The sequence below is a fragment of the Nitrosopumilus ureiphilus genome (assembly GCF_013407185.1).
Taxonomy (GTDB): domain Archaea; phylum Thermoproteota; class Nitrososphaeria; order Nitrososphaerales; family Nitrosopumilaceae; genus Nitrosopumilus; species Nitrosopumilus ureiphilus.
In genome coordinates this window covers 115,344-230,686 of sequence record NZ_CP026995.1, presented here as the reverse complement: position 1 = coordinate 230,686, position 115,343 = coordinate 115,344, and the positions used below count along the sequence as shown (strand labels likewise).

The 115,343-nt window shown below is 30.4% G+C and carries 126 protein-coding genes and 3 tRNA genes (1 of these 129 only partly in view); 60 read left to right on the top strand and 69 right to left on the bottom strand.

The window, feature by feature from the left end; all coding sequences use genetic code 11:
- The first annotated feature begins 9 nt into the window (after positions 1-9).
- Together C5F50_RS01285 and C5F50_RS01280 are read left to right on the top strand one after the other, a co-directional pair.
- On the top strand, positions 10-213 hold the full coding sequence (locus C5F50_RS01285; RefSeq protein ID WP_179371928.1) for a hypothetical protein: 204 nt from the start codon (positions 10-12) through the stop codon (positions 211-213).
- A 55-nt stretch (positions 214-268) separates the two neighbouring features.
- On the top strand, positions 269-748 hold the full coding sequence (locus tag C5F50_RS01280; RefSeq protein ID WP_179371927.1) for a cupredoxin domain-containing protein: 480 nt from the start codon (positions 269-271) through the stop codon (positions 746-748).
- 41 nt (positions 749-789) lie between these two features.
- On the opposite strand, the gene amrS is transcribed toward C5F50_RS01280, so the two are convergent.
- Positions 790-1,860 carry an AmmeMemoRadiSam system radical SAM enzyme gene (gene amrS / locus C5F50_RS01275; RefSeq protein WP_179371926.1) on the bottom strand — a complete coding sequence of 357 codons (1,071 nt, stop codon included), beginning with the start codon at positions 1,858-1,860 and terminating at the stop codon, positions 790-792.
- A 34-nt stretch (positions 1,861-1,894) separates the two neighbouring features.
- Here amrS and C5F50_RS01270 point away from each other — a divergent pair, with 34 nt between their 5' ends.
- Together C5F50_RS01270 and C5F50_RS01265 are read left to right on the top strand one after the other, a co-directional pair.
- Entirely contained in the window at positions 1,895-2,515 is a 621-nt protein-coding gene (locus tag C5F50_RS01270) for a TIGR00296 family protein (protein ID WP_179371925.1), read from the top strand.
- 21 nt (positions 2,516-2,536) lie between these two features.
- Positions 2,537-3,367: an MEMO1 family protein gene (locus C5F50_RS01265; protein ID WP_179372861.1), complete on the top strand. Its 831-nt coding sequence runs from the start codon at positions 2,537-2,539 to the stop codon at positions 3,365-3,367.
- Between the two features lie 31 nt (positions 3,368-3,398).
- On the opposite strand, the gene C5F50_RS01260 is transcribed toward C5F50_RS01265, so the two are convergent.
- The gene (locus C5F50_RS01260) at positions 3,399-3,851 is read right to left on the bottom strand and encodes a GNAT family N-acetyltransferase (protein WP_179371924.1); all 453 of its coding nucleotides are present in this window, start codon (positions 3,849-3,851) and stop codon (positions 3,399-3,401) included.
- Positions 3,852-4,193: 342 nt separating this feature from the next.
- Positions 4,194-4,571: a response regulator gene (locus tag C5F50_RS01255; protein WP_179371923.1), complete on the bottom strand. Its 378-nt coding sequence runs from the start codon at positions 4,569-4,571 to the stop codon at positions 4,194-4,196.
- Positions 4,572-4,734: 163 nt separating this feature from the next.
- On the opposite strand from C5F50_RS01255, the gene C5F50_RS01250 reads away from it, so the two are divergent.
- On the top strand, positions 4,735-6,501 hold the full coding sequence (locus C5F50_RS01250) for a sensor histidine kinase (protein WP_179371922.1): 1,767 nt from the start codon (positions 4,735-4,737) through the stop codon (positions 6,499-6,501).
- 27 nt (positions 6,502-6,528) lie between these two features.
- Here C5F50_RS01250 and C5F50_RS01245 read toward each other — a convergent pair whose 3' ends face one another.
- Positions 6,529-7,083: a class I SAM-dependent methyltransferase gene (locus C5F50_RS01245; RefSeq protein ID WP_179371921.1), complete on the bottom strand. Its 555-nt coding sequence runs from the start codon at positions 7,081-7,083 to the stop codon at positions 6,529-6,531.
- Positions 7,084-7,324: 241 nt separating this feature from the next.
- Positions 7,325-8,239: a branched-chain amino acid transaminase gene (locus tag C5F50_RS01240; protein ID WP_179371920.1), complete on the bottom strand. Its 915-nt coding sequence runs from the start codon at positions 8,237-8,239 to the stop codon at positions 7,325-7,327.
- Between the two features lie 100 nt (positions 8,240-8,339).
- Here C5F50_RS01240 and C5F50_RS01235 point away from each other — a divergent pair, with 100 nt between their 5' ends.
- Positions 8,340-8,546 (top strand): hypothetical protein, encoded by a 207-nt coding sequence (locus tag C5F50_RS01235; protein ID WP_179371919.1) that lies wholly within the window; start codon positions 8,340-8,342, stop codon positions 8,544-8,546.
- 150 nt (positions 8,547-8,696) lie between these two features.
- Here the strand turns inward: C5F50_RS01235 and C5F50_RS01230 are convergent, their stop codons facing one another.
- The gene (locus tag C5F50_RS01230; protein ID WP_179371918.1) at positions 8,697-10,112 is read right to left on the bottom strand and encodes an amino acid kinase family protein; all 1,416 of its coding nucleotides are present in this window, start codon (positions 10,110-10,112) and stop codon (positions 8,697-8,699) included.
- A gap of 45 nt (positions 10,113-10,157) precedes the next feature.
- A complete protein-coding gene (locus C5F50_RS01225; RefSeq protein WP_179371917.1) occupies positions 10,158-11,171 on the bottom strand; it encodes a glycosyltransferase in 1,014 nt (337 codons plus the stop codon).
- Between the two features lie 79 nt (positions 11,172-11,250).
- Between C5F50_RS01225 and C5F50_RS01220 the strand changes: the two genes are divergently transcribed.
- The 3 genes from C5F50_RS01220 (at position 11,251) to C5F50_RS01210 (ending at position 13,588) form a co-directional block, all read left to right on the top strand.
- Positions 11,251-11,325 (top strand) — tRNA-Val (locus C5F50_RS01220).
- 459 nt (positions 11,326-11,784) lie between these two features.
- Complete coding sequence (locus tag C5F50_RS01215) at positions 11,785-12,108, top strand: hypothetical protein (protein WP_179371916.1); 324 nt, start codon at positions 11,785-11,787, stop codon at positions 12,106-12,108.
- A 136-nt stretch (positions 12,109-12,244) separates the two neighbouring features.
- Complete coding sequence (locus tag C5F50_RS01210; protein ID WP_179371915.1) at positions 12,245-13,588, top strand: phospholipase A2 family protein; 1,344 nt, start codon at positions 12,245-12,247, stop codon at positions 13,586-13,588.
- 64 nt (positions 13,589-13,652) lie between these two features.
- Here C5F50_RS01210 and C5F50_RS01205 read toward each other — a convergent pair whose 3' ends face one another.
- Together C5F50_RS01205 and C5F50_RS01200 are read right to left on the bottom strand one after the other, a co-directional pair.
- Complete coding sequence (locus C5F50_RS01205; protein ID WP_179371914.1) at positions 13,653-15,323, bottom strand: DUF790 family protein; 1,671 nt, start codon at positions 15,321-15,323, stop codon at positions 13,653-13,655.
- Positions 15,324-15,368: 45 nt separating this feature from the next.
- Positions 15,369-16,811 carry a DEAD/DEAH box helicase gene (locus C5F50_RS01200; RefSeq protein ID WP_179371913.1) on the bottom strand — a complete coding sequence of 481 codons (1,443 nt, stop codon included), beginning with the start codon at positions 16,809-16,811 and terminating at the stop codon, positions 15,369-15,371.
- A 654-nt stretch (positions 16,812-17,465) separates the two neighbouring features.
- On the opposite strand from C5F50_RS01200, the gene C5F50_RS01195 reads away from it, so the two are divergent.
- The 3 genes from C5F50_RS01195 to C5F50_RS01185 all read left to right on the top strand — a co-directional run bounded on the left by C5F50_RS01195 (position 17,466) and on the right by C5F50_RS01185 (position 20,232).
- Positions 17,466-18,944: an ATP-binding protein gene (locus tag C5F50_RS01195; protein ID WP_179371912.1), complete on the top strand. Its 1,479-nt coding sequence runs from the start codon at positions 17,466-17,468 to the stop codon at positions 18,942-18,944.
- 208 nt (positions 18,945-19,152) lie between these two features.
- On the top strand, positions 19,153-19,440 hold the full coding sequence (locus C5F50_RS01190) for a hypothetical protein (protein ID WP_179371911.1): 288 nt from the start codon (positions 19,153-19,155) through the stop codon (positions 19,438-19,440).
- A gap of 3 nt (positions 19,441-19,443) precedes the next feature.
- The gene (locus tag C5F50_RS01185; protein ID WP_179371910.1) at positions 19,444-20,232 is read left to right on the top strand and encodes a hypothetical protein; all 789 of its coding nucleotides are present in this window, start codon (positions 19,444-19,446) and stop codon (positions 20,230-20,232) included.
- Between the two features lie 315 nt (positions 20,233-20,547).
- Here the strand turns inward: C5F50_RS01185 and C5F50_RS01180 are convergent, their stop codons facing one another.
- The 4 genes from C5F50_RS01180 to C5F50_RS01165 all read right to left on the bottom strand — a co-directional run bounded on the left by C5F50_RS01180 (position 20,548) and on the right by C5F50_RS01165 (position 23,465).
- Positions 20,548-21,237 (bottom strand): A24 family peptidase, encoded by a 690-nt coding sequence (locus tag C5F50_RS01180; protein ID WP_246282094.1) that lies wholly within the window; start codon positions 21,235-21,237, stop codon positions 20,548-20,550.
- Between the two features lie 998 nt (positions 21,238-22,235).
- Positions 22,236-22,547, bottom strand: a complete 312-nt coding sequence (locus C5F50_RS01175) for a hypothetical protein (protein WP_179371909.1) — start codon at positions 22,545-22,547, stop codon at positions 22,236-22,238.
- A 45-nt stretch (positions 22,548-22,592) separates the two neighbouring features.
- On the bottom strand, positions 22,593-22,781 hold the full coding sequence (locus C5F50_RS01170) for a hypothetical protein (protein ID WP_179371908.1): 189 nt from the start codon (positions 22,779-22,781) through the stop codon (positions 22,593-22,595).
- Positions 22,782-23,093: 312 nt separating this feature from the next.
- A complete protein-coding gene (locus tag C5F50_RS01165; protein WP_179371907.1) occupies positions 23,094-23,465 on the bottom strand; it encodes a hypothetical protein in 372 nt (123 codons plus the stop codon).
- Between the two features lie 583 nt (positions 23,466-24,048).
- Between C5F50_RS01165 and C5F50_RS01160 the strand changes: the two genes are divergently transcribed.
- On the top strand, positions 24,049-24,861 hold the full coding sequence (locus tag C5F50_RS01160) for a ParB/RepB/Spo0J family partition protein (protein ID WP_179371906.1): 813 nt from the start codon (positions 24,049-24,051) through the stop codon (positions 24,859-24,861).
- Positions 24,862-24,913: 52 nt separating this feature from the next.
- Here C5F50_RS01160 and C5F50_RS13145 read toward each other — a convergent pair whose 3' ends face one another.
- Both C5F50_RS13145 and C5F50_RS01155 read right to left on the bottom strand, forming a co-directional pair.
- Positions 24,914-25,048, bottom strand: a complete 135-nt coding sequence (locus tag C5F50_RS13145; RefSeq protein WP_280924462.1) for a hypothetical protein — start codon at positions 25,046-25,048, stop codon at positions 24,914-24,916.
- A gap of 374 nt (positions 25,049-25,422) precedes the next feature.
- The gene (locus tag C5F50_RS01155) at positions 25,423-25,761 is read right to left on the bottom strand and encodes a hypothetical protein (protein WP_179371905.1); all 339 of its coding nucleotides are present in this window, start codon (positions 25,759-25,761) and stop codon (positions 25,423-25,425) included.
- Positions 25,762-25,860: 99 nt separating this feature from the next.
- Between C5F50_RS01155 and C5F50_RS01150 the strand changes: the two genes are divergently transcribed.
- Complete coding sequence (locus tag C5F50_RS01150; RefSeq protein WP_179371904.1) at positions 25,861-26,340, top strand: hypothetical protein; 480 nt, start codon at positions 25,861-25,863, stop codon at positions 26,338-26,340.
- Between the two features lie 298 nt (positions 26,341-26,638).
- On the opposite strand, the gene C5F50_RS01145 is transcribed toward C5F50_RS01150, so the two are convergent.
- From C5F50_RS01145 to C5F50_RS01125, 6 genes are all read right to left on the bottom strand, one after another.
- Positions 26,639-28,729: a hypothetical protein gene (locus tag C5F50_RS01145; RefSeq protein ID WP_179371903.1), complete on the bottom strand. Its 2,091-nt coding sequence runs from the start codon at positions 28,727-28,729 to the stop codon at positions 26,639-26,641.
- A 107-nt stretch (positions 28,730-28,836) separates the two neighbouring features.
- Positions 28,837-29,793 carry a nucleotidyltransferase domain-containing protein gene (locus C5F50_RS01140; RefSeq protein ID WP_246282093.1) on the bottom strand — a complete coding sequence of 319 codons (957 nt, stop codon included), beginning with the start codon at positions 29,791-29,793 and terminating at the stop codon, positions 28,837-28,839.
- Positions 29,790-30,404, bottom strand: coding sequence for a thermonuclease family protein (locus C5F50_RS01135; protein WP_246282092.1), 615 nt, complete (start codon positions 30,402-30,404; stop codon positions 29,790-29,792). The genes C5F50_RS01140 and C5F50_RS01135 overlap by 4 nt, the downstream gene beginning before the upstream one ends.
- 769 nt (positions 30,405-31,173) lie before the next feature.
- Positions 31,174-31,299: a hypothetical protein gene (locus C5F50_RS13140; protein ID WP_280924461.1), complete on the bottom strand. Its 126-nt coding sequence runs from the start codon at positions 31,297-31,299 to the stop codon at positions 31,174-31,176.
- On the bottom strand, positions 31,286-31,723 hold the full coding sequence (locus C5F50_RS01130) for a hypothetical protein (RefSeq protein WP_179371902.1): 438 nt from the start codon (positions 31,721-31,723) through the stop codon (positions 31,286-31,288). The genes C5F50_RS13140 and C5F50_RS01130 overlap by 14 nt, the downstream gene beginning before the upstream one ends.
- An 87-nt stretch (positions 31,724-31,810) precedes the next feature.
- Entirely contained in the window at positions 31,811-32,938 is a 1,128-nt protein-coding gene (locus C5F50_RS01125) for a hypothetical protein (RefSeq protein WP_246282091.1), read from the bottom strand.
- Positions 32,939-33,008: 70 nt separating this feature from the next.
- Here C5F50_RS01125 and C5F50_RS01120 point away from each other — a divergent pair, with 70 nt between their 5' ends.
- Positions 33,009-33,629, top strand: coding sequence for a winged helix-turn-helix domain-containing protein (locus tag C5F50_RS01120; protein ID WP_179371901.1), 621 nt, complete (start codon positions 33,009-33,011; stop codon positions 33,627-33,629).
- On the opposite strand, the gene C5F50_RS01115 is transcribed toward C5F50_RS01120, so the two are convergent.
- From C5F50_RS01115 to C5F50_RS01105, 3 genes are all read right to left on the bottom strand, one after another.
- A complete protein-coding gene (locus C5F50_RS01115) occupies positions 33,619-34,290 on the bottom strand; it encodes a CAAX protease (protein WP_179371900.1) in 672 nt (223 codons plus the stop codon). The genes C5F50_RS01120 and C5F50_RS01115 overlap by 11 nt on opposite strands.
- Before the next feature lie 46 nt (positions 34,291-34,336).
- Entirely contained in the window at positions 34,337-34,732 is a 396-nt protein-coding gene (locus C5F50_RS01110) for a hypothetical protein (protein WP_179371899.1), read from the bottom strand.
- Between the two features lie 103 nt (positions 34,733-34,835).
- The gene (locus C5F50_RS01105; protein ID WP_179371898.1) at positions 34,836-35,600 is read right to left on the bottom strand and encodes an ArsR/SmtB family transcription factor; all 765 of its coding nucleotides are present in this window, start codon (positions 35,598-35,600) and stop codon (positions 34,836-34,838) included.
- A gap of 92 nt (positions 35,601-35,692) precedes the next feature.
- Here C5F50_RS01105 and C5F50_RS01100 point away from each other — a divergent pair, with 92 nt between their 5' ends.
- Complete coding sequence (locus C5F50_RS01100; RefSeq protein WP_179371897.1) at positions 35,693-36,004, top strand: hypothetical protein; 312 nt, start codon at positions 35,693-35,695, stop codon at positions 36,002-36,004.
- A 268-nt stretch (positions 36,005-36,272) separates the two neighbouring features.
- Positions 36,273-36,620: a phosphomannose isomerase type II C-terminal cupin domain gene (locus C5F50_RS01095; protein WP_179371896.1), complete on the top strand. Its 348-nt coding sequence runs from the start codon at positions 36,273-36,275 to the stop codon at positions 36,618-36,620.
- A gap of 1 nt (position 36,621) precedes the next feature.
- Here the strand turns inward: C5F50_RS01095 and C5F50_RS01090 are convergent, their stop codons facing one another.
- The 4 genes from C5F50_RS01090 to C5F50_RS01075 all read right to left on the bottom strand — a co-directional run bounded on the left by C5F50_RS01090 (position 36,622) and on the right by C5F50_RS01075 (position 40,239).
- Entirely contained in the window at positions 36,622-37,767 is a 1,146-nt protein-coding gene (locus tag C5F50_RS01090; protein ID WP_179371895.1) for a glycosyltransferase, read from the bottom strand.
- A gap of 59 nt (positions 37,768-37,826) precedes the next feature.
- Positions 37,827-39,269: an ArnT family glycosyltransferase gene (locus C5F50_RS01085; RefSeq protein ID WP_179371894.1), complete on the bottom strand. Its 1,443-nt coding sequence runs from the start codon at positions 39,267-39,269 to the stop codon at positions 37,827-37,829.
- Positions 39,270-39,503: 234 nt separating this feature from the next.
- A tRNA-Lys gene (locus C5F50_RS01080) sits at positions 39,504-39,577 on the bottom strand.
- Between the two features lie 59 nt (positions 39,578-39,636).
- Positions 39,637-40,239 carry an SRPBCC family protein gene (locus C5F50_RS01075; protein WP_179371893.1) on the bottom strand — a complete coding sequence of 201 codons (603 nt, stop codon included), beginning with the start codon at positions 40,237-40,239 and terminating at the stop codon, positions 39,637-39,639.
- 97 nt (positions 40,240-40,336) lie between these two features.
- Here C5F50_RS01075 and C5F50_RS01070 point away from each other — a divergent pair, with 97 nt between their 5' ends.
- Positions 40,337-40,861: a hypothetical protein gene (locus tag C5F50_RS01070; RefSeq protein WP_179371892.1), complete on the top strand. Its 525-nt coding sequence runs from the start codon at positions 40,337-40,339 to the stop codon at positions 40,859-40,861.
- On the opposite strand, the gene C5F50_RS01065 is transcribed toward C5F50_RS01070, so the two are convergent.
- The 6 genes from C5F50_RS01065 to C5F50_RS01040 are packed head-to-tail and all read right to left on the bottom strand — an operon-like array spanning position 40,851 to position 45,210.
- Positions 40,851-41,294 (bottom strand): COX15/CtaA family protein, encoded by a 444-nt coding sequence (locus C5F50_RS01065; protein ID WP_179371891.1) that lies wholly within the window; start codon positions 41,292-41,294, stop codon positions 40,851-40,853. The two genes, C5F50_RS01070 and C5F50_RS01065, sit on opposite strands and share 11 nt — an antisense overlap.
- Positions 41,295-41,296: 2 nt before the next feature.
- Positions 41,297-42,259: a plastocyanin/azurin family copper-binding protein gene (locus C5F50_RS01060; RefSeq protein WP_179371890.1), complete on the bottom strand. Its 963-nt coding sequence runs from the start codon at positions 42,257-42,259 to the stop codon at positions 41,297-41,299.
- 12 nt (positions 42,260-42,271) lie between these two features.
- Positions 42,272-43,798, bottom strand: a complete 1,527-nt coding sequence (locus C5F50_RS01055) for a cytochrome c oxidase subunit I (protein ID WP_179371889.1) — start codon at positions 43,796-43,798, stop codon at positions 42,272-42,274.
- Between the two features lie 37 nt (positions 43,799-43,835).
- Complete coding sequence (locus C5F50_RS01050) at positions 43,836-44,267, bottom strand: cupredoxin domain-containing protein (protein ID WP_179371888.1); 432 nt, start codon at positions 44,265-44,267, stop codon at positions 43,836-43,838.
- 2 nt (positions 44,268-44,269) lie between these two features.
- On the bottom strand, positions 44,270-44,530 hold the full coding sequence (locus C5F50_RS01045; RefSeq protein ID WP_179371887.1) for a cytochrome c oxidase subunit II: 261 nt from the start codon (positions 44,528-44,530) through the stop codon (positions 44,270-44,272).
- Positions 44,531-44,589: 59 nt separating this feature from the next.
- Positions 44,590-45,210, bottom strand: a complete 621-nt coding sequence (locus C5F50_RS01040) for a histidine phosphatase family protein (protein WP_179371886.1) — start codon at positions 45,208-45,210, stop codon at positions 44,590-44,592.
- A 51-nt stretch (positions 45,211-45,261) separates the two neighbouring features.
- On the opposite strand from C5F50_RS01040, the gene npdG reads away from it, so the two are divergent.
- Genes npdG through C5F50_RS01025 form a run of 3 tightly spaced genes read left to right on the top strand, consistent with a single transcriptional unit; the run spans position 45,262 to position 46,569 of the window.
- Entirely contained in the window at positions 45,262-45,933 is a 672-nt protein-coding gene (gene npdG / locus C5F50_RS01035; protein ID WP_179371885.1) for an NADPH-dependent F420 reductase, read from the top strand.
- 17 nt (positions 45,934-45,950) lie between these two features.
- Positions 45,951-46,184 (top strand): hypothetical protein, encoded by a 234-nt coding sequence (locus tag C5F50_RS01030; protein ID WP_179371884.1) that lies wholly within the window; start codon positions 45,951-45,953, stop codon positions 46,182-46,184.
- Positions 46,168-46,569: a pyridoxamine 5'-phosphate oxidase family protein gene (locus C5F50_RS01025; RefSeq protein ID WP_179371883.1), complete on the top strand. Its 402-nt coding sequence runs from the start codon at positions 46,168-46,170 to the stop codon at positions 46,567-46,569. The genes C5F50_RS01030 and C5F50_RS01025 overlap by 17 nt, the downstream gene beginning before the upstream one ends.
- Here C5F50_RS01025 and C5F50_RS01020 read toward each other — a convergent pair.
- Positions 46,563-47,738 carry an aminotransferase class I/II-fold pyridoxal phosphate-dependent enzyme gene (locus C5F50_RS01020; RefSeq protein ID WP_179371882.1) on the bottom strand — a complete coding sequence of 392 codons (1,176 nt, stop codon included), beginning with the start codon at positions 47,736-47,738 and terminating at the stop codon, positions 46,563-46,565. The two genes, C5F50_RS01025 and C5F50_RS01020, sit on opposite strands and share 7 nt — an antisense overlap.
- A gap of 206 nt (positions 47,739-47,944) precedes the next feature.
- On the opposite strand from C5F50_RS01020, the gene C5F50_RS01015 reads away from it, so the two are divergent.
- Positions 47,945-48,019, top strand: a tRNA-Arg gene (locus tag C5F50_RS01015).
- A gap of 26 nt (positions 48,020-48,045) precedes the next feature.
- Here the strand turns inward: C5F50_RS01015 and C5F50_RS01010 are convergent.
- Positions 48,046-48,921, bottom strand: a complete 876-nt coding sequence (locus C5F50_RS01010) for a glycosyltransferase family 2 protein (RefSeq protein WP_179371881.1) — start codon at positions 48,919-48,921, stop codon at positions 48,046-48,048.
- 86 nt (positions 48,922-49,007) lie between these two features.
- On the opposite strand from C5F50_RS01010, the gene C5F50_RS01005 reads away from it, so the two are divergent.
- A complete protein-coding gene (locus C5F50_RS01005) occupies positions 49,008-49,832 on the top strand; it encodes a polysaccharide deacetylase family protein (RefSeq protein ID WP_246282090.1) in 825 nt (274 codons plus the stop codon).
- A 127-nt stretch (positions 49,833-49,959) separates the two neighbouring features.
- Positions 49,960-50,451 (top strand): hypothetical protein, encoded by a 492-nt coding sequence (locus C5F50_RS01000; RefSeq protein WP_179371880.1) that lies wholly within the window; start codon positions 49,960-49,962, stop codon positions 50,449-50,451.
- Here C5F50_RS01000 and C5F50_RS00995 read toward each other — a convergent pair.
- Positions 50,415-51,008 (bottom strand): hypothetical protein, encoded by a 594-nt coding sequence (locus tag C5F50_RS00995; RefSeq protein WP_179371879.1) that lies wholly within the window; start codon positions 51,006-51,008, stop codon positions 50,415-50,417. The genes C5F50_RS01000 and C5F50_RS00995 overlap by 37 nt on opposite strands.
- Before the next feature lie 119 nt (positions 51,009-51,127).
- Here C5F50_RS00995 and C5F50_RS00990 point away from each other — a divergent pair, with 119 nt between their 5' ends.
- Positions 51,128-51,367, top strand: a complete 240-nt coding sequence (locus C5F50_RS00990) for a hypothetical protein (RefSeq protein ID WP_179371878.1) — start codon at positions 51,128-51,130, stop codon at positions 51,365-51,367.
- A gap of 50 nt (positions 51,368-51,417) precedes the next feature.
- On the opposite strand, the gene C5F50_RS00985 is transcribed toward C5F50_RS00990, so the two are convergent.
- On the bottom strand, positions 51,418-52,557 hold the full coding sequence (locus C5F50_RS00985; RefSeq protein WP_179371877.1) for an Ig-like domain-containing protein: 1,140 nt from the start codon (positions 52,555-52,557) through the stop codon (positions 51,418-51,420).
- A 145-nt stretch (positions 52,558-52,702) separates the two neighbouring features.
- Here C5F50_RS00985 and C5F50_RS00980 point away from each other — a divergent pair, with 145 nt between their 5' ends.
- Positions 52,703-53,350 (top strand): SDR family oxidoreductase, encoded by a 648-nt coding sequence (locus C5F50_RS00980; protein ID WP_179371876.1) that lies wholly within the window; start codon positions 52,703-52,705, stop codon positions 53,348-53,350.
- Between the two features lie 2 nt (positions 53,351-53,352).
- Here the strand turns inward: C5F50_RS00980 and C5F50_RS00975 are convergent, their stop codons facing one another.
- Entirely contained in the window at positions 53,353-53,991 is a 639-nt protein-coding gene (locus tag C5F50_RS00975; RefSeq protein ID WP_179371875.1) for a PqqD family peptide modification chaperone, read from the bottom strand.
- Between the two features lie 39 nt (positions 53,992-54,030).
- Positions 54,031-55,086, bottom strand: a complete 1,056-nt coding sequence (mtnA, locus tag C5F50_RS00970; RefSeq protein WP_179371874.1) for an S-methyl-5-thioribose-1-phosphate isomerase — start codon at positions 55,084-55,086, stop codon at positions 54,031-54,033.
- Positions 55,087-55,568: 482 nt separating this feature from the next.
- Between mtnA and C5F50_RS00965 the strand changes: the two genes are divergently transcribed.
- Entirely contained in the window at positions 55,569-56,654 is a 1,086-nt protein-coding gene (locus C5F50_RS00965) for an SIS domain-containing protein (protein WP_342448755.1), read from the top strand.
- 20 nt (positions 56,655-56,674) lie between these two features.
- Here C5F50_RS00965 and C5F50_RS00960 read toward each other — a convergent pair whose 3' ends face one another.
- Both C5F50_RS00960 and C5F50_RS00955 read right to left on the bottom strand, forming a co-directional pair.
- A complete protein-coding gene (locus C5F50_RS00960) occupies positions 56,675-57,547 on the bottom strand; it encodes an NAD-dependent epimerase/dehydratase family protein (protein ID WP_179371873.1) in 873 nt (290 codons plus the stop codon).
- Positions 57,548-57,627: 80 nt separating this feature from the next.
- Positions 57,628-58,503, bottom strand: coding sequence for an SDR family NAD(P)-dependent oxidoreductase (locus tag C5F50_RS00955; protein ID WP_179371872.1), 876 nt, complete (start codon positions 58,501-58,503; stop codon positions 57,628-57,630).
- Positions 58,504-58,826: 323 nt separating this feature from the next.
- Between C5F50_RS00955 and C5F50_RS00950 the strand changes: the two genes are divergently transcribed.
- The 4 genes from C5F50_RS00950 (at position 58,827) to C5F50_RS00935 (ending at position 61,530) form a co-directional block, all read left to right on the top strand.
- Positions 58,827-59,000 (top strand): hypothetical protein, encoded by a 174-nt coding sequence (locus C5F50_RS00950; RefSeq protein WP_179371871.1) that lies wholly within the window; start codon positions 58,827-58,829, stop codon positions 58,998-59,000.
- 102 nt (positions 59,001-59,102) lie between these two features.
- Positions 59,103-60,173, top strand: coding sequence for a radical SAM/SPASM domain-containing protein (locus C5F50_RS00945; RefSeq protein ID WP_179371870.1), 1,071 nt, complete (start codon positions 59,103-59,105; stop codon positions 60,171-60,173).
- A 60-nt stretch (positions 60,174-60,233) separates the two neighbouring features.
- Positions 60,234-60,806 carry an SIS domain-containing protein gene (locus tag C5F50_RS00940; RefSeq protein ID WP_179371869.1) on the top strand — a complete coding sequence of 191 codons (573 nt, stop codon included), beginning with the start codon at positions 60,234-60,236 and terminating at the stop codon, positions 60,804-60,806.
- 1 nt (position 60,807) lies between these two features.
- The gene (locus C5F50_RS00935) at positions 60,808-61,530 is read left to right on the top strand and encodes an SDR family oxidoreductase (protein ID WP_179371868.1); all 723 of its coding nucleotides are present in this window, start codon (positions 60,808-60,810) and stop codon (positions 61,528-61,530) included.
- 22 nt (positions 61,531-61,552) lie between these two features.
- Here C5F50_RS00935 and C5F50_RS00930 read toward each other — a convergent pair whose 3' ends face one another.
- Together C5F50_RS00930 and C5F50_RS00925 are read right to left on the bottom strand one after the other, a co-directional pair.
- Entirely contained in the window at positions 61,553-62,383 is an 831-nt protein-coding gene (locus C5F50_RS00930; RefSeq protein WP_179371867.1) for an N-acetylneuraminate synthase family protein, read from the bottom strand.
- Positions 62,384-62,387: 4 nt separating this feature from the next.
- On the bottom strand, positions 62,388-62,861 hold the full coding sequence (locus tag C5F50_RS00925; RefSeq protein ID WP_246282089.1) for a KdsC family phosphatase: 474 nt from the start codon (positions 62,859-62,861) through the stop codon (positions 62,388-62,390).
- Between the two features lie 98 nt (positions 62,862-62,959).
- Here C5F50_RS00925 and C5F50_RS00920 point away from each other — a divergent pair, with 98 nt between their 5' ends.
- Genes C5F50_RS00920 through C5F50_RS00905 form a run of 4 tightly spaced genes read left to right on the top strand, consistent with a single transcriptional unit; the run spans position 62,960 to position 66,336 of the window.
- Complete coding sequence (locus C5F50_RS00920) at positions 62,960-63,802, top strand: sugar phosphate isomerase/epimerase family protein (protein ID WP_246282088.1); 843 nt, start codon at positions 62,960-62,962, stop codon at positions 63,800-63,802.
- Between the two features lie 14 nt (positions 63,803-63,816).
- Positions 63,817-64,497 carry an SDR family oxidoreductase gene (locus C5F50_RS00915; RefSeq protein ID WP_218843335.1) on the top strand — a complete coding sequence of 227 codons (681 nt, stop codon included), beginning with the start codon at positions 63,817-63,819 and terminating at the stop codon, positions 64,495-64,497.
- Positions 64,498-64,515: 18 nt separating this feature from the next.
- Positions 64,516-65,520, top strand: a complete 1,005-nt coding sequence (locus C5F50_RS00910) for a Gfo/Idh/MocA family protein (RefSeq protein ID WP_179371865.1) — start codon at positions 64,516-64,518, stop codon at positions 65,518-65,520.
- 39 nt (positions 65,521-65,559) lie between these two features.
- Positions 65,560-66,336 carry a cytidylyltransferase domain-containing protein gene (locus tag C5F50_RS00905; RefSeq protein WP_179371864.1) on the top strand — a complete coding sequence of 259 codons (777 nt, stop codon included), beginning with the start codon at positions 65,560-65,562 and terminating at the stop codon, positions 66,334-66,336.
- A gap of 775 nt (positions 66,337-67,111) precedes the next feature.
- On the opposite strand, the gene C5F50_RS00900 is transcribed toward C5F50_RS00905, so the two are convergent.
- Positions 67,112-68,605: a capsular polysaccharide export protein, LipB/KpsS family gene (locus tag C5F50_RS00900; RefSeq protein WP_179371863.1), complete on the bottom strand. Its 1,494-nt coding sequence runs from the start codon at positions 68,603-68,605 to the stop codon at positions 67,112-67,114.
- Positions 68,606-68,693: 88 nt separating this feature from the next.
- Between C5F50_RS00900 and C5F50_RS00895 the strand changes: the two genes are divergently transcribed.
- Genes C5F50_RS00895 through C5F50_RS00880 form a run of 4 tightly spaced genes read left to right on the top strand, consistent with a single transcriptional unit; the run spans position 68,694 to position 71,921 of the window.
- Positions 68,694-69,398: a glucose-1-phosphate cytidylyltransferase gene (locus tag C5F50_RS00895; RefSeq protein ID WP_179371862.1), complete on the top strand. Its 705-nt coding sequence runs from the start codon at positions 68,694-68,696 to the stop codon at positions 69,396-69,398.
- Positions 69,395-70,624: a class I SAM-dependent methyltransferase gene (locus C5F50_RS00890; protein WP_246282087.1), complete on the top strand. Its 1,230-nt coding sequence runs from the start codon at positions 69,395-69,397 to the stop codon at positions 70,622-70,624. Before C5F50_RS00895 ends, C5F50_RS00890 begins: the two co-directional genes overlap by 4 nt.
- Positions 70,621-71,172 carry a dTDP-4-dehydrorhamnose 3,5-epimerase gene (gene rfbC, locus C5F50_RS00885; RefSeq protein WP_179371860.1) on the top strand — a complete coding sequence of 184 codons (552 nt, stop codon included), beginning with the start codon at positions 70,621-70,623 and terminating at the stop codon, positions 71,170-71,172. Before C5F50_RS00890 ends, rfbC begins: the two co-directional genes overlap by 4 nt.
- Positions 71,173-71,183: 11 nt before the next feature.
- Entirely contained in the window at positions 71,184-71,921 is a 738-nt protein-coding gene (locus C5F50_RS00880; protein WP_179371859.1) for a cephalosporin hydroxylase family protein, read from the top strand.
- Here C5F50_RS00880 and C5F50_RS00875 read toward each other — a convergent pair whose 3' ends face one another.
- From C5F50_RS00875 to C5F50_RS00855, 5 genes are read right to left on the bottom strand one after another with little or no spacing between them, the layout of a single operon-like run.
- Positions 71,922-72,944 (bottom strand): NAD-dependent epimerase/dehydratase family protein, encoded by a 1,023-nt coding sequence (locus tag C5F50_RS00875; RefSeq protein ID WP_179371858.1) that lies wholly within the window; start codon positions 72,942-72,944, stop codon positions 71,922-71,924.
- A gap of 49 nt (positions 72,945-72,993) precedes the next feature.
- The gene (locus tag C5F50_RS00870; RefSeq protein ID WP_179371857.1) at positions 72,994-73,869 is read right to left on the bottom strand and encodes an SDR family oxidoreductase; all 876 of its coding nucleotides are present in this window, start codon (positions 73,867-73,869) and stop codon (positions 72,994-72,996) included.
- A gap of 49 nt (positions 73,870-73,918) precedes the next feature.
- Positions 73,919-74,413, bottom strand: coding sequence for a D-glycero-alpha-D-manno-heptose-1,7-bisphosphate 7-phosphatase (locus C5F50_RS00865; RefSeq protein ID WP_246282086.1), 495 nt, complete (start codon positions 74,411-74,413; stop codon positions 73,919-73,921).
- Positions 74,403-74,996 carry an SIS domain-containing protein gene (locus C5F50_RS00860; RefSeq protein WP_179371856.1) on the bottom strand — a complete coding sequence of 198 codons (594 nt, stop codon included), beginning with the start codon at positions 74,994-74,996 and terminating at the stop codon, positions 74,403-74,405. The genes C5F50_RS00865 and C5F50_RS00860 overlap by 11 nt, the downstream gene beginning before the upstream one ends.
- A gap of 10 nt (positions 74,997-75,006) precedes the next feature.
- Positions 75,007-76,020 carry a GHMP family kinase ATP-binding protein gene (locus tag C5F50_RS00855; protein WP_179371855.1) on the bottom strand — a complete coding sequence of 338 codons (1,014 nt, stop codon included), beginning with the start codon at positions 76,018-76,020 and terminating at the stop codon, positions 75,007-75,009.
- A 444-nt stretch (positions 76,021-76,464) separates the two neighbouring features.
- Between C5F50_RS00855 and C5F50_RS00850 the strand changes: the two genes are divergently transcribed.
- From C5F50_RS00850 to C5F50_RS00830, 5 genes are all read left to right on the top strand, one after another.
- Positions 76,465-77,562 (top strand): class I SAM-dependent methyltransferase, encoded by a 1,098-nt coding sequence (locus C5F50_RS00850; protein ID WP_179371854.1) that lies wholly within the window; start codon positions 76,465-76,467, stop codon positions 77,560-77,562.
- Between the two features lie 78 nt (positions 77,563-77,640).
- Complete coding sequence (locus C5F50_RS00845; RefSeq protein ID WP_179371853.1) at positions 77,641-78,522, top strand: NAD-dependent epimerase/dehydratase family protein; 882 nt, start codon at positions 77,641-77,643, stop codon at positions 78,520-78,522.
- Between the two features lie 4 nt (positions 78,523-78,526).
- A complete protein-coding gene (locus C5F50_RS00840) occupies positions 78,527-79,450 on the top strand; it encodes a thiamine pyrophosphate-dependent enzyme (protein WP_179371852.1) in 924 nt (307 codons plus the stop codon).
- On the top strand, positions 79,447-80,400 hold the full coding sequence (locus C5F50_RS00835; RefSeq protein WP_179371851.1) for a hypothetical protein: 954 nt from the start codon (positions 79,447-79,449) through the stop codon (positions 80,398-80,400). Before C5F50_RS00840 ends, C5F50_RS00835 begins: the two co-directional genes overlap by 4 nt.
- A 2-nt stretch (positions 80,401-80,402) precedes the next feature.
- A complete protein-coding gene (locus C5F50_RS00830) occupies positions 80,403-81,344 on the top strand; it encodes a glycosyltransferase family 2 protein (RefSeq protein WP_246282085.1) in 942 nt (313 codons plus the stop codon).
- A gap of 26 nt (positions 81,345-81,370) precedes the next feature.
- Here the strand turns inward: C5F50_RS00830 and C5F50_RS00825 are convergent, their stop codons facing one another.
- On the bottom strand, positions 81,371-82,531 hold the full coding sequence (locus C5F50_RS00825) for a lipopolysaccharide biosynthesis protein (RefSeq protein ID WP_179371850.1): 1,161 nt from the start codon (positions 82,529-82,531) through the stop codon (positions 81,371-81,373).
- A 144-nt stretch (positions 82,532-82,675) separates the two neighbouring features.
- Between C5F50_RS00825 and C5F50_RS00820 the strand changes: the two genes are divergently transcribed.
- Positions 82,676-82,918 carry a helix-turn-helix domain-containing protein gene (locus tag C5F50_RS00820; RefSeq protein ID WP_179371849.1) on the top strand — a complete coding sequence of 81 codons (243 nt, stop codon included), beginning with the start codon at positions 82,676-82,678 and terminating at the stop codon, positions 82,916-82,918.
- A gap of 119 nt (positions 82,919-83,037) precedes the next feature.
- Entirely contained in the window at positions 83,038-84,618 is a 1,581-nt protein-coding gene (locus tag C5F50_RS00815; protein ID WP_179371848.1) for a hypothetical protein, read from the top strand.
- Positions 84,619-84,638: 20 nt separating this feature from the next.
- Here C5F50_RS00815 and C5F50_RS00810 read toward each other — a convergent pair whose 3' ends face one another.
- Genes C5F50_RS00810 through C5F50_RS00795 form a run of 4 tightly spaced genes read right to left on the bottom strand, consistent with a single transcriptional unit; the run spans position 84,639 to position 87,383 of the window.
- Positions 84,639-84,995 carry a holo-ACP synthase gene (locus tag C5F50_RS00810; protein WP_179371847.1) on the bottom strand — a complete coding sequence of 119 codons (357 nt, stop codon included), beginning with the start codon at positions 84,993-84,995 and terminating at the stop codon, positions 84,639-84,641.
- Between the two features lie 24 nt (positions 84,996-85,019).
- On the bottom strand, positions 85,020-85,448 hold the full coding sequence (locus C5F50_RS00805; protein ID WP_179371846.1) for a MaoC family dehydratase: 429 nt from the start codon (positions 85,446-85,448) through the stop codon (positions 85,020-85,022).
- Positions 85,441-85,680, bottom strand: a complete 240-nt coding sequence (locus tag C5F50_RS00800; protein WP_179371845.1) for an acyl carrier protein — start codon at positions 85,678-85,680, stop codon at positions 85,441-85,443. The genes C5F50_RS00805 and C5F50_RS00800 overlap by 8 nt, the downstream gene beginning before the upstream one ends.
- On the bottom strand, positions 85,680-87,383 hold the full coding sequence (locus C5F50_RS00795; protein WP_246282084.1) for an HAD-IIIC family phosphatase: 1,704 nt from the start codon (positions 87,381-87,383) through the stop codon (positions 85,680-85,682). Before C5F50_RS00795 ends, C5F50_RS00800 begins: the two co-directional genes overlap by 1 nt.
- Positions 87,384-87,535: 152 nt before the next feature.
- On the opposite strand from C5F50_RS00795, the gene C5F50_RS00790 reads away from it, so the two are divergent.
- Entirely contained in the window at positions 87,536-88,066 is a 531-nt protein-coding gene (locus C5F50_RS00790) for an acyltransferase (RefSeq protein WP_179371844.1), read from the top strand.
- A 23-nt stretch (positions 88,067-88,089) separates the two neighbouring features.
- Here C5F50_RS00790 and C5F50_RS00785 read toward each other — a convergent pair whose 3' ends face one another.
- A complete protein-coding gene (locus C5F50_RS00785) occupies positions 88,090-88,452 on the bottom strand; it encodes a hypothetical protein (RefSeq protein WP_179371843.1) in 363 nt (120 codons plus the stop codon).
- Between the two features lie 31 nt (positions 88,453-88,483).
- Entirely contained in the window at positions 88,484-89,011 is a 528-nt protein-coding gene (locus tag C5F50_RS00780) for a sulfotransferase domain-containing protein (RefSeq protein WP_280924479.1), read from the bottom strand.
- A 508-nt stretch (positions 89,012-89,519) separates the two neighbouring features.
- Between C5F50_RS00780 and C5F50_RS00775 the strand changes: the two genes are divergently transcribed.
- The 4 genes from C5F50_RS00775 (at position 89,520) to C5F50_RS00760 (ending at position 93,385) form a co-directional block, all read left to right on the top strand.
- Complete coding sequence (locus C5F50_RS00775; protein ID WP_179371841.1) at positions 89,520-90,491, top strand: glycosyltransferase; 972 nt, start codon at positions 89,520-89,522, stop codon at positions 90,489-90,491.
- A 74-nt stretch (positions 90,492-90,565) separates the two neighbouring features.
- Positions 90,566-91,516 (top strand): LpxD N-terminal domain-containing protein, encoded by a 951-nt coding sequence (locus C5F50_RS13135; protein WP_179371840.1) that lies wholly within the window; start codon positions 90,566-90,568, stop codon positions 91,514-91,516.
- A gap of 209 nt (positions 91,517-91,725) precedes the next feature.
- On the top strand, positions 91,726-92,415 hold the full coding sequence (locus tag C5F50_RS00765; RefSeq protein WP_179371839.1) for a PIG-L deacetylase family protein: 690 nt from the start codon (positions 91,726-91,728) through the stop codon (positions 92,413-92,415).
- Complete coding sequence (locus C5F50_RS00760; protein WP_179371838.1) at positions 92,405-93,385, top strand: NAD-dependent epimerase/dehydratase family protein; 981 nt, start codon at positions 92,405-92,407, stop codon at positions 93,383-93,385. Before C5F50_RS00765 ends, C5F50_RS00760 begins: the two co-directional genes overlap by 11 nt.
- An 81-nt stretch (positions 93,386-93,466) precedes the next feature.
- Here C5F50_RS00760 and C5F50_RS00755 read toward each other — a convergent pair whose 3' ends face one another.
- Genes C5F50_RS00755 through C5F50_RS00745 form a run of 3 tightly spaced genes read right to left on the bottom strand, consistent with a single transcriptional unit; the run spans position 93,467 to position 96,103 of the window.
- Positions 93,467-94,534, bottom strand: a complete 1,068-nt coding sequence (locus C5F50_RS00755; RefSeq protein ID WP_179371837.1) for a glucose-1-phosphate thymidylyltransferase — start codon at positions 94,532-94,534, stop codon at positions 93,467-93,469.
- Between the two features lie 58 nt (positions 94,535-94,592).
- Positions 94,593-95,594 (bottom strand): dTDP-glucose 4,6-dehydratase, encoded by a 1,002-nt coding sequence (rfbB, locus tag C5F50_RS00750; RefSeq protein WP_179371836.1) that lies wholly within the window; start codon positions 95,592-95,594, stop codon positions 94,593-94,595.
- A 2-nt stretch (positions 95,595-95,596) separates the two neighbouring features.
- The gene (locus tag C5F50_RS00745) at positions 95,597-96,103 is read right to left on the bottom strand and encodes a dTDP-4-dehydrorhamnose 3,5-epimerase family protein (RefSeq protein ID WP_179371835.1); all 507 of its coding nucleotides are present in this window, start codon (positions 96,101-96,103) and stop codon (positions 95,597-95,599) included.
- A gap of 144 nt (positions 96,104-96,247) precedes the next feature.
- Between C5F50_RS00745 and C5F50_RS00740 the strand changes: the two genes are divergently transcribed.
- The 5 genes from C5F50_RS00740 (at position 96,248) to C5F50_RS00720 (ending at position 102,585) form a co-directional block, all read left to right on the top strand.
- On the top strand, positions 96,248-97,198 hold the full coding sequence (locus tag C5F50_RS00740) for an SDR family oxidoreductase (RefSeq protein WP_179371834.1): 951 nt from the start codon (positions 96,248-96,250) through the stop codon (positions 97,196-97,198).
- A gap of 15 nt (positions 97,199-97,213) precedes the next feature.
- The gene (locus C5F50_RS00735; protein ID WP_179371833.1) at positions 97,214-98,278 is read left to right on the top strand and encodes a glycosyltransferase family 2 protein; all 1,065 of its coding nucleotides are present in this window, start codon (positions 97,214-97,216) and stop codon (positions 98,276-98,278) included.
- Between the two features lie 41 nt (positions 98,279-98,319).
- Entirely contained in the window at positions 98,320-99,558 is a 1,239-nt protein-coding gene (locus tag C5F50_RS00730; RefSeq protein WP_179371832.1) for a class I SAM-dependent methyltransferase, read from the top strand.
- Positions 99,559-99,645: 87 nt separating this feature from the next.
- Entirely contained in the window at positions 99,646-101,535 is a 1,890-nt protein-coding gene (locus C5F50_RS00725) for a glycosyltransferase family protein (protein ID WP_179371831.1), read from the top strand.
- 48 nt (positions 101,536-101,583) lie between these two features.
- Positions 101,584-102,585, top strand: coding sequence for an SDR family NAD(P)-dependent oxidoreductase (locus tag C5F50_RS00720; RefSeq protein ID WP_179371830.1), 1,002 nt, complete (start codon positions 101,584-101,586; stop codon positions 102,583-102,585).
- Between the two features lie 52 nt (positions 102,586-102,637).
- Here the strand turns inward: C5F50_RS00720 and C5F50_RS00715 are convergent, their stop codons facing one another.
- The gene (locus C5F50_RS00715) at positions 102,638-103,057 is read right to left on the bottom strand and encodes a GNAT family N-acetyltransferase (protein ID WP_179371829.1); all 420 of its coding nucleotides are present in this window, start codon (positions 103,055-103,057) and stop codon (positions 102,638-102,640) included.
- A gap of 60 nt (positions 103,058-103,117) precedes the next feature.
- On the opposite strand from C5F50_RS00715, the gene C5F50_RS00710 reads away from it, so the two are divergent.
- The gene (locus C5F50_RS00710; protein WP_179371828.1) at positions 103,118-103,849 is read left to right on the top strand and encodes an N-acetylneuraminate synthase family protein; all 732 of its coding nucleotides are present in this window, start codon (positions 103,118-103,120) and stop codon (positions 103,847-103,849) included.
- Positions 103,850-103,851: 2 nt separating this feature from the next.
- On the opposite strand, the gene C5F50_RS00705 is transcribed toward C5F50_RS00710, so the two are convergent.
- From C5F50_RS00705 to C5F50_RS00690, 4 genes are all read right to left on the bottom strand, one after another.
- Complete coding sequence (locus tag C5F50_RS00705; protein WP_179371827.1) at positions 103,852-104,934, bottom strand: DegT/DnrJ/EryC1/StrS family aminotransferase; 1,083 nt, start codon at positions 104,932-104,934, stop codon at positions 103,852-103,854.
- A complete protein-coding gene (locus tag C5F50_RS00700) occupies positions 104,934-105,710 on the bottom strand; it encodes a cytidylyltransferase domain-containing protein (protein WP_179371826.1) in 777 nt (258 codons plus the stop codon). Before C5F50_RS00700 ends, C5F50_RS00705 begins: the two co-directional genes overlap by 1 nt.
- 126 nt (positions 105,711-105,836) lie before the next feature.
- Positions 105,837-107,246 carry a sulfatase family protein gene (locus tag C5F50_RS00695; protein ID WP_179371825.1) on the bottom strand — a complete coding sequence of 470 codons (1,410 nt, stop codon included), beginning with the start codon at positions 107,244-107,246 and terminating at the stop codon, positions 105,837-105,839.
- An 82-nt stretch (positions 107,247-107,328) separates the two neighbouring features.
- The gene (locus C5F50_RS00690) at positions 107,329-108,471 is read right to left on the bottom strand and encodes a hypothetical protein (RefSeq protein ID WP_179371824.1); all 1,143 of its coding nucleotides are present in this window, start codon (positions 108,469-108,471) and stop codon (positions 107,329-107,331) included.
- A 124-nt stretch (positions 108,472-108,595) separates the two neighbouring features.
- On the opposite strand from C5F50_RS00690, the gene C5F50_RS00685 reads away from it, so the two are divergent.
- Positions 108,596-109,375, top strand: coding sequence for a class I SAM-dependent methyltransferase (locus C5F50_RS00685; protein ID WP_179371823.1), 780 nt, complete (start codon positions 108,596-108,598; stop codon positions 109,373-109,375).
- An 80-nt stretch (positions 109,376-109,455) separates the two neighbouring features.
- Complete coding sequence (locus C5F50_RS00680; protein WP_179371822.1) at positions 109,456-110,268, top strand: class I SAM-dependent methyltransferase; 813 nt, start codon at positions 109,456-109,458, stop codon at positions 110,266-110,268.
- 199 nt (positions 110,269-110,467) lie between these two features.
- Here C5F50_RS00680 and C5F50_RS00675 read toward each other — a convergent pair whose 3' ends face one another.
- Positions 110,468-110,971 (bottom strand): hypothetical protein, encoded by a 504-nt coding sequence (locus tag C5F50_RS00675; RefSeq protein WP_179371821.1) that lies wholly within the window; start codon positions 110,969-110,971, stop codon positions 110,468-110,470.
- 112 nt (positions 110,972-111,083) lie between these two features.
- Between C5F50_RS00675 and C5F50_RS00670 the strand changes: the two genes are divergently transcribed.
- Entirely contained in the window at positions 111,084-112,154 is a 1,071-nt protein-coding gene (locus tag C5F50_RS00670) for a glycosyltransferase family 4 protein (RefSeq protein WP_179371820.1), read from the top strand.
- Here the strand turns inward: C5F50_RS00670 and C5F50_RS00665 are convergent.
- The 3 genes from C5F50_RS00665 to C5F50_RS00655 all read right to left on the bottom strand — a co-directional run.
- A complete protein-coding gene (locus C5F50_RS00665) occupies positions 112,141-113,346 on the bottom strand; it encodes an asparagine synthase C-terminal domain-containing protein (RefSeq protein WP_179371819.1) in 1,206 nt (401 codons plus the stop codon). The two genes, C5F50_RS00670 and C5F50_RS00665, sit on opposite strands and share 14 nt — an antisense overlap.
- Before the next feature lie 4 nt (positions 113,347-113,350).
- The gene (locus C5F50_RS00660) at positions 113,351-114,733 is read right to left on the bottom strand and encodes a nucleotide sugar dehydrogenase (protein ID WP_179371818.1); all 1,383 of its coding nucleotides are present in this window, start codon (positions 114,731-114,733) and stop codon (positions 113,351-113,353) included.
- 63 nt (positions 114,734-114,796) lie between these two features.
- Positions 114,797-115,343: the 3' portion of a PIG-L deacetylase family protein gene (locus C5F50_RS00655; protein WP_179371817.1), read on the bottom strand. 161 nt of this gene lie beyond the right edge of the window; 547 of the gene's 708 nt are visible here — the last part of the coding sequence; its start codon lies off the right edge, out of view; its stop codon occupies positions 114,797-114,799.

Genomic DNA, 115,343 nt, shown 5'->3' with positions numbered 1-115,343 from the left:
TCAACTAATTTGAAAGAGAATGTTTTTACAAAACGTACGTTTCTTCTTTTGCTTACTGGTATAGGATTAGTTTTGTTTTGGAGAGGCATTTGGGAAATGTCTGCAAAATTCTTTTCGGAAGATATTAGTTTGATTGTAGGATTAGTAATTTTAATTTTAGTGGCAATTTATGAGAGAAGGCAGATCTTTCAGTTCTTTGGTGGAGGTAGATAGTTGTGAATGTTTAATTAAACAAGTTCATAGTCACAATTTTTGTTAATTCTCATTTATGATAATTGAATCATTGTTTTTTCTAGCTACATCAATTAAAGAAACAACAGAAAAACTCAAAGAGTTATCAGAATCAGGCAGAGAAATAGTAGAGAAGGCGTCTGAAAAAACTAAACAAGAATCTCTTTGGCCTTTTCAGCTTGGTCAAACAGCCAAAGAACTGTCTTCTTCAAAACTGTCTGCAAGATTAGCCAGTATACCATCAGGGACATCTGTTCCAGGTTGTGAAAAAGATGGTATTTGTTATGATCCACCATCATTGATAATTTTTACAGGTGGTGAATTAATTTGGAAAAATGACGATTCAGCCGCACATACGGTGACCAGTGGAAATATTGTTGACGGTCCAGATGGACTGTTTGACAGTGGATTGATAATGTCTAATGAAACTTTTTCACATAAATTCAATGAGGTAGGAGAATATGCCTACTTTTGCATGATCCATCCATGGGCCAATGCTTCAGTTACTATAAAATGATATTTCTAAAGATTGCACTTCAGAATTATTCAACAATAAAATCAAGAAACAAACTGGAAACGGTCTTCTTTGTATCCTTTCTGCAATTTTCCTTCTATAGGAATTTTATTTCCACAAAATTGGCAGCAATTGTTTTCATCAAGATGCCATCCTCTAATACTGAATCCATATCGATTTACAACTATCTCATTGCATTCAGAACAATACGTGTGCTCCCATTTGTGGCCAGGAACATTTCCTAAATAGACGTATTTCAATCCTTGATCTTTTGCAACCTGATAATGTTTTTCCAAAGTCTCAATTGGAGTACTAGGATATTCCATCATTTTGTAGTCAGGATGAAATCTCAAAAAGTGAATTGGCATTTCTGGTCCAAATTCATCATAGATGAATTTTGAGAGTTTTTTAGCATGTTCTATGCTATCTCCTACTTTTGGTACAATTAGATCAGTGATTTCAATGTGAATTTTTGTTTTGTCTCGAATTTCTAATAATGTATCAAAAATTGGTTGAGGATCAGGCACACCAATGAATTTTCTTGTAAATTCTTTCTCTGCACTTCCTTTGAAATCCACGGTAATCCCATCAAGAAATTCATTCATCATTGAAACTGATTCAGGAGTATCATAACCATTTGAGACAAAAACGTTAAACAGTCCTTTTTTTCTTGCAGCAATTCCACAATCACGTGCAAACTCTATGAAAATAGATGGTTCGTTGTACGTATATGCAATTCCATGTGCACCATACTTTACAGCAGTATTTGCAACATCATCAGGAGTCATATCAATTCCTTCAACTTTACGTCTTTGGCTAATATCAGAATTTTGACAATACTTGCAGAGCCAATTACACCCTGTTGTTGCAATAGAGTACACTTTGCTTCCAGGCCAGTAATGTATCAAAGGTTTTTTTTCAATTGGATCAACATGACCTGAAATTACTTTTCCATATGCATACAGTTGTAGCTTGCCATCTTCATTTCCACGAATTCCACATAAACCGATTTGGCCCTTACCAATCTCACAATATCGTGCACAAGCAGTACACTTTACCTTGTCATTTGGAAGTTTTTCATATAATTCAGCTTCTTTGCCAAGTATACTCGTCAATGTTTTTTATTGTGTTTTTACATATTTAACAAGTATGAAGAAAATCAGTCAAATTTCTAATGATGATGGAAAAGAATTAGTCAAGATGGCAAGAAAAGCAGTTACAGAATATCTTAAAAATAATTCAAAGATCAATGACTTGGAGTTTAATTCAAAATTTAATTTTGAATCAGGAGTTTTTGTTACAATTAACAAAAGAAATTCATTGAGAGGATGTATCGGATATCCAATTCCAGTCAAAAAATTGGCTGATGGGCTAGTTGATGCTGCAATTTCTGCTGCGACACAGGATCCTCGATTTACACCAGTAGATGTTGATGAATTAGATCAGATTGTTTTTGAGGTAACAGTGCTTACTCCACCCATTGAAATCAATGTCGATAATCCAAATGAGTATCTATCGATGATTAAAGTTGGCAGGGACGGGTTAATTGTAGAAAATGCTTACACATCAGGTTTGCTTTTACCACAAGTTCCAACAGAATACGGATGGAATGTCAAAGAATTTCTGGAATTTACGTGTGAAAAAGCTGGACTTGGTAAAGATGCTTGGAAAGACAAAGCAACCAAAGTATCCAGATTTGAGGGGGTTATATTCAAAGAAGAGTCACCAAATGGAAAAATAGTCCGAGAATCATCTAATGATTTTTTATAAAATAATGTAGAATAGTAAATGATGATACGAGAACCAGTTGTAGCAGGTCAATTTTACCCAGGTAGAAAAGAAGAATTGGAAAATATGATAAAGTATTGTTTTGATCACAAATACGGTCCAGGAAAACAAATTGCAGAGTCAAATGAGAAGATCTTTGGAGTTGTGTGTCCACATGCAGGATACATATACTCTGGACCTACTGCATGTCATTCTTACAATGCTATATCATCGCAAAATCCGGAACTTGCCATCATTATAGGACCAAATCATTTCGGAGTTGGAAAAAATGCTGCAACTATGATTGATGCAAAATGGAAGACACCATTAGGGTTAGTTGAGGTAGATTCAGATTCTGCTCAAGAGATTGCAGAAAAATCCAACATTGTTGAAATTGATAATTATTCGCATTCACAAGATCACAGTTTAGAAGTACAAATTCCAATGTTGCAATCATTGCTTTCAAATGAATTTAAGATACTTCCAATTATCTTACTTGCACAAGATTTGGAAACTGCAAGAGATGTAGGAAATGCAGTATCTGAAATTGCAAAAAAGAAAAATGCTATTATTGTTGCCTCATCAGATTTTACACATTATGAAGAAAATTCTTTTGCCCATCTTCAAGACAAAGCATTGATTGAATCCATTTTGGATATGGATGTCAAACGATTTTATCAGGTATTACGAGAGAGAAAAATAACAGCGTGTGGATTTGGCGCAATTGCAGCTACAATGATTGCATGCAAGAATTTAGGTGCAACTAAAGGGGTACTTCTCAGTTATGCAACTAGTGGAGATGTATCTGGAGATACAGATTCCGTTGTAGGATATGGAGCGATAAAATTTGTTTGACAATATTCAATTATGTGAAAATCCAATAATTTTAATTCAAATTCTTTGTAAAGGAAAGACCAGATTGCTCAAATCCTAATTTCTTATAGAATTTGTGGGATTCCTTTCGTTGATTACCAGATTCAAGCCTAATTCTATGACATTTTTTCTCTTTTCCAATAGATATACAAGAATTGATTAGTTTTTTTCCCACTCCCTGATTCTGGAATTTATCACGAACAATTAATTCTGGAATGTACAACTCCAAAGAATTTTGATTAAGTCTTGGCAGAAAAATTATGCTTACCATTGCAATTATTTCAGTATCATCAAGTTGTGCAAGAATGATTTTTTTATCAGAATCAGTAATGTATTTTTTTATTAGTTTTCTAAAGGATTCAATGTCAGAATCTTTTTGTGGTTTTGGACGTCCAAGTTCATAAAGTAATCCAAGAATAATGGGAATATCTTTGCCTGAAGCCTCTCGGATATCCATGTTTTCCATGTATAGATTATTTCATTATACTTTAAGAACTGCTTGATACAAATTACTCAGAGGAACATGGAAGAAAATACAGGACAAACAGTGATGGTAGTACTAATCATAGCAGCTGTTGGAATTTTTGTTGGTTCTAGAATTTGGATGCTTTTTAGAAAATAGTTCTGTTTGTCAGCACAGGTAAAAATCCAGATCAAAGTTAAATATTATTTTGACATAGTAACTACAACGAGAAGCCATTATTCTGCGTAGTAGAATAATAGGTTTGGAAAACAATTCATGTTATACCAATCGTTCCTAGATTCGTATGTTTTCCAAGTATTTCTCGTTGTTTTAATTTTGAAAAAATTATGTTTTAATTTCAGCTTTGGTGTATTGTTGTGCAAGAGAGATTAATTCATCTACTCCTAATGGTTTTGAAATTACTTTGATTAACCCTTCTTTTACCGCTTCTTGATTTTTTGGTTCAAGTTGAGAATAGCCAGTTACAATGACTACTTTAGCATTTTTATCAATCTCTTTGATTTGCTTAAAGGCTTCATACCCATCAAGTACTGGCATATCTCCATCCATTATAACTAAAGATGGGTTAACTTGTTTGAATTTTTCAACTGCCTCTTCTCCATTAACTGCAGTTTGAAGTTCATATCCATATAATTCTAGAATTTCTTTATAGATTGAAATTAAATCTGTATCATCTTCTACTAATAGAATAATACTGTTCATGCTAAAGTCACATACTCATATTTTACTATTAAAGACTTGTTTGTTATAATGATTACACACAAAAATGTCTTTTTTCAAAAAATATTGAGCCTAGAAATTAGCGTTTTATGAAAAATACATCTTTATACATTCACAAAATATGTTATTTTAAGAGGCTTAATCTTTGAGCAACAGTACTTTTTTACCAAAATCATCCATAAATTATAAGCAAATTCTAATTGTTTTAATTGTAATTTTAGTATCAATTAGTATCATCTATCAATTGCGATCATTTCTTGATGACGATCAGTTTAGATGGATATCAATTCCAACATACGCAATTCTTCCAGGATTACTTACTGTATATTCTGCCATTCTCGCAATAAAATTATTCAAGCAAAAACATTTTCAAGCAAAAGCATTTCTTTTCTTCGCTTTAGCTGCTTTATCATGGTTTATAGCTGAGCAAATTTGGCAAGCTTATGATCATATTTGGGAAGGTGAACCATTTCCATCAGAAGCTGACATCTTTTATATTGCAGCATATCCATTTATGACTGCATTTTTATTTATTTCAATAAAGCCCATAATTAAAATAATTACTAGAAATGGTTGGTTGTTTGCAATTGCTTTGTCATTCTCTTTTTTGATTCCATCTGTTTTAGCAGCATATGATGACATATCAGGGAAGGATGCGTTTGCAGTATCAATTGCACTGACATATCCAATATTGGCATCAATCAAACTAGTTCCAGCAATTATTGGCATTTTATTTCTTACCAAAAAAGGTGCAAACTTTTCATGGATGCTTCTCTTGTTCGGATTAATAGCTTACAGTATTTCAGATACATTCTTCCTTTTTGCTGAGCTTGATGGTTCCTACTATGACGGACATCCAGTGGATTTGATGTATGTGTATAGCTTCATCTTGTTAATTTTTGCACTTCACATTCGTTTGAAGATTGCAAATTTACCAGGATCTGAAAAACAAGCGATGTTTTTCTCGGAAAGCATACAATTTGAAACCATCAAACAGTTTGGAATTCCATTAACATTAGCTATTGTATGTATGGTTAGTCTCATATCACTAGTTCATGCAGTTTTGATTCAAACAGATGAGCAAATTTCTGCTCAAAACTTAATGATTGGAGTTGCTACCATGCTAGGAGTTTTTGTAATTATTGTTTTGACTATTAACAAGAATCTTTCACGATTAGTCAAAATTAGGACTGATGAACTTACAAGACAAAAAAACAATCTCGAATATATTGTAGAGAAAAAAACCCATGAGTTACTAAAAGCTGAGCGTCTATCTGCAATAGGGGAGTTATCTGGGCGTCTAGCACATGATTTGAGAAACCCATTATCAGTTATGAAAATGTCTGTAGATTTGATTAGTCAAAGTCCTGCAGATACAAAAATTTCAGATATCAAAATATTAGAACGATTAGATTTGATCAACAAAAGTATTGACAGGATATCTCACCAGGTAGATGATGTCTTAGGTTATGTTAGAAATTCTCCAATAAAATTAACTTCCATCTCCCTATCAGAACTAATTGAAAATTCTTTAGAAAAAATTAAGATTCCAAAAGACATTGAGGTAAAATATACTAAAAATAATTTGCAAATCAAATGTGATCCAATCAAATTAGAAGCTGTTATCATTAATCTTATTGTAAATGCAATTCAAGAAATGCCTGATGGGGGGGAACTTGAGATAAGAACATATGAAAAAGACAATTTTATAATTTTAGAATTCATTGATTCTGGACAAGGTATTTCTGAGAAAAATCTTGATAAAGTATTTGAACCTCTATTTACAACTAAACAAAAAGGAATAGGTTTGGGATTAGCTAGTTGTAAAAATATTGTAGAACAACATCTAGGTGAAATTTCTGTGAAAAATAATCCTACAACATTTACCGTAATGATTCCAAAGAGATCATAAGAAAAAGTTTCCAATATTAAAAATAGTTTATAATTTCTTTAATAGTGTAAATCTAGATTTGTCAGGTTCTATGTCTTCATGCATATCCACATTGCTTACAATTCGTACATTGTAGTTTAACCATCTTTTGTAGACATTTCGAAATTTATGATGTTCATCTATCTGTTTTTCTGTTTCTTCAAATTTTTCACAATTCATAATATATTTTCCAGCAACCCTATACATTTCTGCAATTCCTTTATCCAATGTATCATCATCTAAATAATTCAATAATTGATGTGTGAAAACAAAGTCAATTGAAGAATCCTCAAATGGCAAATCCGCAATACTTGCTTTCTTAAAATTTGCAAATGGTATCTTTCCTTTTGCAATCTCCAATGCACTATCATTGAGATCAACTCCATGAATTTGAAAAGTATCTGGAAATAGTCTCAAGTCGATTCCAGTACCGCATCCTATCTCTAGAACGCTTGTGCAATGCAAGGAAGTAGCCAAATTTCGGGCATATCTTGCAAATTCTTCATTATATCTTGCTTCATTTTCATCAGCATATTTGTCCCAAAATTCCTTGTTGTAACTCATAAAATTATTCAAACAAAGCGGTATTTGATACTAATTATTTAGTGCGGACATTTGCATGGAATAAGTTGCGTATCAAAAGTGCAATCATGAGGACCATCGGATTTACCTTGTGTTGGGATTTCTTTCATGCAGTCTTCGTGACGCCCCTTTCTGCAAAACCAACAGATTTCATGAGTTTCACCAGAAGTACAGGAATCCATGACTTTTAATCAATTTTGCTGCTAAAAAACTTCGTGGAAAATTAGATAAATGTTAACCAGGGCAAGAATCTCTCATCTTTTCCCATTACCACATCAGAAAATGACTTTTGAAGTGCTTTTGTGATGTTACCCATCTTTCCATTTCCTATTTTTACTTGATCTATCTGAGTCACTGATTTTACTTCAGCTGCAGTACCAGTCATAAAAATTTCATCAGCTGTGTAAAGATCATCTCTTTCAAGATCTCTCTCAATTACAAACCCACTATTCTCTTCAATAATTTGTATAATACTATCTCTTGTAATTCCTTCTAATCCACCTGCTGAAAGTGGGGGTGTTTGAATAATATCATCTTTTACAACAAATATGTTTTCAGCACTTCCTTCTGCAACTTTGCCATGTGAATTTAGCATGATAGCTTCATCATAGCCATTATCTAATGCTTCCATTCTTGCAAGTGCAGCATTTGCATAGTTTGATGCAGCTTTTGCTTGCATAGGTTGAGATCTTGAATCAATTTTCATCCAGCTTGACATTTTACATTTTGCGCCAGAGAATTTACCTGCTTTTGATTCACCCATCTTCCACTCCCAGCATGCAATAGAGACATCTACCTTATTCTCAGTAGGAGTTAATCCCATTGTTCCATATCCATAATATGCAAGTGGTCTAATGTATGATTCTTTGAGTCCGCTAGCTTTGACAGTTTTGATTATTGCATCTGAAATTTCTTTTTTTGTAAATTGCATTTTCATTGAATACAATTTTGCAGATTTGAAGAATCTGTCAATATGTTCTGGTAATCGAAATATTGCTGAACCATCAGGGGTATCATAACATCGAATCCCCTCAAAGATGGATGTTGAATAGTGTAATGCATGAGTCAGTACATGAACTTTGGCATCTTTGAATGGTACTAATTTTCCATTCATCCATATTTTACCAACCTCTTTCATAGGAGTCGAAAAAAACACTGCTAATTTAAAGAATTATATCTTTTTTTCGTATTTCTATCCAATTTGGAAAGTAAATATCGGATAAATGATTAATTATACTATGGAGTGGGCTCTGGGTTTTGTATCAATTATTCTTCTAGTAGTAGGATTAGTGGGTCAAGCTTTTGAGATGCGAAAAATTCGTTTAACTACATACAAAGATGAAGATTTAGGCTCAACAAATATTTTCATGAATAAAAAAAATCTAAAGTGGTATGCCATTTTGGGAGTAGGAATTGTATTATGGTACGCATCTGAGCGTATGTAGATTATCTATATAGATCAGCTCTATATACTAGAAATTGTAACACATAGTATCGCGTGTTTAGGGTAACGCCCGGACTGAATCTAGATAATGGTCCAAGAACAAACCCTCGATGGCGCTTACAGGTGTAAAAACCCGTACGCCACACTTTGGCTAAATAAAATTAATCTTAGAAATCTCTTGATGAATTGCTTTGATAGCATTTTTTATGTTGTCATCTGCATCTTCTATAACAATAATAATTCGAGAAGTCTCTTCTTGTGCATCCATATTCAATATATTTAATCCAGCATCACCAATTTTTGCACTTGTCCTTGATGCAACTTGTTGAACTCGCCACATCTCATCTCCTATTAGTGTAATTACACCTCTGTTGTATGTTATTGTTGCAAGAGAATCAAATCCTAACAAATATTTTTCATTTCTCTTAACATAATCTCCATCCAAAAATAAAATTCTAGAGAACTCAATTCCATCTTTTGTGAATGGTGATAAAATTACAAACTCACTGTAACGTTTGTCTTTCTCTAATGATGTTAATAATTTTTGAATAGAGCTAGTTTCAATTCTAAAGATTGCACAATTTTCTTTTCCTGTGACAATTTTGATTGGATGTCCTTTTTGCTCATCTAATGCTCTCTTTATAGTAGTAATTTTTTCAGGATTATTCATATTTGTAATAATTATTGATAGGTCTACGCCATTTTCTACAATTTCTTTTATTGCAATAGGATCTAAAATTTTCATTCCAAACATTCCTGCTAGTCTTGCTTCATTATATGACAATTGGAAAACTTCTCTTAGATCAGATTCTACAATTTTTGGATCTGCGGAAACTACTGCACTGTCTTTTTCAAAATCTATACTTGTTTCATATTTTTTGTGAAATAATATTCCAAGATCTGCTGCCGTCCTATCTGATCCCCCACGCTCATATGTAGTTGTAACATTATCAATGGTTTTCCCAATAAATCCCCCCATAGTAACTACTTCATTTTGATCTACTAATTGTGTAATTTTATCCATATTTTCCCTGGATTTAGATGCGAGAAAATTAGTAGACTCTATGTTATTATCTGTAATTATTGGCCAACCATCAAAATCCACAGAATCAGATTTTATGCCATTACTTTTTAGAATATAGTTCATCACGTGAGACATTAGAATTTCGCCAGAGAATGCCAAAGCCTTTGAGCGAACTTCATCAACGAATTCTTTTGCACTAAATGCTTCATCAAGGGCTTTTTGGGCCTGTTCTAGATTAGAATTAATGGTATTTTTGCAATCTTCCTTGTTTGCAGAATTTACCATTTCAAGAATTTTCTGATAAGTAGATTTTACAATGTCTAGAGACGGACTTTTTCCATCTTCTGCATTTTTTCCTTGCTCTAAAATTACATCAGTTAGTGAACGTTTTTTTCCATTATGTATAGTAAGAGGCGCTGAAAAAACTGCAATAACCTTGGAATCTTTTTTTAAATTATTGATACGCTGAATAATTTTTGGGATTAACGTACCATCAGGACCTATTGCACTTCCTCCAAATTTGGCAACTACTAGTCTAGTCATAGTACCTTATCAAAACTCAGTGGCCTTCTATTAAGCATTTGATTCTCAGATTAATTTTTTAATAATATTTGATGCAGTTTTTGCACCATCCGTACTTACTTGGTTTCTCTTTTCTTCAAGTTTTTCTAAAATTAGCGCATCTAATCTTTTGACATCATCAAAAACAAATCCTTGTTCTCGTGCATTGTCTTCTTGTTCAAAATGACCTTTTATTGGAATGAATATTGCAGGTGTGCCGTATGCATTTGCCTCATCTATTGTTGATTTTCCAGCCAGCGAAATTAACAAATCTGCAGCAAAAATCAGTTCGTGCAAATTATCAACAAACCCCAAATTTGTGACATTTTCAAATTTCCTAGTAACTGCTGGACCAGATACTAGTATGACTTTGATGTCTTGATTAATTTTTGAAATAGATTCTAATGCTTTTTCAATTAGAAATAGTCCTGCATCTGTTCCACCTATGGAAACAACAACTGTTTTTCCTTTAAATGAGAATTTTTCTCGTAATTCATCTCTTGAGTGATTTGTAGTTCTAACAATTGGCCCTACTCTTTTTATATTATCATCATCATCCCCATGTTCAGGAAGAATTACTAGATCACATTTTTTACAAATTTCTTGCATTGACTTGTTCATTTTTCTCTCAATTAATGATGCTAGTCCTTTAGTAAAATGGGTCTCCAAGATATCAGTAATTAGTACTGTTGGGATTTTCATTAGTTGTGCAACAGTCAATGACGCAAAATCTTCATCACTGATTACTAAATTTGGATTATCAGTAGGCAGAATCTTCTCTGAGATACTTTTGCATTCTTTATAATAGTTATAATAATTCCAAAGCCATTTTGCTGAATTCTTTAGAGTTCCATTTTCAACAATAAATGAGGGAGGATTGTATACGTCTTGAACTTTAAAATGCAAATTTTTTAGAATTTTAGCAGCTCCACTTCCTGTTACAAAGTTTGTTGTGATATTTTCAAAATTATTTACAATTGCAATATCTCGAGTCACATGTCCTAATCCAATAGGACTAGAAAAAAAATTACAAACATTCATGAAATTCTTATTTTTTTATCAAATTTCTAGATTCTCCCATGTCTCAAAGTTTAAATGGATTTTAACAAGGTAGGTTTCTGGGCTCATAGTCCAGGTCGGTTATGACGTCGCCCTTACACGGCGAAGATCCGGGGTTCAAATCCCCGTGGGCCCATTTCAATTACGTGTTCATATACCATTGACCCATTATATGGTAGTGGTGGGAGGAGACTGAAATGCCCACAACGCATGATAAGATACTGTAAAAGACAGAAAAACTGACTGAATGCAACAAAAAGATACTCTTAGAGTTTGACTCTTGGCTCCTAAACTATGAGAATAACCCCTTCGAAACGCGACAAACTACCTCAAAGTTCTGGAGCTGTTCTGCAGGTTCTTTGAGGGCAAAAAACTAAAAGATGTCACAGAGGTAGTCGTTCCAGGTGACAATCCACTTTTGGTCCGGATCCTGCTCTCTTTGCTTTTTTCTCTTGTTTAGAAATGAAAAGACATCCTCCGCAACAGGCTGTTCTCGTTTTACCGCTGGCTCTACAACAAGAATGACACACTTGACCGTGACTACTGGAAGAGCTCACCACTGTTTGCAAACATCAAGCAAAAAAAGAACAAGCGCATGACAAGCTTTTCCCCAAACGATGTGTGGAGCCAAGATGAAATCCTCACTGTTGCAAAGCACTGCCCAAAATGCAATCATGTCAACCCGTTGGAATTAAAGTACTGCCAGCAATACAGCTTTGCATTTGATTTTGATACATTGGATGACTTCAAAAAAGGTGAAAAGGATCTAAAGACACAGGTGACGGACATGCAGCATGAACTTGTCTTCATTAGGAATATCTTGATGTCACAAGGACTAGGTAATTTGCTTCCTCATGGCACATCAGAGGATGTGTTACTTTTGGCCAAAGAGTATGGAATTCCAATAGAGCAAAGATAACCCTCCTCATTTGAGATTGTGATCTTTCTCTATTTCTTTCAATTAAAATAAAACATTCTTAATTTAGAATTGGCAATAACTAATGAACATAATTTGGTAGGAAACTCTTAAAAATATACGTACATGTAAGTAACTATTGGCCAAAGTCCGTAAACCAGAGACTCCACGTAAAAAAGTGCAAAAAATATCCAAGCCAAAAAAATTACTTGATTTAAACAAAGAATCTGTTGATAACCTTGTAAAAAATCTCAGAATCAACCAACAACTAGCAAATCTGATAGTAAAAAACAAACCCTACAAGCAACCTGAAGACATTCTAAATATAAAACAAATTGTCGATATTGCAAACGCTGACGATCTGGAAAAGTTGTTAACAAAAAGCAGACACACTGGAATTAAAGCTCCATCAAGCAAGAAAAAACAAGTCTTTGAACATCTATCAGGGGTAACCTATGGTTTCTCTAAAGAAAAAGAAATGATACGAGTTTTTATTTCTCACCCTACAGGCAGAGAACTAATTTCTGTCAATCTAAGGGAAAAAACAAATGAAATTGATTACTCGTCTCTTTTTCTTCTGTCTTATGATTTGTCATCTCTTTATTCTTTGAGTCAAAAACAAGCAGCTAAAGACAATATCTTATTTCATGACGCAGGATCTGCGACCGCAGCACTATTGTGGAAACATAAACTTGATTCTAAGCTCAGCTCTGGCATTGCAAACTCTGTATCCAAACTATCTCAATTGCTTCTTAACTTACAGGAATGCACATCACCTCTTAGATCAGACCAATCAGAAGAATGTGAGGTAAACGGCTGTACAGGAGTTCCTGATTTTGATATTGAAGAGTGTTGTAATGAACATGATAGATGTTACTGGAGGGGTGGAACTGAAGAAGATAGAAAAAATTGCGATTTGCAATTTTACAACTGCATCAAAAACAAGGGCGGAATATTTCATGGCATCTTAGCTTGGATTTACTATGTTGGCGTTAGGGTACTTGGAAAATCTCATTTCAACTATCACATAGAAGCCAAACCACAAGAAGGCACTGTAGATATTCCCGGAGGGGAAGAAAGCAGTCTGTGCTGTGAAGTCGAAGTAAGATTGACTGCAGTTACCTATCAAGGAGATAATGTTGGTAACGACTGGAAGTACAAGATCAAAGTAGATGGTGGTGTGCAGAAAAATATTTCTGAGCATATCTTGGATCACAATAATTTTGAATCCCGAAATGATTTGTTGCTAAAGAAAAAATATGGAAAGTGTGGAGACAAGTTGGTCTTATCTTTTTGGGTTAATGCAATTGAAGTTGATGCCGGTCCTAATGATTCAGGCGTAAAGAGAGCCAAAGTAGAGGTGAAATGTGTTGATGGGAGACAAACATCTACATCTGTTACAGTAAATGTTTCTGAATGGCTTGAAGGTACGGCAAACCTGATCTTTGACTTTACAATAACTACAAAATGTGTAAAATGCTGAAATGACTCTGGCATAAAAAATCAGAGTTTTGAACCAATTAGACAATTCTCCTCATCAGATGTGATTATTTTTTAATTATTGTTGCATTATTAGGATCCAAATCAACCCAGACTACATCATATCCTAATTTAGATAACAAATCAGCATGACATGAATCAGGGATGTTATGTGATTTCATAACCGTACATGCCTGAACAAATTTAGAGATACCGTCAAGAGAGATGTTGACAATATTCGTTTTTTCTTTTGAAATCAGATACGAACCAATTTCAACATACACATCAGGAAAATCAGTATGGATAATCTTTAATGCTGCGGTTTCCGGAATGGCATATTCCTGAGCAATTTTGGTTATGGAGATCAGGTCCAAATTATTTACATCTAATTTGATTTGAGTGTCATCAATTTTTTCTCTTGTGATTTCAGCATCAATTTTCTTTAAATGTTCTAAGATTGGTTTTATTGAAACGTCTTTTTTAAAAGTAAAAACTCGATCTTTGGAAATTGTCTCTATTTGAGAGCATGCTAATTCAGAATTTACCGCAACCAACAAGTCAATGTTTTTGTTGTTTGTATTTTTCTTGTGGTTGTCGTCAAATATGACTTGAAGCTTGGCTGCTTTTCTTTCAAGATACTCTTTTGTCCAAAAACCTACAATTTCCAAATATACTTTTCGTCCAAACCTTTCAAATAAAAAATCAGGGATCATGGCTTTGCCATCTGCAATTAAAGGGTCTGGTTCTCTAGAGATTTTCCATCCAAACTTGTCATGTTGATCAAAGTGTTGATGAAATCTCTTTGCAAATGCTGCTTCTGTTGAACTGTCATAAACATAGTCATCATTTCGCGCATCATCATTATTTTGATATGCTGTGTCTATTGTTGAACGGAGAAACTCTTTGGTATTGTCATTTGATAATTCAAATGAGTAAATTTTTTGGCCATCATCTGTCCTTTTTACAATGGAGCCATTAATTTTCCAAGTTGGCGTGCCTACAATTGATGGCAACAATTTGGCCATTGATATGCCGTATCTGTCAGTCATTTTAAAGAGGCTAAGTGGCCCTTCCAAGACACATTTTATGGAATCAACATCGTTGCCATCTTCTGAATCATATTCTAAATTATACATCAAGCCATATCTTTTGACGTTGCGTAAAACTTGTTTCCAATAAAGTCCACCTTTTACATAAAATTCTAATCGAGTACATTTGAAAAGCAGTGTTTGAAATAATGAAAGGTTATACCACAAAATCAGATCTTTGGGGCTAATGATATCAAATTGTGTTAACACAAGATTCTCATCTTTGTCACTCCACATTATGGTTTCAACATCATCTGGTGAAATATGCATCTGATTTGCAATTTGTTGGATGATGTCTTGTCTTTGTGAATCAGACAAAGCTAAACCTTGTTTTGAGGATTCCTCAAACAATTTCTGTCTTATAAACATCGGAGTCGCAATAGAAGAGGAATTCAATCTTCCAAAAACAGAGCGTCTCTCCAACAATGCAAAAAATCCCCGTACTAGTTTGTAATCATATTCTGATTCAAGTAGTCCAATTTTTTGCAGTAAATCTCCTTTGCATTGTCTATCTTTGTGTGCATTTGTAAAAAGTACAATGAGTTTGTTGGCAAGTTCGTAATCAGTACCGTTGCCAAAGTCAGCAGTACAAAATAAAGGCATTATCTTACCTCGACTAATTCTGGTACGCAAAAGTTCAGATGAAAGCATTAAGACATTACCTCAATGGTTTTTGTTAGTTTGTCATACATCATATCAACTCCCATATGATGATGAATCTACATTCATAGAAGAATTTTTTTTCAGTGCAGTTATTCTTTTTGCACTGGTGTTTGTCTCTCGCGTATGTTTTGAAACCAATTCGACCAGTCTTGCCTTTCTGCCATCCTGTTTTGGTCTCAGAATTCTTCCTAATCTTTGTATCAGCTCTCGTCCGCTACCCGTACCGCTCATAATTATGCCTAATTCTGCATCAGGAACGTCTACTCCTTCATCTAATACTCTAGAGGTTACAACTGCATTATACCTGCCAGATTTGAATCCCTCTAAAACGTCTCGTCTTTCTTCTTTAATTGTCTTGTAAGTGATATGGGGAATCAAGAATTGGTTTGAGAGATCATAGACCATCTTGTTGTTCTGTGTAAAAATTATCGTCTTTGTGTTTTTATTTTGTTGTAAAATTTTTTGTAATTCGCTTATCTTTGCTTTACTGTTTAGTGCAATCTCATTTGCTTTGTTTCTTGCAAGCATTGCCTCCCTCGCAATTTTGTTTTTGTTTGACATCATGATTAATCGCTTAAGATTATACATTGATGGTACTTGGAATCCCAATTGTCTAAGATTTGTTAAGAATTTTGTATGGTTAGTTTCATATTCTTTTTGTTCTTCTGTAGTAAGATTGACTTGTATTCTATCAACAGTATATTCTGCAAGATGTTTTTGATGTGATAGTTCTTGCGAACCAAGACGAAACACAATCCCACCAGTAAGATACGGAATTAACTCATGTAATTCATCTTCTCTTTCTATTGTTGCAGTCAAACCTAATCTATATGGTGCAATGAACTGTTCTGCAATAGAACGATATCCAGGTGCAGGAAGGTGATGCACCTCATCAAAGATGATCAATTTGAACTGATTTCCTATGGAGGATGCTCTAAGATAGGCAGAATCATACGTTGCCACGGTAACTGCTTGGAGGTCATCTTTTCCACCACCTAATTTACCAACAGAGATATTTTGTTGATTTTGGTTATTGGTTGTAAGATATTTGGAAATACTATTTGACCATTGTTCCATTAAATCAATTGTCGGAACTACAACAAGCGTAGATGCGTTTACTTTTTGTATTGCCTTAATTCCTATGGCAGTTTTTCCTGCACCTGTAGGTAAGACAACGCATCCCCTCATCGATGAATTTTCCCAATTTTGTATGGCCTGTTGTTGATAATCTCGTAACTCCAAATCCCTCATTTGAAATACAGGAGAGGGTATGAAATCAGATACATGATCAACAAAATCCAAATCGCTTTTTTTCAAATACTCGATAATTTCTGAATAGTTAAGGGCATAGGATCTTAGAATCTTAGTTCTATCATCATATTTTGTGCCTGGAATTTGTATCAGTTCGCTTCCTTCAATACGAATAGTACCCTTATCAAAGAACAGTTTAGGATTTGGGGATGATGTAGATGACAAGTACACTTACTTGTCAATATCACTATAATCATTTTTTGATCGTTGATCACACAGTGCCAGTTAATGGAAAATTATCTCAAGATAGGGCATTAAAATATTAATTCAATATCATAACAAAATTTGGAGATTTGAACCAAAGTGGTAATTCCCCTTCAGAGAATTTATGTTCAAATCTTGGCAGATTTGCTGTCTCAGAAGGAATGATGTAAGAGATAGTTCCCTTGAAGTATGATTGATGTTAGAAGTTGATGTGAAGAAATAGTTTGTAAGATCAAGTTGTTTACCTAAGATCTCTTACACATCACAAACTCTCAAGTGAAAGTGTGACCATTTCTACACACAATTATGTATCTAGTTGGATCTTCTATTGTAAATGGATAATCATCTAAGATGAAATCTGGTGGCAAAATTGGAGAACTAGACAAATGTGAATAAGTCTGCAAATTTGAACTTGCAAAAACTTTATTGAAATTTTATTTTTCACGCCTATCTGCGTATATTTTTTCCTAAAGATGGATGATCTTGATTTTAACGATCTATTTCAAAGTCGTATAATTTGATGTACTTTCATTTATAATGTAATGTATATTTTTTAAAATGTCTAAAATGTTCACAATGACTTTGACATATTAATTGCTTAAAAAATGATGTAAAATGAAAATTGCAGAAAAAATATCTTTATTGATCTTATTTTTTTCTGTAGTTATAATTTCATCAGGTATTATTTCACTTTCTTATTTGCATAACATATCATTACCACTTGAAAATGAAATTCCCATGGCACTAACTGGATTATCTGATTCTTCACATTTGCTATCTCATGCATATTTGATAGAATACTATGATGAAGTTCTTACACAATCTGCTAGAAATTATGCATTTACACAGAATATAATGTGGAAGGAACGATATTATGAAAACGAGCCAAAACTAAACTTTGAAATCACTAGTGCACTGGAAGATGGAACTGATAAAACAAACAATATTTTTTCTCAGATTAATGATGCTAATATTCGTCTAGTGGAATTAGAACATATCTCATTGAATTTAGTGGATGATGACAAAAGTGAGGAGGCAATCATAGTTCTTGAAAGTACGGAATACTGGAATCTAAAACAAAAATATCAAAAAGGATTGATTGAATTTAGAGAATTAACAAATACTCAATATTCTGATGCAACAGAAACCTCGCTTATCACACTAGAATCAGTAACATTAATGACTTCAAAACAAACACAAACAGCTTTTCAATCAACCATTATACTGATATTTATTTTTCTAATAGTGACTACTTCATTTAGTTATTTTTCATTAAAATCCACTACCTTATCAATTACTGAACTTAGAAACAATGTAAATAAAATAACCACAAAAAATTTGGACATAAATCTTGAACCTTCTGGTGATGATGAGATTAAAGATCTTGCAAAAGACATCAAAATTATGTATGATGAATTAATAGCTAATGAAAAAAAATTACTAAAAAATGAACGTTCAGTTGCTATTGGAGAACTGTCTGCAAGACTAGCTCATGATTTGCGTAATCCTCTCAGTGTTTTAAAAACAAGTCTAGAAAATATCAAATTGGCATATGGTGAGAAAAATAATTTAGTACAAAGTTATAAGAGAATGGATAATGCGATTGAACGAATGACACATCAGCTTGAAGAAGTAATGGATTTTGTCAGAGAAAAACCAATTACATTGACAAGTAATAGTTTGTTTGATATTTTAGATTCTTCAATTAATGCTCTAAATGTTCCAGAATCTGTTAAAATAACATATCCAAAAGACGATTTAACAATAAACTGTGATCCGCATTTAATGTCAACTGTTTTTTTAAATATCATTCTCAATGGAATTCAAGCCATAGATGAAAAAGGCCAAATTGATATATCCGCTTCACAGGATGATGACTCATTAAAGATTATTTTTACTAATTCAGGTTCTCCAATCCCACCTGAAATTCTCTCTAAAATCTTTGACCCATTATTTACCACAAAACAAAAAGGAACAGGATTAGGTTTGGCAAGCTGTAAAACAATTGTTGAAAGTCATGGTGGTTCAATACGTGTAAATAATAATCCTACAAGTTTTAAGATAATACTTCCTAAACCAACAAAAATTATTTAGAAACACAAAACTTGAACGCGGAAAATGGTTTGACCCCCAACCCCGTGGACCCATATGAACTTCTTATTTTATTATTTGTGGTTTAAGTCTTATCGAATACTAAATTGGAATATGTTTAGAAACAAGTTGTTCTGCAGGTTTCTAGAATATCATTAATTCCGATATGAATTGTAAAAACATTATTTTAGTCAATATCGTCATATTTCTCATGGATGAATCTAAAAAATACCAAATATGCCGTGAATTAGTAGAGGTTGCAGTAGAGCATGCCCTAATAATAATGGGTCATCCAGAATTTCAAAAAGTTACCGCCATATTAGGAGAGCATGGGATTACGACGGCAGATTCTCTAGATCATCCAGATATTCTTAAAAGAGTATTGTGTGATTTATTTGGTAATGCCTATAAGGATATCATAGATACAATATATTCAGTCATAGAGAATGAAAAGGACGAAAAAATTATCAAAGATTTTCTCTATGTAATGGAAAATTAATTCATGAAAACAACATATGAGAAACAAAATTGGCAAATATTTCTTGTAGCGTCTCTAGCCATAGTAATTGTCATATACTTAATTGCAAATATAGTTGACCAAGAAGACTATCCTCTGACAGAGAATTGGTATCCTACAGATCTTGGATTTATTATTACACCAAGCATTGTTATTGTTCTTGGTATTACTCTCAATCTAAAATACAAGTTGAAAGGTAATCATGGTAAGGCATGGCTCCTTTTTACTTTAGCTATAATTAGTTGGTTTATTGGTGAGTTAACATATAGTTATGATTATGAATACAGCATTGATGACATCTCTACATTAACAAGTGATATTTTTTACATTATTGGATATCCGTTATTTTTTGTATTTGCCCTATTCTATCTTAGGTCCAGAAAAAATATGATTACAAAGAAAATGATTGTTTTAGCTTCATTGATTTCCTTTGTCTTGATATTGCCTAGCGTATACATCTCATTAGATGTTGATGAAGAGATTGATGGATTAACAATGGTTCTTTATGGAATTTATCCAGTTTTAGATGGAATAATTTTAGCGCCATCACTTGTTGCAGTCTTTTTATTTTTTGGTGGAAAGGTAAATCTGCTTTGGTCGATGATTCTAATTGCCAGTATTTTAGATATTACTGCAGACACAGTTTATCTATTTACATCACTTGAGGATACTTATGATCCTAGTCACCTAGTTAACATTTTGTGGATATGGCCATACATTCTCTACGCATTTGGAGAGTACAGTCACATCAAACTATTCAAAAATACTTCCTAGATTAGCTAAATTCTATGCATGGTTGAAACTTTTCTAGAGACAGAAAGATCTACTTGTCTGGTAGATTTCGAATAACTGCGTCCATTTTCATCCCCAAAATGGAGGGAGTCCCAGTGGGCCCATTTTAATTCCTAAAATCATCAGCACCACATTATCAAATTTAGTAGAATCATTCTCAAAATTCCAGCTAAACCTAATATGTATAATGATATGAAAATCACATATTTGAATTGGAAAAAGAGTAGGATTGATTATTAGAAACAACATATGAATTAAGTGCTCATGATTTATCTCACTCAGAAAATTAAGACCTTGCTAAAAGCCAAAAATTGCTAAAATAATATCGCCAAAAAGAATTTGAATTACAAATCCAACAGTTATGAACAAAATTAATGGCACCCCTGGAGTAACCCATGTTTTAGGCGAATTGCAAAATGGTTCTGTATCTGCATGATGAAGTGAGAAATCAAATTTTTTGTGACTTCCTTCCATTCTCTCAATTGAGAAGCTAAATTTTGGGTTTTTTGATCTAAATCCAAAAAACATTGCAATCATCTTTCTGAATTTGGATTCCTTAAAACCGTAAAAAATATTTTCATGACTAAGCATTGCAAAAACATTTCTTACTAGATTTATTGGTACCAACAAAGTCATAAAAAGTACTGCATTTGAAAAGGTTGTAAAAGGAGTAACAACATTGGTGTCCAATGTAGCAAGAGGGGCAAGTCCAGCCAGCACAATTAAGGAGAGAGCATCGGCACCTCCAAAAAAGCCAAATCGCCATATCAACAAAACAAACGGAGCTAGAATCATCGAAAATGCAATTAGCGTTAAACTTTCAATCATGTCGTCTTCAAAAAAAATCATAACAACTGCAACTACACCAAATACAATCCAGAGCATATCTGGAACCTCTCTATTTTTTATGTCAATAATGGATGCCACAGCAAGCATGAACACAGAAAAGAGAATTCGTAAAGTTGAAATTTCTAAACTCTCAAACACAATGCTGATAAAGTATTTCTGCAGAAATATACTTATGGTCGCAAAAATGTATCATGTATCTTCATTATGGCTTTGAATTCGACAACCATCAATAGCAAAAACAGATATTCCGCCTACAACAACAAGGATTTCAATATTATCAAAAATCTAGTTTTCATTTTTTATCAAATATAGCCAGATGCAGCTCCGATTGCATACCAATTATGATCTCTATGAGTCAAACGGTATTTTTTCTTGTGTGTCTTTGCGACATACCTTTCAAGTCTTATTTACTCTGTAAATTCTATGTTACGCAGTTTACAAGGAAATTTTTTGGATAACAAAATAAATTGGCAATTTCAGAGTCATGTGTAACGCCAAAAATTGCTATAAAGTTAACAGGAAGAACAATCTGGATGTATCAGATTGTTTCTTTTGCTTATCCTAATCTGACATACTCCACTAGCTAAAGCATAATGGGTTCTGCTTTTCATTCGGTTCCGTCCTCATCTGTTGCCATCAGAGCGGGTTTTGCAGGGATCAGCGGTTGCCGAGTTTTATGGTCACAGTCGTCTGCTGCGTTGCCATTCTGGGGGTATCAGTGCTCTCTTTGTACACATCTCTTTCTGCATGCAATCGAGATACACCATGTGGCTCAACATGATACGACGACATGTCAAATGCCGGTGTTCTCAACCTCTCTTTGGAGGATTTCAAGAGGTCCAGAGTGTTCAAGCAATTCCCTAAAGACCGAATCGGTGCGACGTAGGGGATCTCCATACCGGACATTATTGGCAGTTGTATGGTTTTGATAGATTTAACAATATTGTTGTGCTTTGCTTTATGTTGTGGTGTGCTTGCTTTCATCCTGACTCTAAAGAGTTAGGACTTTCCCGCTCGCATTTGTAAAAAATTAGAACCTATGATGGAGAACTATCATATTTTTTGATTAACGCCAAATTAGAAAAGAATTAATTTTGTAGTGCAATAATTAGAAAATCTATCAAGTTAAATAAATTCTAACGAAATGTAGCAACGATCATAGTAGTGAAACCTATGGTAACTATAGATAACAATGCAAAAACCCAATTTTGTGCAATTGAACAATACTGTGTGCCATCCGCAGGGAATTGAGCATAGAAATTATCTGATTTACCACATTCCATATACACATTCATTATGATTAAATCCTGATAACTGGGATAATCTTCTCCTCTGAAAGAAGGTATCACATAGTTTTCTTCTTGAAAGTCTTGGAACACAGGAAAAAATGAAAAAACAACCGAAGACATAAGGATAGTTGCACCTAAAATCCAAAGTTTAGTTTTCATTTAATTTATTGTAATTTCAATCAATTTGAATCTTTTTTGATTCTTCTAATTAAGGTACGCGAAAAAAGAATGGTACTTGTTACCATCATATTCTAAAAATGCATCATCTTCAACTGCGGTAATTCTTGGATCACTGCTGCTTCTAGAAGTTCTATCATCATGATATGCATCTGCCCAATGAACACCTACTATTACAATAACAATTAAGGCAATTAACAAAGAATTATTTTTCATCGTTCAGCAAAACAAGCATCAGGCAGTTCATAAAGTATTCTAGTCTTTTGTTTCAATATACTCAAAGCGTTCACCACAGAAAGGACAAAAATGAATTGGATAGTAAACTACGTCATCGTGTGATACTGCATCTGCTCAACAAAACTTTCCGGATTTTTTGTCCCACAGTGGCAACTCTGAATTCAATATGCGTAATCTATAACAACAAAAATCAAGATCTTCGTTTATTTTGTATTCCTCAAATGTGGCAAACTCATAACTGCTTGTTTGCTTTAGAAATTTTACATCCATGACTTATTCCTGTCTTGGTAATCACAGTCCTTCCTTTTCAAGAATTTGTCCAATCTCTTTGAATGTAAATGGGACAACACCCTCAAGTCGATTCTTTGGATCATGATAGTCATTCAGATGTATCAAAAATTCGTTTAATCCAAATTCTGACTTGTCACATGCAGGACAAGAGTATAATTTCCTAAATTGTTCTCTGGTAATCCCATAGTTTTCTTTTAATATTTCAAAATCTCCGCGAACATCAAGACTTTCCCAACTACTCTTACTGTTCATCTTTCCTGTTTTGTAATACAGTAATCCAAGTGCACAAAATGCTTCTGGTTTTGCAGAAGAATGATCTAGGGAAAAATGAGCCAAGACCCCTGCAATTTTCTTTAATTTTGTGTTTATCATGGCTTATTTTGTATTTCGTGAACTTGCCAATGACTAAAGTCAATTGGCTTCTTCCTGCTTCAACGACCGAGTTTCTGATCTCCACAGACGTGCATTCCTGCGGTTCCCGCAGTAGTATGTCTGAACACAATCCATTTTCGGCTTTACGTAACAAATGGCACATGTTCATATTATTGATACGACCGTATTTGCCTAACTCTAACATGCAGTTGATTACACATGTATTGTACTTGAATATTTGATTGTGTTTTGTTTTGAGTTGTGGTGTGTTCGCTTTCATCCCAACCCTAAAGGGTTTGGGTTTTTCCGCTCACATCCATAATGGCTGTTGCCTGATTTTGATTTGTATCGAATACATGTTTCTTTGCATGTCATATGATAAATTTAAAAAATTTAATCACTAATGAATTAAACTCTCAATGCGTGAAATTAGTTTTTTTGTAGTGAATCTCGATATTTGTGAGCTGTGTTGTTTAGAGCCTAAGAAATATGTTCTTAGAATCATTTTAGTTTAAATAATTAACGTTAAAATAATTTAGAATAAACCCAACATTACTTATGATAGAACTTTGCATACATTCCAATGGCAAGATACAAACCGACTATTTCATACAGATTAAAAGAAATTCCAATCAAACAAATCAAAATATGGAAAGAGGCGCAGGCAAGAAAATTAGACAGAGAGGGAATTTCAGAGCTTGCAAAGTCAATCAAGACTGAAGGGTTGTTAAATCCACCACTCGTACAAAAACAAGATAAAAACACGTACTTGCTGATGTCAGGTCAGAGAAGATTGGCAGCCATGAAAAGATTGGGTGCAAAAAAGATCCCTGTTCATCTGCTTAGTAAAAAAACAGAGTATGATCTTGAAAATGCAAAGGCTGCATCAGTAGTTGAAAACATACATCGAAACGACATGAATCATAAAGAGATTGCAGAAGCATGCAAGTTTTTGACAGAACAGGTGGGAAAATCAGCTGCTGCAAAATCAATGGGCATGTCACTATCAACATTAAACAAATATCTTGGATTTGCAGGGGTTCCTGACAAACTGAAATTATTGGTTCCCTCATTAGTTTCAAGAGATGAAATTACAAGATTGTATTTCATTGTGCCAAATGTAGCAAAAGCAGAAAAGATAGTTCAAAGAATATCTAGTTTGGAATCAGCTTTGCGAAAAAAATATCTTATCGCACTATCACAATCTCCAAAATCATCACACCTGAAACTTTTGAAGCGTGCAAAATCTCTACGTATCAAACAAAATATCTCATTTAAATTATCTAAAACAAATGCCAAAAAATTAGCAAGTGAGTCAAACAAGAAAGAGATTCTACCTGATGAATTGGCAAGTAAGATAATATCAGACTATCTAAAACGCAAAAAAAGAAAATAGAGTCAGTTAAAATGTTCAAATTCTAAGGGAATTGGTTATGAGAACTTTGTATTTAGATTTCATTGTCTTTTTTCCAAACTTTTATACCAACAATTATTCCAACGGATATTGCAATCAAAACAAGTATTATCAAAATAATTTTCAGAATCCATTGATGATCATAACTAATCAAACTGATTTCCATCATTTCTGCATGTTCAGCATTTGATTCTTGACAAATTTCATCACAGTTTTGTTCTGGCCATGATGTATGTTGGAATACAATATACCATAACTGCTACATTTCCATTGATTACAAACAAACTACCTAAGATTAAACTAAAAATCATTAGAATTAGATAACTAGTTTTCATAGTTATATAATTTCAGATTCTAATTGCCCTTATTTGAGCGCGTAGAATAACGAACTCGGATGTCACTGCATGGACAATGCAGAAATTTTTCCTTAAAATAATAATCACAACTTCTGCAAAAACTCTCATTCTTCTGACAGATTCTTTGTTTGGTGCCTTGTTTGTGATTCTCACACATGCTCTTGCAAGTTATCATGATTTTTAGCTACTAGCTTTTAATATCCACTAGTATTTGTTTTGCGTCAATTATTTCATCATTTGAGTCATATGCAATGATGTAAAGCATTGCGTATGAGCTGTTTGGAAATGCAGTTACATTTTTCAAATTAAAACTAGTTTCTGTGCTAAAATAAGATGTGTTTGGAATGCAGCTGACACAACCTATTTCATATTTTTTTACCAGTTCATCATAATTCCAATCAAGTTGTATTACAGCAGAGATGTCATCATTGCTTGTAATTTGTGAATGAATCTGATCTAATGGTTGCGCATATGCAATACCTGTACTCAAAACAAGTAATGATATTAGAAAAAGAAATCCATTCATTGAATAATCAGAGTTCGAATATTATCTTTTAATAGTTTCTATCCATTAGTAGAAATATAAAATTAGAGTGAATAAATAAGGGGGTTAAAAACCACGAATATGGAAGAGAGTTCTCTTCGATTCTGGATTATTCCAGTCATTTGTCTAGTTGTTGTTATTGGTATTTTTGCATCGGTTTTGGCATATCAGTTCAATGTAGCAATGCCCAATGCAGTAGTTGAAATGGAAGAACTAAGGAAAATGTCATGTGACCAAATTAAAGAAAAAAATGCAGTAAACAGGTATTGGAGTAAAACCAATTCGGAATATGGAAATAACAAAGCAAAGGGATGCACAGATGCTGAAATGGCAATCAAACAAGCAGAACAGAAGAGAATAGATAAACTTCTTGCAGATCCTAACAGTCTTGAATCATTATCACGGGATTTAAAAAAGTTCCAAGACTTGTATGATTCATACCAAGAACTTTACCAAACCCATTCATCAGAAGCAAAAATTCTAAAGCAGAACGTGACTGATTTTGAAAACCAAATAAATCGAATCAAGATACAATTATCACAAGAGTACGGAGTAAACTAATTTTTTAATAATTAAATTCTTCTCCCCATAGGCATTCGTGTTTGTTGTAGATGTGAATGTTATTTCTTCACCAATAATCCATTTGTTTTGTCCAAAAATACAATCAAAGTCAGTGTTTGTATATTTTTCTATCTTTTACCATTTACAAAGATTATTGTTAATATAATGAGTGTCATTGAAATATTCAATGCTGATTAGATTTTTTTCCTCAGAAGGATCGTTGCAATAGTTCAAAACTGTTTGAAGTTGTTCTAAATTTGATTTAGATGATTCATTGTCAAAAGTCTAGTTTTCATTTTCAATCTGCAATAACAAATCCAAAGGAGTAAATTTTACCATCATATCTAATGTAGTTACTATAAGAATCATCTAAATTTCTTTTGAACTGTTGAACATATGTGGTTTCTAACCAATTCCTTATTTTTTGAGGATCCATTTTTAAGTTGGTTTCATTTTCTGCTAGCAATATTTTTTTATCATATTCTGATGGAACATATTTTGTATCTTGTGACCACATGAGATCAATTAACTCTTGTACATCCGGATGAATGTTGTCTTGTGTTACATTCAATATTGGAGAAGGAGGTGAAGGCAATACCCTATCAGATCTAATCCAATACTCTTGTTCAGATATGTTTTCTAAATTGATTCCCCACGGATGTTTATTGTAAGATATTTTTACTGTATTGCTTTGTGTTGGTGTTGTGTCTGCTTTCACAGCAATTACAAATAATGGTTTTTGAATTACTGTCCCTGCTTTGTCTACGGAAACAATAGACAAATCATATTTACCAGGTTCCAATGATTTGTTTGAGGTAAAATAAACCACAAAATATCCGCCCTCACGTAATAATTCTATATTAATTCCTGATGGGAGATTCTCTTTTCCTAGTGTGACAAACTCATTTATGTTCTCTGGAGTATTTTCAACTATCCCAATCTTGAAATTTTTTGGAACTTTATCAAATATTCTGTCAAAAACCATATCCCATTCATCAGATTCTTTGATGTATGAGAAAAGATGAATACGTATTGTACTATCTTGTTTGAGGATGACACTAGTAATTTGGGGTTGTACATAAAATGTTGCAAATGTGGATTCGGGGGTGATTATTTCAAAGGATGTGTCTTCATGATTTGTAATAATCCATCCTCTTTCAATCAATTTTGGAATTGATTCGTATTTTACACATACAAGATTTGCATTTCTTGCCATGTGTACCAACTTCAATCCTTCTCTACATACAAGCTCATCAAGAGGAGTTCCTGAGTTTATTTGATTTTTTATGGAATACAGATTGTGACTTACAAACATCTCACCTTGTGAAAAAAAATTACCAGTAAATGGATAAGAGACTGGATTGTAACCATTCCAAAGATACATCTCATAAAAATAGATTCCGCCGGACTGCGGAATCCACGGGTATTCTAGTAACACGCTTTTTTGCCCATCAATATGTACGGGTATTTTTTTTATGAATTCGACTTTGCTTTCAGGATATTTTGTCATATCACCTTCAGCGATACTCTTTGGGGATTTTTTTATCTGGATCATCCAGTCAAGATCAAAATTTTCACGAGATATGTTTGTGACATTTGCAGAAATTAGAATCGGCTTTTTTGGATCAGATGCAACTCTACCCTCATAGTCTATTATGTTTTTTAGAATAATTGGCTTGTAGCGTTGATGGATCATTGAAGATATGCTTGATTCTGCATAAAGGCTAACATTGTCTGGAGTCTTGTCTTTTGGCAATATTGAATAAATTACAAAATCTTTTGTCTCAAATCCATCTAAAACCAAAGGATGAATATCATCTTTAGAATAACCCGCTGTTCCTAAAAATCCATATTCTCCTTCCAAAAGACTTGCCGTCACATAGACATCGTGAGCTTTTTCAGAGTGTGCGTTTGTTATGGTTCCGCTTATTTTCCACTTGTAGAAAATGTCTTGGTTTTTGGAGTCATGTATTATTGCAACTTTTTCGAGATGGTCAAATTTGATTTTAAGATCTGCAGGCTTCCATGAAAAATATTCTAGCACATTGTTACCTCCACTGCTAACAGAGCGTATCTTCTGGATTATTTCTTCATCAACATCATCAATTACTATGTGAAATGGCAAAGCAACTCCAGGAGGAATCACAAAGCCGCCATTAATTGGCAGTCCGTTCGTCAATGAAATATCTCTTTCAAAAAGTACATTACGTTCAGAATCAAAGAACTGAAACTGATAGTTGACAGTTCCAAAGGGTTCTCCCCTATAGGAATCATTCCACAACTGTCCTTCAATTATCAAATACCCTGTTTCAGGATCTATGTAGTGTGTTATCTCATAAGGAAAACAACAGACTGCAGATGCATCATTGATTAGCGAGAATGAGACCATAAATAAAATTAAAACGAAGAGAAAACATTTCATTCAATTCCAATTCAAATTAGCAAGTTCATAAAGTGTTCTGATCATTTATAGATATAGTTTACACATAATCATGCTCATAGCGTGAATAATTTTCTCAAGGTAATTGCATATAACCCGTAAACAAATTTTGTGCTCTTTAGCATGTACTGTAGAACAAATATTTTTTTCATTTTCATGTCATCTTTGGTTTTTTTATATTCCAATGACAACATCAAATGATCAGAATCAATTTCAGACTTGCCAAAGATGGAACAAATTTCTTGTATCTCTTGTTTTGTTGTAGATAATGGTTTGTCCAATGCAAAAAGTACGTCATCGCAAGCCCAGAAATTTGCTTTTACTGCATGAGAAAATGCAGACTTTGGACTGTATGGAAATATAATAAAACTCATCATCAAAAGCAGCATTGCATTAAATGATGCCTTTACCTTTTCAATTGTCGGAACCGATTTTGGAATTTCTTTTCTAATGTCTTTTCCATACAGTATGATCCCAGTATTTTTTATTCGCTGTAGGAACAATCCAAGTGATGCTATGGTTCTTGTTCCAATTTCCATTTTGAGGTCTTTTCTTATCTTAAATCCTTTTAGATCCAGTTGGTCTTGAGCCACCACATAAAACGGCTGTCCGAACATCATCTTGTTTTCAGTCTTAAAGATGAGATCCAGTGCAAGATTGTCAGTCTTTTTGTATGATGTGCATGTCTCAGACAGTTTTAGGTCATATTTGACATCAAGTAAGAGTAAAAGCTTGTTCAGATAGTTTTCAATTTCCTTGCAGAGTTTTTTGTTTCTGATTATAACAATGCAATCAATGTCTGATTTTCCACGTATCCACTCACCAGTTGTTGCAGAGCCAAACAGTACAAAGGATACAATTTCATTAGGATATTCTTTTACTAGTTGGGAGACCATTTCTTCCATGAATTGTTTTAGATTTTTGTTTAAAATTGGCATGTAAAACCACACTGTAGGGGTAAAATTGTATTCATAAACTCTTCCAAGACTTGTGATATCAACATACAGTTTCAACAGCCAAATTCCTCTGCCCATATCTCATTTGAAAATTCGCTTGTAGAACAATAACGAGTCAAAATATTTGCATGACCGGCATAGAGAAGTTCAGAGTTGAGGACTTTGTTTCCACATGTTACTTTTCCAAGCATTCTTCCATACACGTCATATGGTTGTTTGTCGTCTTGATCCACTGTAGCTTTGGTACCAACAGGACACAGAACTGCGGTAAATTGACTTGCATTATAGAATCCCATCTCGTGTCTTTCAGGAGTATTTGTAAGAGAAAGTCGGATTTCATGATCTTCATCAAGATATATGGTATCACCATCTACAATTCTTGTGATCATTCCCGTAAGACATTGTTCATTTCCTGTACATGACAGATTTACATCATGTGAGACAATATCTTTTTCTAAAATAATTTCATTTCTTTCAGATTCTGTTGCAGTAATCTGATTTTGGGATACACCATCATTAATTTCTAAAGACGAGCCTACATTTAGACCAAATATTCCAGTTACAAATACGATTGGGATTACGCCAATTATTGAAACTTTGTATCCATTTTTCATATTATCTAAACAACACATGTATTCTAAGAATTTACTTGTTGTTCTTTTTTTCAAGTATCTTTTTGACTTCATTTCTGTGCAAAGGGCAATACAGTCCAGATTTCTTACAGTCAGGACATTTAAGATGCCTGCAATAGTCGATCATGCAAAAAAATGCTCAATCATACATAAGAGACATGTCTATTGATTCATGCCACTGACATACTCTCCACCTTAAAGGTTGGAGGTTCTACTTTTCATTCGGTTTCGTCCTCATCTGTTGCCATCGGAGCAGGTTTTGCAGAAACCAGTGTTGCCGAGTTCTATGGTCATATTCATCCTTGAGTGTTTTTTGCCATTTTGGGGTATCAGTGCTCCCCTTGCATACATCTCTTTCTGTATGCAATCAAGATATGTCGTTTCTCTGTCTGTCTACGGGGTGATTGACAGCGACATTCTCAACCTCTATTTCAGAGGATTTCAAGAGGTTCAAAGTGTTCAAGCGATTACCTAAAGACGAAATAGGTGCGACACAGGCAATCTCCATATCGAACATTATTGGCAGTGGTGCGGCTTTGATAGACTTAACAATTTTGTTGTGTTCCAAGAGACCTGCGGTGTGCTTGCTTTCATTCCAACCCTAAAGGGTTTAGGCTTTCCCATACGCATCTGTAAATTCACTGCATTTCATCTCTGGAAGAAAAGAAACTGATGTTATATGATAGTTAATTTATTCAGTTTTTTCTTCAATTATTCTGGAAAAATAAAGAAATACTATGAAGGCAAAGTAAACAATCCAATCATTGCAGAGTTTTGTGCGACCATACGAAAAATATGAAACAAATCACGTTACCATAACACTTGGAGCTATTGTAAAATAACCATCTTCCATACTAAGAAAAATTGCAAATCCTAAAATTATTTTGAATAATGTGTTTTCATCAGTGATTTGGTGTTCATTTTGCACCACATCTTTTACATTTGTAATATCCAACGTCAGAAGTATATTCACCAGGTTCCTCAACATGTTCCTCTGATATGAATTTGAATTCTTCTGAACCGCAGACTTTGCATTTTCTAGGATTGTATTCAATGTCTTCAAATTCTTTTTTTCTTTGCAGATATTCTTCTTTTGAGATTTTCTCCTCAATGTATTTTTTTTCTAAAATTCTTAGTGCTTCCTCATTTTGTAGTCTTTCTTTTTCATTTATTGGATCAACACGTCTGTAATTTAGAATAGAGTGTTTTCTTGGTGATGGATGTCTTAGAGCATATCCGACAACAAGTATTGTCATAACAAGTCCTATAACTAATCCAAAGGGAAACGGAATGATCATTTGAAGAAACGTGAAAAGCACTATTGCTATGACAATACTAAGAATTAAGGATGCCAATTATTTCAAATTAGAAATGGATATTCATAAAGTGTTCTGATCATTGGGAATAAACAAAGTTTTTGAAATTATGACGGATAGAATCTCTCAAAGAGGCATCTTGGATTTATGGTTTGGAATTAGATAAGATTCTCCCCTGTTTGTTTTGTAACTTCCAGCAGAACTGCTAGTCTCATAGGATTTCAAATGTGCCGGATCCACGCCTGTTTGACCCTCATCTTTGTCCTTCTTTAGTTTTCTGTCACTTATCACAAACATGACTACTGCACCAATAGCTGCAATGCCTGCCATTCCATACATCACAGTTGCTGGGAACTCATCAGTGTCTGGCTTTTGTATGACCAGTGATTTTAGATTGGTTTGAAATACTTCATTTCCATTAACACGTATGGTGTCAACATAGCCTTCAAAGGAAATAGTTGCATCATCACTTGATTCTATGATTTTTACGACATATTTTTTGTCAAGTTCAATTTCTTGAATCCATTCTCTATCATTACACATGCCAACTTCGATACTACACTCGCCCATAGAATAGTGAGTTATGACATTTTTTCCGGCATAATTGTATTCTATGGCATCAGACATTATTGCAGTGTTGTCAAATAAAGAATGCCATTTGTGTAACGGAAGAGTCATTATTCCACTTGCATCAATTAAAGGCAATTCAAGTATTGTTACGCCATTTAATTTTTCTGAAATCTCTGGCATCATTACATTCAGTGCAGATTTTGGATTGTTTACATCAAATGAACCGTATTCTGTTTGAAGAATTATTGGAACATCTAGCGAAATTCCTCTCCAGTTAGCATCAACTGTACTTTTCTCAAATGATTTTTCAAGAATGTGATTTGTAATTGTTGGAATTAACTGTACCTTGTATTCAATTACTGCAGAGTGCTCATTTCCCTGCAATATTGCTTGATATTGAATTTTCACATCAGTAACAACAGCACTGCTTGAAATTGTTTTTAGATTTTGATTGATCTGTTTTACAAGTTCATCCGTTCCAGGAGTGCTGTGATCTGCTACAAAAGAAAGTGTTTGTTTTGTATTGCGTAGTGATTCTGAAATCTCTCCGTCATTTGGATATTCAATGTAAATCACTCTCAAAAACTGAAATGATGGTTCCACAAAATCTTTTTCAGACAATATTGCAGCGTCAAGTTGTGCAGCTGATGCATATGGAACAAGGCCTGATACTAAAAGTATCACGATAAGGAAATGTTTCATATTAATATATCCATAGAAATGAATATATCCATTATTATCAAATACATGATATATGGTGAATATATCCACTACTACCCAGACGTCAATGGATATATTCAGGGCGATAATGGATCATGGTCCGCTTACACTATACTCTGCAAACAGCAAAACAGGAATACCAATAGGTACCATTCACAGGCACTTTAAGCAACTAAGCAAGACAGGCAGGATTCGAGTTTATGAGTCAAAAAGAAAAGGCAGGAAAAAAATAGAATACGGTCCTACAATTTATGGAATAATCAATGTCTATAAACTAGATTCAGAGTTTGCCCGAAAAATTGAAAACTATTTTCTAATATGGATAGAAAACAAAGAATTTCAAAAAGATCTTGAATCTGAAGGATTTGATATAACATTTGAGAATCTAAAAAAATCAAAACATGTGTTTAGAAAATACATGGAATATTTTAGTGCAGTTGAAGATCAGATAGAGAAAATAAAAAGAGGTGAGGATTCGATATCTCGTGACATTCAGATCTTGTTTGGCTCGATGATGTTGTCCCCAGATCCTCACTATCAAAAACTTTGGGCAGAATTATATCGTGATCTTCCAGGAACACAGAAAACCCTTGATGAACTCATGGAAACCATGATAAAATCATACAAAGAGTTTAAGAGAAATTTTAAAAGATAACGTTATTTGAAAACAAAATCAGAATTGAAATAAATATTATTCCAACAGGAATGAGATACAAAAATCTATTGACATGTTTTTTCTTGCTGCTATATGCAAGATATACAATAACTCCTGCTGATATTGCCATGATGAAATTTAGAATATCATATGTGTCATTGAGAATACTGCACTGACGTAACCCCCACATGCAATAAAGAATCAAGAAAATAAAGTTCCATGCAGAATGAAACAGTATTGCAAACCATCCTTTATTGCTAATCCATGTTCTGATACTAAAAAAAATGTGTGGAATGGTTAAAAGAAATCCCCCATATGCCAGTGTCTCAACTGAGAATATTCCTGAACTAAACAAGTGTGATGCAGACCAAACAATTCCTGTACCAAGTAGTATGAGCGGATTGCCAGTCATATAGTAAGGCATTCCAAAAAATATTGACTCCTCTAACAGTCCTGAACTTATTGCAAGGATTATTGATACAGGAAATTGCGGTATCTCATAGTCTGAAATGACACTTTTAGCAAAAAAAGAACCTGCATACATCAAAATCAAGCCTAATCCGTGATAGAACAAGCCCATTTTTAGAAGATAAAATGTGCTGGTTTTCTGGAATGGTCTTAGCCATGTTTTGGGGTTGATGTCCTTAATTTCATGAATCATTTTTTTTCGTCACCCAAAATCAAAAACTGTATGAATATAATACACTTCAGCAAAATCCTATCGTTTGTTTTCCAGATTGCATTTTTGTATCCTTTAAAATTACATGTACATTGGGATGAAATTCCACATCAGTCTCAGATCCCGATACAAAATCAAAGAAATATCTTCCTTTATCATCAGGATACAGTCCAATGTCGCCAGTTTTAAAAAACACATCAGAGACTTTTTGCTTTATTGGAATTGGTTCAGGATATCTGCTCTCACCTCTAATCTTTTGACCGTCCTCACAAATTGCAGGATAATACCGTGATGACAATTTGTAGATTATCTGACCATTTGGAATTCTAGTATAATCTACAACATCGTTTCCATTTTGATCAACTAATCCAGCTGTGATGTATTTGTCTTCCAGATTCCCCCAATACTCATTTAACGTTGCCATTTTTATTCATACGAGAAAGAAATTCTATCTGATGTGTTTGGATATAATAGAAAATATTTCAGATTGGGAAGTTGGATTGCACAGACCATGAAAACCAGATTGCCTATATTTTTTGGAAAGAGTCATCCAAAGTACATTTTTGAAATGTCTTAATGACCCTGTTAAAAATTGCAAATGATATGACAGCGCCAATTCCTGCAAGTACAATCATCGTAATGGTAAAATCAGATCCTGTGAAATCAAGTATGCTTGAATATGGATCAAAATAAGGAGTGCCAGAACCTGCACCTGGATTTGAAACCACAGCATCCACCTTTGTTTTTGCCATGTATAATGACTCATCTACTGAATTGACAAGACCAGTTCCAGAAATTTTTACAGGCAAACTAAATTCTGAATACCAACTTTTTAGAGGATCAAGTAAACGGCTTTCTGCAGAGACCATCACTAATGATAGTGCAGTTATTGCAGAAACTAATCCCATTGCAAAGAATTTAGAAATTGAATTAAAGGAGCGAACTAGCAATTTGCTTTGTTTTGTTTTTTCAGTAATCTTTGAAGGTGTAATTATTATTGCAAGTTTTGATGTTTTGTAATAGTTCATGTCTCGTGCCTTGGAGTTTTTTTCAGTTTTTGAAATCTGTACAAGGTCAATCTGTTGCATTTTCTCCAAGTAATATTTTACAAGTTGCAGCGACATGTTTGTTTTCTGAGCAATTTCATTTGCAGTCATCTCGTTACGAAACAATAAATTCAAAATTTCTATGCTTGACTTGTTTGAGATAACTTTTGCCAAAATTTTCATCTTTACATCATCCAAAGAGAAAATATTTACAGCATTGACTGTCTCAAAATTTTCGTCACTCATAGGTGCTATATGGTATGGCAACATAGTATGTAAGTATTAGTAAAATAATAATTTCATCAAACCCTTTATGCAAATTTCACGTAATTAATTCAATGAATGAAAAGAAAATAATCATTGCAACAGGAGTAATGTTGAGCATTCTGATATTACCTTCTGTTAGCCTTGCATTTGCACAGTACATTCCAAGTCAGGGACAAACTGGGCTTGATGACCTTCTGAAACTCTCAAAAGAGAGAGTCAGAATGGCAAGTGAAAATCCACATACTGGTTCAGGAACGCCCATGTTCGCATTAGATGGTGTTTTAGGAGCACTTCTTTTGTCCACTGGTGTGTTTGGAGGAATTGCTACTGCATTTTTTGTAAAGGGACGCAAGGGAAAATATGCTGCAATGGGAAGAGGATAAAACATTCTCTTTCTATTTTTATTTACAAATCCAAACAGATTGCATTTTCTGTACATACACAATTCAATTAACTAATGTATACAAATTCTATTAGTATCCAAAAACTCTCAATGAGAGGGGGGGCATTCTAGAAATGTTTGTTCATATGAACATACAATTTCCAGATTTGTTCAAATGAACATATTTTGCATCAGATCAGTTCAATCCATCTGAAAAACGCACTGCCAGACACATGTAAAGAAAAATCATCATTTTCAGTGGAGTTATAATGTTGATGCAAGACCACAAATCATTGAAAATCAACAAGCCTTGGGGATCTTTTGAGCAGTTAACTGATAATGAGACCACAACAGTCAAAATAATAACTATACTTGCAGGTAATAGAACCAGTCTCCAGTTTCATGAGCACAGATCTGAAAAGTGGTATGTTCTAAACGGAGAAGGGTATGCATTTCTCAAAGACAAACAAAGAATTCAGACAGGAGATGAGATCACCATTCCAATTAAGGCAGTTCATAGGCTAGAGGCAATTACAGATATGAAAATCTTAGAAATATCTTACGGATTATTTCAGGAATCAGACATTAAACGACTAGAAGACGATTATGTAAGATAGACTAACTCCAAACTTTTTCCTTGAATGTCCACTTTTTGTTTAGAATAAAGTTACTAAATGCTGCAATTCCTACTGCCAGAGTAAGAGAAATTGGATATGAGATATCCCATCCATCTACAAGATAGTATACCATCCCAAGCTGAACTAGCGCGCCAATGGAGCTAAACCCTGCAAACTTTCCATACTGAACAAGGGTTCGTTTTGTAGAAAAATCCCTGTCCTCAAACGTCCAATACTTGTTTAGGACAAAGTTACTGGTAATTGAAAATATAATTCCCATTACAGTTGCATGAAGATACCAGATGTTTGCACTGGTTGCAAACAACATTGATGCCAGATAGTTTACACCAAGTCCTGATGCTCCAACCGTAAAGAATCTTGCAGCCTTTGAGAGGAACCTCACAGAGGTTCTTGCTTCATCTTTTCTGACTTTGCGTCCGTACTTGTATAGTTTCCAGACAGATTTGCAATAATCTAAAACAGTTGATGCTCCAAGTTTACTTGAACCGGCTTTTCTGTCAGTAAAAGTATATGGCACTTCTTGTATTTTGGCGCCTTTAGTTTTTACAAGAATCTCAAGCAGCATCTTGTAGCCTATCGCATCAAACTTTAGTCCATCAATGATATTTTTCTTAAAGGCAAAAAACCCAGACATTGGATCATGGGATTCAATTTTCAATCCTTTTTTTGCAATTCCAGTTGCAATCTTGCTCATCAGTTTTCGCTTAAACGGCCAGCCCTGAATGGAGCCTCCCTTGATATACCGTGAAGCAATTACAATATCGCAACTTGTTTGCTTTAGAGTATCAATCATTTTGGGAATTATGTTTGGAGGATGAGAAAAGTCACTGTCCATCACTATGATGGTATTTCCAGAAGCCTCTTGAATGCCATTGAGAATTGCTGAGCTTAGACCTTTCTTTGCATTTCTCTTAATGACGCTAATAGTATGGCTAGTTTTTTCTTTGATGGAATGAAAATAATCCTCGGCAATTTTTGCAGTGTCATCCGGAGAGTTGTCATCTACAACTATGGTTTCTGTCATGAGATCTTTTGGAATATATTTCTGAATGTGCTCTAAAATACCCCAAATGTTCTTTGATTCATTATATGTAGGTAAAATTATTGAAATTTCAGTTTGCTGCAATATGAAAATTCATTGTGAATTGGATTAAAATGTTTAATCTAAAAAAATTTTACTTGTGACTATTGTTTGCCCCATTCACCGGTTCTGATATCAATTGAGAATCCCTCAATGTTCATTCTCATGTTGGTATAGGGATAGATTCTGGTATCAAAGTCATTTGCCTTGCCTTCAAAGACTATTATTGACTGGGTTTCATTGTATGCTTTTACTAGTTTTTCCCCTCTATTTTGGTCAAGCATAAAATGAGCATCTGCAATGACTGTAATTTTTTCAGTGTTGACTGGTCCAAACAGAATCATCGCATAGTCTTTGGGAACATTATCCACTCCAAACACATCATAGAGAATCCAAGAGTATACAGGACTTGCCAAGATTGTACTATTTTCTTCTTGGTTCTCAATTACATATGAGAGTGCTTCAAATTGGTTAAGAGAAATATCGTGAGTAATGACTAGAATAGTACTAGTCAATCCAAACACAACAAGTGATGCTAAAATTATTAGATGAATTGTTTTTGATTGGAGGTATCTGATTTTTTTAGGTATATCAAGCAACCAAATGCTTGCACCAATGCACAGAATAGGAATAATTGGTATCCAATGAAAGTACTGCTTGAATCCAATTAACGACAAGAATGCGACAAATGGAACAAACCATATCAAGACAAACTTGTTTCGTGTGATGGCAGAATATGCAATTCCAGTCATTCCAAGAACAAACAATACAGGATCAATAATCAAAAAAGATCCAATTATTTCCAAGATGCTGTTGCTTCGCTGAGTCTGCCACAACACATCTTTAATCCACAAGTCAAACTGATTCAAGACAATGCTGTTTGCAGGCCACAGCATCGGAATTAACAATACAGGAATTATCCAGACAAGCATGTCAGAGTATTTCCTTCTCTTTTGAAAGACTAACCATATCACTAAAGGAATGAAGACAAATGCTGGAACTTTAGTAAATATTGCAAGGCCTAAAAAAATTCCCGATAACGGCGCAATCCACATTTTGCTTTGCGGCTTTGCAAAATGTATTGCAAGTAGGATAGATGCAAGAAGAAATGGTAAAAGCATTGAATCAAGAAGTATTCTGTTAAAAACCCAAGTGTACGGCATCACTGCAAATAGAGTTGAGGATAGTAATGCTACATTGCAGTTGAACTTTTCTTTTGCAATAAGGTATACAAGAAAAGTGTTCAGTACTGCAATTAGCCCCATGAACAATCTTGGAATTAGATAGAGATTCTGGAGGGATCCAGGTTCAGTGGATGTGTCAGGTGGATAGTTTGTAATTTGTAAAACACCTGCTAAAAGAATCTGACCAAAATACGGATGGTCATAAAGATAACCCTCCTGAGGATTTCCAGTATCAATGGTATTCATTGCACGTCGCATGTAGATTCCCTCATCAAAGAAAACTTCAGGATATCCAACAGGATTTAGAAGATGGATGAAACTTGCAAGAATTAATGGAATTAGAATTACATATTTTTTCTTCATTTTTTCCAAATTTGTGTGAATATGGTCATATTTTAAGAAGAGTAAAAATCATTTCAGAATTTATGATAGTGTTTATAATTTCATAAATAGAAACATTTCTCCAAGCTTGGCCACCCCTGAATGTAATTTTGAAACTTTGGGTCATGAATATATATCACATTTTTTGAAATAGTATTTTTCAGAGATATGAAATTGTGTATCTTTTCAAGTCCAGAAAAAACAAGCAGAGTAAAACGGGTCTAAAGGGATTCGGACCCTTGACAACCGGATTAAGAGTCCGGTGCGCTACCTGGCTGCGCCATAGACCCACCAAAATAAATATGCCCAGAGTTGTTATTAATCTTAAGATTTTAAAATAAATGAAAATTTAGTTTTGGGTTTTTGCTTCAATTTCGTTGTACTTTTCAATAATTGCTGTAAGTGCAGTTGAAACTGGAACATCGTTCATCTTTTTCTTTTCGGCAAGAAGTTTTTGGTATGCATCTAGTGTGATGTAAACTGGAATTGAACCATTTCCTTCTAGTAAACCTCTAACGTTGTAAAGAGCAGTTTCCATTCCTTTCTCAGCAGATTTTGCAAATTTTGCTTTATCCAAGATTGCCCCTAGTGGACCAAATGGCATATCATAATCTACTGACATGGTTACTCTGGTGAGATTATTTCCTAGTGCCTTGAATTCATTTGTGATTTGCCATTTCTTGAATGGACCTTCAATTTGTTTTGCTGTGATCTTTTCGTTTCTGATGAATTCAGTTGTCTCACAATCCCACTCTAGACGTTTACCGCTAAAGTCACCGATAATTCTAAAGGTTGTACCAACACCCATTCCTTCTTTGATATCCATAGGAACTACTGTCATGCCTACTGTGTCATTTTTGATTTGGTCAGAGACGTGTTCTGGTCTTGCAAAGTAGGTAAAAACATTCTCCACAGGTGTTTTAATATCGATTGATTTTGTAACGAGGGTCAACGATTGGGTTTCTTGCCAATAAGGATTTAAAGGTTTTGAAGATTTCCGCGTAATAATTGATTTACAATATATTCATGTAAAATAGTATAATCTTTGAATGGCTAAAAAGCGATCAGTTTTTCTGATCTTGATTTTGATATTTTCATCAGTTGCAGTTTTTGATGAAGCATATGCTCATTCGATGTTTAATTCTGCAGAGCAATTTGAGGCAGGATACAGAGTACAGGTTGCCACATCACCGGAATTTCCACAAATTGGGAAACCATCTCAATTTTTGGTAAAAGTAACTGAAGGATTTGACTATAAGGAAGTTGATAGGTTTACAATAGGAATTCGAATTTTCTTTAATGGCCAACAAGTAGATACAATACCTCCAAAATCCATTGAAGGCTCTCATTGGGATTTTGATTATGTTTGGAGACAGCAAGGAAATCACATTGTAAAGATTGACTTGTATGATGTGGGTGGAGAAGAAGGCATCGTAACTTATACTTTTAACATGGGGACTCAGAGCCCATTTGGAGTAATTTTCTTTAGCGCAATAATTGTGGGTGCTCTAGTTTTCACAGGAACAATGATCTATATTTACTTGCCAAAAATTTTCAAAAAATCTAAACTGTAGATTTTACAGTCATCCTAGAAATTCTAAATGCAAACAAGGTAGTCAGCAACACCATTGAAAACAACAGTATTCCAACTCCAAGGTGAATCGCAACTAGGACAGCATGAAGTTTCATATCAATTACAAGCGCACCTAATGTGATTTGTGTAATTACCAATGCAGATGCAAATGTACTAGTGAACTTGATCTTTTTATCAGCATTTTTATTTAGCCAGCTTGCAATCATTGTTGCAGCAACTAAGCTTGCAGTGGTAGCAGCAACAAATCTATGAATCCATTCAATAAGATACTCTTCAGAAGGCAGGACACCATCAGGACACAAAGGCCATTCAGGACAAGTCAGCCCAAGTCCAGCAGCTGAAACATATCCTCCAACAAACATTAGAGAATACAAAACAATCATTGTCGCTAGTGCAAGATATTGAATTGCCAAAATTATTCTACTATGAAACTACCTTGCATGCCCTGCAATGCATGGCCTGGAACAGTACAGATGTAATAGTAAGTTCCCGGCGCACCAGCAGTAAATGTAACACTGCCACCTTCACCTGGTTTTAATGGGTTTGATGCTGCTGCAATTGCTGAATTCATCACTATACTGTTAAAGTCTTCAGGATTTGAAACAACTCCAAATGCGTGAAATGATTTTCCTAGATTATTAGCCGTAATAGTCACTTCATCGCCAGAATTTACTTTAATTTCTGGATTATGTCCATCCTCTCCGGGTAATGCGTTAAATGCCAAAGTCCTAAAGTCACTGGATTCTACAAAGTCCAAAGTAAAATCATGAGACACACCGGTTGGTGGTGCTGCAGCTTTTGAGCCACCACCTTGTGAAGGACCAACGATGATCTCTCCTACCATTCCTTGTTCTCTATGACCTGGAACTGTACAGATGTAATAGTAAGTTCCCTCCTCACCTGCGATAAATTCTGCAGTTCCGTCCTCTCCTGGCTTTAATGGCTTTGATGCTGATCCTACCTCACTGCCAGGAACTATTCCACCAAAGCCTTCGGTATCTTTTGTTACACCAAGAGCATGAAATGATTTACCATCATTGACAACGTTAAACACAACTTTATCTCCAACATTCATGTTAATTGTTGGATTGTTATCAGGCTCTCCAGGTAATGCATTAAAGGCCAAAGTCCTAAAGTCAGAGGACTCTATAAACGAAAGATCCTGTGTAATTGTTTTTCCTGTTTGCGCTGCAGGTGCTAAATCGTCTGCTTTTCCTGCCATCATCGCAACAACTGGGGCTGGGGATGAAATCCAATAGTCCCACATTGAAAAGAAGATAACTCCGCCTACAATACAAATTCCTAACATGATTATCATCATTTTTCCAGTTCTAGCTGAAGTTGTCCTGTAAATTGTTTGGTTATTCTCGTGACTCATTTCATTTATCTCCTAGTGTGATGGGTTCTTTGCCTCAAATGGATAGTAGTACTTGCCACCTACGCCGAATGGATCTTCGGTATTTGCAAGTTTTCCTTTTCCAGAACTGTAAATCATGTTTGCCAAGAAGACTACCATGCTGACACCAATAATCATGGCACCAACAGTTGCAATCTGGTTCATAGCAATCCATTCTGGAATTGGAGGATAATCGAAAATTCTTCTTGGCATTCCATACAAGCCAAGTACGTGTTGTGTAAAGAATACCATTACAGTTCCAATGAATGACATGACAAAGTGGACTTTGCCCATTGATTCATTGTACATTCTTCCTGTAACATATGGGAACATGTAGTAGAGGAAACCAATTGAACCAAATGCAATGGTACCCATCACAAAGAGATGAAAGTGGCCAACTACCCAGTATGAGTCATGTGTTTGGAAATCCAATGGCATGGCAGCATTTGCCACACCGCCTGCACCTGCAGAGAAGAACAATGCAATTCCTCCAACTGCCCACATCATTGGTGTTGCAAATTTGATTCTACCATTCCACATTGTTGCTAAAAAGTTAAAGACATGTAAAGCAGATGCTGGAACTGCTGCAAGGGTTCCTACCATAAAGACCGTTTTTTCAGTAAATGACATGCCAGTTGCGTACATGTGGTGTGCCCATGATGAAAATCCTACAATAGACAATAGTACAAATGCAAAGATTCCAGAGTTGTAGCTGTGAATTGGTTTTCTTGAAAATCTTGGGATGATTTCATACATCATTCCAATTGCAGGAATGACTAGTACGTATACCTCTGGATGGAACGTAAACCAGAACAAGTGAGCATATGCAATTGGATCTCCTCCCATTGCAGGATTGAAGAATCCACTAACGCCAAGTCTGTCAGTAAGTAACATTAAGAGTGCCGCAGCAAATGTTGGAATTGCAACGAGAATAATCAAAGAGGATGACAAAAATGACCATGCCAAAAGTGGAACTTGTCCAATTGACATGTCTGGATGTTTACATTTGAGAATTGTGACGATAAAGTTGATGGCACCAAGCACTGATGAGATACCCAAGATCTTTAATCCAAATATCCACATGTCAGCGGCTGGACCTGGAGCACTGATGATTGAATATGGTGGTGTTGCATACCATGTAAAGTCTGCAAAGCCCAACCAGATGAGTGCACCAGCTGGTGGAATCATCCAGAATGCAATTGCGTTGAGTTTCGGATATGCCATGTCTTTGTATCTAACCATAAGTGGAACAAAGTAATTACCAACTGAAGATGCAAATGGCAAGATAAACAAAAAGATCAATGTGGTACCGTGAACAGTAAAGATTCTGTTAAAGGTCATTGCATCCCCAATAATCTGTGCACCGGGTAAGAATAACTCTGCTCTAATTGCAAGAGCTAATGCGCCACCTAAGAACAAAAATCCTAATGATGTAATTAGGTAAAGTAAACCCACATCAGTGTGATGGGTTGAAAACATTATTTGCCAAATTGGACGTGGCTTTTGTAGTTCCAGAACCATTAGTTAATTCCTCCAGATAGTTGTGATAAAAGCGTTATCAAGATGATGGTTCCTCCACATATAATTTGCCTCGCATGTTATAGTGAATTAATCCACAGTATTCTCTGCATTGAATATCATGTTCTCCAACATCAGTTGGTGCAAACCATACAGTATTAACTCTGCCAGGAATTGCATCCATCAAAACAACATAATCATGAATGTTAAAAGAATGATTGACATCTTTGGATTCTATCTCAAACTTGTATGCCTTGCCTTTTTCAACATGTAATTCACCTATTTCTTTGGTACCATCTTCATGCTCAAAAGTCCAGAACCATTGCTGTCCCATTACTTTGATAACTTCGGCATCTGCAGGAACATGGTCAACAAGTCTTTCTGCCTCCCAAGCTTCTGCACCTACCCAAACCATTAACGCAATTACAACACCAACGTAGATCCATTCAGGCCAGTTAGAATGTCCACTCAATTTTACCAGTCCGTCCCCTCATATGGAGTTGGTTTTGCATTTGGATGAGATTCTCTAAATCTCCAACATTGCCAAATAATAGTGCCAGATACTACAGCTCCGACTACAAATGCTATAGTCATCATTTTAAAAAACAAGTTCCAGATAATCACTCTACGATCGAGGTATTCTCCAGGTTCATCACCTGCAGCAAATGCTGACTGTACAGCTGGAATTACCACTATAACTGCCAATACCAAGAATAATCCGACCAATTTCTTCATTAGCGATTGAATGACGTGGCCAATAATTTCTATTTAAGGGTTTTCAAGATTACTAGATATCAACGCAGATCGAAACGAGATGGATGCATTACATTAAGTCCTGATAAAGAAAACTTTCGATCTTTTTCTCTAAAGAGATTCAGAGACGCATTTTCTATAATTAACTCAAATAGATTGGTAGGAGACAGATCAACTATGGTAGACAGCATTGCTTTGATGGGATCCATGTGGGTTACAAGAACTACATTTTCATCTGGATGTTTTTCAATGACATGATCAACTATTCCCAAAACACGTTTTTTTACCTCAGAGAAAGTTTCCACTCCATTGTGAGCTATTTCCAATTCACCGTTGTAAAATTTCATAAAGACATTTCCATGATTGGTAAAAATTTCATCATATGGAACGCCAGTAAATTTTCCCATATCAAGCTCAATTAGACGATCATCGATGGTTACATCAAGGGAGTTATGTTTTCCAACAATTTCTGCAGTATGTTTTGCTCTTTGAATTGGACTGGAATAAATTGCAGAGACATTCATGTGTTCAAGTAGTTGGGCAGTATGTTCTGCTTGCTTTATTCCAACATCAGTTAGTGGAACGCCTTCTATTCTGCCTGCTAAAATTCTCTCAGTGTTGTTTTTTGCCTGACCGTGTCTTAGGAAAATAATATGCCCCAACTTGATCGGAATTCAAATAAAGATAATAATAAGATTATCAGATGAATAATCATGAAGGTAGGAATTATTGGTGGAACTGGTGGCATGGGCAAAGGTTTTGCTCTAAGATGGTCACAAAATCATGATGTAATAGTTGGCTCCAGAGACGCTGCAAGAGCTGCAGAATCTGCAGTTGAATATACGAATCTTGCAAAAGAAGCATTTGGTGAAATTAAAGGATCAATTTCTGGAAACGATAATGTTTCAGTTGCAAAAGAGAGCGACGTTCTGATTTTATCAATTCCTTATGAGAATATTGATTCTGTATGTTCTGAAATTTTATCAAAAGTCAAAGACAGTTGTGTTGTAGTATCTCCAATTGTTCCAATGACAAAGACTGATGTTGGATTTGAGTGCGTTTCAATTAAAGAGAATAAACCGTTTTCATACAAACTTGTTTTGAATCATATGAAAAATAAATCAAAATTGGTGTCAGCATTCCATGTGATTTCTGAGAAAAAATTAGTAAATCCTACTCTGGAACTTGATTATGACATATTTGTTTGTGGAGATGATGATGATTCAGTCCAAGTTGTTAATACTTTGATTGATGAGATCAAAGGTCTAAGATCAATTTACTTGGGTCCAATTGAATTGTCATATCTTGCAGAAATGTCTACACCATTGCTACTTAATGCAATGATTAGAAACAAGATAAAGAATCCAGGCATCAAAATCATCTAAGGTTATTTTCATTAATCATGAGTCACGAATACTATAGACGTGGTAGAAATTGGTTTACTGCAATTGGAGTTTTGTTTTGTGTGATGGGCGGAATTGTTCTAATTCAGCAGTTATTGATTTGGGGACCAGAATTTGTGGAGGAATTTTTGGTAAATGCAGAATTTACCAATGAGAAAGTTTCTGCTGCAATGATAGGCTTTGGGATTTTTATGATAGTGTTGGGATTTAGAAAGAATGGGCAAAAGAGATGAATTTCTAAGATCTCAGAAAATTTTACGATTATCAACTATTGGTAAAAACAAAATACCACACATTGTTCCTGTTTGGTACAGATATGGTGGAAAAAAACTCTACATTGGAACAAACACTAAAACTCTAAAGGCAAAAAATGCAAAAAGAAACAAACATGTTGCTTTTTGTGTAGATGTAGGAGTAAAGTCACCTGATATTTATGGAGTAATGGGGCAAGGGGATGCCAATTTGATTTTAGAGGAAAACAAAGTAAAAGCAATTGCAAAAAAAATTCTTTTACGATACTTTGATACACTGGAGAACAAATCTGCAAAAGAATTACTAGATGATACTGACTGCATTATAGAGATAATCCCAAAAAAGTTTTCAGTTTGGAGTTACTGACTAACAAAGTCTTGGATTTTGTTCATTGCAGAATCTAGAACTTCAAGACTAGGAAGGTATACTAGTCTAAAATGTCCGCTGCCATATTTTTCTCCAAATCCTGAACCGTGAACGGTAAGAACGCCTTTAGTCTCCAAGAGTTTTGTTACAAATTCTTTGTCTGTTCCAAATCTATTGTCTTCAATCTTTGGGAATGCATAAAATGCACCCTTTGGATTAGGACAAGAAAGACCAGGCATCTCATTGAGACGTTTTACAACCAAGTCTCTGCGTTTTTTGATTTCAGAGACAAAGTCATTAATGTAATTTTGAGGACCGCGAAGTGATTCCAAAGCTGCATGTTGTACTGGGAGACTAGTTGCAATTCTCACTCTAGCTAATTTTGGAAGATGCTCTCGTAATGATTCTAGTTGAGGTGATTGATTAAATGCAATGTATCCAATTCTCCATCCAGACATTAGATGGACTTTGGAGAATCCGTTAAGAATGATTACAGGAGAGTCTCCTGCAACTTTGCCAATTCCAACGAATTTATCATCAAAAATTATTTGATCATAAATTTCATCACAAATTATGTAGAGATTGTTTTGATTTGCAATATTTACTAGTTCTCTTAGAGATTTTTCATTGAATACAACTCCAGTAGGATTATTGGGGCTGATCAAACAAATGGCTACAGTCTTTGATGTAATTTTGGATTTTATATCATCAATATCAGGAGTTGAGTTTTCCAAGTCTACTGCAAATTCTACAGGAATTCCACCATGGAGTCTTACATAGGAGGCATATGGTGGATAGTACGGTCCAGGCAATAGTACTTCATCGCCTTCTTCTACAATTGAGGAGATCACCATGTCTAGTCCTTCTGAGACACCATTTGTAACTAGAATCTCATCAGCGCCAATTGAGAGTCCTTTGGCATTTTCTTTTTTTGCAATTTCTTCTCTTAATTCAAAGAGTCCTTCAGATGATGAATAGAAATTTTCGCCTCTGTTAATTGCATCAATCAAAGCTTGTTTTACATTATCAGGCGGTTGAAAGCCAAACTGTACAGGATCACCAATGTTCAGATAATCAACTTGCATTCCTTTTTGTTGTACTTTGCGTGCAGCAACTACAATATCTCTAATTGCATACTCTACACCTACAACTTTTTTTGATACTTTCATAAATATATCAGATATTTAGGCTTGGTGAACTATCTATATATCTAGAGATATTAGGTGCTTCCTGCTTTAACAACTGAGTTTACAATCTCTGCAGGCGTACATGCCCGCAGTCTTTGTGGCAATATGTCTTCTCACATCAATAAAGTTCAAACCTATGATTCAACTTAGGTGTAGGATTTATAGAATAATAACAATCTCACAATTTTGGACTCGTTGCACAGTCTGGATAGTGCGAGCGGCTTCGAACCGCTAGGTCGAGGGATCGAAGCCCTCCGAGCCCTTTAAATTAATTATTTAAAGGAAAGAACTAAAGTTTTCTGGTAGTAGCAATGCTATACAAAACTACTGACATTAATAATAAAATCAAGCCAATGATCAAAGAACCCATTGCAGTCAATATGGAAGGAAGGGAGAAATTTCCTGTTTCATTAAAATTTGATATGGCATATGTTGCAAATCCTAATCCAATTATTAATAAAATCATTCCAGGGATTCCAAGATATTTTAAAGGATGGTGAATTGCAATGGATTCAAGTAGAGAAGCAACAACACTCATAGAATGAGAAACAGGATCTTTGGTAGAAGTTTTTTCTCCAGTATTATAAATAACAGTGACATTTCTTTCTGTAATTTTTAATCCTTTGTCAACTGCATCAATTAAAATTTCTGAATCAACACCAAACCCATTTGTTGAAAAACTAATAGATTGAATTGCTTTTTTTGAATAAGAGCGAAAACCACTTTGGGTGTCAGAAAAAGGAAGATCAGCTGCTAACTTTGTTATTTTATCTAGCATTTTATTTCCAGCTTTTCGATATGAAGGCATTTCTTTATCATCTGAGAATCTATTTCCAATAACAATGTCATAGTTATTTTCTAAAATGGGTTTGATTAAACTTTCAATTTGTTCTGGTAAAAATTGACCATCTCCATCTATAGTAACTACAACATCAGCGTTAGCATCTCTTGCATATTTGAAAAGAGATTTCATGGCGTATCCTTTTCCCATGTTTTTGTCATGTTTGATTACTATGGCACCTGCATTCTTGGCACTTTCAGAAGTTAAATCAGAGGAACCATCATCGTAAACTATAACTTTATCAACATAATTTAGAGATTTTTTAATTACATCAACAATAGGTTTTTCTTCATTAAACGCAGGTATGCATGCTAACTTCAACATATTAAAAATAAAATATTCATCAGAGTATATCTACATTTTTTTAATAGAATAATGAGTTATTATATACAAAAAAATAATGAAAAAACATGGCTATGAAAAACATCATGTCAGTGGATTTAGAAGACTATTATTGTGATTTGCCGTTCTCAGAATGGCCAAAATATGAAAGTAGAATAATGAGAAATACAGAAATGATTTTAGATTTATTTGAAAAATATGATGTAAAAGCTACTTTTTTTGTGTTGGGATATATTGCTGAAAAGTTTCCTGATTTGGTAAAAAAAATTTCAGAATTAGGACATGAGATAGCAAGTCATAGTTATGCCCACATAGATTTACGAAAAGTTAGTAAAGAACAATTTGAAGAGGACTTTTTAAAATCAATTAATATTTTAGAGAAAATCACTGGAAAAAAAGTTGAAGGTTTTAGGGCACCATTTTTTTCTATCAATAAAAGTAATTATTGGGTTTTTGAGATTTTAAGCAAAAAAATTTCTTATGATTCCAGTATTTTTCCTGTTAGAACTCAGTTGTATGGGATTCCTAACGCACCTAGATTTGTTTACAAACCCTCATTGAAAAATATAGTTAATGAAGATGTAAAGGGGGAATTTATTGAAATTCCAATGGCAACACATCGAATTCCAGTTATAGGAAACATTCCAATTGCAGGAGGATTTTATCTAAGATTTTTTCCATATTGGTACATGAAATTAGGAATTAAAAAAATGAATAAACAAGGAAACCCAGCTATGATATACATACATCCAAAAGATCTTGATCCTGAAATGCCCAGAATTAAGGAATACAATTGGTATTATTATTACAATTTGAAATCAGCATTTAAAAAATTTGAGAAACTATTACAAGATTTCAAATTTGGTACAGTAAAAGACGTATTAGTAATTTAAATGGTCTTCAAAAAAATAATTTTTCTTGATTTTAATTAAAAATAAATTGAATAATCAGTATAGATATTATTTGATGAAAAAACACATTCATAATTGTTATTAATTAAAGAATTTTTTAATATATTGTATGAAAGTGTCATTATTCAAGATAGGATTGGTAATGGTAATTCTTGGGATGATTTGGGTGTCTATAATTTTTAATGAAACTGAAAAAACACATGATTCAATTCTACTAAAACAATTAAATTCAATTGAAGTAAAATTAGAATTTTCAGATAAAGGTATTGGATATTACAAGTTATACATGCCTGAATTTTTAGGAGAAGAGGTATTTGTTCAAGTATTAGATACTAATGATAATGTAATACAAGAAAAGAAAGTTCATACAAAAATGTCAGTAGAGTATTTTGATTTTAGTGAAAATGGCATACATACGGTAAAAGTTACAAATATCTCAAAAAATCCAATTGATTTGCAAATAGAATTTGGCAATACAAATTCTCAAAAAATGTTACTGCCAGGAATTATGATACTTGTTGGATCTTTAGGATTAATGATAACATCATATATGAAAATTAAAAATTATAAAATAGAACAGCCTGAAGAAAATATCTCATAGATTTGAATACATTGAATGGTGTGTCCAAAAATTAGCACTATGTTAAAGATTAGCCAAGTTGTAAAAAACAAGAATGCAATAATTGCGAATGGAAGGAATGCTTTGAGTTTTGTGTGTTCTCTGTTTTTTAATATCAAAACTCCCCCTAATGATGCAAGGACTAATCCTAGTTCTAATGGTTGATGAGACCAAGAAATCAACCCGTCAATTCCAAACACATCATGAGATAAAGAATCACCAAAGCCAGAAATAATCTGAAGAATTGAACCAGCAATAACAAGTTTAATTCCAGTTTTAAGAGAGCCATGTACTGATTTTCTAAGAATTAAGACACAGCCCATAATTGCAGCGCATGTAGTCATAGAGACACCTGTGTATACCACAATATGAGATGGACTCCAGAAAAATTCAGGTTCTTTTTGAAGATGAGATACAGCATCCCAAAATCCTGCAGAAACTACCACAACAGGACCAATTACTGCAAGAATTGAAACAAATGAAATAATAGTACTAGATTTTGTAAGCGACGAATTGGATAATCTTTGAATTAATTTCATTTTATTCCTTCAATGAATTTGGGTTATTTGTAATATTGTAATACTGTTAATTAGAAAAATTCAACATTATGGGTAATTTTGTGAATTAACTATATTAGATGAAAGAATTAACAATTTGTATGAGTCCTGGAATTGGGTTAATGAAGAGAAGACTTGAGAAAGAAAAAGATGCAATTGCTTTGGCAACATCAGGAATTGCAAAAAAATATGATGTAAAACCAGAAAATATTCAAACATTAGAGACAAAATATCATGATGATACTGGAGATTGGTACGTTGCATTAGGATGGGATGGGGAAAAAGCAATCATTCAAATGGATTCAGTTTTAGCAACAATTACAGAAATTAAAGAAATCTAAGTAGTAAAAATATTCTAATTAAATCAAAATTTCAGCAGAAAACAGAGATACTAGTCATCGTATTCATCATCGTTTTCATCATGTTTATTTTTGGATTTCTTTTCTTTCTTTAGTTCTTTGTATTGTTTTTTAAGATCTTTTTCTTGTTCTTTAAAGTCATTCTTTAATTCTTTTTTTGCAATTTTATACTCAAATTTTAATTCTTTAATCTCATTTTTGATCACTTTTTTTGGAGAGATTTCAGTATCACCATCACATTTTCCAAGCTCATCTCCATGTTTGAGATGTGCAGATACTGCATTTTCAGAGACTGAAAGAGTGTTCTTACCTTTGTGGCATACAATTACTTTATCATTATTGTTATCATCTTTATCATCATCAGTTGAAGTTCCATTAGCAATAATATCTTCAAGTTCGGCATTTCTCAATGCAAGTGCACTGTTCTCTTCTTGTAGCGTTGTAATTTCATTTTCCAAGTTTAGAATTTTATCTAATAATGATTGAATTTGTGCTAAGAGTTGTTCAATAATAGTATCATCATCTGGTGCTGCAACAACAGTAACTGTTACATTAGCTGAATTACTTGTTTTATCACCATCTGAGGCCATATATGAGAAGCTTGTCTCACCTACAAAGTCATTTTGTGGAGTAAATAGAATCTTTGAATCAGCTAGTTCAACTGTACCTTTTGTAACTGTGGGATCAACTACTAGAATGATGCTCAGTGAATCATCTTCTACATCAGAATCATTTTCAAGGACATCAATACTAGTTTGGACGTTTTGTTGGGTTTGTGCTATATCATCTTGAGCTATTGGTGCATCATTTACGGGGATGACTGAAATTGTTACAGTTGCATTGTTACTGTTATGAGTTCCATTGTTTGCAACATAAGTAAAAGAATCAACGGATGCAAAGTTTGAGTTTGGTTGATAGGTAAATGTTCCATTAGAATTAAGATTTAAAGTTCCAAAATCAGTAGTGGTTTTAATAATTGCTAAAAATGTTGCACTATCAGTATTGGTATCATTAGTTAAAACTCCTAGTGAATTAACAGTTAGTATAGTATCCTCATTAACAGAATAGAAGTCATCTTCTGCTATTGGTCCTACTTGAGCAAAAGCCAACCCCGATGAGAATGTTCCTGAGATTAATACTGCAAACAAGAATAGTCCTGAGAGTTTTTGCATGAATTAAAAATCTCAAAATTACATATAACTAACAGGCAGAAAAGATCAGTAGTAAAGTAAAGTAATGGTTATAAGAAAAGATCTTCAGAATTTTGATTTAACTCGATAAAGAAATTTAATTATCTGGAATCATTTTGAAAATAATATGACTAGTGCCATTATTATTGGAGGTTCAAGAGGGATAGGAAAAGCAATTGCTGAATCATTAAAATCCATAAAAATTGATGTTTTTGCAGCTTCTAAAAAGGATATTGATACTTCAGATTTGAAAAATGTGAAAAGATTTCTAGAAAATCATAATCAAACAGACATTCTAGTTCTAAATACGGGCGGTCCTGCCCCAAAACAATTTTTCGAAATAACTGAAGAAGATTGGAAATTATATCACAATCAATTGTTTTTAGGGTTTTGTTCTATTTTACAAAATATCAAAATCAATGATGGAGGATATATTTTTTTGATTAGTTCAAGCGTAATTAAAGAACCTAATGCAAAACTAATAATTTCTTCTGCATACCGTGCTGCATTTAGCGAGGTTTTGAAAATTTTAAGCAAAGAATATGCTCAAAGAAACATTAGTTGTATAAACATTGCACCAGGTCCAATAAATACAGATAGAACAAAGGAATTGATAGAAAATGTTGAAGAATTTGAAAAATCTTTACCTATGAAGAGATTAGGACATCCTGAAGAGATTGGAAACTTTGTCAAGGGTATAATTGAAAATAAAGTAAAGTATCTTTCAGGTGTTACGATAAACTTTGATGGAGCAAATTCAAACTATATTTTTTAGGATTATTTTTTAAATTCAACATTTGGTGTTTCAGGCTGACCAGCAATTGTGATTAATCCGCCTTCGCGTAATTGTTGTAGCAATTGCATGACTTCTTTTTCTACTTGATTTCTTTGTAGTCCTGTTTGTTGTGCAAACACTTCAACTAGTTCTGTTACTTTACGTTGGCCATTACAAGATTTCCAAAAATCAACGATTGCTTGATTTACCATAAATCCTTGTTCATGTTCGTTTGCCAATACCATTGAGCCATCTTCTTGTTGTACTAGCTTCCCTACACCTTGTGGTAATGCAGTTTCATAGTTAATTGGAGCTGGGGTATTCATAGCAGCACCCATATTTTTTAATTTCATTTTTCCTTCATCAGTCATTTTATCCATTGACCATGCAGGCTCCCATACAATGTCTATTTTGACATTATTTACTCCTGGGACTTTTTTGGCATATCTAGTTGCATCTTGAACTAGAGTTTCATGTAGTGGGCAGCCTTGTGTAGTCATTGTCATTTTGATATTAACATCATTATTTTCTGCAACATCAATTCCATAGATTAACCCCATCTCTACAATGTTAAGAGGGACTTCTGGATCCATGCATTGCTTTAAAGATTCTTCAATTGCCTGGGCAGAAACAGTACTCATATTGTAGAATGGACTTTGAAAAACAATAAAAACTTTCTATTAATTAGCTTGAAATAATTTTGGAATAGACTCCCCATAAGGGGCCTTAGCCACACCTTTTTCTGTAATAATTCCTGATACTAATTCAGGTGGAGTCATATCAAATGCTGGATTAATGACGTTGGTATCATCAGGTGCCGTCTTTTTATCACCAATTCCTGTAACTTCACTTCCTTTTCGCATTTCAATAATTACATCCTCTGCTTTTGTTTCTAAATCTATGGTAGATAACGGTGCTGCAACATAGAAAGGAATTCCGTGTTGTTTGGCCATTGTTGCTACCTGATACGTTCCAATTTTATTAAAGACATGACCTGTCTTTACAATTCGGTCTGCACCTACAACAACTTTGTTCACCAATCCATTTGCCATAGAATATCCTACTGCAGTATCTGGAATTAAACTAACATCAAATCCATCATGTTTTAATTCAAATACTGTTAATCTTGAACCTTGTTGAATAGGTCTAGTCTCAGTTGCTATTACTTTGACATTTTTTCCACTTTCTCTAGTTGCTCTAATTACACCTAAAGCTGTACCATAGGCAACAGTAGCTAGAGCACCAGCATTACAATGGGTCATAATAGTATCATTATCATCAAATAGAACTGAGCCGTTTTTTCCCATAGCTTTGTTAATTTCAATGTCTTCTTCTGCCATTTTTTTAGCTTCTGAAATCACTAGTTCTTTAATTTGTTCAACTGTATCTCCAGACTTTGCAACATTCATAATTTTTTCTAATCCCCAGCCTAAGTTTATCGCAGTAGGTCTAGTTGCAAAAAGAATTTTTCTTGCATTTTCCAAATCGGATAATAATTCGTCTTTAATAGTAGCATGACTTTGCAATACTGCTAGTGCTAAACCAAAAGCACCAGAAACACCAATTGCTGGAGCTCCTCTAACTACCAAAGTTTTGATGGCATTAGCAACTTGATTAAAATCATCATATTCTACAAAAACGAGTTCAGTAGGTAATTTAGTTTGATCAACCATTACAACCTTATTATTTTTCCACTCTACTGTTCTAAGAGATGAATCAATTATAGTGTCATTCATGATCATCTCAAAATCAAGCTTTTTAAAAATCAATTGCAAAGACACAACCTGATTTTACTAGTCCACATTAATTTCAAAGTTCATTGAAGATAGAATATTTTTCATGTGCAAACTTTGCAATATTATAATACCTCTAGGAATTTAGAAAATATGTATAAACTAGATTTCTCCAAAATCAAATCCATTTATGTGATTTTGGTCATTTTGGAATGACTCAGTTGAAATGTATGGCTGTTTATGTGTGGAATCAGTGAATTTAGGAATGTATGACAGGTTTTGATTCATGGTTGGTTTTTGTTGGTATGATGCAGATTAATCATTAATTGGTTGATTTGGGCGTAAATTGAGTATGAATTAGTTATAAGTGATTTTTGATTTTAGCTTTAGTTTGGTTTTGTGGTGGTTTTTAACTAAAAAAATATTATTTAAAATTGTGCCTATATAAAATAATGATAGAATGTTTGGCGTATTGATGGTTTTGTTTGGTTTTAGACCCATTCAAGATAGAGATTTTATTGTCAACATTTTATCTAGTTAATAGATTGTTTAATCTTCCCACGCTTGAAAAATATGACACTCAGAAAATGTATGCAGTTTATGATAGATGGTCCGAAATTGCACGAGAGTCCTTTGAGTCTGAACAAAACATGGTTAATTTTGATCATATCAATCACATAGTATTTGCAGGAATGGGCGGTTCTGGTACAATTGGCGATATCTTTTCATCTATTCTGTCAAGATCAAAGATTCATGTGAATGTTGTTAAGGGATATGTTTTACCTAAAACAGCTGATTCAAACACTTTGGTGGTATCAATTAGCGTCTCAGGGAATACTGCTGAGACTTTGTCTGTTTTGGAGTCTGCTCAAAAAATAAATTGTAAAACTATTGCTTTTTCTTCAGGTGGTAGAATATTAGATTTTTGTACAAAAAATAAAATCCAGCACAGAGTTGTTCCTCAAATTCACTCTCCTCGTGCTTCATTTGTTAGTTATTTGTATAGCATATTAAAAGTGCTACATGTCACTCTTGGAATTAAACAGGAGGATATTTTAGAATCAATAGAAGAGTTAGAAAAAATCGGTACAAGAATTAATTCATCAAATCTAACAGATAGTAACATGTCACTTAATTTAGCAAAGTGGATTACAGGCATTCCCATGATTTACTATCCTTTTGGATTGCAATCAACTGGTATCAGGTTTAAGAACTCACTTAATGAAAATGCCAAAATACATGCATCTGCAGAAGACGTAATTGAGGCATGTCATAATGGAGTTGTGTCTTGGGAGAAAAAATCAAACTTTCAACCTATTTTGATTGAGGGTCAAGATGATCATATTAAAACCAAAGAGAGATGGCAAATTCTAAAAAAATTATTGCAGCAAAATGATATTGAGTACAAGGAAATTATTTCAATAAAAGGGGGGATTTTATCAAAATTGGTAAATCTCATTTACTTGTTGGACTACACAACAATTTACCTTGCAATAAAATTGAATACAGATCCAACTCCTGTAAAATCAATTGATTTTATTAAAAAAAACTTAAAGATTGAAAAAATATAGATATGTTATTTATTGTAAATTTAATTAAAAAATTGATTAATTGTGGATTTTAATCCAGTCTCAATGTCAATTTTGGGTTCGAATTTTAAGAGTTTTTTTGCTTTTCTGTTATCAGCCCAAATACAATTTTCATCAGGTATTTCTAAACTATATTTTGCAGTAATTTTTGTTTTAGAAATTTTTTCAATAAATGAAATCAATTCATTTATTGAATATCGTTTTCCAGAAGAAACATTAAAAATATTAAATCCATCACGTTTGTAATTAATTGTTTTTAGGATACAATCAATCGCATCATCGATATAAAGCATATCACGTTGTTGTTTTCCTTGATTATAGCAAACAGGAACTATGGTTTTTTCTTTTATCGATTTAATGATCTTAGATAGAAATCCATTGTTTTTACTTGGACCATAAATGTCTGCAAGACGTAAAATTGTAATATTAACTCCATACATTTTTGAAAAATATTCATACATTTGTTCAGTGATCATTTTTATAACACCATATGTCGTTTTTGGTTTTAATGGATCATTTTCTTTTGATGGTTGTTGCAAATTTTCTCCATATACATTAATAGTGGAAATTAAAATTATTTGGCTTGTTTTTTTTCCAATACAAGAATCTAGTAAATTTAATCCTCCAAGTATATTTGTGTTGATATAATCAGATTCATTTGCAGTCAGTTGTCCAGATAGATTAATTATTGTTTCATTTTCACGTATTTCATTGAAAAAAGAATCTTTTTTCAAAATATTTCCCTTGAATTTTTCAGCATTAGTTTGTAAATTGGAATTATGAATCATTATTTTCACAGAATTTTTTTTTTCTAGTTGTTGCAGTAAGGATTTTCCAATGAATCCAGTTCCTCCCAAAAGTAAAATATTTGTCATCTAAATTGATTCCAAATTATGTCATTATTAAGAATAGATCTGACTACATGTTTTGATACGGATTTATTGCAAGGTTTTACCTAAGAATAATTTTGGATTATCCACATATTTTCTTTCTCTTTAGAAATTTTTTTTTCTTCTTCGGTGATTAGAATTTCTTGTAGTTTTTCACCTTGTCTAGGACCAATAATTTTATGATTTTTAGAAATTTTTGATGCTAAATCTGTAATTGTATATAATTCCATTTTTGGAACAAAAATTTCCCCCTTATTTACCTGTAGCATACATTGTAAAATAAAACTTACGGCTTCATCCATGTGGAAGAAATATCTTTTCATTTTAGGATCTGTAATTGTTAATGGTTGTTTATTTTCAATTTGTTCATTCCAAACTTCAAAAACATTTCCTCTAGTTTCAATGATATTTCCTAGTCTTATTGTTGCAAATTTAGTTGAATGAATATGAGGTCCTGCCCAATTTGTTAATCTTTCACCCAGTTGTTTTGTTGCTCCATATAGAGTAGAAGATTCAGCCACTTTATCGGTACTGATATTGATAAAAATTTTTGGTTTATTTTTGATGATAGATTTTATTAGATTTATAGTACCATTGACATTTACATCAATTGTTTCAATTGGATTGTATTCAGTAATTTCAATATTTTTTAATGCTGCAGTATGAATAATAATATCAGATCCTAACACTGCCAACTCAATTCGATCTTTGTTTAGAATATCACCAAAGAGTGGTTCTATTCGTGAATCATCTAAAGAATGACTAAGTTTGAATAAAGCATGTTCGTTGATATCAAAAACTCGAATTGATTTAATAGGATAATCCAATAAAGTCTTTGTCAATGAAGAACCAATACTTCCTGCACCACCAGTAATCAGAATTATTTTATTTTTGAATAATTTTTTTAATTTAAGTGTATTATTTTTGTTGTGTTTTTTCAATTTTTAAACCCACTTTTATATTTCAAAATATTTGCACAACTCGTTTACCCAAGTTCTAAATAAGTCTTCTTTTCAAACTATTCTTTTAAAATTTTCATTTTTTAAACACACACATGATGCCTAAAAAGTTATACCATATTAAATGAAAATGTTCAAATTGGCTCTGTAGAAATCATCAAAATTTAACAAACTTGCAGATCAAATTCTACGGATAGATCTAAAGCTGACAACACTCCAAATTCACACTATGAAGCCATTCAGATAATCAAAAGAGCAAGAGTACTACCATACTGTATACACGTGATTGGAATGTTTGTGAAGGTATGCTGCAAAGAATCTTGAAATCATTTATGATTCATGCCAGAATCAAAAAGATGTTTGCAGGAATTGATGCAATAGGATTTGTTCATACACAAGTATCATACTATTACACAAAACGTGCTAAACTACGAAGGAAATTCATCAAAATGTCAGCCATTCAAATTAATTCAGCATAATTAATATAAAAAAAATTAAGATTATGAAGACATGTAACAAAAAAATTGATTTATTAAGTATTCGAAAATGATATTTATAGTAACAAATAATACTTGATCATCATGCAATCATCAAAACTTTACACTACAGATGGAAAAGTCAAATGGTTTTCTAATGAAAATGATGTTAATGAAAAACTTATCTCTATTTTGGGAGAAAAATTTGAAAAATATCGTGAAAAATGGAATGCAGTGAATAGATTTGAATTAGAAACTAATTTTCCATTATTTTTACAAATTGAAACAAATCAAATTTGTAATCTTCAATGCCCATCATGTCCAATAGGAACACCTGAGGCTCATAAAAAATATATTACAACTGAAAAAATGCCCTCAGAAATATTTGAAAGAATTATTCTAGAAGGTGAAAAATATGAATGTCCATCAGTAGAACCACAAGGAACCAATGAACCATTATTAGACAATAATCTAGAAAAACAAATTAAATTTGCATCAAAACACGGATTTATAGATATTATGTTGAATACAAATGCAACGTTACTTTCAGAATCACGAGCACGTAGTATGTTGAAATCGGGAATTACTCGATTTCGTTTTAGTCTCGATGCTGCTACAAAAGAAACTTATGAAAAAGTAAGATTGGGAGCAAAATATGATATCACTATGAAAAATATTGAAAATTTTCTAAAAATTAAAAAAGAAGAACGATGTGAACTTCCAGTTGTTGGAGTAAATTTTGTAAAACAAAAAACCAACGAACATGAAGAAAAGAAATTCATTGAGACATGGATAGATAGAGTGGATTTTATTGTAATTCAAGAATTTCAAACACCGGATGTAGATCATGATTATAGTGATTTTTTACCAACAGAATCAGATTATAGAGAAAAATTAATGAATGATTTTCGTTGTCAACAACCTTGGCAAAGAATACTCATTAGAAGTACTGGAGAGGTATGTCCGTGTTGTGCTTTTTTTAGTACGGAATTATCTCTTGGAAATATAAAAAATAAAACGATTTATGAGTTATGGAATGGGCAAGAAATGAAATATTTGCGACAATTACACAAAAATGGAATTTGGTCTGAAAACTCATGGTGTAAGAAATGTGTGAATGGTATGTGTGGTAATTTTGATTCATCTGAACTTCTAAATATTAAAACAAATTCATAGATATACAAAATAATGATTTTTAGCAATACATATTATCCACATGTATAAATTTTGAATTGGATGCAAGTGGATATAGAGGAATCAATAAAATCAAGTTCTGAGATAATTAGAAATGCCACAAAATTAGCTACAAAAATTCAATCAGCAATAGAAATAATTATCTCTACAATAGAACAAGGACATAAAATTGTATTATTTGGAAATGGAGGTAGTGCAGCAGATGCACAACATATTGCAGCAGAATTAATTGGTAGATTTAAAATTGAAAGAAGATCTTTACCGGCAATATCCCTAACGACAGATTCATCTATTCTAACATCACTATCAAATGACTATTCTTTTGACATGATTTTTGAAAGACAATGCGAGGGATTAGTTTTGAAAGACGATGTTGTAATTGGGATTTCTACAAGTGGAAATTCCAAAAATGTCGAAAGAGGCATTTCAGCTTCTAAAAAAAGAGGTGCAAAAACAATTGCTCTTTTAGGAAATAATGGAGGAATAATAAAAAATGTTGTAGATTTAGATATCACTGTAGATTCAGAAAATACTTCACAAATTCAAGAGGTTCACAGAGTAATATACCACATAATTTGTGAGCATGTAGAAAAATATTTTGAGAAAAATGATTGAAATGGTTCAAATAGAATTAAAAAACAAAAATTGCGTAATTACTGGTGCTACTGGGGGAATAGGTAAGGAGATAGCACAAATATTAGCAAGAAAAGGCTGTAATCTTTTTTTAATATCTACAGATAATAAAAAATTATTTCAACTCGAATCAAAAATTAAAAATTTGAATAATATTAAAATTTTCACGTTTGCAACAGATTTATCAAATTATGAAAATCTTGAAAATGTAGTATCCAAAATTAAAGAGAGTTTTGATTCTGTAGACATAGTAATAAATTCTGCAGGTATATTTTATGTAGATTCCTTAATAGATAGTTCAATTGAAAAATTTGAAAAAGCATTCAACATAAACGTGCGTGCACCATTTTATCTCTCAAAGATATTTTCTGAAGACATGATAGCACAAAATTGGGGTCGTATTGTAAACATTGGTTCTTCATCATCATATTCTGGTTTTAAGAATGGTTCAATTTATTGTACAACAAAACATGCAGTTCTTGGTTTATCACGCTCATTACATGAAGAATTAAAGAGTAAAAATGTACGTTGTTATTGTATTTCACCTGCTTCAACAAAAACTGAAATGGGTAAAATTTCCATTGAACAAAATTTTGAAACATTTTTAGATCCAATAGAGGTTGCAGAAACAGTTGTTTTTGTTCTTTTATTTGATGAAAATTTGGTTATAAATGAAATTAGGTTAAATCGAATGAAAATAGAATAATTTTTAGGTTAAAAATTTTTGATTATGAATATACTCGTAATTTTTTCATTGCAGAAACTTCCGAGTCCCATACTTTTTTAACCCCATCACCTAAAATTTTATCTACTGATCTCACATCTCTAACCATTCTCTTCAAACCTGCTAGTTCTAATGACGCAGATTGATCGCTTCCATACATTGATCGAGATAATGTGATATGTCTTTCAATAGAAGTGGCCCCTAACGTGGTTGCAACAAGACAAACAAGATATGCACTATCTTCATGTCCACTATACCCTACATTACAATTAAATTTTTGTTTTAATGTTTCAATACACTTGAGATTTGCTTCTTCTATTTTCATTGGATATGAACTATTGCTATGTTGTAATTCAAATGGACAATCATATTTTTGAAAAATTTTTACAGCTGATTCTATTTCATCAATAGTACTCATACCAGTAGAAATGAATGTATCTTTTTTTTCTTCAGCTATTACATGTAATAGTTCATGATTAGTCAACATAGCGGATGCAACTTTATTATGTTTAAGATCATATTGTCGTAAAAATTTTTGACTATCTACATCCCATGAAGATGCGTACCATTCAATATCATTTAGAAAACAATATTTATCAATTTCATCATATTCATCTTTTCCAAATTCCAATCCATATTTTTGTTCTCGTGTAGTTGTACCCCAAGGACTTTCTCTTGGAGCATCTAAAGTTTCTTTTGAATATACTTTTTCTACGGTTCTTTTTTGAAATTTTACAGCATCACATCCACATTGCTTTGCTATATCAATTAGTTGTTTTGCTATACTCAGATTTCCATTGTGATTAATTCCTATTTCAGCAGTAATGAAAACCATGTAATTATTTTTTTGTGAAATTTACATTTAATCCTTGTGTTGTTAGAATTAAATCAGCAACTTCTCGTAATACTCCATGACCACCTTCAGTTTTACAGACATAGTTTGCAATTTTTTTTGCTTCGTCAATAGCATTTTTTGGTACTGTTGAAAAACCAACTTTATTTAATAATCCAATATCATTGATATCATCTCCAATGTATGCTATTTGTTCAGGTTTTACATTCAAAGTATTACATATTTTTATTAAAATTTGTTCTTTGTCTTGTATTCCATCAAATATTCGAAAAATTTTCATGTTTTTTGCCCATTTTCTAACCATTACTGTTTTTTCTTTAGTTACAATGATGGTGGGGATCATATTCTTTCTAAGCAAAGTAACTCCCATTCCATCTCGTGTATGAAATTTTTTCATAACATCTCCTGTTTTATCGTAATACATTCCACAATCAGTTAAAACACAATCAACATCAGTCAAAAGTATTCGAATTTTCTTGATTTTTTTAATTATTAAATGATTCAATTATACAAAAAAGGTTCAAAATTAATATTATTATTTATTTAATATTCATAACATTGACTAAAAAACCAAAAATTGGTATTATGCAAGGCAGATTATCAAAATCAGACAAAGGAAAAATTCAAGCATTTCCTTTTAATACATGGAAACAAGAATTTAAAAAAGCATGGAAATGTGGTTTTGAGGTAATTGAATGGATTTTTGATGATTTTGGAAATCCTATTCTCAATCCAGACAGGGTTTTAGAAATTAAATCATTATGTAAAATATCAAATATTCAAATTAATTCAATATGTGCAGACTATTTTATGAAAAGAAAGCTATTTTATGAATCGGAAAATAATATCTCTAAAAATATAGAAATTCTCAAAAAAATAATTATTCAATCTGAAAAATTAGGAATTTCAATAATTGAAATTCCTCTAGTTGATTCTTCGTCATTAAAGAATAATAATGACAAATTTGAGTTAAAGAAAAATATTGAAAAAATTATCTATTTATTAGATGAAACAAGTGTCAACATAGTTTTAGAAACAGATTTATCCCCTCATAATTTTCGAGATTTATTACAAGAAATTAATCATCCAAAAATTTTAGCAAATTACGATTCAGGTAATAGTACTTCGTTAGGATATAATTCAGAAGAAGAATTAACCATATTAAAAAAATGGATTAAAAATGTTCATGTAAAGGATCGAAAAATCCATGGAAATACTGTTCCTTTGGGTAAAGGGGATACTGATTTTGATCTTTTCTTTAAATCGTTAGAAAAAATACAATATTCTGGAGATCTGATTATTCAAGGAGCAAGAAAGGATGAGGAGATATTTTCACCAGAAAAAACATGTATTGAATATCAAAAATTTGTTAAAGGATATCTAAATAAGTACTACAAATAATTAAATGGGGATGGATGAAAAACTTGAAAATTATTGTAACTGGTTCTGAAGGATTATTAGGGACTGAGATTTCTCGATATCTTGAACAAAAAAATCAGATTCTAAAATTGGATTTGATTTTAGGCCACGATCTAAACAATGAGAGTTTTGTAAGAAAATGGTTTATGGATAACAAGGCAGATTGTTTGGTAAATTGTTTTGCATTAAATGATCATGTTGAAGAAAGAAAAGAGAGAGGCACTTTTTATGATGTCACTTTAGAATCGTTCAATAGATTTCTACAAGTTAATTTAACTACACTTTTTTCTGTATGTAGAGAATTTGCTAGAAATAATAAAAAAGGTTCAATCATTAATTTTTCTGCAACTACAGGAATTGTTTCTGCAAGACCAGATTTGTATAATGGAGGTCACAAACATCCTGCATATAGTATTTCAAAAGCAGGAGTGATAAATCTCACCAAATTTCTTGCAACACATTTAGCACCAAACATCAGAGTCAATGCAATAGCTCCAGGAGGAGTAGAATTTGATCAGGATCAAATTTTTGTGAGCAAATATTCAGCTTTGACACCTATGAAACGTATGATGAAAAAAAATGAACTCAATGAACTTGTGGAATTCTTATGTAATTCAGGTTCATCTTATATGACAGGCTCAACAATTATCATTGATGGAGGATGGACATCATGGTAACATATGTCATAATCGTTTATGAATAATAAAATAAAGATAGGAATTATTGGTTGCTCTACCATAGCAAAAGCATCTACAATTCCTGCCATATTAAAATCAACAAATGCTAATTTAGAATTTATTGGTAGTACTTCTGAAAGAAAGGCAAAAGAATATTCTTTAGAGTTCGGTGTTAAAAAATTTGGCTCATATGAAGATGTTTTAAATGATCCAAGTATTGATGTTGTTTACATATCAACTCCTATTGGAACACATGAAGAGTGGGTTCTAAAAGCAGCAAATGCTAGAAAACATATTTTATGTGAGAAATCATCTACAACATCTTATTCATCAGCAAAAAAAATGATTGATGTATGTACCAAAAATAATGTTAGGATAATGGAAGGTTTTATGTTCAGATTTCATCCATCACATAAAAAAGTTAGAGAGATCATCAAAAAAGGGGATTTGGGAAAATTGTTTACATTTTATGGAATGTATGGATTTCCACCAATTGAAAAAGATAATATCAGATATGATAAATCACTTGGAGGAGGAATACTAAATGATGCAGGGTGTTATCCAATTTGTGCTTCAAGAATATTATTTGAGTCAGAACCTATAGGAATTTTTTGCAGACTTTCACTTGATAAAGAATTTCAAGTTGACACAAAAGCATCAATTATGATGAATTTTACTCAAGAACGAAGTTCTCAAAGTGTTCTTGGATACGATCTTTTTTATCAGTCAGTATATTCACTATGGGGAAATAAGGGTTTTCTAAATTTATCAAGAGCATATAATGTCCCACCTGACATGCCAGTCAGTTTAAATATTAAAACTAATGATTTTGAGAAAAAACTGTCTATTGAACCGGTTGATCATTTTGAGCTTATGATAGATTCTTTTGTAAGAGAATTAAGAGTTCCAGATACTTCCTCATTTAGTTTTGAAAAGGATTTACTTAATCAAGCTAGAGTAATGGAGGCAGCAAGAATATCACATCAAGAAAAAAGGTATGTAGAAATTAATGAAATTCAATGAATTAGTTTTTAAAATATATATGAAAAATGAGGGATTTTAATGAATGTAGATATATTTATTCCAGTTAGGCTAAACAGTACAAGATTACGTAAAAAACATCTTGAAAAAATTGGGGAGATATCAATTATCGAACATCTTGTAAATAGATTAAAAAACGTAAAGAATTTTCGCAAAATAATTGTATGTACAACTAATAACAAATCTGATGACGAATTAGTAGATTTTTTAGAAATGAAAAAAATCACATATTTTAGAGGAGATGAAAAAAACATTTTAAAAAGATTTGTAGATGCTGCAAGGGAATTTGATACAGATATTATTATAGATGTTGAAGGAGATAAATTATTTACTGAACCAGATTTGGTAAATAAAATAATTTTAGAGATGAAATCAAATGAATATGATTTTATCATAGGCAGTAGTTCATCTACTTTTGATGCGAATGATCATTTTATTCATGGAATCATTCCCACAGGAATTCGTGTTTCATGTATTAAAAAAATTGCTTCGTTAGTAAAATCAGAAAAATTTGAAACAGGTTACAAAGAATTTTTTGAAAGCAATTCCACAATTAAGAAAAAGATTTTCAATTTAGACATAACCAAATTGAAAATTCCAAAAAATTTAAGATTAACTATTGATTATCCTGAAGATTTGGAATTTGCAAAACAGTTGTTTAGAAAACTAGATAAAAATTATACATATTTAGATATTTTAGAATTACTAGATAAAAATGGTGAACTATTAAAAATTATAAAAAATATAGATAAAAAATGGGCAGAAAACTACAAGAAGGAAATATCAGAAAACTATTAACAAATTTTATTTAATTACAAATTGACTAAAATATTATTTTTAAAAAAAATCACATACATAATAATTAATTTCAGTAAATATTGGAGATAGTAATTATCCTTTAATTTTTGTATTTTTTATTGATCTTAGTTAACTTTCATTGAAATGAACATTCTCATTAAATTTTTTAATTGTGTGGATTGTTCTAATAATTTAACAATATTGGAAAGTAATATTGGAGATTTATTGATTTTTTAGATAGTATTTTGACTAATTCATAGTCTTCTATTCTCTCTATAGTAAAACGATATGAAGAAAAATTTTCTAAGTGAGGCAAATACAACATCTTAAATTCATTTTTATGATCATTATCAGTTGAATTGAATAAGTAGATTGCACATACCCAAAACGGATTATTTTGTAAAATAATTACGATCATCTTGATCCAAGTACAATTATTTACAAAACAATTCTATATAATTTCAAGAATTATCAGATAAGCAGAGGGAAACAATACAGAAGCACCTTTCAAGATCTACCAGTACTGATAGGACCAAAAGCAGAAGATCGTACAACCATTAATGGAATTATTTACGTTTTGATTTTGTATACAAATAAAATGTAATACGCATATTTTTGAGAATCTAGCGCATGATAATACGGTGTAAAGCACAGCATCATGCGCTGATATTTGTTTTTCATGTATACCACAAGGTATTCTGAGATTTTGATCTGTAGACATTGTATGATCTATAAGTTTGTTAAATTTTGATGATTTTTAGAACCTAATTACAATCTAATTTTTTAACAAATTAATTTTTTTTACATATTCAGATGATAATTTATCAAGAATGGTTTGATTTTCATCTAAAAAGGTCTTCATTTTTGATTCTGATATTTCTACGGATAAATAATGACCATCATGATAAAAATATTCATTAAATTTATTTTGAAATTCCAGAGGATCAAAATCAAATGAATTATTATGAAGTAAAGTGATGTATTTATCAAGATCTTCACTGTTAACAGTTTTTTGTAAAGATTCCAAAATTATTTCATGTAAATTTTCTAAAGAGTTCAGTTTGGATACAGAAGGCAGTACAGAATAACCTAGATTGGTAAAAACTATTGATGGTTTTTCGTAAAAAGCAGCATCCAACCCCGATGAACCACCTATAGTAATTACAAGTGAACAATTTTTGTAAAACACTTCAGCAGATAAATTTGGATGAAATAAACGAACATTTGGAATAGACATTATTTCTTTGTACTCAGAAATCTTTCTCCAATATCTAACGCTTTGTGCAGGATTTTCTTTTACATATAATGTATATCCTATAGGTAATGATTTTACAATATGTCTTATTACTTCTACTTGATTCGTGTAAAAAGGAGCAGCAATTAAGAGATTTCTTTCTTCATCAACTGCTAAAGGAAAATAAACAAAATTTTCATTAAACTCTATATTTGTTTCTAAATTATGATTAATAAAGAAATTTCGATATTTTCTTTTGATTTTGAGTGTAATTTCGTCTTTAATAACTTGAAATTTTGTTCTTCCACGATGAGTAAAATGAGTTTTTAAATGTAGGTTTTTAGAAGTAAGAAAGGACATAGTGGATTTTAAGAGTTCAAATTTAGATATTTTGAATTTGTCTCTATAAGTTTTAACAGAATTATAAGCACTAAATGATTTTCTATAAGATCGTAATTCATTAAAACTTCTATTACATGATGGAAGTTTATTTAGTTCAATAGTATCATCGATTTTTCTAGAATTTTCAGACAACATAGATCTTGAAGTGTTGGTTTGGTTTAAAAGGAGAATTTTTGTACCAATTTTTTTACACATTCTATAAAGTAATTCATGTTGATGTAAAGTAGGTTCATTCATTATTAGAAAATCAGGTTTTACTGTATTGATTATTTCACTAAATAGTTTACATTCACGTTCAAGAATTAAAAGAATTTCTTTGCTAGAAAATTTATAGATTCGATTAAATCGATAAAAAATTCTTTCATTAATTGCCAATTTCCACAAATTGATCTCATATTTTTTTTCAAAATCAGAAAGATATTTTAAATCAGATTTATTCATATTTTGAAAATATTCGTGATAAAACCAAGTTTTTTGAAATTTCACTAATTGTTGATTTTTGAAAAAAGATTTTGGTTTCTCATAAGAATCCACTATTGCAAAAAAATCAGAGTCAATTTTATTTTGTAGATAGTAAGCAGTGCAAAAAGAAGTCAAATCGCCACTAATCCAAAATAATATTTTATCAGTCATTTCTTAACTATGTTAATGAGTTACATATGAAGTATAAGTCAATCAAAAAGAAAAGCATTTTAAGAATTAATGTAAACAAAAGAAATTCATGAAGGCAGTTATTTTGGCGGGTGGTTTTGGTACTAGAATCAGCGAAGAAACTCACCTGAAACCAAAACCAATGATCGAAATTGGAGGAAAACCAATACTTTGGCACATTATGAAAAGGTATTCTGCTTACGGAATTAATGAATTTGTGATTTGTTCAGGATATATGGGCAATGTGATTAAAGATTATTTTAAAAAAAAACATGAGGATTGGGAGGTCAATGTGTTGGATACAGGAAAGAATACCATGACAGGAGGTAGATTAAAAAGAGTCAAAAAATATATTAAAAATGAAACTTTCTGTTTTACTTATGGTGATAGTTTAAACAATGCAAATATTTCAAATATTATAAAATTTCATAAAGATAAGGGAAAACTTGCAACGGTTACTGCATGTCACCCTCCAGAAAAATATGGGATTTTAAAAATAGAGCGCGATATGGTGGTCAGTTTTGAAGAAAAACCTGAAAAAAATAATGAATGGGTCAATGCAGGATATTTTGTTTTAGAACCTCAAATTTTTGAATTGATAAAAGATGATTCTACAGTTTGGGAGAAAGAACCCATGAAACAATTAATATCTAAAAATCAATTTTCAGCATTTAAACATAAGGGGTTTTACAAGTCTATGGATACAATCAGTGATAGGAATTTTTTGGAAAAATTATGGAATAATGATAATGCGGAATGGAAAAATTGGAAATGAATTGCAGATTTTGTAAAAACTCACTAAAATATGTATTTGTTAATTTAGGAGAAACACCACTAGCTAATTCATATTTAACTAAAGAAACGATGAATGAGGTAGAAAAAAAAATTCCCTTACAAGCATTTGTATGTGAAAAATGTTTTTTGGTACAAGTAGAAGAATTTGAAAAGGCAAAAAACATTTTTAATGATTATGCATATTTTTCATCATATTCAACTTCGTGGTTGGATCATGTTAAATTATTTGCAGATGAAATGATTGACAGATTCAATCTATCTGATAAAGATCAGATAATAGAAATTGCAAGTAATGATGGATACCTTTTAAAGAATTTTAAGAATAAACATATTCCTATCTTAGGAATAGAACCAGCATCAAACGTCGCAAAAATTGCCGAAAATAATGGAATTCCCACAGTTGTAAAATTCTTTAGTTTTGAAACAGCTCAAGAAATTGTAGATGCTGGAAAGAAAGCACATCTATTATTAGCATTTAATGTATTACCACATGTTCCAAATCTAAATGATTTTGTTTTAGGAATGAAAAAAATTATTCATGAAAATGGAGTAATAGTTATTCAATTTTCTGCTTATTTATTAGACGTAATTCAAAAATGTGAATTTGATATGGTATATCATGAACATTTTTCTTATTTTTCATTATTTACATTAAAAAAAATTTTTGAATCAAACAATTTAGAAATTTTTGATGTAAAAGAAATTCCTGTACATGGTGGTTCTTTGAGATTATTTTTAAAATCAACACAGAATAATGAAATTAAGATTGAAGATAGTGTAAAAAATCTATTAAAGAAAGAAGAGAATTTTGGTTTGAGAAAAATATCAACATATTTACAATTTCAAAAGAACGTTGAAAAATCAAAAAAATCAATACAAGAATTTTTTATTAAAGCAAAAGAAGCAGAGAAAAAAATTGTTTGTTATGGTGCAGCAGCAAAAGGAAACACAGTTTTAAATTTTTGTGAAATCACCAAGAATGATATAGATTATATCGTAGATATTAGTCCTCATAAACAAGGAAAATTTTTACCTGGAACTCACATACCAATTTATTTTCCAGAGAAAATTAAAGAAACAAGACCCGACTATATTGTAATTCTTGCATGGAATTTGAAAGATGAAATTATTGAACAAACAAGTTTTATCAAAGAGTGGGGCGGAAAATTTGTTGTTTTAATACCCAAGGTAAAAATTTTAAAATGATTTTTAAAGAATTAAAATTTGAAGGAGTCTTTAAAGTAGAATTAGAGAAAATTGAGGATAATCGTGGATTTTTTTCAAGATCATGGGATAAGAAAGAATTCCAAGAAAATGGACTTAATTCAAATTTGATTCAATGTAATATTTCATTTAATAAAACTAAAGGTACAATACGAGGATTACATTTTCAAAAAAAACCACATGAAGAAGCAAAATATGTCAGATGTACTAAAGGTAGAGTTTATGAAGTATTTGTGGATCTAAGAAAAAATTCTAAGACTTTTCTCAAATGGGGTGAAATAGAATTAGATTCAGAAAAATTAACATGTCTGTATATACCTGAAGGATTTGCTTTAGGATTTCAAACTTTGGAAGATGATTCTGAATTATTTTATCAAATGTCTCAATGGTATAAACCAGAATTGTCAACAGGGATTGTTTGGAACGATAAAGAATTAGGAATACAATGGCCAATCAAAACGTCTATAATTTCTGAAAAAGATTTATCCCTACCAAATTTAGACCAAGCATTAAAAGAATTAGGAAATTAGAGATGAGGTAAATGATTGAAAAAGAATTTGAGACACGAAATAAGAAATTTATTAAAAAAATGGGTAAGAATAAACCATTAAAAAAATTATCAAAAAAATGGATGATGGAAAGTTCTTTAGATGAATATTCATATCATTTCAGATGGCTAGGACTTCCTATCATACAATTCCCTCAAGATATAGTAGGATTACAAGAAATCATTTGGAAAATAAAACCTGATCTAATTATTGAAACAGGAATTGCAAGAGGAGGTTCATTAATTTTTTCAGCTTCAATGTTACAACTAATTGGGAAAGGAAATGTATTAGGGATCGATATTGAGATAAGGAAAGAAAATAAAGAGAGAATTTTGAAACATCCACTTTACAAAAGAATTAAAATGATAGAAGGTTCTTCAATTGATGAAAATGTGATAAATAAAGTAAATAAAATTGCTAAGAACAAGAATAGAATTTTAGTTATTTTAGATTCTAATCATTCTCATGATCATGTGTTAGCAGAATTGAAAGCATACTCAAAATTAGTTAAAAAAGGAAGTTATATGATTGTTTTTGATACAGTTATTCAAGATATTCCAAATAAATATTCTAAAAAATTATTGAAGGGTAATTGGAGTAAAACAGATAATCCTAAGACTGCAGTACATGAATTTCTTAAGAAAAATAAGAGATTTATAATTGATAAAGAACTGGAAAATAAATTATTAATTACTGTGGCACCAGATGGTTTTTTAAAATGTATTACATAACTATAAAATTTTATTATTGATACTTAATTTTTGTAACAAATCAGGGTTATTTAGAATATGATTATACCATTTTACAGTAATCATTTTTTTTGTAAATACTATTTTTTTAGTTTTTAATGCATCATAGATTTCTTTTGATGCATCTTCAACAGAAAATTGAGGTTTAAATCCTAAGACCTTTAAAATTTTTTGAAATGATGCAAAATATGAACGGTTATCTGAGGTATCCTTAGCTTCAAAATCATAATTTTCAGAAATTGAATCACCTACCAATTTTGCCAAATCATATATACAATAATTTTGGTCGTCAGAACCAACATTGAATATTTCTCCAGATATTTTTGATGAGTGACTTTGAATAGTTAAGAGATATGCTTCAATTGCATCTTTAATATGTAAAAATGGACGACGATTCTCTTTGCCATAAATAATTATTTTTCCAGAATTGAATAAATCCAATATAATACTATTTACAGCTAGATCAAATCTCATTCGTGGCGAAATTCCATATATGCTTGAAAAACGTAAAACAGTTGTAGAAAAACTTTCATCATTAAGGCTCAGAGTATCAATTTCTGCCATCCTGTTTGCTTTTGAATATGCTGTTAATGGATTTATTGTTGCAGATTCATCAGCGATAGAACTTTGTTGACCATAGACACTAGCACTTGAAGCTAAAATATATCTGGGAACACTGTGTTCCTTAGATAATCTTGCAACACGTGATCTACCTTGATGATTTATCTCAAAGGTCTTTTCAGGATTTAATTCACCCACTGGATCATTTGAAAGAGCTGCTAAATCTAAAACTACATCTACATCATCAAGTAATTTTCCATCAAACCATCTAATATCATCATAAATTAATTGTAAATTGTCATTTTTTAGAGATAATAAATAATCATCTCCAAAAAAGAATCGATCAAGACATTTAACATGATAATTACTTTCTAGTAATGCTGGAACTAATACTGAACCAACATATCCTGCTCCCCCAGTAACTAAAATTGTTTTGTTACTCATCAACATTCTAAATATAAAGTCAAATATATCTTATATTAAATACCAAAAATCAGGATGCAATAAATGATATTCCTGTTTCTAAATCTTTAAAATTAAAATCAATACTGTGTTCCAATTTTGATGAATCTAAACATGTTGAAATTGGTCTAGGTGCAACTTGTTTTTTTTCCAATGAAGTAACAGGTTTGATTAAATTAGAATCTAAACCAAATTCTTTTGCAAGTATTAAAGCAAAATCATATCTATTTACACATGTAGGTCCTGTTGCATGAAAAAGTCCCGAAATATCATTTTGAAGAATTTTGATGATTGCTTGAGATAAATCATCAACTAATGTTGGAGAATTATGTTGATCAATAAATGGATCAACAGTTTTTTGTTCTCTCAAATAGGATAATATCCAATTTGTAAATCTTGATTTATCATTGGCACCATAAATTACAGCTGTTCTAAGAACAACATTATTTTTTGATGCCAATAAAATTATTTCTTCAGCTTTTAATTTTGTATAACCATAATAATTTACAGGTTTTGCTATGTCTGTCTCAAGATATTTTTTATTTAATTGTCCTTCAAATACTGCATCAGTTGATAGAAAAAGTAATTTCGAGTTTATTTTACTAGATATTTTTGAAATAATTTTTGTTACATCAATATGTAATTTATCCGCAAGTAAGTGATTTTCTTCACATAAATCTACACTGGGAAAAGCTACGGTATCCACAATGTAATCAGGTTTAATTTTTTGAATAATAGAAATTATTTCTTTAGGATTTTCTATAAGATTAATTTTGAAAGATTTTATTTTTTGATTTTTTATACTATTACAATTATACGTGGCAAAAATTTCCCAATTTTCAGGGATATATTTAATTAAATTTGTACTAACAAAGCCGCTACCACCAATAATTAGAATTTTTTTCATGATAAATTTTAACAATTATTTGTAATGAATGTTATGTGTGAAAAACATATCAAGATTTTAGAATATCATTAACAATATCCAGTAAATTACCTTCATGAGAGATTTTGATTGATTTACAACCTATATTTGATCCAGCTTCTATGTCACTATCATGATCTCCAATCATCCAGCTATTTTTGAGATCAATAGAAAAATCATGAGCTGCCCTTACTAAAAGACCAGATTTTGGTTTTCTGCAATCACAATTATCAGTTGGAAGGTGAGGGCAGTAATAAAATGCATCAATTTTTGCATTGTTTTTTTTTAAAAATTGTTGAATATGTTTGTGAATGTCTTCAACATTTTTTTTTGTTGTTAGTTTACGTCCTATTGCTGATTGATTAGTAACTACAATCACTAAGTATCCCTGTTCATTAATTTGCTTAATACACTCACCAATATTTGGAAAAATTTCCAATTCATCAATATTTTTAACATAATCAATTTGATTTTTGTTTAAAACACCATCTCGATCAAGAAATATTGCTTGATTTTTAGGAATCATAATTGAATTTTGGAATTCCTTGTTCTCGAATTACATTAATCATACAGTGACAAATCAAAATATGCATTGATTCTATAATCAACATATCGTTACTTGGTACAATTAGAGCGAGATCAGCAATTTTTGATATCTCCCCTCCAGACATTCCAGATATTGCAATAGTAATAGCTCCTTTTGTTTTTGCATATTCAAATGCATTAACAACATTTTTTGAATTTCCGCTTCCACTAAAACCAATAATAATATCACCATCTGTTAAAAAATTTTTTAATTGTTCTAAAAAAATACAATCATAAGAAACATCATTTGACCACGCCAAATTTACAGGAATGTTATCAACTAGTGAAATAGCTTTGAATCTTTTTGAATTATTTGTAATAGCAGTTTTTAATAAATCTGAAACAAAATGAGAAGACGTAGAGCCAGAACCGCCATTTCCCATAGTAAAAATGGTTTTACCTTTATTTTGTGCAGTAATTAAATGCTCAACAATTTCTTTGATTTGATCAGATTTTTTATCCAGATTTTCTAAGCATATAGAATTTAGTTTGAGATTTTCTTTAATAGAAATTTCAATGTTCATGATTTCATTACTAGATAAAGTCATATAAGTTTAGAATTTTGGGTCCATTTTGATATAACTTAAAATCAATATGTTTCAATCCCAAATGTTTCATTTCATTTTTAACTAATGTTTGTTTTTTAGGTTCACAATAAAATAACATATGACCACCAGCTCCGGCACCAGTCAATTTTCCACCGATTGCACCCTTTTGAATTGCATTTTCATATATCTTGTCAATTTTAGGATTTGAAACTTGTTTAGTAAAATTTTTCTTTTCTTTCCAGCCTTGATCTAAAATTTCTCCAACTCTATTTAAATCGGATTTTTTAAGAGAATAAAATAGTTCTTTTCCTAAATCGTTAACTTTGTGTAATGAGTTTAATGTAGTAGGTTCTAGGTTTTTTGTTTTCTTTAATTGTGTTGTAAGAACAGTAGAGCTTTTTCTCGTTGTTCCTATAAAAAACAATAATAAATTATTTTGAAGTTCTTGGGATTTAGACTTACTTAGTTTAATTGGGGTTACCGTAGTTTTATTTTTATTGAATTTGATATAGTTTAATCCTCCATAGGAAGCGACATAATCATCTTGTTTTCCAATAGGATGAAGTAATAAATTACGTTCTACAAAGAAGGCTTTTTCTGCAATTTGTTTATTTGAAAATTTTTTTTTTTGTAATTTACTAATAGTATTAATAAAATTTACAGTCAAACTGCTAGAAGCACCTAATCCTGAACCAGGTTGAACATCACTGCCAATTACAAAATCTGCACCGTGTTTGAAATTAAGATATTTAATTACAGAAACTGCAATTTCAGTTCCTGCTTTAGCCTTTAATTTTTTATAGGTGATTTTACTTTGATGTATTTCAAAATCAGTAGAAAATGCTTGAAACGAATCATCTTTTCTAGGTTTTATCATTAAATATGTAAATAAAGAAATTGCAGTTGAAACAACATTTCCTCCATATTTTTCATAATATTCAGGCATGTCTGTTCCACCCCCTGCGAAACTAATTCGTACAGGACTAATTCCTATATGCATTTACAATTTACTTTTTTTGCATAGATTTATGCTTTAATAATACAAAACAATCAAAGTAAAGTAAATTTTTATAAATAGAATTAACATGAAAAACTCTCATTTATTTAAAAAATCTAAAAATATTTTCTATATGAATTTAAATGAGTAAATTAACGAAACAATCTGTGTTTTCAAAAAACGAGATTGACAAAAAAATGAGAAATTAATTCAAGAAATAAATGTTCTTGGTCCATGGGTTCATGGATATTTTAATTTGGGAATGGGGTGATTATTGAAGATAAAGATGAGCTTCAAAAAAGAAGATTGTTTGCTATAAGAGATGTATTTTTAAATATTTTGAAAAATAACTATACAAAAAATGAATTAAGGCAAAAAACACTGTGATATTGGATGTAATACAGGATTTTTCTCTATGAGTTATTTAACACATTAAAAATGAAAAAAGTGTTAGGAATTGAACCTAGACAAACAAATCTTAAAAAGGCAAGATTTATTGCAAAATATTTCAATTTACCTAAAAATAAATATCAATTAAAACAAATGGATATTTTAGGAAAAGCAAAGATCCCTAATTCTGATATTGTAGTTGTACCTGGAGTCATGCATCATTTAGATGATCATCTAAAAGCTTTAAAAAAAATTTATGAAATTACAAATGAATTGTGTATTATTGAAACAATGGTTCTTACTGATGAATTAAACTCTGAGGAAATTGCAAAACAATTAGAATTAGAAGATATAGTATATCAAGATAAACAATTCGTAAATCAATTTGGTATTGTTGGATTTAAGTTAGAAAGCGATGTATATGATGGAGCAACAATTTATCCGGGCATTGTTGGTATTCCAACAACTCAAGCATTAGTTCTTATGATGAAACATGTGGGTTTTGAAAAAGTACAAGTTTTTCTTTCAGAAAAACAATTTAAAAATAAGGTATTTAATAAAAAATCATATCGTGAATACCATTCTGCAATAGTTGTAGATTTAAAAAATAATGGAGAAAAAGGATTAAAATTCCAAAAAGCCATTGAGCAATCAGAAGAAAATATTTTTGATATATTTATTCCATTTGAAATAATAAATGATTTGTATAAAAAAGTTAATCATAAATCAAATAGAAAATTAGGAAAAATTTCTAATTTAATTTATGAAAGTGAGTTATTTTTCAAAACCAAAAAAGGAGAAAATGCGGTCCAAAAGCTAAAGAAAATGATTGGAAATAAGAAATATTATAATTTAATTCTAACAATTAAACATGCACCTTATGAAAAAATTTGCTATGAATATTCAAAAACATGTTATCATTTAAAAAAATTTGATGAAGCAGAAAAAGTTTGTTTTAATTTGATAAAAATTCTTAATTTAGATTGGAGAGTAGTTTATTCAACATATTTTTTATTAGCTAAAATAAATTTTGACTTAAAAAATTATAATAAAGCAAAAAAATTCAATTCTCTTTCTTTGAAAGCAAATCCAAAATTTCTATTGTCAAAAAATTTAATGAATAAGATCAAAAAATATCATTCTAATCATATCTGACGTATTAATAGTCTTAAGAATAAAATATCCATAGGCAAAAAAGCTTAATTGAAATATGGTAAAAATTTCATTATTAATATGAAAGTCTTAATCACTGGTTCAGAGAGTTTTGTAGGAAAAGAGCTAATTAGTCAATGTAATGAAAAAAATATTTCAATAATTGGTTGTGATTCTATTGATGTAAAAAACCCTAACTACGATTTTTTACAAATTAATATTTGTTCTCAAAATATTCCATTAGAGATTTTCAATAATGTTGATGTTGTAATTCATTTAGCTGCACTTTCTAGAGATTTAGATTGTAAAGGAAAAGCATATGATTGCTTTAACACGAATGTTATGGGTACATTAAATCTAGTAGAATACATTAAAAAAACCAAAGTAAAGCAATTGATTTTTGCATCAAGTGAGTGGGTTTACGATAAATTTATTGACTCTGAAGAAAAAAATGAAGATTCTGAAATTAATATAGCAAATCATGATTCTGAATATGCCCTTTCTAAATTAGTTTCTGAATCAAATCTTCGCCAACAACATAACAATGGATTCTGTAATGTGACAATCCTCAGATTTGGCATTATTTATGGTCCAAGAAAATCAAATTGGTCTGCTGTTGAATCAATATTAAATCAGGTTAAAAATCAGGATAAAGTTTCAGTTGGATCATTGAAAACAGGTAGAAGATTTGTACATGTTTCAGATATTGTTAGAGGAATTACACATTCATTTGGATTAGAAGGTTTTAACATAATTAATTTAACTGGAAACAAAATTGATACATTAAAAGATATTATAGATACATCTCAGAAAGTACTTGATAAAAAAATAACCGTCTTTGAACGTAACCCTGACCAAATAAGTATCAGAAACCCTTCAAATTTAAAAGCTAAAAAAATTATTAATTGGGAGCCAAAAATTGATTTAAAATCAGGTTTGAAATCTTTATTACCATATGTGTAATGTCATGAATGATCTAAGTTCTATTTCAAAAAAAATTCTTCGAATTCGAATTGCACAAATGATAGTTAATGAAAAATACAAGACTGGAGAATTCAAAATCCCCATTCATTTAGCTTTTGGACATGAGACTATTGCAGTAGCTATCGATGAAATAATGAATAATGAAGATAAATTGATTCTAACTCATAGAAATATTGCATATAATTTAGCACGTCTTGGAAAACTAAACCCTATTTTAGATGAATATTATCTTAAAACATCAGGATTAGATTGTGGGAAATCTGGATCCATGAATTTGATTAATCCTGCCAAGGGAATAATTTACACATCCAGTATTCTAGGAAACAATTTTTCTGTTGCAGTGGGTATTGCAATGTCTTTAGAAATTAAACATAAAGATGGAATAGCAATTGTTTTAGGTGGAGATGGCTCTCTTGAAGAGGGAAGTTTTCATGAAAGTATTCTTATGTTTAAAAGTTTGAATCTAAGTGGTTTGTTAATTATTGAAAACAATGAATGGTCTATGGCTACTAAAATATCTGAAAGAAGAATACATATTGATTTAGAAACATTTTCTAAATCTTATGATGTAAAATATGTCAAACTTTCAGGAAATAATCCACTTAATTATATTGAGGAATTAACAAGATTAAAAGAGCAATCTAAAAAAAATAACGAATTAATTTGTATTGAAGTTATGGTAAACACACTAGGGGATTGGATAATGACTAATGATCAAAACCCTGATGGGAAGTTCATTAATTATCATGCAGGTCCTGCACCCACAATTGATGTTACAACATGTCCGGCATTAATCAAAGAAAATAACTCTGATCCAATTTTTGTATTAATTGATTTACTTGGAATTGATGAACTCAATAAATTATCTGATATAATTAGAAATGAATTGGAAGAGGAAACGAAATGAAGTATATTGAATTAATAAATAATCTACTTCGAGAAGAAGTGTCAAAACATGAACAATTAGTAATATTTGGGCAAAATGTTTCAGCAGGATCGTGTATTGGTGGCATGACTCGAGGTTTATCAATACCAAAAAGTGGACGAATTATTAATTCAACAAATTCTGAAAATTCCTTATGTGGATTTGGATTTGGAATGATGATTAATGATATTTCCTCAATATTCTTTATGAAACAATTAGATTTTTTATTGTTAGGCATAGATCATCTAGTAAATACTTTTAATATCATACGTAGTTTGAAATTAGGAAAAGATGCATCTTTTACAATTTTTCCAATTACTGTAGATAATGGATATCAAGGTCCTCAATCTAGTCTTAATAATTTTGCAGAATTTTGTTCCATAGCACGTATACCGGGTTATTGTATTACTAATAAAATAGATGCTGATGAAATTTTAAAATCAAAGTTGATAGAACCAGGATTTAGAATTATAACAATAAGTCAAAGATTATTCAAAGAAGATATAATTGAACCTAAACAAATTTTATTCATTAATGATGAGAAAACAGTTTTTCAATATGAAAAGGGGAACGATATAACAATTGTTTCGTTTAATTTTTCATTTCCTCAAGCAAATAAATTATTTTTAGAGTTTAAGAATAACGGAATTAATGCTAGCTTGTTCAACATAAATTCACCTATTAAGACAAATTGGAAGAAAATTTACGAAGATGTTAAAAATACTAAAAATATAATTATTCTAGATGATAGTAATAGTTTCAACATAGCAGCAAATTCATTAATTGTTGATTTAGTTTTGGATGGCAATTTAGAGTCAAAAAGAATTTTGAAAAAAGAGATCAATGATGAATGGCTTTATCCAAATGAAGACATAATGAAAATAAATTATAAGGAAATTGTAATGGAATGGAAGAATAAACAAAAATATTAGATTTGACTAAAGATGTTCTAAAAGTAAGTATTGGCCTACCCGTATTTAATGGAGAGAAAACAATAGGTCGCGCTATCGAATCAATTCTTTCCCAAACTTTTAAAGAGTTTATTGTAATAATTTCAGATAATGCTTCAACTGATTCAACACAGATTATTTGTGAAGAATATGAAAAGAAAGATAAAAGAATTAGATATATTAGACAAAAGAATAATTTGGGCCCTTTAAAGAATTTCCGTTTTCTTCTGGATATTACTAATTCAAAATATTTTGTTTGGATTGCGCATGATGATTTTTGGGATAAAAAATTTTTAGAGAAAAATATCGGAATTCTTGATTCAAAAAAAGATGTTGTGGGAAGTATTGGTCAAACCAATTTTATTGGAGATTTTTGGGTAGTTAATAAAAACGAGAAATTTATTAGAAAAACATACAAAAAAATAAGGCGGCATTTTCTCTCTTTGGAATGCTATAGTACAAATGGTTCAAAATATGAGGATAGAATAAAAAATTGTTTGAAATCATCAAGATATCCTGCATGTATTTATTCATTATTTCGCACTAATATATTAAAAAAATCCATTAATCATACAATACATCCTTGGGATGCCATATCAATTTTAAAAATTTTGAAATATGGAAATTTACATGTTTTTGATGAAACACTACTTTATCGAGGTCAAGGTGGAGTATCAAATACTAATAGTATCGAACTTCTAATTAACAAAAAAGTAAAATTTCATGAAATATTGATAAATAGAATACCATTTCAAAAATGGTGTATACAAAATTTAGGGAAAAAAGTTTTTTTGCAAAATATTGGTTATTTTATCAAACTTGGTTCAAGTGGTCCACAGATACTTTTGTTAGATACAATAAAGTTCCTTTTCAAGAAAGATCGTAAAAAAATTTATTTTGAAGAAGATTTAGGAAATAAATACTAAATATTTAATTTTAATATATAATATTGTTAAGATTTTAAAATTTTATTTCTTAAATCTACTATGAAATAAAATAATACAGCAAAAATACTGGATACGACATAGATGATAGACATTCCAATCACATCTAAAATAGTATAAAAAATAATTACAAATAAAACAAAACTTAAAACAAATATCAGATTACTAATTGAAACTATTTTTGAATTTTTATTTGCATAAAACTTTGATACATAAATTGTTGATATTGTAAAAGGAACAAGTGAAAAACTTAATATTTGAATTATATTTACCACGTAAATAAATTTTTGAAAAAACAATGGAATCAATACAGGAGTTAAAAAAATAATTAAGATAGTTAAACAAGATGAGAATAAGATCATAGCAATCTTCAAATTTTTATTAGAGTTTTTAATTGCATCAATAGGAATAGTGTATTTTAGAAGAATTAAAGGGAATAGTTGGAATAGGCCAATGAATTGAATTCCCAGTTGATAGTTTCCCATTATAGTAAGTCCTAATAGTGGAACAATAACAAATTTATCAATATGTTTGCCTGATACTGAAATCAGCTCAATAAAATAAGAATACATTAAAAATTGAAAATTAGATCGCAATAAAGAAAAATCAATTTTATTTATTTTGAATGTTTTAATTATTAATGGAATGTATATAAAAAATGAAACAGATATTCCTAAAATTATTCCATTTATTCCCATCAAATCATTTAATATTAGTGATAGTAAAACCATAGAAATTTTTTGAGTAAATAAATACTTTACATAATCTGTATAAGATTTTTTTCCAAGAAGATGAGTTAATCCCAATCCAAAGACAGCAGATCCCAAAATATAGATACTCAATTCAATATTTGAAGTTAATAGTAATAATACCAATGATGAAATAGCACTAATAACAAATACTAGTAAAAATAATGCTGAATCTAACTTTATATTTTTAGGTATACAAACTAACAAAGTATGTTTTGATCCTATTAAAGAAATAGATGATGTCATATTTGCAATGGCAAGTAGATAGAAAAGTTCACCATAAGATTCCACACTTATCAATGTTGATACATATAACCAAAATAATGCAGAAACAGATGCAGTAACAATATCTGCAAAAGCAATAGAAAACAAACCTTTAAAATTTGAATATAAATTTGTAATTGAGAATTTTTTATTCATTAAATTTTAATTTTCTTTGATATAATTAAATCATAGAAGACTCATTTCAGGATGGTTGGATTAGATATTGTGGTCTAGACCCCTCTAAAATAGGACCACTTGTAATTATACACTTTTCAGATGATATTGTGGGGGTTTACACTTATGAGAATAAGTAAATTCACCCTTTCAGAGAAGATAAAAATAGTAATGGAATTATTAGTACAAACACCAGTATTGTTGAATTGTGCAGAAAACACAGAATCTTCCGCAACATTTTATCAATGGGTGAAAAAATTCATCGAAGCAGGTAAAGCATCACTTAATGAAATATCAAAAGATGATGGTCACAAATCCCTTCAAAAAGAAAGCTCTCTCAAGCGAATCATAGAGGTGGATGAAACATAAATGAAAGTAACTTTACGTAAAATTATGCAAAAAGTGGTACTAAAAACAGAGGTCTACTCAAATTGTCGAGACACATTTAAAAAATCAAGAGGAATCACAAAGCAAAATTGAACTATTTTTTGAAATTAATGATAAACAAGCCAATTTTTTCCTTATCTGTAATCGGATTAATTGGATTAGTAATTAGGCTGTATTATTTTCCGTTTGATTTACCAATTATTTATGATAGTATAGATTATTTTTCATATGCTGTAGTTGTGAGTCAACAAGGTCAATTACCTATTGGCTGGGACTTGACAAACAATGGATGGCCGGTTTTTCTCTCATTATTCTTTTCAGTATTCAACTCACAAAATTTCTTGGAATTTACATATTTACAACGTTTTTTAACAATTACAATTTCTGTTTTAACAATCATTCCTGTTTATCTTTTATGTAATAGATTTGTTGATAAAAAATTTGCGATTATAGGTGCTGCATTTTTTGCATTTGATCCTAGAATAATTACAAATTCATTATTAGGAATTGTTGAACCAAGCTATATTTTACTTGGAACACTTTCATTGTTTTTATTTTTAAGTAAACGCTTCACAATAATTTTATTATCATTTATTACATTGGCTTTATTTGCTATAATTCGTTATGAAGGATTTTTGATTTTAATTCCATTTTTGGCAATATTCTTTGCTAGATATAGAAAAGATGGTAAAATTATTCAAAAAATGTTTTTGTTAAGTGGAGTATTTTTCCTAACAATTTTTCCAATGACATATGCAATGTATGAAGCTACAGGAGATGATGGAATCATTAGTCCCATATTTAGTGGAGGAATTAATTATGTTTCAGCTCACATTATTGAAGGTATTCCAGATACTGATGATCCAATTTATGGAGAAAATTTAGAACAAAACAGATTTGTATTGTTTGTTAGTTTAGGAATAATTAACTTAGTAAAATTTTTGGGGTGGGTATTGATTCCAACATTTGTATTATTTGCTCCAATTGGGTTTTTTTTGTTGTTTCAAAATAGAGATTATAAAATGGTCACAATTATTGTATTTGGTTTAACAATGTTGATTCCAGCATTTTATTTGTATGGGAGGGGAATAGAAGAAACAAGATATCTATACATAATATTTCCAATCTTTTGTTTAATGTCTTCATTAACAATTAAAAAAGTTTGTGAGAAAATTAAAAAAGAAAATTTATTCATCATTATAATAATTTCGGGCATCTTATTATCATCATTGATCTTTCTGGATTACAAAAAAATAGATTATGAACATGAAAAAGAATCATATTTGATTGCAAAAGACATTGTTAGTATTGCAGGTGGGATAAATCATTATGTTCCAGAGAGTAAATACATTCATGTTGCAGATTTAGAAAATAATTGGCCTGAAATACCATTACCAAAAGAAACTAGTTATAACCAATCATTTGAAATAAAGAAAATTTCCCCAAACAGTTTTTCAACATTAGTTGAATATATAGAAAATTCCAAAGACGAAGGATTAACACATATAGTAACTGATGGAAAACAAAACAAATTAGAGTTTCTTAATGATGTTTTTTACAATGAAGTAGAATTTCCTTATCTGATTAAAGAATACGATTCTACAGAAAAAGGCTTTCAATATCACGTAAAAGCGTATAAAATTGATTATGAAAAATTTGCAAAATTTCAAATTAAAAATTAAATTTTAAAACGTCTTGTTAACTAATTTAGTTTTTCAGAAATTACAATACCAATTGCAAAGTTCTTTTCATGGCTAATGGAACCTAAAACTGTATATTTCTTATTTAAATCATTTAGAAGTTTTATCTTTAGTTTTGTATTTGAATGGTAAGTTTCAATATCAAGAAAAGATATAGGCTCAAGAATTGATTTTTTTAGAGATTCTTTAATAGCAAATTTTCCAGCAAAATGTTCTGCAGGTTTTTTGAATTTTAAACAGTATTGGATTTCAGATGGAAGGAATAGTTTCTTGTAAAAATTTGGTTTTTTTGAAAAAGATGTTTTTTCAAATCGTGTTATATCTATTATATCAATTCCTACACCAAAATTTTCAATCATATTATTTTGATCAAAATTTGAAAATCATTCTCTCACAATAACTTTTGCTATTCCATCGATTAAGCATTTTCCAGTTTTATTATGAATAGTTGTTTTCAGAGTAATTAATTTTAAGGCAGATTTTTTTTCAATAATCTCACCTTCTACAACTATTTCATCTCCTAAATAACAGGGATTTCTAAAATTCAATGATTGTGAAAAATATAATGAATTTTTTCCTGGTAAATACATTCCAACAAGTTGTGAAAAAAAAGAGGCTAAAAGCATTCCATGACAAACTCTTTTTCCAAAATTTGTGTTTGCAGCATATTCCTTATTCATATGTAGAGGGTTAAAATCTCCACTGATTGTTGCAAAGTCAGTTAATATTGATTCATTTATTTTTTGAGAAAAAGTTATTTTTTGACCTATAAAAAGATCTTCAAAATTATGTTCAGATGGAATTTCAGTCATATAAAATAATCCCATGATTCTTTAGATGTTTTTTGATATCGGAAACATTTTTTGTTTCCGTAACTTCATCAATTGTAAATTCAGTTTTAAATTCAGTCTCTAATTCATCCAACAAAATATAAGAATTAAAAGAATCCCAACTAGGAATTGTTTCTGGACTTGAATTGTCATTAATTTCATTGATGGGTATATCCATAACTTTTGCAATAATTCCATAAAGTTTTTCAGACATTATTTTTCTTCAACTGTAATAAAATCAGGTATTTGAAATGTTTCATTTAATAAAATTATCCAGGAATTATCCTGTTTTTTGAATCCACAATCAGGTAAGAAATTTTCAATAGGTTTATTCTTTTGTGTTGGAATAAAATTTGCCTTGATTTTTTCTACACCAGAATCTTTTGCTGTTTTAACAATATATCCAAGGATACTTTTTTCAATTTCACGTCCCATTACTCTACAACTCAAAAGAAAAGTGTCTAATATCCATTCTTTTGTCCCATTTTTTTGAACAATAAATGCACCAGCAATTCCATTATCTCCAAATTTATCTTCAACTTGAGCACATCCAATCAACATATTGTCATCCTGAGAAAATTTTTGGATATCTTCTAATGAATATCTTTTTGTAGTTAGATTAAACTGATTAGTTTTAAGAATCAATTGGGAAATTCTAGGAATAGTGAAATTATCAGCTTTTTTTATAGTTACTTTTAATTCCATATTTTTAAGAAAATCTTGAAGATTGGAAGATAATTTTTCAAAATCTTTTCTTTCTTTTTGTTGAGAATACATCAAACCTCTTTTAGAATCTTCATAAGTTATTTTTAAGACATTAAAATCATTCATTTCTTCTAAAATTTTTACATGTTTTGAAGGATCCGGGGTGAGATCAACAGTTAAAACTTGTGGAAGGCTGGATTTCATAAATTCTCTATTTATCGGATCATCATCAATAAAAACAAAATTTTCAAGGCCAAAATTTAGTTCTTCTGAAATTTCTTTCATATTTGATACTTTATCATTCCAATTAATTTTCATACATGCAAAATATTTTTTTCGAAGGATCATGTCTGGATGTTTTTCAATTACTTCAAGTGCATCATCTGGATTATTTTTACTATTTATGGCAAGTAGAATTCCACGATCATATAGTCCCAATAGATATTTTTGAAATTCGACAAAGGCATTTCCAGGAGGTCCAGATCCTAATTTAATTTCATCAAAACCATCTTCACCAACAATTCCACCCCATAATGTATTATCCAAATCTAAGACAATACATCTTTTAGCCAAACCCAAAGTTGCGATTACATATCCAATCAAATCATTTGTTAAATGAGGAATAAAGTCAAGAGAAATTTTGATATCTCCAAAAAGAAACTGTTTTGGATCAAAAACATTATTTTCACCATGTCTAGTTACAAAACCATTCATATCAAACAAGTATACAGGATCCAAATTTGAAATAAAATCTTGTAAATATTCATTTAATGTAGCAATCATTTTTTGAAAACCAAATTTTGATTTTGTCTCAAAAATTCCATAATTAGATTTTGTTGGAATAGGGAAATTAGAAATAATAAGTTTTGATTTTGATATACTCATAAATGTTTGAATTAAGTTTTTTATTTCCTCAAATTTTTTTTCGATAAATTCTTTTCGTTGTTTTGCATCAAGTGAATATGGAGAATACCACAAATCGCCTAAAAGACTTCTAGTATCTAAAATTAGAAATGCAATATCAGGGTTAAATTGATAAAGTTTACTTTCAGAATTTAAGATTTCTTGATTATATTGATTATAACCACCTAGATAAGTTACACAATTAATTTTTTTCTCAGCACATTTTACTTTAAAAATTTCTTCTATTCCATTTAGAGTAAAACTACTTAAAATTGCTATTCTAGTACTTTTTTCAAAATTATTTTCCAATGATTTACTTTTTGTTAAATAGTACGATAATTTCTTTTCATCCAATATATAATGATATTTCAATTTTTAGTATTTGTTGTTTATGATTGAGTTATCGGTAATTATAATCAGATAAGTTTAGATTTAAAATTAAGCTTGAATAGAATAAGCATATGGAAGATGAGAACCCTACTTCAGTTAACGAAAAGGAACTAATGGAATATTATGGATATAGTGGAACTTTTGGCAATTTTAGAATGAAGATGAAATTTCTTCGTTCGTGGATATTGCATTCCATTGCTTATTCATGTCCACATTCAGAAACCACAGCAAAAATCCAACGATTAAGAGGAGTCAAAATTGGAAAAAATTGTCATTTTTCTGCATATGTCCAATTAGATTTGATTTATCCCCATTTAGTGAGTATTGGAAATAATGTTACTTTTGGTTCAAATGTAATAGTTTTTGCACATACCAATCCAGCTGCTAATTTATTTTTAAAAAATGGTGAATTTCCTAGAAAAGTTGCAGAAGTAAAAATAAAATCAGGTGCAGTGTTATTTCCAGGTTCAATAGTTACAGCTGGCGTAACTATTGGAGAAAATAGCATAATTTCTGTTGGAAGTGTAGTAACAAAAGATGTACCAGATTATTGTGTTGTTGTAGGAAATCCAGGAAGAGTGATAAAGAAAATTGATCACTGAACATATGTTACAATTTAAGAGAATTATTTCATTAGATCTTCAACTATTTTTCTGTATTTATGAAAAACTGTATCTTCATAATTTTCAAAGACTTCAAAAAATAATGAATCTTCTTTAGCAATAAGTAAATGAGCAATGTTAGGTTGTACATTAATTATATTAGGTGAAGAGATTATTGAAACTTTTTCTAATCCTGTTTTGATATTTTCTGTATAATATTCAATTTTTCCTGAAATCAAAAAATGACTAGTTTCAGTTTGATGAAAATGTCCACCCCTTGCAAAACTCTTCTTGATTTCAATTAGATTAATGTTTTTTCTACCAAATTTTAGAAATAATATTCTTCCCCGTTTATCTTCAATTTGCTTTTCAAACTCTAAGTTCAACTCTATTTAATTATGATAGTTCTTAAAAAAATTATTTATCCCAATCAAATTTTCGTCCAATCATATTAAATAACTTAGCATTATGTATTTTATAAAAATCAACTAAAAATTCTCGTGTTTCACTTTTCATCTTTGGATATGAAGATACTTTATATTTTTCAAGATTTATTACAAGATTTTTTGGAATTTGTAAGAAATCATAGATGTCATCTAATGTTTTTTGAGGCTTAGATTCAAAATCTTCTGTAGAAGTAATGAATAGTTGTTCATGTTGGAATAATTTTAACCAAATTTTTAGCTGATCTGCATAAAATCCCTTAGCGATATATGATCTTGGATTAGTATATTTTTCAAGATTATTTTCTGAAGCAATTTCAGGATTTTTCAAACTAGTCAATTCAACTTGAATTGCATCTTCAAATGATAAATTTTCCGAACCCGCTCTAATACCTAGATAATAATTGGAATAAGCTCTATCTACAGGATTTCTAAAAAGAGTAATTAATTTCACGTTTGGGAGAATTTTTGAAATACGTTTTGCTGCTAGTGGATTCCAAATGTAAAAAGGTGTATCTTCTCCTGTGATTGCATATTTTTTTTATTTCTAATAACCCATTTTGAAAATTGTGTAGGAAACATTGAGCGATACTAGTTCAAACCCAAATGAAAATTATTATCGAAAAATCCTATTTCATCATATGATGCAGGAAGAACACATGGATGTTGACAAATATTATAGTATAAGGAAGTAGTTCCACTTCTAGCTGTTCCAATTATTATAAAATCAGGCAAGGATCTGATTGGGCCAATTAGTGCATAGATATTTCTTTGATAAAATTCATAATATAATTTTTGAAACATCTTATGAATAATTTTATTATTTATCAGATATTTCATAATTTATCACACATTATGATTTGACTAATCTGTTTATCAAGTTTACAGTCATAAAAATAGAGTATAACAACTCATAATTATTCAAGTATGACAAATCAATTTTAATTATTTTGTATGATTAGTAGACAGATTTACATTTAATAGATTTTTTACTAATTTAAGAAATAAAAATGAAAAAGATTAGAGTTGCATTCATTTATCATGAAAATAATGTATATCTTTCTGGAAAACACTATGATAATACATACTATAATTTTTTTATGAAAGCCCTTAGACAAAATAAAGAGATTGAAATAAAAGATTTTCCAACAAAAGAAATTTTTGATGCATCAGCTTTAAAAAATAAATTTGATATAATACTCCTTTGGGAAAATAACGATTATGGAATGCCTTCAGAGATTAAAGGTATTCAAGAATTAGACATGCCTGTCATTGCTAAAGGGGCAGATCCGGCAGGAGCAAAAAAATCCATAAAATTTCACAAAAAATGGAAGATTGATTATTATTTTCATTTTCACCATAAAGATTTTTTTCATGAACAATACCCATCAAATTTTAAGTATAAAACAATAATTTTTGGTCTTGAATCAAGTCTATATGAAAATATAATACCTTATGACAAAAGAATATCAAACAAAATTCTTAATTCAGGAAATGTTGGAAACATGAAAATTACTTCAAGAATAATTAACAAAATACGAAATCCAAAATGGAATGCTTTAGGGTGTTATAAGCTTAGAACCTTATGCAATAAACTTCCATATGTTGATTACACACATACACTCCAACACGAATATGTTGGTGATAAATATCCATTGTTATTACAAAAATATTGTTCTGCTATTGCCGCATGTACATATAATCCTCTAATAAAATATTGGGAAATTCCAGCTGCTGGATGTCTTACTTTTATGGAAATTACAAAGAAAAATAGAGGAGAATTTTTAGGATATGAAGATGAGAAGACGGTTATTTCTATCGATAAGGACAACTATATTGAAAAATTTGAAAAATATTTATCAGATCCTCAAAATAACAAATGGAAAAAAATTGCAGGCGCAGGAAGAGAATATACATTAAAAAAATTTACTAATAAAAAAGCTGTCGAATCATTATTAGATCTTATGAAGGCATTATTATGATATTTTGACAAAATAAAATGGAAATTAATAAATAAGTTTGAAAGTAATGAATTGTAAGAAAAATTTTGGAAAGTATGATTTTACTATCAGAAATTTTATCTTATATTTCTAAAAAAAAATATTCAATTATTAATCAAAAAGAGATTAAAATTAGAGGATATGCGCCTATATCTTCAGCAAAAAAAAATGAATTCTCATTTTGCACATATTTAGGAAAAAAAGGATTAGAAGAAATAAAAAAATCAAATGCTTCCGTCATTCTATGTCATTCTAGTTTAAAAAATAACATTAAAACAAAAAAATCTACTTTAATTTTTGTTGAAAACCCCCGAATATGGTTTATTCGTTGTATCAAAAAATTTTTTCAGTTAAATAATGAATTAAAAGGAATACACACGACTGCGAATGTAAGAACAAAATTAATCGGAAAAGATGTACATATTGGAGCATATTGTTATATTGGGAGTGAGGTATCTATTGGAAATAATACTATTATACATTCACATGTTTCAATTTCTGGAAAAACGTGTATTGGAAATAATGTTACAATAAAACCATTTGCTACTATTGGTTATGATGGATTTGGATTTGAAGAAAATGAAAAAGGGATATGGGAAGAATTTCCACATATAGGAAGTGTCGTCATTGAAGATAATGTCAGAATAGGATCACACACTTGTATTGACAGAGCAATCATGGAGGAAACAAAAATTGGAAATGGAACAAAAATTGATAATTTAGTACATATTGGACACAATGCCAAAATTGGAAAAAATTGTTACATAGTTGCAGAGTCTGTTGTTGGAGGTAGTTGTATAATTGAAGATAATGTTTTTTTATCAATTGGGACAAGAATAAGAAATCAAAAAACAGTTGGGAGAAATTCTTTAATTGGTTTAGGTTCAGTAGTTACTAAAGATATACCAAAAAATTCAGTATCCTTTGGATTACCAGCAAAAGTTATTTCATCTAGAAAAAAATATGATCGTACAGGTAGTCCAGAAAAAATTAAAAATAATAAATAAATTTAATATATTTTTTAATTTCAGTTCATTTAATCTAATTAAATTAAAAAATCAATCAATGAATTGATATACAAACATATAATTTTTTAATGAAATTTGTATGTGAAGATTAAAAGAATTAAATTTTTGACCTTCCAACATAACAAAGAATAAAACAAGTAATTTCCTTGTAGATACTATTAATAAAGTCCATTATAGGTATTAATTTAATGAATATTCTTGTTATTGGAGCACATCCAGATGATGAGGTGTTAGGTGCAGGTGGAACTATTGCAAAGCATATTAGAAATGGGGACAATGTTTTCATAGTTTTATTTTCTGTTGGTCATAAACCAATTCAACCGAAATTAAAAGAACAAGCTTATAGAGCGCTTAATGTTTTTAATATTAAAAAAGAGAATTTATTTTGGTTAGGTTGTAAATCAGGTCAATTTGATTTAGAATCAAAGTTAAAAGTTAATTCTAAATTAGCAGAGATTATTGTAAAAATTAAACCTACAATTGTTTATACTCATTTTTATGGAGATGCACATCAAGATCATAGATTTGTTTTTGATTCTACAATGGTTGCTTGCAGACCACATCAAATAAGAGGAATAAAAACAAAAAACAGTTGGGAAGGGGTAGAAAAAATTTTGTGTTATGAAGTTCCATCATCTACAAATTGGTCAGGAAGATTAAATGAGAATTTCAATCCGACAGAATTCAATGTAATTACAGAACAAGATCTAAAACTGAAAATTAATGCATACAATTGTTATAAAGATGAAGTTAGATCTGGAAATCATCCTAGATCCATAGAATCCTTGAAAACAGTTGCTAAATATAGAGGAAATTCAATAGGTGAAAAATTATGTGAAACGTTTGTCATAATAAGGAATATCATACATGAATATTAAAAATAAATCAATTTTGGTAACAGGTGGTGCTGGATGTGTTGGTAGTAACATAGTTAAAAAATTAGATGAACGTGAAGCAAAAATTACTGTTATTGATAATCTTTCAGCATATCCATTTGATTATTTGCATGAATATGGTGTAGGAAATATGGAAAGTGTGCGATTTGTTAAAGGAGATATTAACAACAATGAACTAATTTCAGAATTAATCAAAAATAATGATGTTGTTATACATGCTGCAGCATTAGCAGATGTAGGTGCATGTGTTAGAAATCCACATGATGAATTTCAAACGAATGTTAAAGCAACACAAAATATTCTAGAGATTTGTAAAAAAGAAGAGATTCAAAAATTTATTTTTGTATCATCGGCCTCAGTTTATGGTGAGCCCAAAGGACAGATCTTTAAAGAGAGTGATGCATGTTTCCCAGTTTCTAATTATGGACTTTCAAAATATTGGGGAGAACAACAAACTAGATTATACAATGAACTTTATGATTTGCCAACAACCTCAATTAGATTTTTTAGCGTTTATGGATCTCCACAAACTCCCAAATTAGGAAGTCATAGTTGGGCAATTGCCATATTTTCCATGTTAGCAAAAAAAAGAAAACCAATTACAGTTTTTGGAGATGGAAATCAAATTCGTGATTTTACACATGTTGCAGATATTGCAGAATCAGTAGTTCGTTCTATAGATAAAGATTCAACAAATGGTAAATTTTTTAATTCAGGAACAGGAAAACCAACAACGGTTAATGAAATTGTGAAGTATGTTTTTGAAAATATTGAAGAAGTTCCAATTCACTACAAACCACATCCCAAAGGTGATCCATTAGGCGGATATGCAGACGTTACATTAATGAAAAAATATCTTAATTGGGAACCTAAAATTTCATTGAATCAAGGAATAAAAGAATATTTTGAATGGTTAGCAAATCATGAAAATATAGTTCCAGATTGGATTTAAAAAACATATTAATTTTTTAATTTAAATTTTAAAATTTCTAAAAATTACTGAATTTTATTATTTTTATTTTTTAAAATTTTACTATAAATTAATTTTTGTGCCTTCACCAAGTAAGAAAACTTTTTCTTCATTATTAGATTCAATTTTTGAGATTTTAGAATTGGATGAAATAATACTGTTTTTTATTTTTATATTACAATCAATTATACAGTCAGACATTATAATTGAATTTTTTACAGTGCAATATGATAAGTGTGTGTTATCACCAACACTAGTGTTTGGACCTATATACGAATTATCAGAAACAATACAATTTTTTCCAATTATAACTGGGCCAATTATTTTAGAACCATTTTTAATTATTGTACCTTCTCCAATTACAACATTTCCTTCAATTACAACTGTATCATCATTAGTTCCAAAAGAACAAGATTTCATATTTTCAAGAATTATTTTATTGGCTTGAAGGATATCTTCTGGTGTTCCAGTATCTTTCCAAAAATCAGTTATCATATAATAACGAATTTTTTTATTAATATCTAACAACATTTGAAGTGCATCGACAATTTCAAATTCATTTCTCCATGAAGGTTCAAGATTATCAATAAGATCAAAAATTATAGGAGTTAAAAAATAAATTCCAGTAACAGCTAAGTTAGTTTTAGGATTTTTAGGTTTTTCAATTAATTTGATAATTTTTTCATTTTTTATTTCTGCAATTCCAAACTGAGAGGGATTATCAACTTCACATAATAGAATAGATGCTGCATCATTTGAATTTACAAAATCGTTCACATATTCGTTAATATCTTTTTGAATAATATTATCACCTAAAAAAACAACAAATTTTTCTTTTCCAACAAAATCTTTACAGAGTCTTACTGCATGAGCAATTCCTTTTGGAAAATCTTGTGTGATATAGGATAATTTTACGCCAAAATCTTTACCGTCACCATAATATTCTTGTACTTTGTTTGAACCAATTCCGCCAATTATTACTGCAATATCAGTAATTCCAGCATTTCTTAAAGATTCTAAACAATATTCGGACATTGGTTTATTAGCAATAGGAAGAAGTTGTTTTGGGCCAGTATGAGTTAAAGGACGTAATCTAGTTCCATGTCCTCCATGTAAAATAATTCCTTTCATTTCATTAAATCGGTTTTATCTATAATTAAATTCATCTTAGTTGTTTTGTAATTCAACTCTAATTATTCCAGTTTAATGTCCAAGGTTGAGGATGAAGTGTTTTTTCATCAACTAGCGGTTCCCACCACAGTTTGTTTTTAATATACCAATTTACAGTTTCATGTAAAGCATCATCAAAGTCATATTTTGGATTCCAATTAATTTCATTTTTAATTTTTGATGAATCAATAGAGTAATGCTTGTCATGTCCAGGTCTATCTGGTACAAATTCAATCAAATCAGAAGATTTATCCATAAATTGAAGGGTTTTTTCTACAATATTTTTATTAGAAATTTCATTCCATGCAGTAATGTTGTAAATTTCACCAATTCTTCCTTTACTAATTAAAGAGTCAACAGCATCAACATGATCATAAACATAAATCCAACTTCTGATTTGATTTCCATCGCCATAAAGGGGAACTTTAAGATTTTTCAATGCACGGATAATTGTTTTTGGGATAAGTTTTTCTGGGAACTGATTTGGGCCAAAATTATTAGTGCATCTTGTAATAATACAATCTATTCCATAAGTTCTTCTATATGCACCTACAAGTAAATCAGCTGCAGCTTTAGTTGCAGAATATGGATTACTGGGTTTTAGAATATCATCTTCGTTAAAAGACGTTTTATTTTCCAAATCTCCATATATTTCATCAGTGGAGATATGGACAAATAATTTATTATATTTTCTTGAAGATTCTAGAAGTGAATATGTACCTAGAATATTTGTTTCAATAAACGGTTTTGGGTTTGCAATACTTCTATCTACATGTGTTTCAGCAGCAAAATTTATTATTACATCAACATCTTTGGAAAGTTTTTCAATTTCTGTAACATTTTGCATATTCTCTTTAATGAAGGAATAATTTTGATTGTGGATTTCAGATAAATTAAGTTTGTTTGAACCTATTGTGAGATTATCTATATTGACAATAGTATCTTGTGGAAATTTTTTCAGGTGATTTTTGATAAACGTACTTCCAATGAAACCATAACCACCGCATACAAGAAATTTCATTACTAACTCACATTATTCCAATCATATGGTCTTTTTGTTCTAGGATCAATAATAGATGGATCATTCCAAAGAATTCTTTCTTCATCAGGATTTTCATAAACGTATAAATTATTTATAAAATAAATCGTGTAAGAGGGTTGATTTCCAATAGTTTTCGTTCCATGCCAAAAATTTCCTGGAACTTTAATAATTTGTAAGTTATCTTCACCTGCAATAATTTCTACCAATTTTCCAAAAGTTTTTGATTCTTTATTGTTATCATAAACACAGATCTTCATAGAACCTTTTAAAACAGTAAAAAAATCTACTTGATTTCTTTTATGCCTATGCCAAGCTCGAATGATTCCAGGATTACTTTTTGAGATGTTAATTTGATTGGGTTTGTCTTGTCCAAAAAACCCATTCCAATCATTTCTAAAGATTTCAGTAACAAAACCACGTTCATCATTATTTATTTTAGGAAATAAAACTTGTACCCCGAGATCATAATTCTTTATTTGTAAATCCATATAATATCAACTAAATTATATGTTAATATTGTTTAGTATTAGTTAATGAATTTTTTTAAAGTGTATTTGATTGAAACGATTTTCTAAAAAGCTCAAGATGTAATTTAAAAAGTTTTTATCAGATCCAAATTTGATTTGTAATTAATGAATAAAAAAAGAATGTTAGTAGTAGGTGGAAGTAGTTTATTAGGCTATAAATTATTAGAAAATGGTAGTTGTTTTGAACTTTATTCTACTTATAACAAAAATTTGATTGTCTCTAAAAATACAGAAATTATAAAAATAAACATTGTAGATGAAAAAGATTGTCAAAAAATTCTTGAATTAAAACCAGATATTATTGTAAATGCTGCTGCCATGACAAACGTCGATTATTGTGAGCAATTCAGAGAAGAGGCATATGAGGTTAATGTAATAGGTACAAAAAATCTTGCAAAAATTGCACAACAATTAGGATCTAAATTTATTCATATTTCTACTGATGCAGTTTTTTCAGGAGAGAAGAATCAGTATGTAGAAGATGATGAACCCAATCCTGTGAATATTTATGGAAAAACAAAGTTAGAAAGCGAAAAAATAGCTTCTGAAGTTTCAAATTATTTGATATTACGACCCAGTGTTTTATTTGGTTGGATGCCTTCAAAATATCTTCAAGTAAGAGATAATTCAGTAAAGACAAGGAATTTTGCTTTATGGATTTTAAAAAAATTAAATGAAAAGCAGAAATTGTCAATTGTAGATGATCAGTTTAGTACACCTACTTTAGCAGACAATTTAGCAGAAAATATCATAGAGCTGATAAAAAAAGACATGCAGGGGGTTTTTCATACATCGGGTCTTTCTTGTATTAATAGATTAGATTTTTCTAAAAAAATAGCAAAAACATTTGGATATTTAGATAATTTTATTGTACCTTGTTCATCTAAAGAGTTAAAGCAAATTGCCATACGACCACTACAATCATGTTTAAACTGTGAAAAAATAGTGAAAAAGGGAATAAAGCTTTTGGAAATAGAACAGGCAATAGAGATTATGCATAATCAGATAAAAAAAGAAGAACCAGAACTTATAGGTGAAACATCAGAAAAAAAATAGAAAAATTGACATAATATGACTAAAATCGATGTAAAAAAAGGATTAGTTTCAATCATTATTCTTAACTACAATGGTGAAAAGTTTTTAGAAAATTGTTTAGAATCAATTTTTAAAGAAACCAAGCAAGATTATGAGATCATAGTAGTAGATAATGATTCACCAGATAAAAGTGGTGAAAAATTCTCGAAAAAATATCATGAATGTAATTTCATACTAAATAAGGAAAATGTGGGAGTTTCAGAGGGATTAAACATTGGAATAAGAAATGCCAATGGAGAATTTATTGTATTATTAAATAATGATTTGATTGTTGCTCCAAAATGGTTAGATTATTTATTTGAAGCATATATGAATAAAGGGGAGGGTCTATATCAACCAAAATTTTTGAAAATGAAAGATAGAAGCATCATAGATAGTGCGGGAAATTTGATAAATATTTTTGGCTTTGGTTTCTCTAGAGAAAAGGGGAAAAAAGACCTCTTACAATATAATATAATTGAAGAGATTGGATTTGCCGCTGGAACTTGTTTATTTTGTCCAAAAGAAATTTTTGATAAAGTTGGTTTATTTGATGAAAAATTATTTGCATATAATGAAGATTTAGATCTAGGATGGCGTGCCAGATTATTAAATTATAGATCATATTATGTTCCAGAATCCATTGTATATCATTATGGAAGTGCACAATGGAAATGGAGTGGTGAAAAGTTTTATTTATTGGAAAGAAATAGATGGGTTGTACTTTTATCTAACTACGAAACAAAAACAATATTAAAATTATTACCCTCTTTATTGATTATTGAAATTGGATTAATTGTATTTTTTACCAAAAAAAAAATGCTTGTAAAAAAACTGAGAAGTTATTTAGGAATAATTAGACTAAGTAATCATATTAGAAAAAGACGAAAAACTATAAGAAAAATAAAAAAGGTTCAGGACGAACAAATTTTTGAATCGTTTTGTTGTACAATTGAAACGCCATTAGAAGTCTCTGAAACTGAGAATATTGAAAAATTTAATAAATTATTAAAGATTCTATGCAAGATTGCAGGATTTTATAAAATTTCAAAAGACATGTAGTAATCAATATATTCAATCATACAAACCTGTTCACTGTTATAATGAAATTTTATAAAAAAAATAAGTGTAGAATTTGTTCTAGTCAAAATTTAGAATTAATATTAGATCTAGGCGAGCAACCTTTAGCAAATGCGTTTATAAAAAAAGAAGATTTAGAAAAAGTTGAAAATAAATTTCCACTACGATTATTTTTATGTAAAAATTGTTTTCTTTTACAGCTGTTAGATATTGTTGATAAAGAATTTTTGTTTAAACAATATCTTTATTTGACTAGTGCAAGCAAACCCATAGTAACTCATTTTAAAAAATATGCGTGTGATATATATCATGAATTTTTGATGAAAAAAGATAATCCACTGGTTATTGAAATTGGAAGTAATGATGGTTCATTGCTCCAAGAATTTAAAAAATTAGGAACTAATGTTTTGGGTATAGAACCAGCAAAAAACATTGCAAAAATTGCAAATGATTTAGGAATTCCAACTGAAAATGCTTTTTTGACATACAAGATCGCAAAAAAAATTTCTATAGATAATAAAGCAATAGTAATTGTTGCTAACAATGTTTTTGGACATATTGATGATTTACAGGAATTAATGAAATGTGTAAAACTTCTATTAAAGGATGAAGGAATTTTTGTATTTGAAGTACCATATCTTTTAGATTTAATTCAAAAATTAGAATTTGATACCGTTTATCATGAACATTTATCATATTTTTCGTTGGGATCATTAAAAAAATTAATGACCGATAATGAGTTTGAGATATTCAATGTTAAAAAACAAAAAGTACATGGTGGAACCATAAGAGTTTTTGCTGCTAAAAAAAATAATTTCAAACCAAGAAAATATGTAGAAGAATTGATAGATTATGAAGAAAAATTTGGGATTAATAAATTGGAAACATACAAAAAATTTTCTGATGATGTATCGAGATTAAAAAAATCACTTATTAAAGAATTAAAAAAACTAAAGAAAGAGAAAAAGATTATTTTTGGATATGGTGCTCCTGCAAAGGGAAATGTTTTATTAAATTATTGTAATATAGGTACAAAATTTTTAGATCATATCGTAGATACTACTCCCTTAAAACAAGGATTGTATACTCCTGGAATGCACATACCAGTAAAACCAGTTAAAATTTTAGTAGAAAAAGGTTCACAGCAGGTTGCATTTCTTTTAGCATGGAATTATGAAAAAGAAATTCTTGAAAAAGAAAATCAATTTAGAAAAAATGGAGGGAGATTTTTAGTACCCATTCCATTTCCTCGATTAGTTTAGGATAAAAATTTTAAATTAAAAAATTCAGAAATTTAAAAAAATAAGATATATTTAAATAATTATCACAAATCAAAACGATAAGGTATTTTGACTTCTAAAATAATTTTGATTGGTGACAATTCAGATTTTGATGTTTTACCGTCAAAAATTATTGAGGATAAAAAAGTAAAAAAATTTTCGTTTGATCTGGATATTCATGAAACCTTAGAATACAAAAACATTGAACATGAAAAAGCAGATGAAATACTAAATCAAGAGGAAAGATTACAAATTTTAGATAAAATGATTGAATTTCGAAATTGGCATTCAAAAATCAAATCAGATGATTATAAAATTGAAGGTGTTAATTTACTTAAAATATTAGATTCACATGAATTTGGATCATTTTTAATGCCCAACTTAGTTAATTTGACAATAATTAAACGAGTTATTGAAAAAGAACAACCAGAAAAAATCATCACTACAAACGTATTATCAAAAATAGTTGAATCAATTATCGAAAATAGTAATATTAAGATAGAAATTTTTCAAAATAATTCAAATAAAAAATTATTTTGGGATAGAATTACTGTCAAGTACAATATAGGTAAAATTCCCTTTACGTTTAACATTTCTAGAGGAACTTATCTTAAAATTAAAAAAATTTTAGAATCAACCATGGGGTGGTTTTATGGTTTTTGGTTTGATCTTAATGATTCCAAAAAAAAGAGCGTTATTTTTTTAGAATTTAATCCACAATTATTTTCAAAACTCTTTGAAAATATGATGAAATTTGACGGGAATGTTATTTTGATTAATCAAAGAAGGTCTGCAATATGGAGTAGAGATTCACTTAATACAATAAGGAAAACTAATTGTAAAATACTTAAAATTGATAAATATTTAGAGAAAAAAGATAAAGAAAAAATTGCCTTATTAACAGAAAAATATTTGGAAAAAATAAATAAATTATTTGAAAATTCTGAAATTTTTAATAATATTTTCATGATTGAAGAAATTAGTTTTTGGGATGTAGTTAAAGAAGTATTACAACAAACATACTCAGAAAGATTATCTTACTATATTACTATGATTTTTAGTATTAAAAAAATTTTTGAAAAATGTGATGTCAAATGTATTGTATCGTTGAATGAGGTAGGTGAAACAGAAAAAAGTTTTCTTGAATATAATAAAAAAAGGATTCCAACAATTTTACTGGAACATGGTTTTATTGAAAGAATTAAAAAAACAAAGAGGTACGATGAATTATCAGATTATGTCAATTTCAAAGATAAAATTGCAGTGTGGGGAGAAATGAAAAAAGAATTTTTGATAAATGAGTATGGTATTGATGCAAAAAAAATAATTGTTACAGGAAGTCCAAGACATGATAATTATTTTTTATCTAGACAAAAAAATAGAAATAATGAAGAAATTACATTACTTTTAGCACCAAATCCTATAAGTGATGTCAATGGCTTATCTTGTACAGATCTTAAATTTAGATTTAGAAAAATTATTAGAAATATTTTTTCAATTATGGAAAAATTTGACAATGTGAAAATTATTGTTAAATTACATCCAGTTCAATTAAAACATAATGAAGAAATCAAATTATTAATAAGAGAATTAGACAGTACAATTCCTATCTACTTATGGACATCGGTGATCAACACTGTTAATCAAGCAGATATTGTAATGGTAATATCACCTGAAATTAACGGAACATCAACAATGCTTCTAGAATCAATGATTTTAGGCAAGCCCACTATGAATGTATATTTTGATGAAAAAGTTCCTGAATTTAATCACATCAAAAGTGATGCAGTATTTACTGTCTTAGATAATTGTAATTTAGAAAACGATATAAAGAAAATTTTATTTGATAAAAAATTTCAAAATGATTTAATACGAAATGCAGATGATTTTGTAATAAAATTCATGAAGAATAGAGGTAATGCTTCTGAAGAATTTGCATCAATTCTAGAATCATTTTAAATATTTGTTTAAAGCAAGGTTTTTAGAAAAGTCAATTACAAATTAATCGTGTTTGATGGTAAAAAAATTCTAATAACTGGAGGTACAGGTTCATTAGGCATAGCACTTACACATAGACTTTTGGAAAAAAAGGTGGATACAATTAGGATTTTTAGCAGAAATGAAGAAAATCAAATTAAAATGGAGAATAAATTTAACGATAAACGTCTTAGATTTTTTCTAGGAGATGTTAATGATTTTGAGCGTCTGAAAAGAGCATTGGAAGATGTAGATATTGTTTTTCATACTGCAGCACTAAAGCATGTTCCAAAGATAGAATACAATCCTTTTGAAGCTATAAAAACTAATGTCATAGGTTCACAGAATGTAATTAATGCTTGTTTACATGAAAATGTAGAAAAGGCTGTAGTAATCAGTACAGATAAAGCTGTTTCTCCATTAAACACATATGGAGCTACAAAATTATTAACAGAGAAATTATTTGTAACAGCAAATAATTATGTAGATCCAGAAAAACATGTTACTAGGTTTATTTCTGTTAGATATGGAAATGTTTTTGGAAGTAGTGGTTCAGTAATACCATTATTTATTGAACAAATTAAGAAAAGGAGAAAAATCACAATTACAGATCCTAAAATGACTAGATTCAGTATTACAATGGATGAAGCGTTAGACTTCATTCTAAATGCGACAAACTCTGGCAAAGGTTCAGAGATTTTTGTGCCAAAAATGCGTGCATATAACATCATGGATTTAAAAGATGCATTAAGTGATTTGTTTGAAAATGTTAATGAAGAAATTATAGGAATTAGACCTGGAGAAAAATTACATGAAATTTTAATAAGTGAAGATGAAATTCGTTATAGTTGGGAATATGATAATATGTATTTCATAACAAATCCATTATATCCACTCTTTCATATAGATAATATCAAAGAGGCATATCAAGGAATAAGAAAAATAGAAAATGTTAAAGATTATTCATCAGATAAAGTAGAAAAAATATCAAAAGAAGAATTAAAAGTAATGATTAAAAAATTAGTTCAATAAGATTATAAATACAATTATTTGTATAAGAATTTTTAAATTATTCAAAATTAGTTTATTTTTCTAATTCATATGTATGTTGTATTAAGTGAAATTTTTGATTTTTAAAAAATTGAATTGATTTTTTATTTTTAGGATTTACATTTGCTAAATATCTGAAGCGAGGATGTTTTTTCATTAATAAGTTAATTGCAAGTGAAGCAATTCCTTTACCATGAAGATCTTTTTTAATAAAAATCCCAATTTCGTTATCTTTTGTAAGATAAATTGAACCCACAGCATTTTTGAAGGTTTCAATAATATACCATTTTGAATATGGTTTAGACATAACAAATTTGACATGTTGTGCAAAACTAGGCATTTTTTTATGAGAAATATTAGCTCTTGGATCTCTTTCTTTTAACAAATCATAAAGAAATATACAATCTGATTTTTTGACTGATCTTAATTTAACAAAAATTTCATCATTTTTCATTGGAATGAATTTAATCAAAACAATAAAACAGTTAAATTTTTCTTTTTGTATGATAAATTATTGAAAACCATAATTGTGGCTGAAATAGGATCAAACTGGGAAGGAAGTGTATCAAAAGCTGGAAAAATTATTCATGAATGTAAAAAAGCTGGAGCAGATATAGTAAAATTCCAAATGTGGCATGCAAAAGATCTGTATTCAGAAAATCATCCAGATTGGAAAGAAATTAAAAAATCTGAATTAACATTTGAAAAAGCTGAAAAAATTAAAAAAATTGCTGATGAAGCAAACATTGAGTTTATGTGTAGTGCTTTTTATCCAGAAGGAGTAAAATTTTTAGAAACATTAAATGTGAAAAGATACAAAGTTGCATCTAGAACTTGCCTTTTTAAAGATCCTTCTTCACTTGAAACACTAGAATCTAAAGCTAAAAGTAAAAAATCAATTATCATTAGTATGGGAATGGGAGGCAATATTAAAAAAATTAAGAAGATTTTTTCGAAAAATAAAACAACTTTTTGTTACTGTATATCCGATTATCCGTTAAAATTTAATAAAATTGATTGGAAGAAAGCTGTTTCTTTTGATGGATTTTCTGATCATACTTTAGGAAATACTGCAGCCATTCTTTTTACAATCTTAAAAAAACAAAGACAAACTAAGCATATTTTAATTGAAAAACATGTTAAACTGGAAAATTCTAAAGGTCCAGACGCTTCAACATCTATCGATACAAAACAACTGTCAGAATTAGTATCACATATTAGAATTTTAGAAAAAGCTAATTTCTAAAATTATGAGAATTTATTTACGCTGTTAATAATTTTTTCAATTTCATCATCTGACAAGTTTGGATGAATAGGAATTGATACTATTTCGTTTGCAATTTTTTCTGTTATTGGAAGTGTGTTGTTTTTTGCGTACATTGAAAAAGTATGAATGGGCTTATAATGAATTCCTGTTTCTATTCCAACATTACTCATTTTTTTCCTGAATTGATTTCTTTTTTTTACTCGTATCCAGAAAATGTGGTAAGAGGAATTTTCATCATACATCATTTTATGTTCTAGATTAATTTTTTTGTTATATAATTTTGCAATTTTTTTCCTAACATTATTTAGATTATCTAATTTTTTTAATTGTTCGATTCCTATAGCTGCAGAAAACTCATTCATATAATAGTTCCAACCTACATTTTTTACATCATAAGTAATTCCTTTCCTATTACTAATTCCACACCAACGTTTTTCTTTTAAAATGGTACTAATTTTTTTATAATTTTTTGTATTAATAGAAATTAAGCCACCAGTCGGCATTGCTAAATTTTTTACAGGGTGAAAACTAAAACAAACTAAATCTCCATGACGTCCAATTTTTTTATTTTGATAAGATGAACCAGAAGCATGTGCTGCATCTTCAATCAAATAAAGATTATTTTCTTTACAAATTTTTTTTATTTCATATAAATTGGCGGGTAATCCTGCAAAATGAACTGGGAGAATTATCTTAGTTTTTTTGGAAATTAGTTTTTTTATTTGAATAGGATCTATGCAAAGAGTTTGTGAATCAATATCTGCAAAAATAGGAATTCCTCCATTTAGAATTACAGCATGAGCTGTAGATACAAATGATAATGAGGGTAAAATGACTTCTTTATTTTTTATATCAAACATAGATAATGCAAGATTTAGTGCAGCCGTTCCGCTATTTACTGCAATACTATTTTTAGAGCCAACATATTTTGAGAATTTTTCTTCAAATTTTCCTACATAACCAGTACCCGCACCTGATGCCCAAAAATGACTATCTAATACCTGATTAATGGCATTTTTTTCAGAACCATCCAAGAAAGGATCAAATAGTTTTATTTTTGACATTAAGAATTATCCTCATTATGAGATTTAAAATATTGTTGATCTTTTTTTAAAGATGTGATATAACCATCATGTTTAACATTTTCATTGATTTTAAAGATGTTGGGTTTAGTTTGATACAGTTCAATTATATGTTTCAGTAAAATTGGTTTTGTGTTAATATTTTTTATAATTTCTTTTATAAGTTTAAGATCTTCTCTTCTATCAACAGTATATCTTATCTTTGAGAGATCCTCATAGTTTTCTACATTTACTAAATAGAATTTGTTTTGTGGATCTCTAATAAATGGTGTAACATGTTCCCGTTCTGAAGGCTTTTTGGCATTGAACCATGTTTTTTCAATAACTTCAAAAGAAAAAACTTCAACTTCTGTACCATATGGAAATGTTCTATGTAATGTATTTGTTGCAAAATCACATTTTTTATCACAATATTCATCTATGACTAAATCAATAATATTTGGATCAATTAATGGATTATCTGCAGTAATTCTTACAATAGTATCTATCGAAAATTTTTTTGCACACTGAAAATATCTATCAACTACATCGTTTGAGTTTCCTCTAAAAATATTTATGTTCAAATTTTTGGCAAAAATTTCAATAACGTCATCTTCTTTGAGATCGGTAGTTGCAATAACAATTGTCTCTATTAATTTACTGTATGAAAGTTGATTTATTACAAAATCCAAAACTGTATTTTTTTTGTCTAGTTTCATCAAAGTTTTTCCGGGAAGTCTACTAGAGCCAATTCGTGCCTGAATAATACATCCAATCATAATAACAACAACAAGACTAATGGTTAAGAATGTTTTAAGATATTTTTATAAAGGAAATTAATTAAATATGAATTTTTACATATTAAGTTATAATAAAAATTGAATAGTAAATTTAATTTTTAAATTTCAAGAGATATACCCAAGCTTCTTTAATTCTTCTTGAATTTTTTTCCTTTTATCTTCATCTATTTGTTTTTGATCACTTTGCATGTAAGAATTATTTTTTAATTTTTGCAAAATACTTTCCATGTCTTCAACAGTTTTGGGATTTTCATTTGCAATGTTATTTTCTTCTAATGCATCAGTTTGAAGATCATAAAGATGTTGATTAACAGTAGAAGAATCACCACTCCTGAAATACTTGTATTTGGAAGTTCGTATTCCTATTACATTAGTTTTTGATGATGAATCAATATCACTTTCAATATATACTGGTCTTTCTTCTATTGTTTTGTCATTAATAAGTGGGAGAAGACTTTGTCCATGAATTTTTCCATTATTTTTTGGCATATTTACAATTTCAGCAATAGTTGGAAAGATATCAATACTGCTAACTAATTGTTCAATAATTTTGTTAGGAATTTTAAAACCTGAAATGATTAATGGAACATGACACATTTCTTCATAAACTTTAGGAATGGATCCTATAGCATTTTGCATTACACGCTTTTCATATGGAGTCAAATCAAGTTCAACAATTTTTTCTATTTCGGGTTGAATTTTTTTTTGAATTGTTTGATCTCTTTTTTCTCTATATTTATCAGACAATTTTTTCCTAAAAGGAATTAAAGATTTGGGTACTTTCATAGATATTTTATGTAGGGTTCCAGATTCTACTTTTCGGTTTTCTATATTGTATTGAGCAAATTTCTCCATTTCTGGTGTCCAAGAAGCTGAATCAGCACCATGATCGGCAGTTAAAATAATTAATGTTTTTTCTAAATCAATTTTTTCCAAAATTTTTCCCAGCCACACATCCATGGCAGAAACCATTCTATCATATCTGTTAATTCCAAATTTTTTATCAGAAAACTCTTCAGGTGGATCACTTAGAAATGATGTTTCAGTTCCATGTAAATCCATTAAATGTAAATAGTATAACCATGGTTCTTGTAGATTTTTTGAGTTTAGACTATCAAGTATTTGTTCACCAACACCATTGTATAAATTTTCAAAAGAATCATAAGTTTCAATTTCTCTTTGAAAGATTTTTTCCAATCCAACAAATGTGAATATTTTTGGTAAAGTTGCATAAGCATTATAACCAAAATCAATTAAATTTTCAATATAGGTTATTTTTTTAGGATCAATTTTAAAATAATTATTTTCTCGAATAACACTCTCAAATGGATATAAACCAGTGAAGATACTACCAAATGATAAAACGGTTGAAGAAGAAGCAGAAATTGTTTGGGAAAAATAAGTTCCTTGTTTGATCAAATTATCTATATTTGGTGTTATTGATGTTTTATTTTTACCAAAACATTTTTTGGCTGAAAATGAGTCAATTACGATAAATAGAATATTGGGTTTCAAGTAATATTTTAGCGTCAAAAGTTTAATTAATAAACATATCCAAAATAATTTTTAAAAATATGGTTTTCTTCAATTAATTTAATCAAGATTTACTCCTTGTGTTATTTGAAATTGAATCAAGTATTTTTTCTAATGAAAATTTAGAAATTATGTGCTTTTTATGAGTGTTATCAAGATAAATATCAAATTGACCTTTTTTTAATTGAGACAATGATTCTTTAATTTCATTTTCATATGATTTGTATAATTCACCTGAAAAGCAACATGAATCATATTTATTAAAAATTTGAACAAATTTTCTATCGTCACCATATGAATTCATTATATACAAATCAAGATAATTTGCATTTTTGTAAAGTTCTGGAAGCCATTGTTCATAGTCTCCATAATTTTGAGGTATAGAACGAAGATAAATTGGAACAGAACCAGCAATTGAATAACTTTGTGAAATTCTGTCATCAATTGCAGGATACAATGTGGTAGTCCATCCGCCACCTGAGATTCCAATCATATCATAAGAGGAAAAATCATAATTTTCATCTAAATAATTTAATGATACTGCTATTGGTTCCACAAAAAATTTGATTGGGGAAAATTGTGATGATTCAAGAAATCGTAAATGTTCATGAGATGTTAATTTTATTGTACCAATATTAGGAATTTCAAGAATTGGTTGATTATTCATTCCTAAAAGTGGCATTGAAAAAGCTAATACAGCATAATTTTTTTCTAAGAAAAATTGAATGGTATCTTTTCCTTTATAAAAATCACCTGCATGACCTTGATGATAAATAATCAGTTTATTATTACTAGATTCAGGAACAAATAGATATGAAATAGAGTTTACGTCATATTCCATCATTACATTAATTTGATCAATTCTTTTTAGATTTGTAAAATTATCATATAATGAATTTGAAATATTTGTTTGAATGCTATCAGGTAATTTTGAATTAGGGAAATCATCTCCGCTCCAAATAAAATCAATTAAATTATTTCTTAATTTAGATATATCATCGACAGTTTTAATATGAATTAATGAATTTACATCATTTTCATAAATAATATTTTTTTCATCAGAATCGTTTTTTTCATTTAATGAAATCGTTTTTGCATAATCTAATTGCTCATATGGAAAAATTTTGTATGTGCCTACGAAAACCCCATAAATAAAAACAGAAATGGATAAAGCCACAATTATTAACAAGCGAGAATTTTTTTTCAATGTATATGATGATTTTTTATATTAATTTAAAATCTTCTTAATAATAATCTATAAGATGGTCATAAATCAGATTTATCATGATTATATTGAAAAAATTATTAGGTATTTGTAGATGAAATGTAAGATGGAAGAAAATACTGAAAAGAAATGGTGGGAATTAATTCGAAATGGTGAATTAGCAACAGCTTTGGAAATGTTTCCAAAAAAGAAAAATTTGGAAGTTTTAGAAATAGGTGGTCGAGATGGATTCCAGGCAGAATTAATTTCTAAAAATGGATATAACGTCACTTCAATTGATATCAAACCACTATTTCCACAATTTTTTCCTGTTCAAAAAGGGGATATTAACAAATTAAATTTTAAAGAAAATTCATTTGACATCATATTTTCTTCAAATATGTTACAAGAAATTGTTTCTATTAAAGAAGCATTTAATGAAATGAAACGAGTTTTGAAAAAAGATGGAGTAATAATTCACATTGTTCCTTCAAGCTGGTGGTCATTAATAACAAATTTTTGGCATTACTGTTTAATTCCTAAATATTTAATAAAATCAAAGAAATTTCAGAGTATTTTTAATTCAGACATAAAAATGGAAAATACCAATAAAAATATTTCAAAAGAAAAAGAGGTTAACTCTGCAGAAAAAAATCTCAAAAGATTGTTTTTTCATCCTTTAGGTGCAAATACTAGTTTCATTCATGAAATTATTTATTTTTCAAACTTTTATTGGAAAGAATTATTCAGACATAATGGATTTGAAATTATTTGTAAGAAAAATTGTCCATTCTTTTATTCTGGGTATGCAGTATTTAAATTCAAATTTTTAAATTTTAGAAAATTATTTGCTAAATATTTTCCTAGTTGTTATTGTTTTGTATTAACACAAAATTCTAGTTTGTAGTTAAATAATTCGATAGTTTGATATTGAAATGTTAACTAGTAATACTTAGTATGAAATGTATATCCTGTGGAAATCTCTCTATGACGAAATTTATCAATGATTCTTATTTGAAATTACCAGTATTTCAATGTAAAAAATGCAATCTTTATGTCACTGGTGAATCAGAAATAGAAATAGAAGAAAAAACAAAATCGATTTATCTAGAAAAACATTGGGGACAGAATAATTTATGGGATGCTACAAATGCAATTAAAAATAATTATACAGATATAGATTCACAAGGCAAGAGAAGACATTGGATTTCACAATATAAATATTGTAAGCCATATATCACAAATAAAAAAAATATATTAGAAATCGGTGCAGGTCAGGGTCAAGCTACATTTTGGTTTGATAATGAAGGATTTTCTGTTACATCTATTGAACCAGATGAAAATAATGTTGAATTAATTAATAAAAAATTAAAAAACAGTCATTGTATTGTAGGCACTGCAGAGAATTTTCAAATAAATGAAAAATTTGATGTTATTTGGATGTCTCATGTTTTAGAGCACATAATAAAACCTGTTCAGTTCTTTGAAAATATTCGTAGAAATTTAAAGAATGAAGGAATTTTTTTCATAGAAGTACCAAACTGTGAAAATGATTCAATGCTTAATTCATCAATATTTTTAGTACCACATACTTTTCATTTTTCTAAAAATTCGCTAGCAAATTTAGCTAAAAAATCAGGATTTAAAGTAGTTAAATCTGATTATTTTAGACCAGCGACAAAGTTAGAAGGAATTGTTAATAAATTAACAAGATCCAGATTAAAAAAATTTCAGTATTATCCAAGAATACCTACAAATAATAAGAAAGGAAAATTTTTGCGATTATTATTAAAAATGTGAAATTTAGAGGAAAAATTGGCGATTATTAATTTTTAAAATAATTCAGATCTTGTTCAAAAAAAATCTATAACCAATAATCAACAGAATTAGTTTTTTAAACAGTTGAAAATATGTCAAATTAGATAAAATATTGATTATTACTTTAAGTTATTACAAAATATTTTCTGAATATTTTATAACCAAAATTAATAAATGTAAATTAAAAGGATAATTTTTTATCAATATTTCTAAAAAACTCTAAATCTTTTTCATTTGTAAATGTTCTATTTTTGATTAGATCAGTAATTTCATTTTGAAGGATATTAATTTTTTCTAAATCTTCTTTTAAATTTTTTTCAAGAGCAGGTGATTTAAGAATAGCATCTAACAATTTTAGATTTAATCTTAGAATAGCTTCAGTGTTTACTACCATTCTACGTTGATATGGATTAGTTTCCATTGAAATATCAACCTCTGATCTGAATGCAGCAGTTTTTTTAAAGTGAGCATATCCAATAAATACAAGTATTGGAATTCCTATTATTGTAACAATTACAACATAATGTAGAAAGCTTGGAAATATTACTAGAAGTAAAGGGATTCTTTCAATTGCTAAATAATAAGTTACAGTTAATGTATTTACGGCAGCAAAAATAAACGCAAAATATAGGGACCATCCATTTCTAAAATAAAACCAAGCTCTAAATCCTGGATGTCTATCCATATTATGAATAACAATATAAGACTATATCAACATCACTGCAGAATAAAATTGGTTTTAGTAAAAAATTTAGGATATTTAATATTAAACATGATTAAAAATTAAATATATAAAATTGAAATTACTCATAGCATATGGTAGTCAAGGGAAATTTTTTCATTTAAACGAATTTTCAGATGCTTTACAAAAACTAGGTGTAAAAACCATGTTAATTAAGGATACGGATTTTAGTACAGGTTTTCCAAGTAAAAGACCACAAGAATGGTTTGGTACAAATAAAAAATTTAGAAAATTAATAGATGAATTTACTCCAGATGCAGTATTCATTGATAGACAATCTCATTTTGGAATTGACACAATTAAATCAAAAATTCCATTATTTGTGTTATTAAGAGGTCATTATTGGTCAGAAATAGAATGGGCAAAAAAAACATTGTATAAAGGACCTATTATGAGGAGTGTAATTTGGTTTAGAAACAAGATTGCTGAAAAATGTTTTAGAGATGCAACTGCAATATTACCAATATGCAAATACTTGGAAAATATTGTAAAAGAACATCATCCAAAACAAGAAACTTTTCCATTTTTAGAGGGAATTAATGCTGAACATTGGTATAATGTTGAAGGAATGAAGTTAAAACACCCTTGTGTAGGATTGCTACAAGGTGCAGATTGGTGGGGAAAAACAAAAGAGATGTTAATTTTAAAAAAAGTCATGGATGAACTTCCCAATGTAAATTTCTATTGGGTAGGCGATGGAGTCTATAGAGAAAAGATAATTTCAGAATTAGAAAAGTTTGAGAATTTTAATTGGTTAGGTCATTTACAGTATCCTGAAAAAGTTAGAGAATTTCTAAGTGAGATAGATATTTACGCATTGGTAAGTGGAATGGACTTGGCTCCTCTTACACTAAAGGAAGCTCAATTAATGGAAAAACCTGTTATTGCCACAGATACAGGTGGGATTTCAGAGATGATGCAAGATAATGAAACAGGATTTTTAGTAGAGGAAGGAAATGCAAATGATCTAATAGACAAAATTTCAATTTTATTAAATGATAAAAAACTAGCCTTACAAATGGGAAAATCAGGAAGACAATTTGTAATTAAGACTTTTAGTTGGGATGTAATTGCAAAACGTTTTTTAGATTATGCTAAAAACAGGTTAAAGATTAACTTAGATTAGTGTCAGACTTCATTTCTTGTGTAATGAATAGCCTATACCAAATTTCCAATGCCAATAATCCTAAAAATTTGTTCACATATCGAACATCTAAATCATTTCTCCCAATATGCTTTAAAATCCAGTTTCCATTTATCCATTGATCTTTGACGATTCTTGCATCAGATAGATAATATTTACATAATTCTTGTCCATAAGATTTCCAAAGATTTAATGTATCAACACTGAATCCCTGTTTTGCTTTTAGAATTAATGAATCCAAATTATATTTTCTTAAAAGTTGTTGCAATGGAATTTTTCCGATATTGTTGAGATCATCATATTTCTGTTTGGAATGTAAATGACTAGCATAAAAAATTATTTTAGTTGAAAGCAATGGGGCAATTGAAGTTAATTCAAAATAATTGTTTATTCTTTGATTTATGGGGGCAAAATTATACATTAATTTTCCATTATAATCTGCAAGAAAAACTTGATCTAAATCAGACAAAGAATTATCAAAATGGGGTAAAATTTGGTCATAAATCAAATTCCAATCAAAAGATATTTTTTCTCCAAAAATTTCTTCTTGATCTATAACACTATCTCGTTCATGACATTTTAGATATGCCTTTGTTTTTTCTAAAGTAGAAGATTTTAAATTAATTAATGATAAAAATTTTGCATATCTAAAGGTATAACCACCAAATACTTCATCACCTCCATCTCCTGCTGCTAAATAATTTGAAAAATTTTTAGATTTTTTTGCCACATAATACCAATGTAAATCCCAAAATGGAAGTTTAGTAATGCTAATAGCTTTTGGGAGTTCTTTTAGATAATTTTCTAAAAACAACACGTGGTGATTTATTCCAAAATGTTCAGCAATTTTTTCTGCAGTTTTGGTTTCATCAATACTATCAGCAAATTTTATTGAAATTGCATCAATTGTTAGATCAGGTATTGTTTTTTTAAGAAAAGCCAATACAAGTGAAGAATCCACACCACCACTTAGTGCTAAAGATAATCTTTTAACATCAGAAGAATGAATTTTTTTTAAAATATAATTTTCAATGGATTTTTCAATAAAATCAAGAGAGAAATCACTAGTTTTTGGTACAAAGTCTTTCCAAGTTAATTGAGGCAGCAATGGTTTCTGAGAAGGATCATATCTTAAAGTAAGAATATTTCTGATTTGGTTTGGGTCTACTAACATATCCCTAGAATTTACCAGTACCAAGAGATCTAAAGATTAATTTTGATTTTTTTGCATCATCTGTGTCAAAGATTCTTTTAGTATCAATGATTACAGGCATTTGTATTTTTGATGCTATATACGATGGTTTTAAATCGTAAAATTCTTTGTGTGCAGTAACAAGAACAATAGAATCAACATTTGTCAATGCTTGCTCAATATTATTTTCTGTTTGGATATCAAACACATTTACTGATTTAAAAAAGGGATCATAGATTTTGATTTTTGCGCCATGCTCTTTTAGTTTTTCAACAATTTTTTCTGCAGGTGTTAGTTGGATATCTTTAACTTCAGGTTTGTATGAAATTCCTAATAATAAAATGGTGGAACTGGAAATTTCTTTTTTCGCATCTTTTAATCCATCAATTATCAAGTCAATTACATGATCTGGCATACTTTCATTTACTTCTCTTCCGGTTTTAACAAGGCTTAACATGTTACTATCAAATTGTTTTGCAGAATTTAGCATTTGGTATGAATTAACTGGTAAACATGGACCTCCAACTCCAGGTCCAGGATAATGAACTTGAAAATTATATTTTCTTTTAGCAGCATCAAGAACAACGGATATATCAATTCCTAGTTTTTCAAATAGTAATGCAAGTTGATTTACAAATGCAATGTTAAGATCTCTAAATACATTAGTAGTTAGTTTTACTGCATTTGCAGTTTTACAGTCAGGCATTGGAATAAGTTCTACTGGAAAAACATATTCGTAAATCTCCATAATTATTTTAGTGGTTTTTTCATCTATCGCTCCTACTAATCTAGGAAGATGAGTAAAATCAAGCATTATTTCTCCAGGATTTGCAGTTTCTGGACACACACCTATTGAAAAATTCTTTCCAGCAACTAAATGTTTATTGCCATCTTCAATGATTTTGACTAGTTCATTTTCAACAAATCCAGGTTCAATTGTACTTTCTACAACTACTAATGAACCAGGTTCTAGTAATTCCCCAAGTTTTGCTCCTACAGATTTTAATGCAGAATAATCAGGTATATTGTTTTTATCCATAGGGGTTGGTAAGGACAATAGTATAACTTCAGAATTTGGAACAACATCTTCTATTTTGGTTGATGCATGAAATTTTTTGTTTGTTACTACTTGATTAAATATGACATCATAACCTGGTTCATCTTTTAAAGGATAATCATTTGAATTAATTCTAGTTACCAAATCAGCATTTATGTCAACTCCTATAGTAGGCAATCCTGATTTTGCAAAAGATAGAGCGGTAGGCAATCCAATTCGTCCTACACCAACAACACAAACCCTCAAATTTTTACTAGAAAGCAATTCTTGAATATGTTCTAAACCATTTAATCTTGAGTCACTGTTTTCCATAGTTTCACTAATTTATTTTTTAATACTTAATGAATGTTAATTCACTACATTTGAAATTTTGCATCATATGAAAAATCTATGAATATGATACGCTTCAGCATAATCAAGACCAATTTCATTGCCTCTAATTCTTGCAAGGGCAGTTAAACTACTTCCATCCCGTTGTTCTGGACGAATTTGAGTTTTGTAAATATTCATGGCCTTAATTTTTTTGTTAATATCATTTTTTGTAAGATTTACATAAAAATTAGGGGAAAACTTTCCAAATTCAGAAGCGGCTGACCAAAAATAATATTCGGGAGATTCGTATGAAACAACAAGATGGGGTAAATGTGATGTCTTTTGTGAATGCGGTCTCAATGCGGCAATTGCAACCTTATACGCTTGAGTATGATCCTGATGAGTTGAAAAGATAGTTGGGATTGCAACTATTGTAGGTTTAATTTTAGATATTGCAATTTTACTTCTAAATCCCAATAATTCAATTAATTCTTGTTGAGGCATTGTATCAATATGTATAATTTCATCATTATAATGTGCAATCTCATATTTGTCAATATTCAGAAATTTTGAAACCTTTGATACTTCATCCCTCCAATCTTCCTTGGTT

Coding starts and splice junctions, on each gene's coding strand:
- C5F50_RS01145 (WP_179371903.1), bottom strand. CDS start 28,729: ATGGTCTCATTCTCGCTAATCAATGATGCATCTGCAGTCTGTTGTTTT.
- C5F50_RS01150 (WP_179371904.1), top strand. CDS start 25,861: ATGGAAGAGAGTTCTCTTCGATTCTGGATTATTCCAGTCATTTGTCTA.
- C5F50_RS01175 (WP_179371909.1), bottom strand. CDS start 22,547: ATGAAAACTAAACTTTGGATTTTAGGTGCAACTATCCTTATGTCTTCG.
- C5F50_RS00950 (WP_179371871.1), top strand. CDS start 58,827: ATGCTGCAAAGAATCTTGAAATCATTTATGATTCATGCCAGAATCAAA.
- C5F50_RS00820 (WP_179371849.1), top strand. CDS start 82,676: ATGAGAATAAGTAAATTCACCCTTTCAGAGAAGATAAAAATAGTAATG.
- C5F50_RS00665 (WP_179371819.1), bottom strand. CDS start 113,346: ATGTTAGTAGACCCAAACCAAATCAGAAATATTCTTACTTTAAGATAT.
- C5F50_RS00975 (WP_179371875.1), bottom strand. CDS start 53,991: ATGAGTACTGTTTCTGCCCAGGCAATTGAAGAATCTTTAAAGCAATGC.
- C5F50_RS01110 (WP_179371899.1), bottom strand. CDS start 34,732: ATGGCAACGTTAAATGAGTATTGGGGGAATCTGGAAGACAAATACATC.
- C5F50_RS01160 (WP_179371906.1), top strand. CDS start 24,049: ATGGCAAGATACAAACCGACTATTTCATACAGATTAAAAGAAATTCCA.
- C5F50_RS01225 (WP_179371917.1), bottom strand. CDS start 11,171: ATGAATGTTTGTAATTTTTTTTCTAGTCCTATTGGATTAGGACATGTG.
- rfbC (WP_179371860.1), top strand. CDS start 70,621: ATGATTTTTAAAGAATTAAAATTTGAAGGAGTCTTTAAAGTAGAATTA.
- C5F50_RS00890 (WP_246282087.1), top strand. CDS start 69,395: ATGAATTGCAGATTTTGTAAAAACTCACTAAAATATGTATTTGTTAAT.
- C5F50_RS00825 (WP_179371850.1), bottom strand. CDS start 82,531: ATGAATAAAAAATTCTCAATTACAAATTTATATTCAAATTTTAAAGGT.
- C5F50_RS00735 (WP_179371833.1), top strand. CDS start 97,214: ATGACTAAAATCGATGTAAAAAAAGGATTAGTTTCAATCATTATTCTT.
- C5F50_RS01000 (WP_179371880.1), top strand. CDS start 49,960: ATGAAAGTGTCATTATTCAAGATAGGATTGGTAATGGTAATTCTTGGG.
- C5F50_RS01055 (WP_179371889.1), bottom strand. CDS start 43,798: ATGGTTCTGGAACTACAAAAGCCACGTCCAATTTGGCAAATAATGTTT.
- C5F50_RS00810 (WP_179371847.1), bottom strand. CDS start 84,995: ATGATTGAAAATTTTGGTGTAGGAATTGATATAATAGATATAACACGA.
- C5F50_RS00680 (WP_179371822.1), top strand. CDS start 109,456: ATGACGAAATTTATCAATGATTCTTATTTGAAATTACCAGTATTTCAA.
- C5F50_RS00790 (WP_179371844.1), top strand. CDS start 87,536: ATGGAAGATGAGAACCCTACTTCAGTTAACGAAAAGGAACTAATGGAA.
- C5F50_RS00715 (WP_179371829.1), bottom strand. CDS start 103,057: ATGAAAAATGATGAAATTTTTGTTAAATTAAGATCAGTCAAAAAATCA.
- C5F50_RS01235 (WP_179371919.1), top strand. CDS start 8,340: ATGGAGTGGGCTCTGGGTTTTGTATCAATTATTCTTCTAGTAGTAGGA.
- C5F50_RS00740 (WP_179371834.1), top strand. CDS start 96,248: ATGAATAAAAAAAGAATGTTAGTAGTAGGTGGAAGTAGTTTATTAGGC.
- C5F50_RS13135 (WP_179371840.1), top strand. CDS start 90,566: ATGATTTTACTATCAGAAATTTTATCTTATATTTCTAAAAAAAAATAT.
- C5F50_RS00745 (WP_179371835.1), bottom strand. CDS start 96,103: ATGGATTTACAAATAAAGAATTATGATCTCGGGGTACAAGTTTTATTT.
- C5F50_RS01255 (WP_179371923.1), bottom strand. CDS start 4,571: ATGAACAGTATTATTCTATTAGTAGAAGATGATACAGATTTAATTTCA.
- C5F50_RS00990 (WP_179371878.1), top strand. CDS start 51,128: ATGAGTCCTGGAATTGGGTTAATGAAGAGAAGACTTGAGAAAGAAAAA.
- C5F50_RS01265 (WP_179372861.1), top strand. CDS start 2,537: ATGATACGAGAACCAGTTGTAGCAGGTCAATTTTACCCAGGTAGAAAA.
- C5F50_RS00930 (WP_179371867.1), bottom strand. CDS start 62,383: ATGGTTTTCATTACTGCTGAAATAGGAATTAATCACAATGGAAATCTG.
- C5F50_RS01030 (WP_179371884.1), top strand. CDS start 45,951: ATGAGTCACGAATACTATAGACGTGGTAGAAATTGGTTTACTGCAATT.
- C5F50_RS00840 (WP_179371852.1), top strand. CDS start 78,527: ATGAATGATCTAAGTTCTATTTCAAAAAAAATTCTTCGAATTCGAATT.
- C5F50_RS01270 (WP_179371925.1), top strand. CDS start 1,895: ATGAAGAAAATCAGTCAAATTTCTAATGATGATGGAAAAGAATTAGTC.
- C5F50_RS00935 (WP_179371868.1), top strand. CDS start 60,808: ATGGTTCAAATAGAATTAAAAAACAAAAATTGCGTAATTACTGGTGCT.
- C5F50_RS00875 (WP_179371858.1), bottom strand. CDS start 72,944: ATGAGTAACAAAACAATTTTAGTTACTGGGGGAGCAGGATATGTTGGT.
- C5F50_RS01170 (WP_179371908.1), bottom strand. CDS start 22,781: ATGAAAAATAATTCTTTGTTAATTGCCTTAATTGTTATTGTAATAGTA.
- C5F50_RS01195 (WP_179371912.1), top strand. CDS start 17,466: ATGAAAATTGCAGAAAAAATATCTTTATTGATCTTATTTTTTTCTGTA.
- C5F50_RS01240 (WP_179371920.1), bottom strand. CDS start 8,239: ATGAAAGAGGTTGGTAAAATATGGATGAATGGAAAATTAGTACCATTC.
- C5F50_RS01155 (WP_179371905.1), bottom strand. CDS start 25,761: ATGAATGGATTTCTTTTTCTAATATCATTACTTGTTTTGAGTACAGGT.
- C5F50_RS01280 (WP_179371927.1), top strand. CDS start 269: ATGATAATTGAATCATTGTTTTTTCTAGCTACATCAATTAAAGAAACA.
- C5F50_RS01005 (WP_246282090.1), top strand. CDS start 49,008: ATGGCTATGAAAAACATCATGTCAGTGGATTTAGAAGACTATTATTGT.
- C5F50_RS00675 (WP_179371821.1), bottom strand. CDS start 110,971: ATGGATAGACATCCAGGATTTAGAGCTTGGTTTTATTTTAGAAATGGA.
- C5F50_RS01120 (WP_179371901.1), top strand. CDS start 33,009: ATGGTGAATATATCCACTACTACCCAGACGTCAATGGATATATTCAGG.
- C5F50_RS01085 (WP_179371894.1), bottom strand. CDS start 39,269: ATGAAGAAAAAATATGTAATTCTAATTCCATTAATTCTTGCAAGTTTC.
- C5F50_RS01020 (WP_179371882.1), bottom strand. CDS start 47,738: ATGAAAGTATCAAAAAAAGTTGTAGGTGTAGAGTATGCAATTAGAGAT.
- C5F50_RS01025 (WP_179371883.1), top strand. CDS start 46,168: ATGGGCAAAAGAGATGAATTTCTAAGATCTCAGAAAATTTTACGATTA.
- C5F50_RS01245 (WP_179371921.1), bottom strand. CDS start 7,083: ATGAGTTACAACAAGGAATTTTGGGACAAATATGCTGATGAAAATGAA.
- C5F50_RS00995 (WP_179371879.1), bottom strand. CDS start 51,008: ATGAAATTAATTCAAAGATTATCCAATTCGTCGCTTACAAAATCTAGT.
- C5F50_RS01190 (WP_179371911.1), top strand. CDS start 19,153: ATGGATGAATCTAAAAAATACCAAATATGCCGTGAATTAGTAGAGGTT.
- C5F50_RS01165 (WP_179371907.1), bottom strand. CDS start 23,465: ATGATAAACACAAAATTAAAGAAAATTGCAGGGGTCTTGGCTCATTTT.
- C5F50_RS00685 (WP_179371823.1), top strand. CDS start 108,596: ATGGAAGAAAATACTGAAAAGAAATGGTGGGAATTAATTCGAAATGGT.
- C5F50_RS00915 (WP_218843335.1), top strand. CDS start 63,817: ATGAAAAACTTGAAAATTATTGTAACTGGTTCTGAAGGATTATTAGGG.
- C5F50_RS00805 (WP_179371846.1), bottom strand. CDS start 85,448: ATGACTGAAATTCCATCTGAACATAATTTTGAAGATCTTTTTATAGGT.
- C5F50_RS01045 (WP_179371887.1), bottom strand. CDS start 44,530: ATGAAGAAATTGGTCGGATTATTCTTGGTATTGGCAGTTATAGTGGTA.
- C5F50_RS01185 (WP_179371910.1), top strand. CDS start 19,444: ATGAAAACAACATATGAGAAACAAAATTGGCAAATATTTCTTGTAGCG.
- rfbB (WP_179371836.1), bottom strand. CDS start 95,594: ATGAAATTTCTTGTATGCGGTGGTTATGGTTTCATTGGAAGTACGTTT.
- C5F50_RS00985 (WP_179371877.1), bottom strand. CDS start 52,557: ATGCAAAAACTCTCAGGACTATTCTTGTTTGCAGTATTAATCTCAGGA.
- C5F50_RS01010 (WP_179371881.1), bottom strand. CDS start 48,921: ATGTTGAAGTTAGCATGCATACCTGCGTTTAATGAAGAAAAACCTATT.
- C5F50_RS00940 (WP_179371869.1), top strand. CDS start 60,234: ATGCAAGTGGATATAGAGGAATCAATAAAATCAAGTTCTGAGATAATT.
- C5F50_RS01260 (WP_179371924.1), bottom strand. CDS start 3,851: ATGGAAAACATGGATATCCGAGAGGCTTCAGGCAAAGATATTCCCATT.
- C5F50_RS00755 (WP_179371837.1), bottom strand. CDS start 94,534: ATGAAAGGAATTATTTTACATGGAGGACATGGAACTAGATTACGTCCT.
- npdG (WP_179371885.1), top strand. CDS start 45,262: ATGAAGGTAGGAATTATTGGTGGAACTGGTGGCATGGGCAAAGGTTTT.
- C5F50_RS00800 (WP_179371845.1), bottom strand. CDS start 85,680: ATGTCTGAAAAACTTTATGGAATTATTGCAAAAGTTATGGATATACCC.
- C5F50_RS01115 (WP_179371900.1), bottom strand. CDS start 34,290: ATGATTCATGAAATTAAGGACATCAACCCCAAAACATGGCTAAGACCA.
- C5F50_RS01070 (WP_179371892.1), top strand. CDS start 40,337: ATGGCTAAAAAGCGATCAGTTTTTCTGATCTTGATTTTGATATTTTCA.
- C5F50_RS00775 (WP_179371841.1), top strand. CDS start 89,520: ATGAAAAAGATTAGAGTTGCATTCATTTATCATGAAAATAATGTATAT.
- C5F50_RS00870 (WP_179371857.1), bottom strand. CDS start 73,869: ATGAAAAAAATTCTAATTATTGGTGGTAGCGGCTTTGTTAGTACAAAT.
- C5F50_RS00765 (WP_179371839.1), top strand. CDS start 91,726: ATGAATATTCTTGTTATTGGAGCACATCCAGATGATGAGGTGTTAGGT.
- C5F50_RS00880 (WP_179371859.1), top strand. CDS start 71,184: ATGATTGAAAAAGAATTTGAGACACGAAATAAGAAATTTATTAAAAAA.
- C5F50_RS01205 (WP_179371914.1), bottom strand. CDS start 15,323: ATGCTTTCATCTGAACTTTTGCGTACCAGAATTAGTCGAGGTAAGATA.
- C5F50_RS01215 (WP_179371916.1), top strand. CDS start 11,785: ATGACAAGCTTTTCCCCAAACGATGTGTGGAGCCAAGATGAAATCCTC.
- C5F50_RS00980 (WP_179371876.1), top strand. CDS start 52,703: ATGACTAGTGCCATTATTATTGGAGGTTCAAGAGGGATAGGAAAAGCA.
- mtnA (WP_179371874.1), bottom strand. CDS start 55,086: ATGAATGACACTATAATTGATTCATCTCTTAGAACAGTAGAGTGGAAA.
- C5F50_RS00845 (WP_179371853.1), top strand. CDS start 77,641: ATGAAAGTCTTAATCACTGGTTCAGAGAGTTTTGTAGGAAAAGAGCTA.
- C5F50_RS01105 (WP_179371898.1), bottom strand. CDS start 35,600: ATGAGTGACGAAAATTTTGAGACAGTCAATGCTGTAAATATTTTCTCT.
- C5F50_RS00900 (WP_179371863.1), bottom strand. CDS start 68,605: ATGACTGATAAAATATTATTTTGGATTAGTGGCGATTTGACTTCTTTT.
- C5F50_RS00895 (WP_179371862.1), top strand. CDS start 68,694: ATGAAGGCAGTTATTTTGGCGGGTGGTTTTGGTACTAGAATCAGCGAA.
- C5F50_RS01095 (WP_179371896.1), top strand. CDS start 36,273: ATGTTGATGCAAGACCACAAATCATTGAAAATCAACAAGCCTTGGGGA.
- C5F50_RS00835 (WP_179371851.1), top strand. CDS start 79,447: ATGAAGTATATTGAATTAATAAATAATCTACTTCGAGAAGAAGTGTCA.
- C5F50_RS00660 (WP_179371818.1), bottom strand. CDS start 114,733: ATGGAAAACAGTGACTCAAGATTAAATGGTTTAGAACATATTCAAGAA.
- C5F50_RS00945 (WP_179371870.1), top strand. CDS start 59,103: ATGCAATCATCAAAACTTTACACTACAGATGGAAAAGTCAAATGGTTT.
- C5F50_RS00760 (WP_179371838.1), top strand. CDS start 92,405: ATGAATATTAAAAATAAATCAATTTTGGTAACAGGTGGTGCTGGATGT.
- C5F50_RS01230 (WP_179371918.1), bottom strand. CDS start 10,112: ATGACTAGACTAGTAGTTGCCAAATTTGGAGGAAGTGCAATAGGTCCT.
- C5F50_RS00905 (WP_179371864.1), top strand. CDS start 65,560: ATGAATGTAGATATATTTATTCCAGTTAGGCTAAACAGTACAAGATTA.
- C5F50_RS00855 (WP_179371855.1), bottom strand. CDS start 76,020: ATGCATATAGGAATTAGTCCTGTACGAATTAGTTTCGCAGGGGGTGGA.
- C5F50_RS00910 (WP_179371865.1), top strand. CDS start 64,516: ATGAATAATAAAATAAAGATAGGAATTATTGGTTGCTCTACCATAGCA.
- C5F50_RS00860 (WP_179371856.1), bottom strand. CDS start 74,996: ATGAACATTGAAATTTCTATTAAAGAAAATCTCAAACTAAATTCTATA.
- C5F50_RS01100 (WP_179371897.1), top strand. CDS start 35,693: ATGAATGAAAAGAAAATAATCATTGCAACAGGAGTAATGTTGAGCATT.
- C5F50_RS00700 (WP_179371826.1), bottom strand. CDS start 105,710: ATGATTGGATGTATTATTCAGGCACGAATTGGCTCTAGTAGACTTCCC.
- C5F50_RS01060 (WP_179371890.1), bottom strand. CDS start 42,259: ATGAGTCACGAGAATAACCAAACAATTTACAGGACAACTTCAGCTAGA.
- C5F50_RS00705 (WP_179371827.1), bottom strand. CDS start 104,934: ATGTCAAAAATAAAACTATTTGATCCTTTCTTGGATGGTTCTGAAAAA.
- C5F50_RS00865 (WP_246282086.1), bottom strand. CDS start 74,413: ATGATTCCTAAAAATCAAGCAATATTTCTTGATCGAGATGGTGTTTTA.
- C5F50_RS13145 (WP_280924462.1), bottom strand. CDS start 25,048: ATGATGGAAATCAGTTTGATTAGTTATGATCATCAATGGATTCTGAAA.
- C5F50_RS00960 (WP_179371873.1), bottom strand. CDS start 57,547: ATGACAAATATTTTACTTTTGGGAGGAACTGGATTCATTGGAAAATCC.
- C5F50_RS00730 (WP_179371832.1), top strand. CDS start 98,320: ATGAAATTTTATAAAAAAAATAAGTGTAGAATTTGTTCTAGTCAAAAT.